The sequence below is a fragment of the Bradyrhizobium sp. F1.4.3 genome, assembly GCF_040548375.1.
Taxonomy (GTDB): domain Bacteria; phylum Pseudomonadota; class Alphaproteobacteria; order Rhizobiales; family Xanthobacteraceae; genus Bradyrhizobium.
In genome coordinates this window covers 110,761-226,103 of record NZ_JBEPRN010000007.1, presented here as the reverse complement: position 1 = coordinate 226,103, position 115,343 = coordinate 110,761, and the positions used below count along the sequence as shown (strand labels likewise).

Below are 115,343 nucleotides of genomic sequence, written 5' to 3'. Positions count from 1 at the left end.
GATCACGCCGGTGAGCGATCTGCGCCATGCGCTCGGCGCCTGGAACTGGCCGAGCGGGACGTAGATCACCTGATCGTAAGCCTCCTTCTGCACGTCGAGAGCGATCCTCTTCTGCTCTTCCGGTGAGGTGGCGCGGGCAAAGGCGTCGCGCAGCTGCTCGAGCTTGGGGTCCTCCGACCAGCCGAACCAGCCGCCCTCCGTGCCCTTGCCGACCATCGCGCCATTGACCAGCGGGTTCATCGAATCGGCGGCGCCCTGGTAGGTGAAGAACATGTTCCAGCCGCCTTCCTTCGGGGACTTCTGGTTGGCGCGGCGGGTGACCACCGTCTGCCAGTCCATCGCCTGAAGGTCGACCTTGAAACCGGCCTCGCGCAACAGCTGTGCGACCACGACCGGTTGCGCTTTCAGCAGGATCTGATCGGTCGGCGCCAGGATCACCACGGGCGTGCCGTCATAGCCGGCCTCGGCCAACGCCTTCTTGGCGTCCGCCATGCCGTTGCCCTTGATCAGGGTCTCGCCGCCGGCGTCGCTGGCCAGCGGCGTATCGCAGATGAAGAATGCGCCGCAGAACTTGTAGTATTTGGGATTGCCGATCTGTGCGTCGAGCACGTCCTTCTGGTTGATCGCGAGCAGCGCGGCGCGGCGGATCTTCACATTGTCGAACGGCGGATGCAGGAAGTTCATCCGGCCGAACGATTGGAAGCCGAATTTGTTCAGGATTGTCACGTTGATGTCCGGATTGGACTCGAGCGTGGGCAGCAGGTCGAACGGCGGCGTTTCAACGAAATCGACATCCCCGGATTGCAGCGCGTTGAGCGCGGTCTGTGCGTCCGGCATCGTCAGCCACTCGACACGGTCGACCTTGACCACCTTGCCGCCCGATGTCCATTCGGCCGGCTCCTTGCGCGGCACATACTCGGTGTTCTTGTCGTAAACGGCTTTCACGCCAGGCTGGAATTCGGCAGCCACGAATTTGAACGGGCCGGAGCCGATCTGCTCCGGAATCTGCTTGGTGATCGGCGTCTCCGCAAGCCGCTTGGGCATCATGAAGGCCACGATCGACGATGGCTTGGCGACCGTCTCCAGCACAAGGCCATAAGGCTCCTTCAGTTTGAGGACGATCGATTTGGCATCTGCGGCTTCGATGCCTGCCGTGAAGTCCATCAGCTTGCGCGCCATGCCGTCGACGCTGGTGCCCCAGCGCTTCAGCGAGGCGACGCAATCCTCCGCCGTCACCGGCGCGCCGTCATGCCACTTCAGGCCGTCGCGCAAGGTGAAGGTGTAGGTCAGCTTGTCCGCGGACACCGTCCAGTCGGCCATCTGCGGCCGCACCTTGAAGCTGGAATCGATGCCGAGCAGCGTATCGTAGACCATGTAGCCATGGTCGCGGGTGATGATCGCGGTCGTGAAGCCGGGATCGGTGATGCGGAGGTCCGACTGCATCACCGCAATCAGGATCTTCTTTCCGCTCGCGGCAGATGCAACCGACGTCCAGGCAGCGGGAAGTGCCGATGGCGCAACAGCCGCAAGCTGAAGCAGTTTCCGTCGCGAGACGTGAACCATTCGCAATTCTCCCGAGCTGACGCAAACGAGACCAGATGGCGGCTGCCGATGAGGGGCAGCGTATGGCGGGGAGCCACACGTGACAAGCAGGGTTGCTTCCACCGATCTGAATTCGTTGCGGACCAAGCAAGGGCTGTGCCGCCGAAGCCGGCGGCGCAAGCAGGCCGAAGCCGTCTCGCTTTTGACGGACGCTCCAGTCAGTCGCGTCCAGCCTCCATGATCGCCTTGGCGAGACGCGTCGGATCGGAGAAGCACAATTCGTGGCTTCCCGGCACCTGCACCAGGCGGAACAGGCCGAGCTTCTCCGACAGCCGGGGATGCCAAGGATAGCCGTGCGGCAGCGCGGTGTCTTCGGTGCAGTTGATGTAGGATTTTGCCAGCGGCATCTCCGCCGGATTGGTTTTCAGCGCAATCTTGTCGCTAAAGGTCTTCAGTGGATGCGGATTGAGGATGTCATAGGCCTTCTGGGCCAGATCGAGATCGGCATCATTGATGAACGCCTCGCGCCAGATCGGGAACGGCAGCACCACCGAGCCGTCGCCACGCTCGGCCGCAATCATGTCGAACAGGCCGATATAGTTCGGCGGCACCATGTCGTTGAGCGACTCGCCATTGTTGGGCACGAACGCATTCCAATAGACGAGGCGGCGGATACGCTCCGGCGCGAGGTCGGCGACGCCGGTGATGACCATGCCGCCATAGGAATGGCCGAGCAGGATCACGTCCTTCAGATCGTTCTCGGCGAGGTAGTCGACGATCGACTGGATCGCTTCGTTCAGCCCCGTCGTCTTGGAGTCGCCCGGACGGTTGCCCTTGATCGTCGGGGTGTAGACCTGATGGCCGGCGGCGCGGATCGGTGCCGCAACAGGCTCGAACTCGGCGCCGGTGTGCCAGGCGCCGTGCACGAGAACGTAGGTAGACATGTTGTTGCTCCTTCGGAAGACTGGTTAGATCGGTGCGGCAATGGCCTTGCCGGCTGAAACGTCGGTCCTTCCCTGCTGCCGCCATATTGAACCGGTTCGCGAGGCAGCGCGCTTGTCTGACGCTGAACCGGATTGGCCTCGGAGTGAACTGATGGAGCAGGTCAACCCCGCAAGCCGGCCCCGGCACGTCATCTGGAACACTGCCGAGACCCGACCGGACGAGCAGTTCTCCTATTACCGCGAGGCGATCTGCCAGGCGTTCATGAACCTGACGCCGGAGACGGCGACGACCTCGCGCTTTCCGGCCAAAGTCGAGGCTATCAAGGTCGGCAACGGTGCAATCAACCGTGTGGTCTTTCCCGAGCACACCGTGCATCGCTCGCGCGCCGATATCGCGGCGTCGACCGAGAGCTGCTTCTATCTGAACTTCAAGCTCGCCGGTCGCTGCCGCATGCTCCAGGACGGCCGCGAGGTCAGCCTGTCGCGGGGCCAGGTCGGCATCATCGACAGCGATCATGAGGTGACGCTGCTGCATGATCGCGGTCCGGCGCTGGAGGTCGCGTCGTTCTGGGTGCCGTCGCGTGCCTTGCGCGACCGGCTGCCGCCGTCATTCGATTTCAGGGCCGAGCGCGTGTCCGACGATCCCCATGTCGGTCATCTCATCGTCGAGACCGCACGCTCCCTCAACGCCGGCGCGCTGCGGATGGCGGAGGAGGACAGCATTCGGCTCTTCGACGTGCTGCTCGATCTCGTTGCGCTCGGCCTGTCGCGCGGCTCGTGGGCGCAAACGGCGGAAGCCGCAAGCTTTGCGGACGCCACCGTGCTGGCGCTGCGCCGCGCCATTCATGAGCGGCTGCGCCAGCAGGGTCTGACAGTTGCGGCGGTCGCCGGCGCTGTCGGCATCAGCGGGCGCTACGTGCACAAGCTGTTCGAGCGCTCCGGTACGACGTTTTCGGACTATGTCATGGAGCGTCGCCTTGATGGCGCTGCGGCCGAGCTGAAGGATCCGGCGCTTGCCGGCCGCGAGATCGGCACGATCGCCTTCGATTGGGGGTTTTCCGATCTCTCCCACTTCGCCCGGCGCTTCAAGCAGCGCTTTGGATGCCGGCCGCGGGATTGGCGCAGCCGGTGAGAGCGCGGGTCAGCGGCGCCTAAACCTGCTCGCGATAGAATTGCAAAGGCGCGGCGCCTGCCGCCGACAGCCGGTCGGCCGCACTGGGTCCGTGCCCGTGAAATTTGCGCGGGGGATTTGCGCGAGCCGCTGATGCGGGGTGCCCCCCGGACCGTCAAATCCTGCCCAGCGCCATATCTTTGGACACGCCGCCCAAAAAATGTCCTTTGTGCAATTATGCATATCGTGCAAATTTGCAATGAGGAATGCTGTCCAGTGGGATAGAAAGGGATTGATCCATGTTCAGAACGAATTTCGCACGCGGCGCGGCCCTCGGAGGGCTGGCGCTGGTCCTGTCGGCCCTTCCGGCGTTTGCCGGGCCCGGCATATCCGACGATGCCGTCAAGATCGGCATTTTAAACGACCAGTCGGGGCCTTACGCCGACCTTTCCGGGCAGGGATCCGTCGTGGCTGCACAGATGGCCATCGACGAATTCGGCGGAACCGTCCTTGGCAAGAAAATCGAGCTGCTGTCTGCCGATCACCAGAACAAGGCGGACATCGGGCTTGCGAAGGCGCGCGAATGGTTCGATCGCGCCGGCGTCGACGTGATCGCCGATTTCTCGAATTCGTCCGTGGGCTTCGCCGTTCAATCGCTGGCCAGGGATCGTGACAAGGTCACCCTGATCGCGGCGGCTTCGTCGGATTTCACCGGCAAGTCCTGCTCGGCGACATCAGCCCAATGGGTCTACACCAGCTACTCGAACGGATACGGACTGGCGAAGGCGCTCGTGAAATCGGGCTACAGCAGCTGGTTCCTGGTCACGGTGGATTATGCCTTCGGACAGGCATTTGCCGCCGATATCCGCAAGGCCGTCTCGGAAGGCAAAGGGCAGGTCCTGGGCGAAGTCCGGCATCCGCTCAATACCTCGGACATGGGCTCGTATTTGCTACAGGCGCAATCGTCGAAGGCAAAGGTCGTCGCTCTGGCGAGCGCGGGCGCGGATATGGCGACCGGCATCAAGCAGGCCGCCGAATTCGGCATCACCGACCAATCGCTCGTCGCGCCGATCGTGTTCATCACCGACGTCCATTCGCTTGGCCTGGCGGCCGCCAAGGGCCTCAAATTCGTGACGGCGTTCTACTGGGACCGCAACGAGGAGACGCGGGCGTGGTCCAAAAAGTTCTTCGCAAAGCGGAACGCCATGCCGACCATGACTCAAGCCGGCGTGTACTCGGCGGTGCGGCATTATCTGCGAGCGGTCGAGGCGGCGCAGACCGACGAAGGGCAGGCCGTGATGACCAAGATGAAGGAGCTTCCCGTTGACGACATCTTTTCGCGGAATGGGAAGGTCAGGGAGGACGGGCTGATGCTGCACGAGATGTATCTCGTCGAGGTCAAGCAGCCGTCGGAATCCAGGGCACCGTGGGACTACTACAAGATTCTGGCGACAATTCCCGCGGATCAAGCGTTCCCGAGCCTTGAGCAGAGCGAGTGCCCGCTGGTTCGCAAATAGCAGGCGACAACTGCCTGTGGCCGAAGATCCGTAGACGCCTCTCTAATCTTGCATGTCCGGCAAATTGCCTCTAGAGCCAATCTTGAGACGTTCCAAGAGGCTAGGGAGCGCGTGTTGGATCAGGCGCGATTTGTCGCGCGTCAGCTCGGACTTCGAATTCGAGAGGCGCGCCAACTTCGTAAACTCACGTTGCAGCAATTGGGGGCCGACACCAAGCTGTCGGCCGCCTATCTTTCTCGAATCGAAAGAGGTGAGACCGCGACCTCCATCGCGAATCTCATCTCGATCGCGACCCGTTTGAACGTTCCCCTGCGGGACCTCTTCGAGGACACCAACGAGGCCTACGTCCCGAAGCATTATTCGGTGTCGAGGAAGAAGGACCGCAACGATTCAGAGCAAATGTCAGCAAATGGTTACAATTACCACTGGCTCTCTGGCGACCTGACTGAACCCAAGCTCAACGCCTTTCTGCTCGAGTTTCCGGTTACGTCGGAGATCGACGTCAAGCTCCTCTCGCACGAAGGCGAGGAAGTCCTCTATATCCTCGAGGGCCGGATCGAATTCCAGATCGGGTCCGATCGGCTGACGCTGGACGCGGGCGATTGCGTCCATCTGCTCGGCGACAAGCCTCACATGGGCAGGAATGTCGGCAAGAAGCCCGCCAAGATGCTTATGGTCGTGACCCCGTCCGACGTCATCGACATGGCGCCAGCCAAGTCCTCCTGATCACAGCCGACCTAAGCGGCCGCCCTCGGCGCAAATTGCTATAAGAATGAATTTGCATAACATGCAAATTTGTGGATAGTGACTTTTGTCGCCGGGTTGCTCTCCCGGCCGTCACACGGAGCTGGTTCATGCAAAATTTCGTTCAGATGTCGCTTGGCGAGGTCCACCGCTCGGCCAAGGCCGCCTTGCTGTCTCAGGGATTCAGCGAGATCCACGCCCAGGCCATCGCAAACACCGTCACCGCGGCGGAACGAGATGAATGCCGTCACCACGGTCTGTTCAGGCTGCCGTTCTACATGAACGGCCTGCTGTCGGGGCAGGCCTCCGGAGATGCAGAGCCGTCGCTCGTCGAACTGACGCCCAGTGTGGTCAAGGTCGATGCGAAATACGGTTTTTCCCCGTTGGCCCTCGAACGCGGTGACCAGCCCTTGGCCGATAGGGCGAAGGAGCACGGAATTGCCGTGCTCGCGGTGACGAACGCGCTCAACGTTGCCGCGTTATGGCCGGAGGTCGAGCGGCTGGCCGAACGCGGGCTCGTCGGATTCGCATTCGTCGCGGCCAGCCCGTACGTAGCGCCCGCGGGCGGGACGAAGCCGCTGTTCGGCACCAATCCGATGGCATTCGCCTGGCCGCGTCACGACAAGCCGCCGGTGGTCTTCGACCAGGCGTCGAGCGCCTCTGCAAGGGGCGAGATCCAGCTTCGATTGCGTGACGGGAAAGCACTGCCAGAAGGATGGGCCATCGGCCCCAACGGCAAGCCCACGACCGATCCGGCTCAGGCGCTTGCAGGAGCCCAACTGCCCTTCGGCGGCTTCAAGGGCTCGAACATCGCAATGATGGTCGAGCTGCTGGCCGGCCCGCTGGTTGGAGACGTGCTCAGCTTCGAGGCCGGCGAGCGCGACAAGGCGAACACCGGCGCTCCTTGCGGCGGTGAATTGATTATCGCCATCGACCCGGTCCGATGTGTCGAAAACGGCGATCGCGTTGCGCAGCTCAAGCATTCGGAGATGCTTTTCGCGCGTATGCTGGAACAGGACGGGGCCAGGCTTCCCTCTGATCGCCGATATGAAGCGCGCGAGCGGACGGTAAAAGAGGGCGTCACGGTGCCTGTGTCCCTCCATGACCGAATCCAAGCTTATATCGCCGGGAAGCGCGTCGACGAGCGAAACGACTACGAGGGCGATCACCTCACGCACAACAAGCCCATGATAGCCCATCAGCCCGCGTAGGAGGTCTGTCGTGACGACCATCGCCCCCACGGAGAAGACTCGCGTGCGCCGGCGCCCCGAGCGCGCAGCCTATGATCGCCAGGTCATCTACGACATCCTCGATGAAGCGCTGGTGTGCCACATCGGCGTCGCCACGGAAGGTGGGCCGCGCGTCATTCCGACGGCGATCATCCGGATCGGCGAGCATGTGTATGTTCACGGCAGTCCGAACAACCAGCTTCTGACCGCCCTGGCGGATGGTGCGCCTGCCTGCATCACCGTTACGCTGGTCGATTCCGTCGTGGCCGGCAGGTCCGGGTTCGGAATGAGCATGGACTATCGATCCGTCATGATCTTCGGCACAGCGGAGAAGATCGTGGACAAGGACGAAAAGGAGCGCCTGGTCGCAGCCTTCGTCGAAGACATCATGCCGGGCCACATCGTTCGTCCGCCGAAGAAGAAGGAGCTGGCCGCAACGGTCTTCCTCCGGTTTCCCATTTCCGAGGCTTCGGCGAAGATTCGAAACCACGGCGTGGTCGATCCCGACGAAGACCATGCCCTCGACGTCTGGGCGGGTGTCGTACCCCTGAAGCTCGTGGCCGGCGAGCCTCGGAATTGCGGAGACCTCAAGCCGGGCATTTCCACGCCGGACTATGCGAAACGCTACAAGAGGCCATCAACGAAATAGCCGACTACAGCGACCGCGCGATCAACAGCTTCATGATCTCGTTAGTGCCGCCATAGATCTTCTGGATGCGGGAATCGATGAAGATGCGAGAGATCGGGTATTCCTGCATGTAACCGTAGCCGCCGAACAGCTGAAGGCATTCGTCGGCGGTCTGGACCTGCTTGTCGGAGCACCAGTATTTCGCCATCGAGGCGGTGACGGTGTCGAGGTCTTTGCGATCAGCCGCTCGATGCACCAGTCGACGAAGACGCGCGCGATCATCGCCTCGGTCTTGCGCTCGGCGAGCGTGAAGGCGGTGTTCTGGAAGTCCATCAGCGGCTTGCCGAACGCCTTTCGCTCCTTGGTGTACTCCGTGGTGAGTTTTATCGCGCGCTCCATCGAGGCGACGGCGCCGACCGCGAGCGACAGCCGCTCCTGCGGCAGCTGCTGCATGAGCTGCACAAAGCCCTGGCCCTCTTCCTTGCTGAGCAGGTTTTCCGGAGGCACCGTGACGTTGTCAAAGAACAGTTCTGACGTGTCGGAGGCATGCAGGCCGATCTTGTCGAGGTTGCGCCCGCGCTTGTAACCGTCGGCGCCCGCGGTTTCGACCACGATCAGCGAGAGGCCCTTGGCGCCGACGTCGCCGGTGCGCGCGACCACGATGACGAGATCGGCGGCCTGGCCGTTGGTAATGAACGTCTTCTGGCCGTTGATGACGTAGGAATTGCCCTGTTTCTTTGCCGTGGTTTTCACCGCCTGCAAATCCGAGCCGGTGCCGGGTTCGGTCATGGCGATGGCTCCGACCATCTCGCCCAAGGCCATCTTCGGCAGCCAGCGCTTCTTCTGCTCCTCCGAGCCGTAATTGAGGATGTAGTGCGCGACGATGGCGCTGTGCACGGAGACGCCGGTCGTCAACTCCGGCACCGTGCTTTCGAGGTCTTCCAGTACCGCCGCATCATAGGCGAAGGTCGCGCCCAGCCCGCCATATTGCTCCGGCACGCTTGCCAGCAGCGCGCCCATCTCGCCGAGCCCGCGCCAGGCGAAGCGGTCGACCATCTTCTGCTCGCGCCATTTCTCGGCATGCGGCGCCAGGTCCTTGGCGAGATATTTCCGGAACTGGTCGCGGAAGATTTCGAGCTCTTCGGTCATCCAGGCGGAACGATAGGACATGGCGGCCTCGATCGTTGATGGCGATGTGCCCGCTCAGCCGTGCCACAAGGCCAGACGCGGGCGCAAGCCCGCCTTGCTACGCCCGCCGAAGCTGCCAATGATTGTGTCTTGAGGCTGCGTCGGCAGATGCCCTATCCCGCCTGCGCGGTCTTGCCGCCGTCGACGACGAACTGGCCGCCCGTTGTGTAGGGATGATCGTCCGAGGCGAGCACGAGTGCGAAGGCTGCGATCTCTTCCGCGGTCGCCACGCGCTGCATCCCAGGCACATGGGTTTTGGCCCATTGCGCGATGGCCACGTGCCAGGCAGCATCGGGGAGATTTTCCATGCCGGCAAGCCTGCGGATGAACGGCGTGTCCGTGGTGCCGGGGATCAGGGTATTGATGCGGATGCCGTACTGGGCATATTCGAGTGCCGCGGCCTGAACCATGCCGACAAGCCCGCGCTTGGCCGCGGAATAGGCCGAGCGATTCGCGGTCGTGGCGATAGCGTTGGATGACGAGGTGACGACGATCGATCCACCCTTCTGCAGCATGTGTGGAATCTGGTACTTCATCGACAGGAACACCCCGCGCAGGTCGGTATTGATCACGTCATCGAATTCGGCCGCGGTGTACTGATGCAACGGCTTTTCGATGGAGATTCCGGCATTGTTGAAAGCCACGTCGAGCCGGCCATGAAGATCGATCGTCTTGTCGACCAATGCCTTGACCTCGGCCTCGTTGCGGACGTCGGCCCGGACGAACGCCGCGTCGCCGCCGCCCGCCTTGATCTCGTCTTCCACCTTCGCCCCGCGCTCGATATTACGTCCGCAGAACACGACCTTGCCGCCTTCGGCGGCGAACATCAGCGCGGTGGCGCGGCCGATGCCGGAGGTGCCCCCTGTCACGATGATGGCCTTGTCGGCGAAGCGGCGCTTGCCGCTGGGCCTCTGCTGCGGCAGCGTCGCGCCCCGGCCGAGCGCCATGCCGCCGGCAAGGCCGCCGAGGGCACTCGTGAGCATGCCCAGCGCGGCGCCGCCGACCAGATGCCGCCGCTTTACGCGGGAGGTTGCGGTGCTATGCTGCATTTCGGTCATTTCGAACTCCAGGCGGGTCAATCTGAACAGCGTTAAGATGGATAGTCCTCAATCTGAACAGTGTCAAGTTTACGCATGACGAAACCGATCGCGCCCGCGCGCGCCAAGCCGAGCCACAAGGCTCGGAAGCCGGAAGCCGGCTATCATCATGGTGAACTTCAGGAAGCCCTGATCGCGGCCAGCGAAGCCGTTCTCGCCGAGCACGGCGCCGAAGGTTTCACGCTACGCGAGGCCGCCCGCCGTGCCGGTGTGTCCCCGGCCGCGCCGTCGCATCATTTCGGCAATGCGCAGGGCCTGCTGACCGAGGTGGCGATCCGCGGCTATGATGCGCTTGCCGGCGCGCTGCGGGATGCTGCGTCCCGCAGGCAGGATGCGCGCGAAAAACTCCACGCTCAGGGCCTGGCCTATGTCGAATTCGCGCTGAAGCATCCCGGCCGCTTCCAGATGATGTTTGCCAACAAGCGCCTCGTCGCGGACGATTCACGTCTCAGGCAGGCGAGCAGGGCGGCTGGCCGCGAGTTCGAAATCATCATCGCCGAACTCGTCGGCGGGACGCCCAAGCAGGCGAAGACCGCGGCCGCGGCAGCCTGGTCGACCGTTCACGGCTTTGCCAAGCTTGCCCTCGAAGACAAATTCGGTTCAGTGAAGAGCGAGGCCGGATACCGCGAGATTATGACGACGCTCAATCACGTCATGAACTATCTCTGGCCGGCGAGCAGCGCGCGCCGCTAAGAGCAGATCGAGGAGTGAACGCGTCATGACCGCCAAGGCGACAGAGCTCAAGCTCGACATCGAGCGCATCGGCACGGTCTCGGCGATCCTGACCCAGCCGGACAATGTGCGCGCCTGTTATGTCCTGGCGCACGGCGCGGGTGCCGATATGCGGCATTCGTTCTTGGACAAGGTCGCGGCGGGCCTCGCAGATCGCGGCATCGCAACGTTCCGCTTCAATTTCCCCTATACGGAGAAGAAGCAGGGACGTCCCGACCAGCCGGCAGTCGCGCACGCCGCCATCCGCGCGGCGGTCGAGGAGGCGGCGCGGCTCTGCTCCGGAATGAAGCTCGTCGCGGGCGGAAAGTCGTTCGGCGGACGCATGACGTCGCAGGCGCAGTCCAAGACTCCACTGCCGGGCGTAAAGGGGCTCGCCTTTCTCGGCTTTCCCCTGCATGGCGACAACAAGCCGTCGACGGAGCGCGCCGAGCACCTCGACCGTGTCGAGATTCCCATGCTGTTCCTGCAAGGCACGCGCGACCGGCTCGCCGATCTCAGCACCCTCAAGCCCGTGATCAAGGCGCTCGGGGCGAAGGCCACGCTGCACGAGGTCGCAGGCGGCGATCACTCCTTCGCGGTGCTGCGCAAGTCCGGCCGGACCAATGACGGGGCGCTGAAAGAGGTGCTCGATGCGCTCACGGCCTGGATCGACGAACTTGCCTGAGGCTCACGCGGCGTAAAGCCCCTTGTCGCGCGCCTTCTGGATCGCGAGCGCGGCAATCAGGTCGAGCGTCGGCGTCGACAGGCCGGCGGTGCGCGCGAAGGCGGCCGGCGCCTTCACCAGCACGTCGATCTCCATGGCGCGGCCGAGCTCGTAATCCTGGAGCAGCGACGGCTTGTGGTTCGGCGCGGGGCCGCTGCGGGTCACGCGCTTGACCTCGGGAATGAAGTGTTGCGCGATGTCGTTGGCCTCGTTCAGCATGCGCGGAATGACCTCGGCAAACGCGGGATCGTCGCGCACGCCGCGCGCGGTCTGGCCGGTGAGCAGGCACAGCACCGACAGCGACATGTTGGTCAGCAGCTTTGACCAGATCGCCTCGCGGATGTCGGCCACCGGCGGCGATTCAAGCCGCGCGTCGTTCAGAGCGCCACGCAGTTTCGTGATGCGCTCGCAATTGCGGTCGTCGCATTCGCCGATCAGCAGGCGGTTGCGGTCCGGCGTCAGGTTCTGCACCACGCCGGGCGCGATCACCTCGTTGGAGGAGAAGATCACCCCGCCGATGATTCGCTCTTTCGGGATGCAGGCGCGGAGCCGCCCGCCCGGATCGAGGAACGATATGTCCGGCGGCGTCGGGTGCCGCGGGGGCAGGCCGATCCCGTACCACCAGGGAATGCCGTTCTGGGCAAACACGATCGCGGTGTCGTCGCCGAGCAATGGTTTGAGGCTTGCGACCAGCCCTTGAAGTGCGGTGGCTTTCAGTGTGCTGATCACGACATCTTGCGGGCCGAGCTGGGCCGGATCGCCGGAGGCGTTCACCCTGGCCGTAACCTCGGAATCGCCGACCCGCAGCTTGAGGCCGCCCGCGCGCACCGCCTCGAGATGCGCCCCCCGCATCACGCACGAGACCTCGTGGCCGGCGCGTGCAAGCCTGACCGCGAGATGGCTTCCGACGGCGCCCGAGCCGAAAATGCAGATGCGCATAGATGATGTCCCGTTCCTGATCGCTTTGCCTGGTCCTTTTGGCTGCCGCCCGGCGCCACCATGGCACAACCCGCCATGCGATGGGCGCGACCGCCCTACGACGGAAAGATATGGATCAGGGCGCTCGGCCTCGGCCATAGTGCGCGGCAAACAAGATGACCGGAGGATCGCCGATGACTGCCAACCCCGTCCTGTGGACCCTCGACGAACGCGGGGTCGCCACCGTCACGTTGAACCGGCCGGAGGTCAACAACGCCTATGACGGCGCGCTGATCGCCGGCGTGCTCGCGGCCATGGACGAGCTCGGCCAAAAGTCCAATCTCCGCGTCGTCGTGCTCAGGGGCAACGGCAAGCATTTTCAGGCCGGTGCCGACCTCAAATGGATCAATAGCGTGCGGCCGCAATCGCCCGAGACCAACGAGGCGGCGTCCCGGGCAACGTTCGAGGCCGTGCAGCGGCTCAACACGCTGCCGATCCCGACGGTGGCGCTGGTGCAGGGCGGCTGTTTTGGCGGCGGCACCGGCGTGATTGCGGCCTGCGACGTCGTGATCGCGGCCGATAACGCCCTGTTCTCGATCACCGAGGTGCGCTGGGGGCTGACGGCGGCGATCATCATCCCGCAGCTCTGCGATGCCATTGGAGTACGGCAAGTCCGCCGGTACGCGCTCACCGGCGAGCGCTTTGGCGCCGAGGATGCCCGCCGCATCGGCCTCGTGCACGAGGTGGTGCCGCTCGCCGAGTTAGAGGCGGCCGGCGCGAAGGTCGTCGAGCAATTGCTCGCCAACGGACCGGCGGCGATGGCCGAGACCAAGCGGCTCGCGCTGGAGAGCTCGTTCGGCGGGATGGCGGTGGATGATGCGGCTTACGCGCGGCTCGTGCAGCTGCATTCGCTGAAGCGGCAGAGTGCGGAGGCTGCGGAGGGACTGGCGTCGTTCGCCGAAAAGCGCGCGGGGAATTGGGGTAGCGGTAAGGGTTGAACGCGCAACGGTGCGACAAGCCTCACAGCGACCGCGCGAGCGACGTCTTGAGCAGGGTCAGCAGCGCCTGCACCGCGGCCGCGTTGCGCCGCCGTTCGGGGATGGCGGCCTTGACCCACAATTCCGGAATCGGAAAATCGCGCAGGACCGGCTTCAGTGTGCCGTCGCGCAGCGCGTCGGCCACGAGATAATGCGACATCAGCGCGATGCCGTTGCCGGCGATTGCACTGCGCGCCAGCACATGTCCTTCATTGGAGGAGAGCAGCGGGCTGACCTGGATGCTGATGCGCCCGCGTGGACCGTCAAAGATCCATTCCGGTCCGGTCGGCAGAAAACTGAGGCAGCGATGATCGACGAGGTCGCGTGGATGCTTTGGCGCTCCGTGCTTCTTCAAATAGGCCGGCGAGGCGCAGAGTAGCCGTTTGAGCGCGCATAGCGGCTCGTCGACGACACCGCCGAAGGAGTGCGGGAAGGCGCCGATGGCTATGTCAAAGCCTTCCGTCACCGGATCCACCGGGCGGTCGATCAGCACGATCTCGAGTTTGAGCCGCGGGTTCTGGGTCTGGAAGGCACTGAAGGCGTCGGCAAGCCGCGCCACCGTCAGCGAGGTCGGCGCCTTGATGCGGAGGTGATCAACGAGATCGTGACCCTTTTCGCCCATGCGCGAGAGCAAATCGGTGGCGTCGGTCACGACGCCGCGTGCGCGATGCACGTAGCGCTGGCCGGCTTCGGTCAGGCGCAATTGGCGGGTCGAACGATGAAACAGCGGCGTCCCGATCCGCGCCTCCAATTGCGTGACGCGCTTGGCCACCACCGAGGTCGAGACGCCGAGTTTTCTCGCGGCAGCGGAGAAGCCGGCCGCATCCGCGGTAGCGAGAAACGCCTGCAGGTTCACCAGGATGTCCATCTGGACCTTTCGCGATTCGAGAAAGCTGATCGCCTAATTTGATAGATTGTAGCTCGGCTCGCGTTAATTCATAGTCGGTCCCAAGCAAAGGATTTCAGGGATAGGAAGCGCCATGCGGGCCACGACGATCGAAGAACCGGCACGCCAAGTGCCGCTTTACGGCGAATATGAAGCCGTCGTCCTCGGCGGCGGGCCGGCCGGCATTATCGCGGCAGCTTCGGCGGCGCGCGCAGGCAGGCGGACGCTGCTGATCGAGCGCTACGGCTTCCTCGGTGGTATGGGCACCGCCGCGGGTGTCACCAATTTCTGCGGCCTGCATGGCAACGTTTTTGGCCAGGCCCACCGGCTGGTGCAGGGCATGGCGTCCGAGCTGCTGGCGCGGATCGACCTGTTGAATGGCCTGAACGCGCCGCATTTGATCCTCGGCAAGGTGTTTGCGCAGGCCTATGACACCGCGGCCTACAAGATTGCGGCCGACCAGCTCCTCGCCAGCCACAAGGTGCACATCCTTTTCCATGCGCTTGGCGCAGGCGTGGTGATGGGCGACGACCGCCGCATCGATGCGCTGATGGTCGAGACCAAGGCTGGGCGGCAGGCGGTGCGCGCCGAGATTTTCATCGATTGCTCCGGCGACGGCGATCTCGCCGTCTGGGCCGGCGCGCCGTTCGAAATCGGCGACGAACACGGCCATCCGCTGTATCCGTCGATGATGCTCCGCCTCAACGGCATCGACCCGGAACGGGCGGGCGAAGCCTGGCGGACCATCCCGCAATTGATGGAGAAGGCGCTTGCCGCCGGCACCCACAAATTCCCGCGCAAAAGCGCGATCGTGCGGCCGCAAAAGTCCGGCATCGAATGGCGGGTGAACTTTACCCAGGTCGCGCGCGAGGACGGCCATGCCATCAACGGCATCGAGCCTGATGATCTCACCCGCGGCGAGATCGAGGGGCGAAAGCAGGCGCTCGCTGCGTTCGAATTCCTGCGCACCGTGCCCGGCTTCGAAAAGTCCTACATCGTCGACCTGCCGCCACAGCTCGGTATCCGCGAGACCCGCCGCATCAAGGGCGGCTATCAGCTCAGCGGCGAGGATGTGCTCGGCTGCGCTTCGTTCGAGGATTCCATCGGCGTCAATGGCTGGCCGATCGAGGCCCATGTTCCCGGCGATGTCGTCTTCACCTTCCCGCCGATCCCGGAATCGCGAGGCTATAACGAGCTGCCCTACCGCATGCTGGTGCCCGAAGGCGTCGATAACCTCCTCGTTGCCGGCCGCTGCGCCTCGATGACCCATGAGGGCCAGTCGGCAGCGCGGGTTTCCGGTGCCTGTTTCGTGATGGGGGAGGCAGCCGGTTCCGCCGCAGCGCTGGCGCTCGCGGGAAACCGGATCCCGCGTGACATCCCGGTTGAAAAATTGCAGGAAACGTTGAAACAACAGGGCGCCTTCATCGGGCGGGACCAGCCCGTGCCCGAGGGGCTGTAGCGGGCTGCAAGAGAACGACCAAGACAACGACTGCGGAGGAAACGGGATGATCGGGATTGCGCGGCTCGCGCTTGCGGGCCTGGTGGCGATCATGGCGATGGGCACGGCGCAGGCCGAGGACACGCTGAAGGCCAGGATCGGCGTGCTCCGCCTGTCGTCCTCCGCGCCGGTCTTCATCGCCCAGGACAAGGGCTATTTTCGCGAGGCCGGCCTCGACGTCGAGCTGAAATTCTTCGATGCGGCGCAGCCGATCGCGGTCGCGACCACATCGGGCGACATCGATTTCGGCGTCACCGCGTTCACGGCCGGTCTCTACAATCTTGCCGGCAAGGGCGTGCTGAAGGTGATTGGCGGCATGAGCCGCGAGAAGGCCGGCTATCCGCTGATCGGCTATTTCGCCAGCAACAATGCCTACGCAGCCGGATTGAAGATGCCGAAGGATCTCGCCGGCAAGCGCGTGGCGGTGACGCAGGTCGGATCAAGCTTTCACTATTCGCTGGGGCTGCTTGCCGACAAATACGGCTTCAAGCTGTCGGAGGTGAAGATCATCCCGCTGCAATCGCTGTCGAACGCCGCCGCCGCCCTGAAGGGTGAGACCGTCGATGCGGCGCTGCTGCCGATTTCCACCGCGCGAAAGCTGATGGACGAGGGCGGGGCGAAGTTCCTCGGCTGGGTCGGCGACGAGACGCCCTGGCAGCTCGGCGCAGTGTTCGCCTCGCCAAAGACGCTGACCAACACGGTGCTGGTGACAAAGCTGCTCGGCGCGCTCGCAAAAGCCGATCGCGAATATCACGACGTCATCCTTGCCGCCATGAAGGACGGTGTCGCGCCGATCAACGAGCAGACCAAGCCGCTGCTGGAGATCATCGCGAAGTACACCAACCTGCCGGTCGAGCAGGTGGTCGGCAATTGCGCCTATATCGATCCGGACGGCAAGCTGGATGTGAAGAACGTCGACAACCAGATCAAATGGCTGCAAGAGCAGGGCTTCGCGGACAAGGGCTTTGATGCGAATGCGATCATTGCCAGGGATTTTGTGAAGGCGGATTGATGATGCGCTGTTCGAACCATCCCCGTCATCCTGAGGTGCTCGCGAAGCGAGCCTCGAAGAATGCACGGCTCGGATGCAGCTCGGCCGCTCATCCTTCGAGGCTTCCATTGCGATGCATCCGCATCGCAATGCTCGCACCTCAGGATGACGGGTCGGGAGTAAGGCGCATAGCATGGACCTGATCGCCAACCACATCAGCCACCGCTTCGGCGACCTCGCCGTGCTCGACGACATCTCCTTCACCGTCAGCGCCGGCGAGGTAGTGGCGATCGTCGGTCCCTCGGGCTGTGGCAAGAGCACGCTGCTGTCGATCCTCGGCGGGTTGTTGCAGCCGTTGTCCGGCGCGCCCGAGCTGCGCGGGACGCCGCCTGCGGACAGTCTCAATCCGCTCACCTTCGTGTTCCAGGATTTTGCGCTGCTGCCCTGGGCCACGGTGGAAGAGAACGTCGAATTCCCGCTGCTGCACACCCAGCTCTCGCCCGCGCAGCGCCGCGCGCAGGTCGAGGATGCCCTGCGTCGCACCGGCCTGACCGATTTTCGCCAGACTTATCCGAAGCAGCTCTCCGGCGGCATGCGCCAGCGCGTCGGCATTTCGCGCGCGCTTGCGGTGAAGCCTGCGATCCTTCTGATGGACGAACCGCTCTCGGCGCTGGACTCGCAGACCCGCGAGCTCCTGATGGAGGACTTCGTCCGTCTGCTCGCCGATGGCGGCATGGGCGCGGTCTATGTCACGCATAATCTCGAAGAGGCCGCGCGCCTTGCCGATCGCATCGTGGTGCTGTCGCGTCGGCCGGGCCGCATTCGCGAGGTCGTCACCGTACCGATGACGCGTGCCGAACGCGGCGAGACTGCTGCGCGTGAAAAGCTGCTCGCGCTTCAGAACCAGATCTGGTCGCTGATCCGCAATGAGGCGATCGATGCCGAACGCGAGGTCCAGCATGCTTGATCGTGCGGGGACGCCTCCGAAGGACGACACGACGCGTCGCGTCCGCTTCCGCGGCGCAGGCTTCGTGCCGGCCTCTAGCCGCTTCGGCGGCTGGATCGCACTCGCGCTCGTGATCGCGATCTGGCAGGCCGCCGGCAGCGCCGGTCTCGTCAATCCGCTATTCCTGCCGGCGCCATCGGCGATCATGCGCGCGATCTACCAGCTCGCGATCTCCGGCGCGCTCTGGCAGCATCTCTCGGCCTCGCTGCTGCGCATCGGCGTTGGCTGGCTGCTGGGCACCGCGGCCGGCGTCGTGGTCGGCTTTGCCATCGGCCTGTCGCGGCTCGCGCGCAGCGTCGGCATCACCTTCATCTCGGCGCTGTTTCCGATCCCGAAGATCGCGCTGCTGCCGCTGTTGATCCTCTGGCTCGGCATCGGCGAAGAGCCGAAGATCGCGACGATTGCGCTCGGCGTGTTCTTCTCGACAGCGATCTCGGTCTATAGCGGCGTCGATGCGGTACCGCGCAACCTCATCCGGATGGCGCAGAGTTTCAACGTGCCGTTTCCGACCATCGTGCGCAAGGTGATCTGGCCGGGCGCGCTGCCCGCAATCCTCGCCGGCTTCCGCATCACGGCCTCTGTCGCGCTGCTGCTCGTCGTCAGCGCCGAGATGATCGGCGCGCAGTACGGTATCGGGGCGTTCGTGCTCCAGGCGGGTAATCTGATGCAGACGGATCAGTTGCTGGCGGGCGTGGTGATCCTGTCGGTGTTTGGGCTGGCGGTGGGGAGGGTGATCAATCTGCTCGAGGTCAAACTGTTGCATTGGCGGTAGCCAAAACCCCCGCCGTCGTCCCGGCGAAGGCCGGGACCCATAACCACAGGAAGTTGTGGTTACGGGGATTCGGAGTTATCTCTGCCGCTTACAATTGCTCCCTGTGGTTATGGGTCCCGGCCTTCGCCGGGACGACAACGGAGGGTTTGGCGAGCAGCAGGCCTCACGCGTTGCCGCGATCTTCGCGGAACAAGTCCAGCTTCTGCTGCACGGGCCGATCCGAGAAGCTGAACAGCACCGCATCCGAGTCGGCCTCGTGCGTCACCCATTGCCAGCTCGGCACCACGAACAAATCGCGCGGGCCCCATTCGAAGGTCGCTTCGCCGACGCGCGTGCGTCCCTGGCCTTCGATCGGGCAGAACACGGTCGCATCGGTCGAGCGGTAGCGCGCGGTCTTGAAACCCTTCGGCAGCAGCTGGATGAAGGTGCCGATGGTCGGCATCGCGAAATCGCCGGTCTCGGGATTGCTGAACTTCAGCTTCAGCCCGTGGCAAGCGTCCCACTCCTCGCGCGTCCTGGCTTTTTCCAGCGCTTCCCGGGTGTAGGCATAGGGATAGCTGAAGATCGGCGAGGTTTTCGAACTTCGCTTCGCGTCGACCGGCAGCAGATTGTGGCCGTAGCGCGCAAAGCTGTCGCCGGCCGGCCTCGTGATCTTTTGCTGGTCCTCCTTGGAGCCTTCCGCAAAGGAGCAGTCGAAGAACTGCACCAGCGGAATGTCGAGGCCGTCGAGCCAGAACATCGGCTCGCTCGTCTCGTTGGAATGATCGTGCCAGGTCATCGACGGCGTGATGATGAAGTCGCCGGGCTCCATCGCGGTGCGCTCGCCGTCCACCGCCGTGTGGGCGCCTCGGCCTTCGAGCACGAAACGCAGCGCCGACTGACTGTGCCGATGCGCCGGCGCGACGTCGCCGGGCACGACCATCTGCACGCCGGCGTAGAGCGAGGTTGTGATCTTGGACTGCCCGCGCAGGCCGGGATTTTCCAGGACCAGCACGCGCCGTTCGGCCTCCTTGGCGGTGATCAGCTTGCCCGCTTCGGTCATGTAGTCGCGGATGATGTTGAATTTCCACAGATGCGGACGGCAGGCGCTCTTCGGCTCCGGCGTGATCAGGTCGCTCATCACCGTCCACAGCGCGGTGAGATTTTCGCCGTCGATCTTCTTGTAGAACGCTTCGCGTTCCGGCGTCTTGGTCACGGCTTCCATGGTGCGGCTCCCGTTCGTTTTGTTGATTGACAGTATACTTACGGTCTAGGTAGCGTCAACGTGACGAACAAGAATGACAGGGAGGATTTCGATGAAGCTGCATGGCTATTTCCGCTCCAGCGCCGCCTACCGGGTGCGGATTGCGCTGAACCTGAAAGGTCTCGGAGCCGAGCACCTGCCGCATCACCTTCGCAAGGGCGAGCAATGCGCGCCGGCCTACCTCGCCATCAATCCGCAGGGCCTTGTGCCGGCGCTGGAGGATGATGCGGGTGCGGTGCTGACCCAATCCGTCGCCATCATCGAATGGCTGGACGAAATCCATCCCAACCCGCCGCTACTGCCGAAAGATCCGCTGCAACGCGCCAGGGTGCGGGCGTTTGCGCTGGCGATCGCCTGCGACACCCATCCGGTGCAGAATTTGAAGGTGCTGGCGCGGCTGCGCGAGCTCGGGCTGCCCGAGGAGAAAGTCCAGGAGTGGGCGGCCTGGGTCAACCGCGAGGGGCTGTCGGCCTGCGAAACGCTGATCAAGGACGAGCCCGGCTCGTTCTGCTTCGGCGATGCGCCGACGCTCGCCGATCTCTGCCTGGTGCCGCAGCTTGCCAATGCGCGCCGCTTCGGCGTCGATGTCTCGGCCTATCCGCGCCTGCTCAAGGCGGAAGCCGCCGCAAAGGCGCTGGCAGCGTTCGCCAACGCCGCGCCGGAGAAGCAGCCCGATGCCGAGTAAGCCTGCCGCTCCGATCACGATAGACGCGGTCTATGCCGCGCCGGGCTATCTGTTCCGGCGGATGCAGCAGATCGCGGTCTCGATCTTCATGGAGGAGTGCAGGGCGTTCGACCTGACCCCCGTGCAATATGCGGCGCTGATCGCGATCCACACCCACCCCGGTATCGACGCGACGCGGCTGTCGGCGGTGATCGCCTTCGACCGCTCCACGCTCGGCAGCGTGATCGAGCGGCTGCAAGCCAAGGACTATATCGAGCGCAAGCCCGCGCCCGAGGACAAGCGGATCAAGTTGCTCCATTTGACGAAGTCCGGCGCCGCGATCCTGCGAGAGATCATTCCGGCCGTCGAGCGCGCGCAGGCGCGCATGCTGGAGCCGTTGAAACCCGCCGACCGCAAGACACTGATGGGGCTCCTGGTCCAGCTCGTCGATCTCAACAACGAGGCGTCACGTGTGCCACTGCGGGCGGAGGATGCGCTGGAGCATCTGGGGAAGGCGGGGTGAACCCTACAGGAACCTCATTTTCCGCCGTCGTCCCGGCGAAGGCCCGAAGATTGGTAATGACCACCTCGCGTCACAACTACTGCCTCGGCGTATGGGGCCCGGCCTTCGCCGGGACGACACCGGGAGTGTGGCGGCGTTATCGTCATCACATCCGCAACAACGCCTGCCGATCAATCTTCCCCGTGCCCGTCTTCGGCAGCTCGTCGATGAAGATCACCTCGCGCGGATATTTGTAGGGCAGCAACTTGTCCTTCACATAATCCTGGAGCCGCCGCGTCGCCTCGCTCTGGTCGGCCGCGCGGTTGTTCATCACCACCACCGCCTTCAGCGTCATGCGCCGATCGGGCAGTTCGGCTCCGAACACCGCGCATTCGCGGATGTCGGGGTGGTCGGCGAGGCAGAGCTCGACCTCGAGCGGGTAGACCCACTGGCCGGAGATTTTTATGAGGTCGTCGGCGCGGCCGCGGAAGAAGTGGAAGCCGTCGCTGTCGCGGACGAAGCGGTCGCCGGTGTAGATCCAGCCGCCCTCCCGGATGGTCTCGGCCGACTTGTCCGGGCGGTTCCAGTACAGCGGCGTGTTGGAATCGCCGCGGACCCACAAAATGCCTTCCTCGTCGCCGCCGACGTCGCGGCCGTCCTTGTCCCGGAGCGCGACCTCGTAACCGGGCACGCGTGAGCCCGCGGCACCGAGCTTCTTCTGCTCCGGGCGGTTGGAGAGATAGATGTGCAGCACCTCGGTCGAGCCGAGACCTTCGACGATTTCGAGCCCGGTGAGCGTCTTCCAGCCGTTGAAGACTTCGGCCGAAAGCACTTCGGCGGCGGACAGCGACATGCGCAGGGACGAGAAGTCGACCTTGTTCGCTCCGTCGGCCTTGGTCAGGGACGTATAGAGCGTCGGCAAGCCGAAGAAGACCGTCGACCTGTACTGCTCGATCGCTGCGAAGATCGTTGCGGGCCTCGGCTGACCCGGCAGCAGCAGCGTTGCCGCGCCCGCAGAGAACGGGAACGTGACCGAATTGCCGAAGCCGTAGGCGAAGAAAATCTTTGGCACCGAGAAGCAGATGTCGTCCGGCGTCAGCTTCAACACATTCTGCGCAAAGGCCGCGTCGCTATAGGCCATGTCGTGCTGGAGGTGGACGATGCCCTTGGGCCGGCCGGTCGAGCCGGACGAATACATCCAGAACGCCATGTCGTTCCGATGCGTGTCGGCTTCCGCGAGTGCGGCGGGGTATTGCGCGAGCCAGTTCGCGGCTGCGATCGCCTCCGGCGCAGCATGCTCGCCCACCTCGCCGTTGACGACGATCAGCGTACGCAGATTCGTGTCCTTGCAGGCCTCGGCGCTGAAGCGCGTGCGGAACTCGGATTCAGCCACCGCAACACGCGCGCCGGAATCGGCGAGATAGAATTGCAGGAGATCCGGCGGCGTCAGCGTGTTGATGAGCAGCGGCACGAAGCCGGCGCGGACCGCGCCGAAGAAGGCGGCCGGATAGGCCGGCGTGTCGTCGAGAAACAACAGTATGCGATCGCCGCGCTTCAGGCCGAGCGAGGCAAAACCGTTGCCCCACTGGCCAGCTTCCGCACAGAGCTCCGCGTAAGTGCGCGTGCCCGCGGGACCAATGAGGGCGAGCCTGTCGCCTCGCGTCTTGGCGAGATTGTCGAACAGCACGCGGCTGGCATTGTAGATTTGCGGAACGGCAAAGCCGATCTCGCGTGCGCCTGCGCAGTCGGCGGGCACCTGGTCGCGGATCTCTCCGCTCATGCCGCATCTCCACCGTTCTTCTCGGCCTCGTAGCGCGCCATGAAGGTCGGCGACATCGCCCGCAGTCGAGAATCGTCAATTCGGCCTGAGCGGGTGATGTAGCTATATGCAAAGTCCATCAGGCCAAGCTGCATATGCTGGGCAAAGTGCTCGTACCAGAAGGCGCTCGTGCGCGCGGCGTTGATGAGCTTCTGCACCACGGGCTTGCGCGCGGCCTGGTAGCGATGCAGCGCGGTTGTCAGATGCGCATCCGATTCCAGCGCCTTGACCAGCGCGATCGCATCCTCGATCGCGAGTCGCGTGCCCGAGCCGATCGAGAAATGCGCCGAGTGCAGGGCGTCGCCGATCAGCACCATGTTCTTGAACGACCAGTGCTCGTTCCAGACCCACGGAAAATTGCGCCAGACCGATTTGTTCGAAACCAGGCAATGGCCGCCGAGCGTATCCGCAAACACCTCCTCGCAGACGCCCTTGGACTGCTCGACATCCTTGTAGGCGAAGCCATAGGCCTGCCAGGTGGCATGGTCGCATTCGACCAGGAACGTGCTCATGCTCGGCGAGTAGCGGTAATGATGGGCGTTGAAGGCGCCGCGGTCGGTCTTCACAAAGGTCTGCGACAGCGTGTCGAAGCGTTTCGAGGTGCCGTACCACACAAACTTGTTGGAGGAGTAGGACAGCGAGGTGCCGAAATCGCCCTCGTAGGCGCGGCGCACCAGCGAGTTCAATCCATCGGCGGCGACGATCAGATCGTGGCCGTTGAGCTGGTCGATGGCGTGAATCGGTGTGTCGAAGCGCGGCGTGACGCCGGCATCGAGCGCGCGCTGCTGGAGGAACTGCAAGAGCTCGAGCCGGCCGATCGAGGAAAAGCCGACGCCGTCGAGGGCGACGCTGTCGCCATGAACGTTCAGCGTGATGTTCTCCCAGCTCTCCATATGCGGCGCGATCGCATCGACCGTCTCGGGGTCGTCGGCGCGCAGAAATTCCAGCGCCTGGTCGGAGAACACGACGCCAAAGCCCCAGGTCGCGTCGGCCGGGTTCTGTTCGAACAGGTCGACTTGATCCTCGGGGTGGCGCTTCTTCCAGAGATAGGCGAAGTAGAGCCCACCGGGCCCCCCGCCAATCACGGCGATCCGCAACGTCTGCCTCCCTAATTGACAGTATACTTACTATCCGGGGCTAGGCTAATGTGCTCCGGCGTCCCGCGCCAGCGGAAAGGCGTGGCGCGCCGCAGCCTGCTTCGGAGACGCGTCCGGCGCGTCTCCCGAAACCATCACGTGCGGAGCATAACCAAACTGTGCCGGATTGGCCACCCGTGCGGGCAATCGCCCGTCGTCCTAACGGGCCGCGAACGGCGCCAGCACGTCCTTGCACGCGGGCGACAGCGACGCGGCATTGCTCGCGATGCATTGCACGATGCGACCGCCACCAGGCGCCACGCCGGCGCACAGCGTGCGGATGTCGCCGCCGCAGGCGGATCGGATAATGAACAGTTCTTCGCGCGGCCGCAGCGGGCGCAGAACGATCACGGTTGGCGCGGCCGCCGGTGCTGCTGCCGCAGGCGTTGCTCCCGCAGGCGTTGCCGTCGCTGCGGCGCTGTCGCCGCCGACCGCGGCGGTCACGGCCTTCTGGCAGGCCGGCGAAACCCTTGCCTTGTTCTTTTCGAGGCATTCCAGCGCGGGCGCGCCACCCGGCGACACGCCGGCGCACACCTTGGGATAATCGGCGCGGCACGCGCTCTTGATCGCTGCAACCTGCGCGCTGCTCGGTTGCTTGGCGCCAGCAACCTTCGGCGCCGGTGCTGACTTGGCCGCGGGCTCTGCAGCGGGCGCAGCTTCCGTCTTTGCGGGTTCAGATTTGGCCGGTGCAGCTTCGGTCTTCGGCACGGCAGGAGCGGCTTCGGTCTTCGGAGCTGCAGCGGGCTCGACCGCGCGAACCGCAGTTTGGCATCCCGACGAAAGGCTCGACATGTTCTTCTGGAGACACTGGTACGCTTCCACGCCGCCGGGCGTTACGCTTGAGCAGTGCGCCATGAAGTCCGAGCGGCATGCGGACCGGATCGCGCTCTTCTGGGCCTCAGTCGGCGCTTGCGCGAATGCGCTTGTTGCAATTGCGAAGAGTGTTGCCGCCAGCAACGCCTTGCGCGTCGAAACATGTTTCAATGTGTTGAACATCTGGGTGAATTCCTGCCCTGTCGGTAACGCCGACGATTTTCAAATGTGATGCAAGCGCAATCGTCGCGAGTGATGCCTCGCGAGCGATATCTTTGGCCGCTTTGGCCACTACCGCAAGTAGATAATGCCGATGCAATTGCGACGTAACTGCGTCGTCACAGCTTGACCATGCGCTTGCCGCGGTTCTCGCCCGCAAGCAATCCGATCAGCGCCCTCGGCGTGTTCTCGAGCCCATCGATGATGTCCTCCTGCACCTTCAGCTTGCCGGATTTGACCCAGGCCTGGAGCTCGGCGAGCGCGCGCTGGCTCTCCTTCATGTAGTCCATCACGATGAAGCCCTGCATGACGAGCCGCTTCACCACGATCAGACCGGGCACGCCGCGCGGGCCGTGCGCCGACGGCGCGCCGTCATATTGCGAGATCGCGCCGCAGCAGGCGATGCGGCCGTAATTGTTCATCTGCGGCAGGCAGGCTTCGAGAATATCGCCGCCGACATTGTCGAAATAGACGTCGATGCCCTTTGGCGCGGCGGCGCGCAGCGCCTTGAAGACCGCGCCGTCCTTGTAGTCGACGGCGGCATCGAAGCCGAGCTCTGAAGTCAGCCAATTGCACTTGTCTGCGCCGCCGGCGATTCCGATCACGCGGCATCCCTTGATCTTGGCGATCTGTCCGACGATGGAGCCGACCGAGCCCGCGGCCGCCGAGACCACCACAGTCTCGCCCTCCTTGGGCTTGCCGATCTCCAGCAGTCCGAAATAGGCGGTGAGGCCGGCGATGCCGAACACGCTGAGCAGATGCGTCATCGGCTCGAGCTTCGGCATCTTTGTGAGATGCTTTGCCGGCACCGCGGCATACTCCTGCCAGCCGGTGTCACCGAACACGATGTCGCCGGGTGCGAGTCCCGGCGCTTTCGAGCTGACGACCTCGGCGATGGCGCCGCCGGCCATCACGCTGTTGGCTTCGACGGCCGAACGATAAGTCGCTCCGTGCATCCATGCCCGGTTGGCTGCGTCGAGCGAGATATAACGCACATGCAGCAAGGCCTCGCCATCCTTCGGCTCCGGAATCGCAGCCTCGACCATCTTGAAGTGCTCGGGGCCGAGCTTGCCGCTGGGCTTTTCGACCAGAAGAATTTGGCGATTGGCGCTGCCGGTCATGGCGTTCCCTCCTTGATTGTTTGGCGATTATTGATGCAGCCGCAGCCAAGAAAACGTGCAAGCCGCATTCGTTGTGCGCTGCATGAAGGCTAGATCGCTGCGGCCAGTTTCACAATGGGAACATCCGGACAACGCGATCGCACGCCAAGCGTGTTGCGTCGTTGTCATATCTGCGACATCATGAAGCGGTCGGTGTAGTGGGGGTCATTGATGTCGAACAGGTTTACGCAATACATTTTGGCGGCGATGGTGCTGGGCATCATCATGGGCTCGGCGATCTACAATTTCCTGCCGGATACGCGCGGGGACTGGGCCTCGTCCATCAACCTGATCGCCGTGATCTTCCTGCGCCTGATCAAGATGATCATCGCGCCGCTGGTGTTCGCGACGCTGGTCGGCGGTATCGCGCATATGGGCTCGGGCTCCAAGCTCGGCCGTATCTTCGCCAAGACCATGGGCTGGTTCGTCAGCGCCTCCTTCGTCTCGCTGATGCTGGGCCTCGTGATGGTCAATCTGCTCCAGCCCGGCGCGAACTTCCCCGGCACGCTGCCGGACAAGGCGCAATCGACCGGCCTGCCGGTCTCCGCCTTCTCGATCGAGAAATTCCTGACCCATCTGATCCCGACCTCGATCGCGGACGCGATGGCGCAGAACGAGATCCTCCAGATCGTGATCTTTGCCGTGTTCTTCTCGGTGGCGATGGGCTCGATGCCCGAGCGCTCCAAGCCGATCCTCGCGCTGATCGACGATCTCGGCCACATCATGCTGAAGGTGACGAGCTATGTGATGCTGTTCGCGCCGTTCGCGGTCTGGGCCGCCATCACCGCAACGGTCGCCAAGAACGGCCTTCTGGTGCTCTGGAAGCTCATCGTGTTCATGGGCGGCTTCTATCTCTCGCTGTTCCTGCTCTGGGGAATCCTGGTCATGGTCGGTTTCATCGTGATCGGGCCGAGATACAGCCATCTCCTCAGGCTGATCCGCGAGCCGCTGATGATCGCGTTCTCCACCGCGAGCTCGGAAGCGGCCTACCCGAAGACGCTCGAAGGCCTCAATCGCTTCGGCGCCTCGTCGCGGATATCGAGCTTCGTGTTGCCGCTCGGCTATTCCTTCAACCTCGACGGCACCATGATGTACTGCACCTTCGCGAGCATCTTCATCGCGCAGAGCTATCACATCGACATGCCGCTCGGCACGCAGCTGGCGATGCTCGCGACGTTGATGATCACCTCGAAGGGCGTCGCGGGCGTGCCGCGCGCCTCCCTGGTCGTGATCGCCTCGACGCTGTCGCAGTTCAACATTCCCGAGGCGGGTCTGTTGATGATCATGGGTATCGACACCTTCCTCGACATGGGCCGCAGCGCCACCAACGTGATCGGCAACACGCTGGCGACCTCGGTGGTGGCGAAGTGGGAAGGCGAGCTCGGACCCGAGCATGCGATGGAACCGGGCGACGCCGTGCCGGGCGACATGGTCCCCGGTGAAGTGCCCGCAATGGCCGGCCACTGACGGGAGTGCATATGCGCCCTTTGACGGCGATTTCGGGCAGCCTGTTGCTGGCAGCATGTCTGCTGGCAACCTGTGCCTCCGCCCAGACCGGCGGCAGCGAAGGGCTTAGCCCGACGCTGCTCGCCATCAAGAACGCGCACACCGTGCGGCTCGGCTACCGCGAGAGCTCGCCGCCGTTCTCCTTCCTCGACCAGGCCAACCGCCCGATCGGCTACAGCCTCGAGCTCTGCGAGGCCATCGTCGAAGAGATCGGCGTCGAGGTCGACGACCCCAATCTCAAGATCGATTACGTCAAGGTCACCTCGGACGATCGCATCGACGCGGTCGTTCAGAACAAGATCGATCTGGAATGCGGCTCGACCACGGCCAACTCCGAGCGCGGCAAGCGCGTCGCATTCTCGCCGCTGATGTTCGTCGCCGGCACCAAGCTGATGGTGCCGAAGGCATCGAGCGTCCAGGCGCTGGCCGATCTGAAAGGCAAGACCATCGTGGTGACGAAGGGCACGACCAACGAGCAGGCGATCCAGGCGGCCGACAAGAAGTCGTCGCTGGGGTTGAACATCGTCGTCGGCGCCGATCACGAGCAGTCGTACCAGATGCTCGCCGATGGGAAAGCGGATGCGTTCGCGACCGACGACATCCTGCTGTCGGGCCTGATCGTACGCCACAAGGCACAGGACAAGTTCCGCGTTACCGGCGACTATCTGTCCTACGATCCCTACGGCATCATGTTCCGCAAGGGCGAGCCGCAACTGACGGCCGTGGTCGACCGCACCTTCCGCAAGCTCGGCTCCAACCACGACCTCGTTCCGCTCTACAACAAATGGTTCATCGCGCGTCTCCCCACCGGCGAGCGGATGAACGTGCCGATCTCGCTGCAACTGGAAGAAGCCTTCAAGGCGATGGACGATTCGGCCAGCGCGAATAATTAGCGCGGTCTCCTCGTCGAAAGGATAGCAGTGTCAATTCCGTCATCCTGAGGTGCGAGCCCGGCGGTGCAATGCACCGCTGGGTGAGCCTCGAAGGATGAGCGGCCCGGCTGGTGCTCGTCGCCCTTCGAGGCCTCCGCTTCGCTTCGGCACCTCAGGGTGACGGCGATAGATCAGGTCCCCCGACGCTCTTCGTCAAACACCCGGTCCAGCGCCGCGTCATACGTTGCCTGCACCAACTCAGGATACAGCTTCCCCAGCGCCTCCATCATCACGCCGGAATTGATTTCCAGCACCTGCCACGCGCCATCGACGCGGATCACGTCGATCGAGGCGAAGGCGATGCCGATGGCGCTTGCGGCGTCGATGGCGAGTTTCACGCAGGCTGCGTGCACCTCGCCGTTCTCGATGAGAACCGGCCGCGCGCCGGCGTCGAGATTGTGCCGCCAGTTCAGGACGCGACGCTCGCCCTTCGGGACAATGGCACTTGCGTCGCGCGCATCGAGTTCGCGGAGCTGATGGTCGTGGCCTGCGGCAATCGAAAGCTCGCGCAAGCTGCGGACGCCGTCGCCGACGACCGACGGGCGCTCCTTGCGGTAGACGATCATCGGCCGCTCATCGAGCAGGATCACACGGACCTCGTCCTTGATCTCGACATAGGGTGCAATCACGAGGCCGAGGCTCGAGGCAAAGACCTCGCTGACGGCACGATCGAGCTCATTCCGGTTCGTCGCCTTGAACACCGAGCGTCCGGACGTCCCCTCGTTGGGCTTCACCACGACGCCTTGCGGGCTCTGCGCGAGCAGCGCCAGCATCGCCTTGTGCCAATCGGGGCCGGCGATTTGCGCGCCCATGCTCGGGTTGAGGAAGAGGTGATGCGGAATGCAGGGCACGTCCTCCAATCCCAGCGCTTCGGCAGTCGCCGATTTGTCGTTTGCGAGACGATGCGCGATGGAGCTGTTGAGGCCGATGTCGTAGCCGAAAGCGAAGTGGCGCGTCCCGCCTCGGTGCATCGCGATCAGCCAGCCACCGGCGCGGACATCGACCGCGATGCCATGGCCCGCGCAATAGCGCCTGATGGCCTGGACGAAGATACGCTCACTGCTTGCCATGTGTTGATCGTTCCAGTCGCCAAAAGCCGCAAAAATGCGGGAAATGGCGCCAAACCGGGGCGAAAATCAGAGCTATTCTTAATGAAATTCTCGCGAGCACGCCGGAAATTAAGTGCTGCGATCGCGCTCCGTAGGGAAAAGAAATTGCCCTTCGCTCGCGCTTGGCAGCAGATTCATTAACAATGCGGCCAATTCCGCCGCAAATGCCGATTTGATCGGCATCGATTGCACCCGAAACGAGGTTGATTATTGGCCTCAATGGCGTAGATCACACACGCGAAATCCTCCGCCATGACAAGTGGTGTTCGCCTCGCTTGCAGGGGCCGGGCAACGCTTTGTTCTAAAACCGCAAATATTCGGAATATCGAAAATCATGAGCGCGTTTTATCGAGAGAAGGTTCTGTCCGTCCAGCACTGGACCGACACCCTGTTCAGCTTCCGCGCCACGCGCGATACCGGCTTCCGCTTCCAGAACGGCCAGTTCGCGATGATCGGCCTCGAGGTCGACGGCCGTCCGCTGCTGCGCGCCTACAGCATGGCGAGCGCCAATCACGAGGAAGAGCTCGAGTTCTTCTCGATCAAGGTTCAGGAGGGCCCGCTGACCTCGCGCCTCCAGAAGATCAAGCAGGGCGACACCATCCTGGTCGGCCGCAAGGCGACCGGCACGCTGATCACCGACAACCTCATTCCCGGCAAGCGGCTGATGCTGCTTTCGACCGGCACCGGGCTCGCGCCGTTCGCCAGCCTGATCAAGGACCCCGAGGTCTACGACCAGTTCGACACCATCGTGCTGGTGCATGGTTGCCGCCAGGTCTCCGAGCTCGCCTATGGCGAAAAGCTCGTCGCCAATCTGCGCGAGGACGAGCTGTTCGGGCCGCTGCTGTCGGAGAAGCTCGTGTACTACCCGACCGTGACCCGCGAGCCGTTCCGCAATCGCGGCCGCATCACCGACCTCATCAACTCCGAGCAGATCTTCAACGACATCGGACAGTCGCCGCTCAACATCGAGACCGATCGCGTCATGATGTGCGGCAGCCCGGCGATGCTGGAAGAGCTGCGCGTCATGTTCGAGGGCCACGGCTTCGCCGAGGGCTCCGGCAACAAGCCCGGCCATTTCGTGATCGAGAAGGCGTTCGTCGAGCGGTAATCGCCGCCCGCTAGTTGGCGTCGTCCCGGCCCTCGCCGGAACGACGATAGAGGATGGATCGGCATCTCGCTTCCAACTCGCATTCGCCATCATCCGCCGAACCCTCACCATCCTCCCCCGACTTTGTTATTGGCTCCCCTTGCGCGGGCGCTGTTATAAGCTCGCTGCAAATCTCGCGGCGATGTTGCGCTGCGAGAGCTGGGGGAGCTGCGCGCGCCTTGTCTGCGATCGACCATGGTCGTCCGCAAAACCCGACCGCCTTCGTGCTGGCGGGCGGCGGCAGTTTCGGGGCGATCCAGGTCGGCATGATGCATGCGCTGGCCAAGCACGGGGTCGTCGCCGACCTCGTGGTCGGCTCCAGCGTCGGCGCGATCAACGGCGCCTATTATGCCGGCGACCCCTCGCTCAAGGGCGTGCTCGGGCTGGAAGCGATCTGGCGCAGCCTGAAACGCCATGACGTGTTCCCGATCACATGGCGGACCCTGCTGGGATTCATGTGGCGGCGGGATTTCCTGATCCCCCATGACGGCATCCGCAAGCTGCTCGAGGATCATCTGCCCTATCGCAACCTCCAGGAGGCCCGGCTTCCCCTGCACATCGTCACCACCGATTTCGTCTCGGGCGAGAGCGTGGTGCTGTCGGATGGCTCGGCGGTGGAGGCGATCCTGGCGTCCACGGCAATCCCCGGCGCCTTTGCGCCGGTCCGTTATCGAAACCACTTTCTTGCCGACGGTGCGATCTCCTCGAACACGCCGATCCGGGTTGCTGTACAAAAGGGAGCAAAACGCCTGATCGTGCTGCCGGCCGGGCACGCCTGTGCGGTCGAAAATCCCCCGGTCGGTGCGGTCGCCAATGCCCTGCATGCGCTGACGCTGCTGACGGCCCGGCAGCTGGTGGCGGAGCTCGAAGGGCTCGCCTCCGACATCGAATATGTCGTGGTGCCGCCGCTCTGCCCGATGGTAGGCTCGCCCTACGATTTCTCGCGCACCGGCGAGCACATCGAGCGCGCGATCACCAGCACCGACGACTGGCTGGCGCAGGGTGGCCTTGAGCAGCACGGCGTGATTCCGCATGAGGCGCAGCCACATAGTCACTGATTTGTCATTTCATTGAATTTATTGCACTGCAAAAGCCCCGGCCCGGACGGATTGATTTGCGCCGTGCGGATTCGGTAGCCTGTCGCCAAGCCGCGTCATATCCATAGACGGGGCGCGGGCGTATCGTACCCCGTCATTCTGACGAGAGGGGTGTAGTTGTGGCCGATGATAACAAGACACAAGCTTCGCCCGAGGGTGTCATGGAAACCTTGCTGCTTCCATTCTCGCCGCGCTTCATCATCCTGACGATCTGCGCGGTTGTCACCGCGCTTCTGATCGGCATCGGCATCGCCGATCGCAAGATCTTCGACATTCTGTTGATCCCGATCGTGATTTTCGCCGCCCTGACGCTGCTCGGTGTCCACGATCTCATGCAGAAGGGCCACGCGGTTCTGCGCAACTACCCGATCTCGGCGCATATCCGCTTCCTGCTTGAAGAGATTCGTCCCGAGATGCGGCAGTATTTCTTCGAGAGCGAGAAGGACGGCATGCCGTTCTCGCGCGATATCCGTGCGGTGGTCTACCAGCGCGCCAAGATGCAGCTCGACAAGCGTCCGTTCGGCACCCAGGAGGATGTCTACCGCGAGGGCTATGAGTGGATGCATCACTCGGTGTCGCCGAAGGCGCATGCCGAGGAGAAGTTTCGCGTCACCATCGGCGGGCCGGACTGCGCAAAGCCCTATTCGGCCTCGGTGTTCAACATCTCGGCCATGAGCTTTGGCGCACTTAGCCCGAACGCGGTGCGCGCGCTGAATGCCGGCGCCAAGAAGGGCGGCTTTGCCCATGACACCGGCGAGGGCGGCTTCAGCCCCTATCACCGCGAGATGGGGGGCGACATCATCTGGGAGATCGGCTCCGGCTATTTCGGCTGCCGTCATCTCGACGGCACCTTCGATCCGGAGGCGTTCGCGCGGGTCGCCGGCCAGGACCAGATCAAGATGGTCGAGCTCAAGATCAGCCAGGGTGCCAAGCCCGGCCATGGCGGCGTGCTGCCGGCGGCAAAGGTCTCGGAGGAGATTTCCAAGATCCGCGGCGTCTCGATGGGCGAGGACTGCATCTCGCCGGCCTCGCACCGCGTCTTCTCCACGCCCACCGGCATGATGCAGTTCATCGCCGAAATGCGAAAGCTCTCCGGCGGCAAGCCGGCCGGCTTCAAGCTCTGCATCGGCCATACCTGGGAGTTTCTGGCGATCTGCAAGGCGATGCTGGAGACCGGGATCTATCCGGACTTCATCGTCGTCGACGGCAATGAAGGCGGCACAGGTGCTGCGCCACTGGAGTTCATGGACCATCTCGGCATGCCGATGCGCGAAGGCGTCAATTTCGTCCACAATGCGCTGATCGGCATCAATGCGCGCGACCGCATCAAGCTCGGCGCTTCCGGCAAGATCGCCACCGCCTTCGACATGGCGCGCGCGATGGCGATCGGCGCCGACTGGTGCAATTCGGCGCGCGGCTTCATGTTCTCGCTCGGCTGCATCCAGTCGTTGAGCTGCCACACCGACCGCTGCCCGACCGGGGTGGCGACGCAGGACCCGACCAGGGCGCGCGCGCTTTATGTGCCGCTCAAGATCGACCGCGTGCACAATTATCATCACGCCACGCTGCACTCGCTGACCGAACTGATCGCCGCGGCCGGCCTCGAACATCCGCAGCAGCTGCGTCCAGTCCACTTCAGCCAACGGACGTCGACGACCCATGTGCAATCCTTCGCGCAGCTCTATCCGGCGCTGCGCCCGGGCGAGCTGCTCGAAGGCACCGAAGACCCGCGCTTCCGCGACGCCTGGCGGATGGCGCGGGCGGATACCTTCCAGCCGACGCTGTGAGGCGCCGCTCCACCGGCTGATACCGCCGCGTCCTGCGGCGGCGGGAATTTATTGGGGGGCAGGGGAGAGCTTTAACGTCTGTGTCAGCTTCAGGTGTAAATTGGTCTCATGGACGAGCGACGCGATAAATCCAGGCATCGGGTGCTGAAAGCCGGAACCATCGAGTTCGGCGGCGGCGCGATCGACTGTACCGTCCGCAATTTCTCGGACACCGGCGCAGCCCTCGACGTCTCCAGCCCGGTCGGCATCCCCCAGCATTTCACCCTGGTCATCCAGGCCGACGGAGCCCATCTGCCTTGCACCGTGGTCTGGCGCAAGGAAAGGCGGATTGGGGTCAGGTTCGGGCGAGGGGGGAGGGCTTGAGGCAGGCTCGCGCCAAAAATTCCGCCTTCGCCGGGACGACGAGAGCTAATCACGCCGCCGCCTGCTCGCTCCGCCGGCTCGCCAGGATCTTGTCGATTCTCCGCCCGTCGAGATCGATCACCTCGATGTGCCAGCCGCCGAGGTCGAATGCATCGCCGACATTGGGCAGCACGTTGAACTGTTGCAGCACCAGGCCCGCCACCGTGTTGTAGCGGTGCGGTGGCAGTTCGATGGAGAGGAGCTCGCCGAATTCGTCGACCGGCATCCAGCCCTCGATGAGCAGCGAGTCGTCGGCACGCTTGACGTAGGCCGGCTCCGGCGGCCCCTCCTCGGAGTGGAATGCGCCGACGATCGACTCCAGAATATCGGCCGCGGTGACCACGCCTTCGAAGGAACCGTATTCGTCATAGACGAAACCGACATGAACCGGCGCAGCCTTCAGGATCGCGAGCACATCGCGGGCATCCGCTGACGCGGGAATGCTCGGCGCTTCGCGGACAAGCGCCCGCAGATCCGGCACGCGTTCGTTCATATACGCGACCAGCAGGTCCTTGGCCTGGAGCACGCCGATCGGCTTGTCGCGATCTCCGTCCGAAGCGGGAAAGCGCGAATGCGGGCTTTTTGTGATGATCGCCTGAATGGTTTCCTGATCATCGCTCAGGTCGATCTCGTCGACCTCGGTACGCGGCGTCATCACCGCGCCGACAGGCCGATCGCCGAGCCGCATCACGCCTGCGATCATTTCCTTCTCGCCCGGTTCGAGCACGCCCGCACTTTCGGCCTCGCTGACCAGATGATGGATCTCGTCCTCCGACACCTTCTCCTCAGCCTTGCCGCCGCGGCCGAGCAGCGTGAGGATCAGCTTGCCGGAGAGATCAAGCAGAAAGACAAGCGGCAGCGATATCTTCGCCAGCCAGTCCATCACCGGCGCGACCTTGACCGCAATGCTTTCGGGATCACGCAGCGCCACCTGCTTCGGCACCAGCTCGCCAACGATCAGGGTCGCATAGGTGATGAGCGTGACGACGATGCCGACGCCGACGATGTCGGCGATGCCGGCCGACAGGCCGAGCTCGACCAGCCATTGCGTCAGCCGCTGTCCGAGCGTTGCCCCCGAGAATGCGCCCGAGAGCACGCCGACCAGCGTGATTCCGATCTGCACCGTCGAGAGGAATTTTCCAGGATCGGCCGCCAGCCTCAGCGCCCGCTCGGCGCCGCGCACCCCCTTGGCGGCAAGCAGCGACAGCCGCGCCGGTCGTGACGACACCACCGCCAGCTCGGACATGGACAGGAGGCCGTTGATGACGATCAGGACGACGACGATGATCAGTTCGACAGACAACATTGTGCGCAATGGAGTGGGGGATGCGGGCCGGCGGACGCCGGACCGAACCCCCTATATATGAACTCACTGCGTAGATTGCCCGTTCCGACCAAATTGTCGCACCGAGCCGGAACCGAGTTCGCACCGGGTCAGAATTCGGCGTGCAGGCGGCCTGAGAAGATCGAAACCGGCCCACGGTCGGCGTTATAGGCGGGATTGACGACGAGCTGATAGTCGGCGGTCAGCGTGACGCCCTTGATCACGGAATAGGCGTAGTAAGCCTCGAGGATACGCTCGGTGCGATAGTTGAGCTGGCCGTCGCCGATCAGGAGACCGGTCCCGCCGGCGGCCAGGAAGTCGCGATGCGCGGCTGACAGGCCGTTGATCGCGCCGCCGATGCCGACCGTGTCGTCCGGGCGCCCCCAGCGACTGCCCTTGATCGACAGGCCGCCTGACAGGCTGCGGTCGATGTCGGTGAAGGAGAGAATCTGGTTCTGGCCGTCATTCCAGCTCGCCCGCGCGAACAGTCCGACGTCGCCCGCGATCTGCTGCTCGAGATTGACGTAGAAGCCGTATTTGAGCCGGTCGCGCTGGGTCGCCGTGACGATGTCGTTGATGTCGAGCGCCGGATTGGCAGCCGCCAGGTCCACCGCCTCGCGGTAGTTGGCGGTGTTGCCGCTGTTGGCAAAGACACCGACACGCAATTTGCCGGGCTGCTCGAAGATCGCATGTCGTTCTTCGAATTCGACGACTGTGCCGCCGGTCTTGAAGGTGAGCACGTCGCTGTTGGGTGCGGAGGGCACCTGGAACAGGCCGGCGCGGATCGCCCAATCCTTGCGGTTGAGCTCGACCACGGCGCCGCGGGTGTAGCCGGGCAGGTCGGCGGGGAAGTCGTATGCGGCCGACGACCACATCGCCCAGTTCATGAAGTCGGCGCGCGGGTCCTTTGCGTAGGCATTGCCGTCGAAGAAATCGCCGATCGCGAAGCGGCCGACGATCAGCGTGAGGCGGTCGATGTCGCGCTTGCCGGCGAGCTGGTTCGGCGCGTCGTCGACCGCTTCCTGCTCGCCGCCGAGTCCAAATGTCTGTTTGAGGTAGTAGCGCTGCGCCCGGATCTTCGGGAAAGGCGCGCCGGCCTTCTGCGCTTCGCCGTTGGAGAAGCCGGCCAATCCAAGCGTGCCGTTGAGGCCAAAACCCTGTGCGAGTTCGGGATTGAAATAGAACTCGCCGCCGTCCCAGAGCCGTGCGCCCAGGAACGCCGTCGTCGTCCATGTCGCCTGAAACTGACCGCTGCCGGGAAGGCTGAATGGGCTCGCATAGGGCGAATGGATCGGCCCGTAGCCTTGCGGCAGCAAAGTCGTCTGGGCGTGGACATTCCAGTCGCCGGACTCAGGCAGCTTGGTTTTTCCATCGACCGCCGGCATCCACGGCGTGTCGCCGAACTGATAGTTCAGGCCGAGCTTGAACAGATGGATGCGCGGATCGACATTGACGCTGCCGAGACCGAAGCCGCTCAGATCGTAAGTTCGGCGCGACAGGTCGACATATTCGTATTCGGCCTTGGCGGTCCAATTGCCGCTGATGGCGTATTCGAGACCCATCCCAGCGGTCCAGCCGGCCTGGTAGTGGCTGACTGGGAATGATTCGGTGATGCCATCCCCATCGTTGACATTGATGCGCGTATGACCCCACGCGAAGCCGCCGGTGACATAAGGCATGAACCGGTCAAAGGCATAGCCGATGCGGCCGCGCACGGTGCCGACATAGTCGATCGTGGTGTGGAAGGGCGCCGGTGAACGTGCGAGTGCCGCACCGTCAGTCGGGCTCGTGAACGTCGAATCCGCCTCGATGCCGAGTACGACGCGGTTTGCCAGCTGGCGATTATAGCCGATCTGATAGCCGGCGGTGAGCCCGGTGGCGCTGTGCGGCAGGACGACGCCCTGCTCGGGCAGCGGATTGGTGCCGGGCCCAAAGCCCGAGTTGCCATAGCCGAAGTGGCCGCCGACATAGAAACCTGTCCAGTCGTAGACAGTTCTCGCGGCGCGTGCCTTCAGCGGCAGGTCGGCGGCAAAGCTTGCACCGGGCAGCACCAGCACACCCGAGGCGATCGCCGCGGCCGTCCGCAAATACCGGTGTCGATGACTTCTCAACGTCAAAACGCACGCCCCCAGACGCGATATGCCCCAGCCGCCCCGACATCCCTGCCGATTCGCGGTCATCCTGTCATCAGGTTCCGGTTGATCGCCCGATCCGACGAGATGATCCCGACGCGACGCGATTTGGTCCCAAGTCCCTGCGCTTGTTGTGAACCTTATTGCAAGTAATTCGCAATAGCAACTAGTGCAGAATGTCGCAGACGATGGTTCGCACCGTTATGTGACGGAGCTGCAACAAATTCCCGGTCTCCAAAACGGATGACCCCGCCCGGGGGGACAGCCGGGCGGGGTCGGGGCACGACACGGGGTGGATGAGGCGCCCGTGTCAAACGCAGGATCCACGTGAGAAACGGCCTCAGGTCCTCAAATCAGTAGCAGGTGCGAACGTTGCCCACGTACTGGCCGAAGGCGTTGTACTGGGCGACCCAGCCGCAACGGTGATAGCCGTAGGAATAGGACTGGCTGCTCGCGGCGATCGCGGTGCCGACGATGGCGGCGGTGGCGATGCCCGCGCCGACACCCCAGCCCCAGCCGAGCGGCTTGGCTTCGGCCTGCGAGGTGGTGGACACGATGCTGCCGGTGACGGCGAGCGCAGCGAGAGCGACGGCGGCAATCTTGGTCTTGATCGACATTTGAAACTCCATCCGGGTGAGGCGGTCCGTTGTGGTCCGCGTGCCCAATTGGACGGAGGCTTGCCGAAACCGGTTCGAACGCGCTCGGAGCGGCCCCGGAGCTCGGTTCTTTCCTGAATAATTCCAGGAGGATGCGAGCTAGCCTAGGGGCCCCTTGGCGAGCCTGTTCACGTCGAAGTTATCGACCTCGGCCAGCAACTCACAGAAGGCGCGCGCGCCCTGATCGATGAGCTGCACGCCCTTCTCAGGCAGGGCCAGCGTCGCGTTGCCGACCGCGCCGCTCGCGTGCAGATCCTGCGCCTGCCAGGCAAATGGCGCGGGCCGCTGCGTTGATAGCCAGCGATACTGCTTTTCCATGGCGATGCTGCTTGCGGGAAAATCCGCGATCGCATTCATGCGCACCTGATCGGGATAACGCGCCAGCATGATCGAGGTCTCGACCGCGCCGCCGTGAATGCCATGGCGCACTTCGTCGGCCGGGAACAGTCTGTCCGCGCCCGACAGGCGCGACCACGACGTCGTCACCACGAACAGCTTGTGATGCGCGCGCAAATCCTGTGCGACCAGCATCATGGCCGCGCTGTTGCCGCCATGGCTTGTGATGATGACGAGCTTTCCCACGCCGCGCCGCGCGACGTCCTCGCCGATTGCGGTCCACTTCTTCAGCGCCACGCCCGTGGGCAGCGTCTGCGTGCCCGGATAGTCGATATGCTCGGTGGAAATGCCGACCGGTTCAACGGGCAGGAAACTGGCCGGAACGCTCTCGGGCAAAAGCGCGCGGACCCGCGCGAGATAAGCGTTCGCGATCAGCACGTCGGTTTCGAGCGGCAAATGCGGCCCATGCTGCTCGGTCGCCGCCAGCGGCAGCACCGCTATCCAGCGCGACACATCCATCGGGCCAGCGTCGGCCCAGTGGATCTCGGTCCAGTCGCGGGAAGGCGTCATCAAGTTTTCCTTGGAGTTTTCTTTGGAGGTTTCTTTGCCCGAATTTGTCACGTAGTTTGCGGCATGGGGGACGCGGGCCTGGCCGGCTCGCGTCCCCGAATGTCTTGCGGTTTTATCGCGTTGGTTTGAGATCGGCCAGACACGATCGACGGAGTCCCATCATGAGCCCCTTTCATCTGCGGCGAGCGTTAACAGCGGGCTTGATGGCCGCTCTTCTCTCGGCCGTCCCGGTGCGCGCCGAGACGCTCGACAAGGTCACTTTCGGCACCAATTGGGTTGCCGAGGCCGAGCATGGCGGTTTCTTCCAGGCGGTCGCCGACGGCACCTACAAGAAGTACGGACTCGACGTCACCATCGTTCCCGGCGGCCCGAACGAGAACAACCGGATGCTGCTGATCGCCGGCAAGATCGATTTCTTCATGGCTGCGAACACGCTGATGTCGTTCGATGCGGTGGCCAACAATGTCCCGGTGGTCACCATCGCTGCGATCTTCCAGAAGGATCCGCAGGTGATGCTGACGCAGCCGGATGCGAAGGTCAGCAAGATCGAGGACTTGAAGCCGCTGACGCTGTTCGTCTCCAAGGAGGGCATGACCAGCTACTTCCAATGGCTCAAATCCGAATACGGCTTCAGCGAGAAGAACGTCCGTCCCTATAATTTCAACCCGCAACCCTTCATCGCCAACCCCAAGAGTGCGATGCAGGGCTACGTCACCTCCGAGCCCTTCGCGGTCGAGAAGGCCGCCGGCTTCAAGCCGAACGTCATCCTGCTCGCCGATTCCGGCTTCAACACCTATTCGACCCTGATCGAGACCCGCCGCGATATGGTCGACAAGAAGACCGACCTCGTGCAGCGCTTCGTCGACGCCTCCATCGTCGGCTGGTACAATTACATTTACGGCGACAATTCGGCCGGCAATGCCATGATCAAGAAGCTCAATCCGGAGATGACCGACGAGCTGCTCGCCTATTCCGTCGCCAAGATGAAGGAATACGGCATCGTTGATTCCGGTGAGTCCTTGAAGAACGGGATCGGCGCAATGAGCGACGATCGCTACACCTCCTTCTTCAACAAGATGGTGAAGGCCGGCGTCGTGAAGGCAGATCTCGACTTCCGCAAGTCTTACACGCTGCGCTTCGTCAACAAGGGCGTCGGCGTCGAGCTGCGCCCCGGCAAGCCGTAACGCAAGGCCGATGTCATCAGCCAAAACTTCGCACGCGGTCGAAGCCAGCCTGACGGCTCTCGCCGTCAGCCTGCGTGGCGTGACGAAGACCTATGACAACGGCGTTATGGCGCTGGGGCCGCTCGATCTTGCTGTCCGCAAGGGCGAATTCATCTCGCTGCTCGGGCCGTCCGGTTGTGGCAAGTCGACGGCACTGCGGCTGATCGCGGGCCTCAGCGCACCGTCGTCAGGCACGGTGCGGATGGCGCGCCACGAGGGCCCTGCACAGCCGGGCCATGTTCAGTTAGGTCATGGCATCGGCTTCGTGTTTCAGGAGCCGACCCTGATGCCTTGGACCAGCGTGCGCGAGAACGTCCGGCTGCCGCTGAGGCTCGCGCGCATCCCGAAGGCCGAGGCCCGCGCGCGCGCCGACGAGGCGCTGGCCAGCGTCGGGCTTGCCGACTTTGCGGATGCTTTTCCGCGCGAGCTCTCCGGTGGCATGAAGATGCGGGTGTCGCTGGCGCGCGCGCTCGTCACCGATCCCGATATCCTTCTCATGGATGAACCCTTCGCCGCGCTCGACGAGATCACGCGCTTCCGCCTCAACAATGATCTACTCGCGCTGTGGCGAGCCTTGCGCAAGACCGTCATCTTCGTCACCCATTCGGTGTTCGAATCCGTCTATCTGTCGCAGCGCGTGGTGGTCATGACGGCGCGGCCGGGCCGCATCCAGGCCGACATCCGGATCGAGACGGTCGAGCCGCGCGGTGAGGAGTTTCGCACCTCGGCCGCCTATTCCGACTATTGCCGGAAAGTGTCGGCCGCGCTGGCGCCGTCCTATTCGGGACAGTCGGTGCTATGAACGCGCAGCCCGCCATCACCACCAAGCCGTCCGGCGCGCAACGCGTGGTGCGCTTCGTGCTGCCCATCATCGTGTTCGCGGCCGGCCTTGTCATCTGGGAACTGGCGGTCCGCATCAAGGAGATCCCGCCTTACGTGTTGCCGGCGCCGTCCGCGATCTTCCTGACGCTGATCAAGGACTGGGCGGTGCTGTCACAATCGCTCGCGACCACGCTCCTGACCACGCTCGAAGGTTTTGTGGCGGCGAGCCTCGGCGGCATCGCGCTGGCGCTGTTGTTCAACCAGTCGAAATGGGTGGAATATTCGCTGTTCCCCTACGCCGTCGTGCTCCAGGTCACGCCGGTGATCGCGATTGCACCGCTGCTGCTGATCTATCTGGAGCAGCAGACCGCGGTCGTCGTCTGCGCCTTCATCGTCGCCTTCTTCCCGGTGCTGTCCAACACCACGCTCGGGCTGAATTCGGTCGACCGCAACCTCGCCGGGCTGTTCCAGCTGTACGGCGCCTCGCCGCCGCAAACCCTGCGCTTTCTGAAACTGCCCGCCGCGCTGCCCTATATCCTCGGCGGCCTGCGCATCGCCGGCGGGCTGTCGCTGATCGGCGCGGTAGTGGCCGAGATCGCAGCGGGAACGGCCGGCGCAGGCTCCGGGCTCGCCTACAGGATCGCCGAATCCGGCTATCGTCTCAACATACCCCGCATGTTCGCAGCGCTGCTTTTGTTGTCGCTGGCCGGGATTGTCATCTATGGGGTGCTGGCGCTAGTTTCCCATCTCGTTTTACGGCGCTGGCATGAGAGCGCGCTTGGAAAGGACAACTGATGACCGGTTCGATTTCGTCCGACAAGATCGACCTTCTGATCTATGGGCCGGTGCGGCCGATCCTCGAGAACGGTTTTTCCGATCATTTCGTCGTGCACAAGGCCGAGACGCGAGGCGACCTCGAGCGGCTGACGCCGGCGGTCCGCGAAAAAATCCGCGGTGTCGCGGTGACCTATCACACGGTGCGCGCCGACAAGGATTCGCTGGCGCAATTGCCGAAGATCGAGATCGTCGCGAGCTTCGGTGTCGGCTACGACCACATCGATGCCAAATATGCGAGCGAGCAGGACATCGTCGTCACCAATACGCCTGACGTGCTGACCGAGGAGGTCGCCGACGTCGCGATGGGTCTGCTGCTCGCCACTTTGCGTGAGTTCATCAAGGCCGACCGCTACGTGCGCTCCGGGCTCTGGCAGACGCAGAACTATCCCCTCAGCGTCGGCTCGCTGCGCGACCGCAAGGTTGGCATCGTCGGCATGGGGCGGATCGGCCAGGCGATCGCGCGCCGGCTCGATGCCTCGCTGGTGCCCGTGGTCTATCACACCCGCAATCCGTCCAAGGAGGTCTCCTACAAGCACTATCCCGACCTGATCGAGATGGCGAAGGCGGTGGATACGCTGATGGTGATCGTGCCCGGCGGCGCCAGCACCAACAAGATGATCAATGCCGAGGTGCTGAAGGCGCTCGGCCCGCGCGGCGTGCTGGTCAACGTGGCGCGCGGCTCCGTGGTCGACGAGCCGGCGCTGGTCCAGGCGCTGAAGTCGGGCACCATTCTCGCCGCCGGCCTCGACGTGTTCGCGGCCGAACCCAACGTGCCGGACGAGCTCAAGACCATGCAGAACGTCATCCTGCTGCCGCATATCGGTTCGGCGTCGGTGGTGACGCGCAACGCGATGGACCAGCTCGTGGTCGACAACCTCAAGGCCTGGTTTGCCGGCAAGGCGCCGTTGACGCCGGTTGCGGAAACGCCGGTCAAGGGGCGCTGATGACCGCTCTTCGGGTCTTCGCGTTAGCCGTCGCGGCATGTGTTGCCGCGATTGGCGCTGCCTATGCGCAGGACGCGACGACCCTGAAGAAGGAGATGGTCGGGCAGTGGGAGCTCTCGACCACCGAACGCAGCAAGACCTGCGTCGTCACGATGAAGGGCGACGCCGCAGGGCAGGGTTTCAAGCTCGAACTGGAGCCGGCCTGCAAGACCGCGCTGCCCTTCACCAAGGACATCGTCGCCTGGAGCGTCAAGGGCCTCGACATCGTGCGTTTGCAGGATGCGACCGGTGAATCCGTGATCGACTTCACCGAGGTCGAGGCTGGCATCTTCGAGGGGCTGCGGCAGGGCGAGGGCGTCTATATCCTTCAGGACCTCGCTGCCGCGCGCTCAATGGCCAAGTCGATGGACCAGATGATCGGCGACTGGGCGATGGTGCGCGGCAACGGCCAGCCGGTTTGCGGATTGACGCTGACCAACACCGAGGCCGGTCCGGACAATTTCCAGGTCTTCCTCAAGCCGAAATGCGACGCGGCTATCGCGCAGTTCAACCCGACGCAATGGAAGCTCGAACGCGGCCAGATCATCCTGATGTCGCAATCCGGTGAGGTCTGGCAGTTCGAGGCCGACGACAACGCGCAATGGCGCCGCGTTCCCGACACCGCCGATCCCCTGATCATGCTGCGCCAGTAGGCGGCGGTCCAGTCTCGCAAATTTTTGATCGCCCATGTCGATCCGGCGTCGGCTGGATCGTCATCTCAATAGCGAGCCAATCTCGTGGCCGAACTGGCCGCGTCTCGCCTCAACAGGAGTTTTGCATGCGCTTCATGTACATCGTTACGTCTCCGAAGCCCGTTGCGGGCCCGACACCGGCGCTGATGGAGGCGATGCAGAGGATTTCCGAACGGGAGATCAAGGCCGGCCGGATGATCGACAATGGCGGCCTGATGCCGCTCGCAACCGGGGCGCGGGTGCGTGTCGCCGATGGCAAGCTTAGCGTCACCGACGGCCCCTTCGTGGAGGCCAAGGAGGTGATCGGCGGCTACGCCATCTTCGAATTGCGCGACAAGGACGAGGCCCTGACGATGGCCAAGGAATTCATGCAGTTGCACCTCGATCACATGCCGGGCTGGGAAGGCACCTGCGAATTGCGGGCGTTTGCAACCCCCGACATGGACGGGGCGTGCCAGGTCAAGGCGGCAGCTCTCGCCTGATGGGTAAGACTGCTCATCTCCGTCGGCGGCGATGACCACCGCCGAAACCGATCGCGTGATCCGCGCCACCTGGCGCGTCGTGCAGCCGCGGCTGATCGCCACGCTGTCGCGGATGCTGCGCGATGTGCCGCTTGCGGAGGAGCTGACGCAGGACGCGCTGGTTGCGGCGCTGGAGGCGTGGCCGGCCGCCGGCGTGCCCGAGAATCCGGGTGCCTGGCTGCTGACGACGGCCAGGCGTCGCGCGCTCGATCATCTGCGCCGCCGCAAGAAGCTTGCGCACAAGCACGACATGCTGGCGCGGGACCTGATGCTGGAGCAAGAGGCCGTGCCGGATTTCGATGCCGCACTCGATGACGACATCGGCGACGAATTGTTGCGCCTGATCTTCACGGCCTGTCACCCGATCCTGTCGCGCGACGCCCGCTCGGCGCTGGCGCTGCGCATGATCTGCGGCTTGACCACTCCCGAGATTGCGCGCGCCTACCTCGTGCCGGAGGCAACCATCTCCCAGCGCATCGTGCGCGCCAAGCGAACGCTGTCGGCATCCGGCCTCGCTTATGAGACCCCGAGCGGCGAAGCGTTGTCCGATCGCCTCGCTTCCGTGCTGGAAGTTGTCTATCTCATCTTCAACGAAGGCCATTTGGCCGCGCGTGGGGAGGAGTGGCTGCGGCCGCAACTCTGCGACGAGGCGCTGCGCATGGGCCGCGTCCTGGTTGGCATAGCACCACAAGAGCCGGAGGTTCACGGCCTCATCGCTCTGATGGAGCTGAACGCCTCGCGGATACGCGCGCGCACCGATGCGAACGGCGATCCCATTCTGCTGATGGACCAGGATCGCGCGCTCTGGGATCAATTGCAGATCCGTCGCGGCCTGCGGTCGCTCGAACGTGCCGGCGAACTCGGCGGCGCGAGGGGATTTTACGCGCTTCAGGCCGCCATCGCGGCCTGTCACGCCACCGCGGATTTTGCTGCACACACCGACTGGCGGCGCATCGCGCAGCTCTACGCCGAGTTGGCGCGGCTGGTGCGCTCGCCGGTCATTGAGCTCAATCGCGCAGTCGCGGTCGGTATGGCCGAGGGACCGCAAGCCGGACTTGACGTCGTGGACGCGATCGCCGGCGAGCCGGCGCTGACGGCCTATCCTCATCTGCCGGCGGTTCGTGGCGACCTCCTGCAAAAGCTCGGACGCCTCGCAGAGGCCCGGCTGGCGTTCGAAGCTGCCGCACAGCTCACGACCAATGGACGTGAACGCGCGCTGATGAAGCGCCGCGTCGCGGCGCTAGGCGGTGAGCGTCTCTAAGATGTCGGCTTGGGCGGCGGCGCGGTGCCTTGCGCCCATTTCTCCATCTTGCCGAGCACGCCCCATGCTGTGAGCGCCAGGGAGATCGGGAGAGCGAACTGGCTCAGGCCCGGTACCGCTGATGCAATCGTTCCGAACAGTCCGGCAAGACCTCCCGCATTGGGGCTTGCCGTCACCGCGGAGAGCAGCGCGGTGATGAGCGAGCCGCCGATGCCGAGTGCGGTTTTCTTGCCGTTCAGGAGATTGCCGATGGTGTCGCCGAGCGCGCCATTGACCTGGCCCAGGACGGGCTTGTTGCTCAGCAGGGCGCTGAGCAGGTCGACCACCTGCTTGAGCTGACCGGCCGGAGCGGGGTTTGTCGCCGCCGGCGTTCCGGGCACCGTCTTGGTGATGAGAGAGAGGAGCTGTCCAAGCACGCCGACTGTAGTGTTGGCCGCCGGCGTCGTGCTCACGGAGGTTGTTGCTCCTGGCTGCAAGGCCTGCGTGAGGCTCTGCAGCTGGTTCAGGATCTGAGGTAGCTGGATGGACTGACCTGCGAGCGTCGTCCCTGCCGGCGGGGTCGCTATCGGCGTTGTACCTGTTGGGGTCGCTCCCGGCTGCAGAAGCTGTGCGAGATTTTCCAGCCGGCCCAGGATTTTAGACAGATCGACAGTTGGCATCTGGATCGGTTGCGCCGTTGCGCGCGTGACGGCGGCAATCGTGGTTCCGTCGAGCAGGCCCGTATCCTGGAGGCCATTCCGTTGCTGAAATTGCGAGACCGCCGCCTTCGTCTTCGGCCCGCTGATGCCGTCTTCGTCGAGCGGCGGATTGGCGCCGAGCTTGTTGAGTGTCTGCTGCATGAGAAGAATCGTCGATGCCATATCGTCGTCGGGTTCGGAACGGATGGCCATGGCCGGGCTTCCCTCGAAGGTGATTGAGGAATCGAGTGTCATAATCGCATGCAGGATCACGGCCGTGCCGAGCTGGGAATCGACATGGCTCGCGTCGAAGACGTGGTCGGCGACGAATTTGCCAGCTCTTGCCTCGGGCGGCCCGTAGAGAGTCGATCCGCCATAGAGATAGGGCGAATTGCAGCCCTTGGCGTGATAGCCGAGGCCGTTGAAGCACTCGAGCCTGAACAGGGTGCGCGCGATTCCCCAGTCCTGCGTTCCGACGAAATTCTCGATTCTGAACGCGTCCACCGCGCCGTCCACGAATGTGGCAAACGGACCGCGACCTTTCGGAACGAGGGAGGTCACGCGATGAAGTGACTCGCCGTTGCCGAGATAGGTATCGAAATCGAAGTTGGACTCACGATAATGGCAAAGCGCTGCAAAGTGCCAGGGGACGCCGGTCAACCGCTCGATCTGCTGATAGGTCGCCTTGCCCTTGATCGCCTTGCGCGCGATTGCATTTGCGTCGGCAAGGCGTGAAGGCCGGATCTCGAGATTGGCCCAATTCCGTTCGTATTCGCTTTTGAGACTGTCGAATGACACCATTTTCCGCTCCCGCAAATTGATGAACTATCGCGTCTTCGTGCAAATCAAATTGAACCAGGCGCCGTGGTCAGGACGCAGCTCCGGCGTGATCTGCGCAAATGTGGCAGGTCGCCGGCCCGGCGCATGTGAAATGGCTTACAGCCTTGGCGGGAAAATAAGCGGCGGGACTGCGGTCAAAGGCCGCAAGACGCGGATGCCTTTCGCGGGCGCATGTCCGTCGCCGCGTTGCAGTTGGAAGCTTTCGGCCGCAGAGCCACCGTCTGTGCGGGAACCGCCGGGACCGGCCATCCGTTAGCGATGGAGACGGTCAGGCAAGGAGTCCTCTATGGCCAAGCGCGTCCTCGCGATCGGCATCGAACCCGGCAGTGCGGATTACAGCGCGTTCCCGCAGCTCACGCCGGAACTCGTGCGCAGCTATATCGAGGCGCAGCTCCTGCGCCTGCGTGATCTCGGCTACGAGGTCACGAGCTGCCTGATCGATCTCGACGCGACTGCGGAAGCTGGCGTCACGGCGGCGCTGCGCGACGAGAGCTTCGACTGCATCGTCATCGGCGCGGGCCTGCGCGAGCCAAAGGAGCGGCTGCTGCTGTTCGAGAAGGTGCTCAACCTCGTCCACCGCCTGGCGCCGCGGTCTGCCATCTGCTTCAACACGACGCCCGCCGACACTGCGGAAGCCGTGCGGCGCTGGATCGATCCGTAGCTAGGAGCAGGCGGCCGGGCGGACCAGGCCGCCATCTCATGGCGCATCAGGCTGTGAGGGCCGGATTGCACTGGCTTCAGGCCTCCACCGGCGTTATGACGGGCGGTCCTGAACAGGAGGATTCGGAATGCTTCGAGGTCTTGGAATTGCGGCGTGTCTGAGCGTGGCCATGGCGATGCCGGTCCATGACGCTGTAGCGCAGGACGCTGTCGGCGGTGCCATCCTTGGTGGCGTCGGCGGAGCGATCCTGGGCGGTGCGCTCGGCGGTGGCCGTGGCGCCGCAATCGGTGCCGTCGTCGGCGCCGGGACGGGCGCTGCAATCGCCTCCGAAGGTGAGCGCCGCCGGTCCGGATACTACGCGTATCAGCGCGGCTGCTATATGCAGCGCCCGGACGGCCGCTACGTCCCGGTCGATCCGAGATACTGCTACTGAACCGACACTGCGCCGGCGCTGTCGTGAGCGCGCCGGCGCCTATGCCCGATCAGGCCGCGCCTACGCAGCGCCGGCCCGGCTCACAGCTTCCCCGAGTTCGGCATTGGTGTAGGCCTTGCCGGCGATAACCCAGGCGATCGTCGCAACGAACGAGGCCGATTACCTACGGATGAGGCGTCGCTGAACGCGAGGAAGACTGCCGTGTGGGATTTCGGTGACCGTCCCATCACGAAGTCCGTCGGCTTTCCTAAAGCGAGATCCGGTCCGTGAACGACCTCGGCGAACGGGCCGAATTCTGCGAGAGCGATGCCGGAGGATCGGTCCTCCGGCATCATGGCTGCGATCATCCGACCCGCTGCGCGAGGGGGAGAAGGCTGAGTTCCTCCCTGATCGTTGTCGCGACCGAAGGTTTGCGGAAGCGCACGTAGAGGATCCAGGCTGCGCCGCTCGCCAGGTAAAGCAGGAAAAGATAGGGGAAATAGAGCACCGGCGCGTCGGGGATCGGATAGACGCTCCCGACGGTCGGAATCGTCAGGAGAACCAACGCCAGTCCGCAGACTGCGACGTCGACGTTGCGAAGCTCCCCAATCTTCTTCAGATAGACCGGCGCCGCTATCGTGATCATGATGTAGGGAACGAGGAAGCCGAACGCGGCAAGCGTTCCAACGTAATTGAACAGATCAAGCGGCTCGAGCCCGACAATCGCTACGCCGACCGTCGGAATGATGAACGCGACTGCTGCGAGGATCGTTACGGCAACGTGCGGCGTGGCGTTGCTCTCGTGAGAATCGGCCGTCGACGCATGGAAGAGCCCGTGCCGGCCCATGGCGAACAGCACCCGGCTTCCCGCGTTGACGCAGGAGAGACAGAGCGCGAAAAAACTGACCATCGCCCCGAACGACAGAGGTGCTTTAAGTACCGAAAGGTGGGCAAGAGACGCCATGGAGTTGAGCGGCGCATCCATCTTGTCGAGCGCGGGATCGGAGCCATGCGTCGCCATGACCATGACGTAGGACACGAAGACGAAGAAGCCGCCCGAAATCGCGAGACTCCATATGACCGCCCTTGGAATAGTGACGAGAGGATCCCTCGCCTCTTCGCCGAAGGCCGTGCAGCATTCGAAGCCGACGAGACTGAAAATTGCCACGACGACGCCGAGACCGAGGCCCGACAACGGCAGCGACGACGTTTCGAACTGGGCGTGATCGATCTTGAAACCGTGCTGGGCGAGCGTGACCAGGCAAAGGATCATGATCAGCAGCATCGATGCACCTTCCAGGAACAGCATCAGCATCGCCGACAACTGAACATTCTTCCAGGCGCAGAACCAGGCGGCTCCGACACAGGCGCCGAACAGCAGGGCGAAAGGTACGTGAATCCCGGCCATTTCGAGCAGCTTGTCGCTGAAGATTGAGAAGCCTGTGACTCCCGCCATGGATATTCCAAGATAGGCCCAGATCAGCGACCAGCCGCCGATGGCGCCGGCCGTGATACCCAGCCCCCTGCAAATGTACAGGTACATGGAGCCTGCCGTGGTCGAGCGTCGGGCGAATTGGTTGAGGTTGAATGCAACGAACACGAGCATGACCGTGCCGAGCGCGTATGACAGCCAACTCCAATCACCCGTATTCCCGTACATGACGGGGATGATGAGAGCCGCGGTCATCGTTGGCGATATAAGCGCGATGCCTTGCGCCAGCAGTTCCACGAAGCCTAGACAGTTCTTTCTCAGAGTTGCGTCATACATCGATGTCGTCCCTTCCTGCGCGAGAGAATTGGTCCGGTGGTGCCCTAGGCGTCCTCGTCTGAGGTTTTCAGCATTGCACCACGCCGCTCGCGCAGGATCGGCCTCCAGTTTTTCCGTCCCCGCTGGTCCAGTCATTAGCCGAGAACGGCAAAGGGCCGGTCCGGATGACCGGCCTTCTCCGCTCGCGCAGCGGTGGACGATGCGCGCCTACCCGCTTCATGCCGACAACTCAGAAGTTCAGCGCGATCTCCAGCGGACTTCCAGCCGTCAGCCTTTTCCCAACGCCGCCAGCCACCGCTGCGTAGCTGCCAAAGCGGACGCCGACTTTCGAACTTCTGTAACGACCAAGCGTTTGGAGCGGCTCCTGGCCGAACTCCGCCTTCTCCTGGTCGATCGTGGTCATGTTGCAACGATAGCAAACGTCGACGAAACGGAGCGTGACCTCGCCGACGCGCGCACTCGCGAAATAGTCTTCCCCGTAGGCGTCGACGCCCTCGATGACGATGTTCGGCCTGAAGCGGTTCATCGGCACGCCGGAAACGAGACGGTTATTCAGGTCGCTTCGCGAAGCTTCCGAGATCACCAGGATCCCGTAGTTGTCGACAAAGGTGGTCGGAGCCTCGTCCCTCGATGGATACTGAACGCCACCCTTCCTGAGGAAGCCCGGGTCGCGGGAAACGAACTGGAAGTTTCCTCCGAGATAGTCTCCGAACCACTTCGAAGGCTCATCACCGGCAAAAAGCGATGGCATCTTCTCTCCGAACAGTTCGACTTCGCGACTCTGCGTCGCCAGCGCCTTGCGCGAAACGACGAGTTCGGTCATCCCGGGTGCGTTCAGGGCCAGGCTGTCTTCGGTGAGTGTCGGCTCCACGAGGGCAAGCTTTGGATGCTCGCGCTGGGTGACGAACACCCCGGCTTCGTCGACGACCATCCAGTTCCTGTCGCCGAGAAATCCGGTCGGGGAAAGCTCAACCTCACTTACTCTGATGCCCTTGCAGGATTTGATGGGATAGACGAACAGATCCTTGATCTTGATCATGAAGCAGGCCTTTCCTGGATTGAATAGGTTGGCGCGCGGTTGGCCCCGAGCGATGGAAGCTGTCCGCGAAGAAGCGATCGGGCCGGGCGCCGCGCGCGCTCAGGGCTTCGTAAGTTGCGTCGACCGTCGCGGGACTTCCGCATGCGTAGACGTCGAAACCCGACAGGTCGGTGAAGTCCTGAAGCACCGCTTCGTGGACCAGCCCTGTGCGTCCCTTCCAGCTTTCGTCGGGATCGGAGAGGACCGGCACATATTCGATACCGGTGCCGGCGGGGCAAAGGTCTCTGAGTTCGCGGTCGATATAGAAGCCGCTCCGCGTCCTGCTGCCCCAATAGACCCGGGCCTTGGATCGAAAATCGTCTCTTGTGAGCGCTTCGAGAATAGCGCGCACGGGCGCGATGCCGGTGCCGCCGGCTACGAAGATCGAGGGTCGGTCCTGCGATGAATAACCGAAGTTTCCGTAAGGCCCGCTCACTTGGAGAATGTCGTTTATCTTCAATTCTTCGAAAACGTGTCCCGTGAACGCGCCGCCGGCCACACGTCCGATGTGCAACTCGATCGTTCCGTCATCGCGTGGAGCATTGGCAATGGAGAATGACCGGTCCATTCCGTCGGAATGGCGAATGCCGACGAACTGGCCGGGCCTGAAGGCGGGTTTGTCAAACGGCGGAAACCGCAGCGTAACGCGGATGACGTTCTCGTTTTCGCGCTTCAAAGCCACGGCGCGCGCCGGCACCGGCGGCTTTTCGCTCGCTGGCGGCTCGGAAAGTTCGAGCACGTCGATCGTAATGTCGGTGAGCGCGCTGGCCCTGCATAGCAGGGCGGCAAGAGGATCATGAGTGCGGCCCAGGCCGCCGATGGACCCGTTGTGGACGAACTCGCCCGTGACGATCCTGGCTTTGCAACTCCCGCATGACCCCGCGCGGCATGCGCTCGGCAACCAGATGCCGGCCCGCGTGGCGGCCGCGAGAATCGTCTCGTCCGATCTGGCTTCGAACGTCCTCCCCGACGAAAGCTTTGCCTTGACAGTCCTCATGCTCCGACCTCGACCCATTCCCGATCAGTAAGCCGGGACGCGAAATCGAGCCGTGATCCAGTTTTCCGATCACGTATGGGCCAGTGCACTTTTTCGGACGGCCAGGCCTGGTGCGGCGTCTAGGGGCCGATCGCCGCCTTCATCCGCCTGACCGCATCGCGGATACCGGCATCGTCAAGGCCGGCAAAGCCGACCCGAATTCCGCGGCGGCCATCTTCCTTCCCGGCAAAGCTGCCGCTAGGCAGGAATTGCAGCCCATTCTTCGGCGCATTCTGCTCGAGCCGATCCAGATGCGACGAGGTGGCGAACGTGAGCCAGAACGCCAGCCCACCGTCGGGAAGGCGGAAATCGACGGCATCGTCGAGTTCGGCACGCAACATCACCGCCAGTTTCTCCCTGCGCGCCGCGTAGATCTTGAGCACCCTGTTGGCGTGCCGTCTTACTTCACCCGACTCTACGAGTTCAGCGACCGCATCCTCCGTGACCGGATCGCCTTGCCGATCGATGAGGCAGATTTCCTGCGCGGCTCGTTCGATGAATTTTTCGGGCGCGGAAATGTATCCAAGCCGGAGGCTCGGAGAGAGAAGCTTCGACATCGATCCGATGTAGAGGACCGAAGGATCGAATGACGCCAACGGCAGGAGAGGCTGGTGCTGGAAATGAAATTCGTGGTCGTAATCGTCCTCGACGATGGTGAAGCCGAACTGTGAAGCCAGTCCGAGCAGCCGCAGTCGCCTGTCCGGGTTCAGAAGCACGGTGGTCGGGAAATGGTGATGGGGCGTCAGGTAGACCAGGCGGACACGGTGGCGTCGACAGGTCTTCTCCAGGCTATCCATATCGGTGCCGTCGTCGTCGACATGCACCCTGAGAATATTGGCGCCGGCCGCGCGAAACGCCTCGCGGGCGGGCGGATAGGTCAGATCGTCTACGACCACGCCATCGCCGTTTCGAATCATGATCCTCGACACCAGATAGATGGCCATCTGGCTTCCGCGCGTCAGGCAGACTCGGTCCGGCGTCGTCGCAAGGCCGCGGTCGACATTCAGCATTCGCGAGATTGCGCCCCGCAGATTCGGACTGCCGCGGGGATCGCCGTAACCAAGCTTTCCAACCTTGCCCGCGATCGTCATTGCGCTCCTGTAGGCGCGCGCAAAACTTTCGGCGGGAAAGAGCCGCGTGTCTGGCGTTCCATCGTCGAGCGACAGCAGGCCCGGTCTGGGGAAAAGGACGGGGACATCCATCGGCGGCGCGAGCCGGCTGAATTGTGGGCCTTCGCCCCGTGAGCGCGGCCCATCGAGCGCCAATCGTGCTGGCCTGGCTTTCGGCTCCGGAAGTTTCGCGGAGACGAAGGTGCCCTTGGTGCCGCGGGATGTCAGCCAACCCTGAGCGATCAGCTCGTCGTATGCGACGACAACGGTCTTGCGGTTGACGCCAAGCTCTTCAGCCATCTCGCGCGAGCCCGGAAGGACCTCGCCGGCGATCAACCGTCCCCGCCGTATCTCGGCGACGAGTCCGTGAGCGATCTGAACGTAGACGGGCGCGCCGCCAGGCCTGCGCTTCAGATTAAGCTTGAGATTGAGCCTCCACTCGCGCAGCACCGTTGCCCCTCCACTGGCCCATGTCAAATCCTATATCCTGGCTTATACCTGGTCCAGTCCCGGCCATAGACGGCTTGCGGCAATCGCCAAATGAAGCCGATCTTTCGCCGCTTCAGCAATTCGGGTCCTTAATGGCCTTGGGGCGGCCGTACCTCTCGGAAAACTGGCCGCGGCAAAGTCCGGCGAGAGCCATCGGCTCGAGCAGCGAAGCCGGCAAGGCCCTGAGCTCGGTGCGGGCGGCCCGAGCCGCGAACGCGAAGCCGATCAGATCAGCCGCATCCCGCGCAGGCTGGCATGCCCGCTCTTGCCGACGATGATGTGGTCGTGCACCGAAATGCCGAGCGGCTTGGCGATGTCGATGATTGCCTTGGTCATCTGGATGTCGGCCTGCGAGGGCGACGGATCGCCGGAGGGGTGGTTGTGCACCAGGATCAAGGCGGTCGCCGACAGCTCCAGAGCGCGCTTGATCACCTCGCGCGGATAGACCGGGGTGTGGTCGACGGTGCCGGTCTGCTGCACCTCGTCGGCGATGAGCTGGTTGCGCTTGTCGAGGAAGAGCAGGCGGAATTGCTCCTTGTCGGCAAACGCCATGCTGGCGCGGCAATAATCGATCACCTCGTTCCATGACGACAGCGCGTTGCGGCTGTTGACCTCGCCCTTGGCGACGCGGTGCACTGCTGCCGCGATCAGCTTGAGCTGATTGATCGCGGCCTCGCCGACGCCGTCGACCTCGCGCAGCCGCGCCACCGGCGCATGGACGACTTCGGCGAACGAGCCAAAGGTCTTGAGCAGGGTTTTCGCGAGCGGTTTTGTGTCGCGCCGCGGCAGCGCCGGAAACAGCGCCATCTCCAGCAACTCGTAGTCGCTGAGCGCGTCCGCGCCGGCGCTGTAGAAGCGCTCCCGCAGCCGCTCACGATGGCCGAGATAGTGCGGCTCTGGCGGCTCCGGCTGGTTGGACGGAGCGGGGGATTTGCTGCTGGATCTGGCGGGCATCGCGCGCCAAGCATCGCCGCGACGCCCCGCTTTTGCAACCGCCAATTGCGCCGGTGGCCGCTCAACGCTCGCGCCTCAATCCCGGCACCAGCGCAGCCAGCCGATCCTTGATGGGCCGGACGAACATCGGCCCGCCCATGCCCGCGGGCGGCGGGCCAGGCGGCGGACCGCCGCGAATGCCCGGTGGTGGCGGTGGTGGGCCGGCGCGTCCGACGGTGGCGTCTGAGCGGCGATCGACGCCGAGTGTCAGCGTCGCGACGTAGCGGTCGCGCTCCTCCTTCACCGCGCAGAAGGCGCGATGCCCGGGGTCGGAGCGTTCGATGACGTGATCGTTGGCGTTGATCACCATGCGCTGCCGCGCGCGTTTCCCGTAATCGGGCACGTTGGTGTAGATGAACTCGTTCAGAGCATCAGGCAGGAAGGTCTGCCCGGTCAGCACGGTGCGGTCGTCGAGAAACATCTTGAAATGGATGTGCGTGGTGCGGCCGTCATACCAGCCGGGATAGATGGTATTGAAGGTCACCCAGCCGACCTCGTCGGCCATTTGCGTGCCGCGCAGGAACGTCTTGCCGGTCGCATCGATATTGCGGCTGTCGCTCTGGCCTGCAAAGGCCGAATACAGCCCCTTGGCATCGCAATGCCAGATGTCGACCCGCGCGCCCTTGATCGCCGTGCAGGGGCCGGCCTCGATCACACGCAGCCGCAATGTCAGCGGAATGCCGGCCTTGCCCTCCGCGATGTCGGATCGAACGAGTTTTGGGTCGGAATAGAACGGCCCTTCTTCCGCCTGCGGCGTGAGGATGCAGGCCGGCTCGCTGTCCGTCGCAACGCCAGCAGCCTCTGAGCGGCCCGGCAGCAGGCCCGCGGCGCTGGCCGACACAAATCCGAGAAAGCCGCGGCGCGTCGATGTGCTCACCCGATCTCTCCTGCTTGTTGAGCAGCGATCGTCATCGGCAAGCAGGATGGCAAGATCACGCCGTCAAGATGACGATAATCAGCCCGGAGGTTTCTCGCTGTGTCGCGCCGGCAGGGGGACCGTGACGGCAATGACCCCGGCGACAATGAGCGCCATGCCGGCGAGAATTGACCAGGCAAAATCCTCGCCGAGCCATGCGATGCCGAGCGCCACCGCAAATCCCGCGCGCAGATAGCTGCCGCTCGTCGTGCCGAGTGGGCCGAGCGTGCGGATCAGCCGGAAATAGATCACCATTGCGAGTGCCGTGCAGACGACCGCGAGCCCGAAGACGGCCGTGATCGCCTGCGGGGTCGGTGCCAGCGTCCAGGGCTGCTCGACGACAATTGCGGCAGGAACCATGAGGATCGCTGCACAGCTCATGGCGCCGGCCGCCGTGACGATCGCGGGAAAGTCGGAGAACCGCTGTCCCCAGATCGGCGCGACCGCGTAGCAGAGGCTCGCGCCGAGCACGGCCGCCTGCGCGAGCGGAGCTACCGTGCCGATCGCGGAAATCGCATCGACGCCGATCGTTACCACCACGCCGGCAAGACCGAGCCCGACGCCGGCGATCTTCTGGCTGCTGATCGTCCGCCGTCCGCGCCCGGTCAACATCGCGATCACGAGCACGAACATCGGCGGGGTGGCATTGAGCACGCCGGCGAGGCCGCTTGCGATGTGCATCTCACCCCAACTGATCAGGGTGAACGGCAGCGCACTTTGCAGAAGACCTTGCACGAGGAAGGCCGCCCAGACCGATCGCTGGTGGGGAAGGGAGTGTCCTTGCGCGGCGGCAATCAGGATCAGGAGAATTGCCGCGATCGCGACGCGCGCTGCAACCATCGTGAATGGCGGTATCGTCGCGACCGCCACCTTGATCAACGTGAACGAGCTGCCCCAGATCAGCGAGAGCAGCAACAGCAGCCCGATCTCCAAGGATAAAGTGTTTCGTTCCGACATTGCCTGCGAGGCCTGCGTGCTCATGCGAATCTGCTCCGGCGAATCTGTTCCGGGATGGATCGGGACCATGATCCGGCGCGGCGACACAGGCTGGCTGAATTCGGACCTCATCGTCCAATCGAGTCCGATTTCGGCTACTCGGCGGGCTGCATCGAAACTATTGTTCCGCCATGGCGACAGGCCCGGTGCATCGGCAAGCCCTGCCTCCGCATCTCGATTGGGAGACCTGCGATCGGGCGCGGCTGGCGCGTGCCCGCGCCTTCGACGGCCTGTTCTTTTCCGGCGTTCGCTCGACGCGGATCTATTGCCGGCCGGTTTGTCCGGTTCGGCCTGCGCGCTCCGAAAATGTCACCTTCTACGCCACCGCGGCCGCCGCCGAACGGGCCGGCTTTCGCCCGTGTCTGCGTTGCCGGCCGGAAACCGCGCCGGGGGTCGCCGGCCTGGATGGGAACGGCCACCACCGTGGCGCGCGGCATGCGCCTGATCAATGACGGCTTTCTGGATCGTGCGTCTGTGGCGGAGCTTGCCGAAGCCCTTGGCGTCGGACCGCGCCATCTCCTGCGCTTGTTCATGCGCCATACCGGAGCGAGCCCCAGCGAGATTGCGGCGACGCGGCGCGTGCAGGAAGCCAAGCGCTTGATCGATGGGAGTGATATGACCTTGGCGGAGATCGCCTTCGCCGCCGGGTTCGGCAGCGTTCGCCGTTTCAACGATGCCTTTGCCGCAACCTACAAGCGGCCACCGTCGTCATTCCGCCGCCTCCGATAGGTGTCGCGGCGAAATCAGCCGATCTGCTTCTCGCCGTGTCTTTCCGACAGCGTGAAGATCTCGACGCCCGTCGCGGTGACGCCGACCGAGTGCTCGAACTGTGCCGACAGCGAGCGGTCGCGGGTCACCGCGGTCCAGCCGTCGGAGAGGATCTTCACATGCGGCTTGCCGAGATTGATCATCGGCTCGATGGTGAAGAACATGCCGGGCTTGAGCTGAACGCCCTCGCCGGGCCGGCCGATATGGATGATGTTCGGTTCGTCGTGGAACATGCGCCCGAGGCCATGGCCGCAGAAGTCGCGCACCACGCTCATGCCCTGCGGTTCGACAAAGCTCTGAATGGCGTGGCCGATGTCGCCGGTGGTGGCGCCGGGCTTCACCGCCGCGATGCCGCGCATCATGGCTTCGTACGTCACCTCGATCAGCCGCTCGGCCTTGCGCGCGATCGGGCCGACCGCATACATCCGGCTGGAATCGCCGTACCAGCCGTCGACGATGAAGGTGACGTCGATGTTGACGATGTCGCCTTCCTTCAGCGGCCGGTCGCCGGGCATGCCGTGGCAGACCACGTGGTTGAGCGAGGTGCAGGTCGAATAGCGATAGCCGCGATACATCAGCGTCGCCGGATAGGCGCCGTGGCTGAAGGCGAAGTCGCGGACGAACTGGTCGATGCGCTCGGTCGGCACGCCGGGCCCGACGATGTCGGTGAGTTCGTCGAGGCATTTGGCCACCAGCGCCCCCGCCTTGCGCATGCCGGCAAACGCGCTCGGTCCATGCAGCTTGATCTGTCCGGTCTTGCGCAGGGAGGTATCGGTGGCTTCGACGTAGCTCATGCGGGGCGGTCTTCTGAGGTGGTCTCGGTGTGAGCGGAAGGGCTTGATTTCAGGCCCAATTTAATGATTGCGAGCCTTCATGCAAGCCAAGCTTGGCGGCCATGCGTCCGAAAGCCGGCTCAATTCGGGACTTCTACGGTGGTTTCCACCGGCAGCGCGCCGCCGCGGATGCGGATTTCGCGGACCGGGTAGGGAACCCGGATGCCCTCGCGCTTGAAGACGTCCCAGAGCGCCAGCATCACGTCGCTCTTGACGTTGTCCATGCCGTCGGGGTCGGCGAGCCAGAGGGTCAGCGAGAACTTCATGCCGGCCTCCGCGAACTCGGTCAGGATGCAGTTCGGCGGCTTGGCCTTCTGCGCGCGCGGATGGGCGGCCGCGGTCTCGATTGCGAGCTTGCAGACCAGCTTCGGATCGGCGTCGTAATTGGTGCCGAAGGTGATCTTCACCAGCGTGTTCTTGTCGGTATAGGTCCAGTTGACAACCTTTTGCGTCACCAGGTCCTCGTTCGGCACCAGGAATTCGCGGCCATCGCCGGCGGCAACGGAAATATAGCGTGTCTTCATCGCGCTGATACGCCCGGTATTGTCGCCGATGGTGACGAGGTCGCCCGGCTTCACCGACTTGTCGGCGAGCAGGATAATGCCGGAGATGAAATTGGCCACGATCTTCTGAAGGCCGATGCCGATACCGACGCCGACCGCACCGGAGAACACCGCGAGCGCCGAGAGGTCGATGCCGACCGCGCCGAGCGCGATCACGATCGCGACCGCGAGGAGCCCGATGCGGATGATCTTGACCAGCAGCACCTGGATCGACGGCGTCAGGTCGGTCGTCGAGTTGATCTTGCTCTCGGCGAAATTGCTGGCGATGTTGGTGAGCCAGAGCGCGATGAGTAGGAGCACGCCGGCCTTGATCACCAGCAGCGGCGTCAGGCGCAACCCGCCAAGCACGATCGCGAAGGAATCGAGCAGGTCGACGGTCGCATCGAGCTGGCCGACGATGGACAGGGCCGCGACGAACCACGCGGCAATCGATACCAGTTTGACGATGAATTCGTTGCGCAGCACCGAGGTCACGAGCCGGATCGCGAGCCAGGCCAGCCCCAGCTTGGCGGCGACCATCAGGAGATAGCTGCGGCTCGGCCAGGTGGCGTGGTACAGCACGACGCGCGAGACGATCACGAGCAGGGTGAATACGGCCGTGGAGGCGCTGGAGACCATGACCCGGGCGAAGTGCCGAAGCGGCAGCGGCCAGCGTATCGCCAGCGATGCCATGTCGACCCGGTTGCGAACGGCGGCTTCTGCGGCATAGGCGATGCCGGCCGCGGCCAGAATGAGACCAAATTGCAGGTAGAACCAGGGTGAGGAGATTTCCGCCCCGACGCTGCGCGCGGTGGTCTGCACGAACTCCATGAAGTCTTTGAGGTCCATGTCCATCGGGAGGTCTCGGGGAAGTGGGCGGGTTTGATTCGAGGGCGCCGCAGAATCCCACAAAGGGGGCGGCCCGGCCATCGATACACCGCCATGTGATGCGAGTTAAGGCCGCAAAATACGGGCAGATTGCCGCGAGCGGGAGAAAATGGGTTGGCGCAGCAGTGTGCCGACGATAAGGATGCCATTCCAGCGATTTGCCAGCGACTTGTAACCGGAAGGTGGATGGCCTCTCTCGACTCTGTCAGCATCGCCATTCTGCTCGGCGCCGTCCTGGTGATGGCCGGCATCCTGTCGAGCCTGCTTGCGCTGCGCTTCGGCGCCCCGCTGCTGCTCGTCTTCCTTGCGATCGGCATGCTGGCCGGCGATTCCGGCCCCGGTCGGCTCCAGTTCGACGACGTCCGCACGACCTACCTGGTCGGCTCGGTGGCGCTTGCCCTGATCCTGTTCGACGGCGGCCTGCGCACGCGCTTTGCCAGCATCCGCACGGTGCTGGCGCCCTCGGTGGTGCTCGCGACCGTGGGCGTGTTGCTGACGGCGCTGATCACGGCGCCGTTTGCGAAATACGCGCTCGACCTCAACTGGGCGGAGTCACTGCTGGTCGGTGCCGTGGTGGCCTCGACCGACGCCGCCGCGGTGTTCCTGCTGGTGCATACCCAGGGCCTTCGCCTGCGCCCGCGCGTCGGTGCCACGCTGGAGGCGGAATCCGGCACCAACGACCCCTTCGCGATCTTCCTCACCTTGATGCTGGTCGAATACATCTCGCTGGGATCGAGCTCGGCGGGGCATGTGGTGATGGAGTTCGTGCAGGAGGCGGTGCTGGGCGCCGTCGTCGGTTTCTTCGGCGGACGCCTCGTTGTCATCGCGCTCAACAAGGTGGCGCTGCCGCAGGGCCTGCACGCACCCTTCGTGACCACGGCCGCGCTCGTGATCTTCGGCGGTTCTCAGATCATGCACGCCTCCGGCTTCCTTGCGGTCTATCTCGCCGGAATCATCATCGGCAACCGGCCGACCCGCGCGCATAATTCGGTGGTGGCCTTCCTGGATGCCGCGACCTGGCTGGCGCAGATCGTGATGTTCGTGCTGCTTGGCCTGCTGGTCTCGCCGAGCCGGCTTGGCACCAGCGTGCTGCCGGCCGTCGCGGTCGCATTCGTCCTGATGCTGGTTGCGCGGCCGCTCGCGGTCTTCGTGTGCCTGGCGCCGTTCCGCTTCAACTGGCGCGAAAAGATATTCATCGCCTGGACCGGCCTGCGCGGCGCGGTCGCGATCTTCCTGGCGTCGATCCCGATGCTGGTCGGGTTGTCAAAGGCCTATCTCTATTTTGACGTTGCCTTCGTCGTCGTCATCATCTCGCTCCTGCTGCAAGGCTGGACGCTGGCGCCCGCCGCGCGCAAGCTGCACGTGGCGCTGCCGCGCGCCGAGCGCGGCCCGCGCCGCGTCGAGCTCGATCTGCCCGGCCAGCTCGAACAGCAGCTCGTCGGCTATCCGGTGCGGCCCAAGAGCCTGTATTTCCGCCGCGGGCTGATCCCGTCCTGGTCCAAGCCGACGCTGGTGATCCGCAACGAGAACATTTTGACGCCTGCGGAAGCCGATCCGGTCGCGCCGGGCGATTACATCTATCTGCTGGCGCCGCCGGAAAAGGCCGAGTCGCTCGACCGTTTCTTCGTCGACATGCAGCCGAGCTCGGTGCCGGATCCGCATCTGCTCGGCGACTTCATGGTCTCCGCCGAGCACACCCTCGCAGAGCTCGCCGAGATCTACGGTGTGAAGGTGAGTGAGGACGAGGGCAAGCTGACCTTGGCTGACTATTTCGACGTTCACCTCGACCGCGCGCCGAAAGAGGGCGCCGAGCTCGCACTGGGAGAGATCGTGCTTGTCGCGCGCTCGATCTCCGGCGGCCGCGTCAACGTCGTCGGCTTGCGCCTGCCGGAAGAAGATGAAACGCCCGCGCCACTGACGCGCACGCAGATCCTGCGACGCAAGCTTGCGGATTTATGGACATCGGTCGCGGGGGTCTAGTCATTCCACCGAGCGAGCGGTGAAATGGATTCCGGGCTCGCGCGTCGGGCGCCCCGGAATGACGAGCGGAACACAGGGAACCGCCACCAAATCGCCGCAACCGCCGAAAGTTTCCGCTGTTCCGGGAAGGTGATAGCCGGAACGCTCCGCCAGGCCGCTCGTTCTTAGCCCGAGCAACATATTCGACAGGAGCAGTCCATGCGAAAACTCATCTTGCCGGCTATCGTCGCGCTCGGGCTCGGATCGATAGCGCCCGCGATGGCCTATGATACAGGCGACCAGCTGTCGATGCAGGCCGCGCTCGATGTCGCCACCGATATCGGCGTCATGACTGTCTCGCATACCCAGTTCCTCGGCGACGAATGGCAGATCGAGGGCCGCGACCGTGCCGGCCGCTGGATGGAGGTCGACGTGGACGCCAGGACGGGCGAGGTCCGCAACGTCGATCGCGGCTGGTAGTTCCGGTTCACCACCAACGGTGCCGGCGAGGCTCACGTCTTCGCCGGCACCGCCGTCATCCAATGCTGCGCAATTGCCGACCGCGGCGCGATCCACGCCGTGCCGCTCTTGGTGATATGCGCGAGGATCCGTTCCAGCGCACCGATGCGGCCGGGCCGGCCGATCATGCGCAAATGCAGGCCGATCGACATCATCTTCGGCGATGTCTCACCCTCGCGCTTCAGCCATTCGAAGGCGTCGATGACGTAGTCGGCAAAATCGGCGCCGTTGAAGCGTGAGGCGTTGTAATACTGCATGTCGTTGGTATCGAAGGCGTAGGGCAGCACGAGATGCTGCTTGCCGGCGACGTTCAGATAATAGGGCAGGTCGTCGTTATAGGCGTCGCTGTCGTAGAGAAAGCCGCCGTCCTCGACCAGCAGCAGCCGCGTGTTCGGCGAAGTCGCCGAGCGGGTGTGCCAGCCGACCGGGCGCTGCCCGGTCGCGCGCTTGATCGCTGCCACCGTTTTGGCGATGACCTTGCGTTCGCTGGCTTCATCCATCTCGGCGTGGCTCTGCCAGCGCCAGCCATGGGCCGACACCTCATGCCCCCGCGCAATCGCGTCGCGCGCGAGGTCCGGTGAGCGTTCGACCGCACGGCCGCAGGAGCTCACCGTCACCTTGACGCCGTGCGCGTCGAACAGGTCCATGATGCGCCACCACGCGGCGCGCGTGCCATATTCGAAATGGCTGTCGATGCAGGAGTCCGGGCCGTCGAGCCGGTGGACGACCTCGTAGATCGCTTCGTTAGTCGCGTCACCGTCGCTGACGGAGAACTCCGAGCCCTCCTCGAAATTCACCACCAGCGACACCGCGACGCGCGCGCCGTTCGGCCAGTGCGGGTTCGGCGGCTTGTCACGATAGCCGGCGAAGTTGCGCTGCGAAGATTTGGGTTCGTTGTTCATGGATCAGTCCGAGGTTCCGGCCATGCGGTGCAGGCCAACGACGCGGTCGCTGACGAACAGCAGGATCACCGTGCCGGCGAGGATGAGGGTCGAGAGCGCGGCGAGCGTCGGATCGGGCGCCTCCTCGATATATTGCAGCATCCGGATCGGCAGCGTCTTGGTGCGGACGTCGGCGAGGAAGATCGACACCGGATAATTGTCGAACGACGCCAGAAACGAAAAGATGCCAGCGATCAGGAACGAAGGCGCCAGCGCCGGCACCATCACCCGCAACACGCCGCCCGGATAAGTGCAGCCGAGCGTGCGCGCCGCCTCGATCAGGGTGAAATCAAATCGCGCAAGCCCCGCGATCATCGTGCGCGCGACGTAAGGCAGCGTGATCACGAGATGGGCGACCAGCAGCGTCGCCCAGGGCGCGGTGAAACCGATGGCGCGAAAACCCTGCAACAGCGCGATGCCGAGCACCAGACCCGGCATCATCAGCGGCGAGACCAGCGCGGTCGCAAAGACGCCTGCACCCGGCAGCTTTCCGCGGGCGATCGCGATCGCCGCGAGCGTGCCGCAGACCAGCGAGATCGCGGTGGAGAACAGCGCGATCTGAAGCGACAGCAACAGCGACGGCCAGAAGCCGTCAAGCCGTCCGATCCGGCCATACCACCGCGTCGATGCGCCCGTGAGTGGCAGGTCGAACACCGGCGTCGGCGAGAAGCTTGCCGCTGCGATCACCAGCAGCGGCGCGATCAGGAACAGCGCCAGCGCGATGGCCATGACCCAGCAGACGGCGATTGCGGCCCGCGTCATCATTTCGGCTCCCGCGACAGCCGCGCGCTCAGCGTCACGACGGCAATCGCAATTGCCAGCAGCACGACGCCGGCGGCGGCGCCGAAGCCGGGCTCGCGGGCCAGCAGATAGGCCTTTGCGATCGTGGTCGCGAGCGTTGGATATTTTTCGCCGATCAGCAGCGTCGGCACCACATAGGCGGAGACCGACAGCGAGAACACAAGCGCCACGCCGGCAATGATGCCAGGCACGGTCAGCGGCAGGATGACGCGGAAGAATGTTCCGACCGGCGAGGCGCCGAGCGTTGCGGCGGCTTCGGCATAGCGTGGATCGAGCTGGGCGACGATCGCGTAGATCGGCAGGATCATGAAGGGCAGGAAGATGTTGACGGCGCCGACAATCAGCGCGGTCTCGGTGAAGATCATCCGGATCGGGTCTTCGATGATGCCGAGTGCGATCAGGGTTTCGTTGACGAGACCGTCGCTGCGCAAGAGGATCGTCCAGGCAAAGGCCTTGACGATGACGCTGGCGGCGAGCGGAAGGAACAGTGTGGCGAGCAGCACGGAGCGCAGGGCGCCACGGGCGCGCGCCAAGGCGAAGGCGGCGGGATAGCTGATCAGGAAGGCGATCAGCGTGGTCAGCAACCCCAGCCGCAGCGAATTCCAGATCACGCCGAGATAATAGGGCGTGCCGAGCAGGCGTTTATAATGGGCGAAGGTCAGCCCGTTGGCGTCGACGATGCTGACGCCGAGCAGCAGCACCAGCGGCAGCGCGAACACGCCGGCGATGATGACGAAAGACGGCAGCACGAATCCGATCGCGGCAAGCTGCTCGCGATCGACCGAGGGCGGCGCCGCGGGCGCGGAAAGCGCTGCCTCGGTCATGCCTGCGCCTCCATCGGAAACGCAAAGGTCTCGGCGATCGGCCAGCTCAGGCGGATTTCGTCATGCACGTGCGGGATCGCGCCGTCGCGCTCCGAGAGCTCCGCAAGCAGGCTTTCGCCGGCGCCGGCATCGACCTCGACCAGGGTGCGCGAGCCCTGGAACACCACGGAGCGGACCCGCCCGGCCGCCGAATTCGTCGCGCCCTGTTCGCCGAGGCGAAGCTGCTCGGGGCGCGCCGCGACGATGACGGGAGAGCCTGCCTGGAAATTACCGAGCGCCGACAGCCGGCCAAGCTTGGTCTCGACATCGACCTTGCCGTTGTCAGCCGCCAATACCGTGCCGGAAATTCGCGTCGAAAGCCCGACGAAGTTGAGCGTGAACAGGCTGGCGGGCCGCAAATACAGCTGGCGCGGCTCGGCGAGCTGTTCGATGCGTCCCTTGTTCATCACCGCGACGCGGTCGGACATGGTGAGCGCCTCGTCCTGGTCGTGCGTCACGAAGATCGCGGTCGCCTTCACCTCCTGGAGCAGGCGGCGCAGCTCGACCTGCATCTCCTCGCGCAGCTTGCGATCGAGCGCCGAGAGCGCCTCGTCGAACAGCAGCACGTCCGGCTCGACCGCGATGGCGCGCGCCAGCGCCACCCGTTGCTGCTGCCCGCCCGACAGCGCCGAGATACGGCGTCCGCCGAGATGACCGAGCTTGACCAGCGACAGCGCACGCTCGACCGCGGCGTCGATCTCGCGCTTCGCCGCACCGCGCACCTTGAGCCCGAACGCGACATTGCCGGCGACGGTGAGGTGCGGAAACAGCGCGTAGCTCTGGAACACGACGCCGACATTGCGCCGGTGCGGCGGCACGTTGGTGATGTCGCGCCCGGCGAGCTCGACCTTGCCGGCATCCGGTTGCGCGAGTCCCGCGATGGCGCGCAGCAACGTCGTCTTGCCGCAGCCGGAGGGGCCGAGCAGTGTCACCAGCTCGCCGCGGCGGATGGTCAGGTCGATATGGTCGAGGACCGTCGTGGGCCCGTACCGTTTGGAGACGCTGCGGACGATGAGATGCGGCGCGGCCTCGCTCATGTCATCTCCTTGCTCCAGCGGTCGACCCAGCCGGCGCGGTTCTTGGCGACGAACGCCCAGTCCGGCGCGAACAGCGAAGCGGGATCCGGGAAGCCCGCCGGCGTCGGCGTGCCCTTGTTGGTCGGTGCGACAAAGGCCTTGTCGGCGAGGATGGTCTGCGCCTCCGGGCTCAGGAAGAAGTCGATCACGGCATCGGCGAGATCACCGGCCGGCGCGCCGTTCACTTTCGCAATTCCGGAGGGCATGGCGAAACCGCCGTCCTGCGGCACGGCGAGATCGACCGGCGAGCCGTCGGCCTTGCGGATCAGCGTGTAGGCCGAAAATTGTCCACCGATCATCCAGGCCTCGCCTTGCTCCATCAGATTGATGGCCTGCGGCGCGTTGGTATAGACGTTGAGCAGGTTCGCCTTCAGCTCCTTCACTTTCTTGAAGGCGGCGTCGATCTCGTACTGCGCCTCCTTGTAGGGTTTGCCGGTCTCGAGATGCGCGGCCGCGAGCAGCGTCCAGAACCCTTCGGTGTTCGACAGCGACGGCACGATCACCTTGGAGGCATATTTCGCGTCCCACAGGTCGGACCATTTCGTCGGCGCCGTCTTCATGCGCTTGGTCGAATAGGCGATGCCGGCCCAGGGGCGTTGGTAGTTTGCCCACATTCCGTCCTGATGCACCGCGCCATCGACGAGCTTGCCGAGGTTGGCAATCGACGAGGGCGACATCTTGGTGATCAGGCCTTCGCTAGCTGCCGGCAGCATCACCGGATCGTCCATGATGACGACCGAGATTTTCGGCGCGGACTTGTCGGCCTGCATCTTCTGGAGATTGGTCAGCGAGTTGGTGCCCTCATAGAGCACCTTGCAGTCGAGCTTCTTCTCCAGCACCGGAAACAGATCGGCGTTGAAATATTTCGCGGCGCCCGCGGGGCCGCCGATGACGATCTCCTTCGGCGCGGCGCGTAGCCGTGCCGGAGCGGCGATGATCGCGGCCAGGGCCGCGCCGGATTTCAGAACGCTGCGTCGGGAGGGGGTGTGCATGGGCATGTCCCGTTGGTTGTGCGTAAAGCTTGCAACGAAGCAGCAGCAAGCGCCATGCCAAATGTGCACATTTCTTAATTATGTAATAATATCAAAATGATGAATTCGGATGTAGACCAGCGCCTGCGCAGCCCTACGGCAAATGTGCACATTTTTTGGAGGTGACGCTGCGTATCCTTTGGGCCTAGCTATCGCCCATGGCGACGCAGCGCAGGCGAAACGGCAAGGGCAACGGTAAGGCCAATCCGGCGGAGGACGAGGCGGTTTATCAGGCCATCCTGCACGCGCTGCTGGAGGGCAAGCTGAAGGCCGGGGTCAAGCTTGCCGAGCCGCCGCTCGCCGAAATTTTCGGCGTGTCGCGCGAGCGAATCCGGAAAGTGCTGCACCGGCTCGGCGCAGAGCGGCGGCTGGAGATGATACCCAACCGCGGCGCCCGGGTGCCGCGCCCGACGCTCGACGACGTCCGCAGCGTCTATGAGGCCCATCGCGTGCTCGAAGCCGGCGTGCTGACGCAACTCGTGCGCCATGTCGACGATGCCCTGATCGAAAAGCTGACGGCGCATCTTGCGGAGGAGCGCGCCGCCGCCACGCGCGCTGATCGCGCGGCGTCGGTGCGGCTGTCCGGCGCGTTCCACGTCCATCTGGTCGAGGCACTCGGCAATGCCGAGCTCTCGCGCTTCCTCGCCGACCTGCTCAGCCGCTCCTCGGTGATGGTCTCGGTCTATGAGCCCGCCACCGATTCAATCTGTGCCGTTGACGAGCACGGCGCCATCGTCGAAGCCCTGCGCGCCCGCGACGTCGCGCGGGCTATTGCCGTGTCGCGCGAGCATTTTCTCCATGTCGAGAGCCGCCTGCATCTGGATGATGAAACTGCGCCGGCGAGCGAAGATTTGACGGTGGTGTTCGCGGCGGTGAAGCCGAAGCGGCGGAAGCGCTGAACTCTCCACACGTCATTGCGAGCGTAGCGAAGCAATCCAGTCTGTCTCTGCGGAAAGACTCTGGATTGCTTCGCTACGCTCGCAATGACGGGGATGGGCCACGGGGCCCCCTCACGTCAGCACCTTCACCCCGCCGAACGACGTCACCCGGCCCTGCTTCAGCATCACGATCTGCGTGGCGAGCTGGCGCAGTTCGGCGACGTCGTGGCTGACATAGACCATCGGGATGTTGGCCTCGTCGCGCAGCCGCACCAGATAGGGCAGGATCTCGAGCTTGCGGCCCTCGTCGAGTGCGCCGAGCGGCTCGTCGAGCAGCAGCAGGCGCGGTTTTGACAGCAGTGCGCGTCCGAGCGCGACGCGCTGGCGTTCGCCGCCGGAGAGTTTTCCGGGACGGCGATCAAGCAGCGCGCCGATGTCGAGCAGGTCGACGACGCGCTTGTGCTGGGCCGGATCGGCGGCGAGGCGGTTCATCCGCCGGCCGTAGTCGAGATTCTGCGCGACGTTGAGATGCGGAAACAGCCGCGCGTCCTGGAACACATAGCCGATGCGGCGGCGCCAGGTCGGGACATGGATGTTGGACGCAGTGTCGTCGACCGTCTCGCCGTCGATCACGATGGTGCCGCGGTCGGGACGCAGCAGGCCTGCGATCATGTTGATCAGTGAGCTCTTGCCGGCGCCGGATGCGCCGAACAGGCCGGTGACGCGGCCTTCGCTTACGAAGGATGCGGCAAGCGAGAATTCACCGAGCTGTTTTTCGACATCGACGCGCAGCATGGTCAGTTCCCGTGGAGGCGCGCGGTGGCGCGGCGGGCGAACCATTCGGCCGCGATCAGCGCGCCGAGCGCCAGGATGACTGAGATGATCACAAGGCGACCCGCGGCGGCGTCGCCGTCCGGCGTCTGGATCAGCGAATAGATCGCGGACGAAATCGTCTGGGTCTCGCCGGGAATGTTGGAGACGAAGGTGATGGTGGCGCCGAACTCGCCGATCGCCTTGGCGAAGCCGAGCACCATGCCGGCGAGCACGCCGGGCAGCGCCAGCGGCAACGTCACCGTGAAAAACACTTTCCAGGGCGCTGCGCCGAGCGTTTCCGCGGCCTGCTCGAGCCGGCGATCGATCGCCTCGATCGACAGTCGCATCGGGCGCACCAGCAGCGGAAACGACATCACGCCACAGGCGAGCGCCGCTCCAGTCCAGCGGAACGCGAAGACGATGCCGAGATGGTCAGCGAGGAACGCGCCGACGAGTCCCCTGCGCCCGAAGGTGAGGAGCAGGAGATAGCCGGTGACGACCGGCGGCAGCACCAGCGGCAAATGCACCACCGCGTCGAGCACCGCCTTGCCCCAGAAATCACGTCGCGCAAGCAGCCACGCCAGCGCAATACCGAACGGCGTCGCCACCAGCGTTGCGATGACGGCGACCCTGAGCGAGAGCAGGATCGCCGTCCATTCCGCGGGAGAGATGTCGAGCATCAAGTCGCAGATATCAAGTTGTCGGGCTGATCAGGAACTTGAAGCCGTATTTTTCCAGAATGGTCTTGGCCGCCAACGTGCGCAGGAAGGCGAGATAGTCGTTGGTCTCGGGCTTCGCGGTCACGGTTGCGGCAACAGGATAGATGATCGCGGGGTGCGAATCCGCCGGGAAGGTGCCGACGATCTTCACGCCGGGCTCGACCTTGGCGTCGGTGGAATAGACGATGCCGAGATTGGCCTCGCCGCGGGCGACCAGCGTCAGCGCGGCGCGCACGCTCTCGGCCATCGCGAATTTCGGCTCCGCGGTCTGCCACGCGCCCAACTTCTCCAGCGCCGCCTTGGCGTATTTGCCGACCGGCACCGACTTGACGTCGCCGGTTGCGATCTTGCCGTCGCCGGCGAGTTTGGCGAGGTCGAAACCCTGCGCGATTGTGACGTTGTTGATCTCTGAGTCCTTCGGCGCGATCAGCACGATGCTGTTACCGAGCAGATTGACGCGGGTCGGCTCGTTGATGGTCTTCTTGGAGATCGCGTAGTCCATCCAGTCGGTGTCGGCGGAGACGAACACGTCGGCGGGCGCGCCCTGCTCGATCTGTTTGGCCAGCACCGAACTCGCGGCGTAGCTCGCGGTGATCTTGACGCCGGTCTTGGCGGTGTAGGCGGCATCGACCTCGTCGAGCGCGTTCTTCATCGAGGCGGCGGCGAACACGGTGATGGTCTTGTCCTCGGCGGCGGCAGGCGAAAGGCTTGCGCCCGCGAAGATCACGAAAGCGGTGAAAAGTCCGGCAATACGAAACATGGGGTGCGCTCCGTGCGAGCCCGCGCGCGAAATCGCACGCGCAACTGGCGTTGGGTGGGGTCTGGCTTGCGACGGGCGGACGCGCTGTTCCACGTGGCCCTGCAACGGCTTACGGCCGGCAGGGATATCGCAGCTGCGAAGATAGCAGGCTGAGCCTTCAGGTCAAAGGCGACCGTTTGTCTAACCTATTGCGCTGGCAGGATCGCAATCGAGAGCGAATTGTCCTTGGCGCCGCTGACCTGGAGCACGAAGGGCTGTGCCGACAGCTCGTATTTCATGGTCTTGCGGATACCGTCGCAATCGGTCGCGCCACTGAAGGCCACGGGTTTGAGGAAATGCCCGTCCTGCACCACGTCGACCCAGGCCCCGGTGGACAGGCTGAGGGTATAGAGCCCGGCCTTCGCGGTCTTGATGCTCGTGAACCCGGCAAAGGTGCCGTCCTTCGGCGCGCGCTCGGGTGGGCTGGGCAATTTGGCATCCGCGGGCGCGACCAGTCCGAGCGTGATGGCCGACGACGGCAAGGCTGCCTGTTCGCTCCCAGATGCGAGCTTGGCGCGGTCCGGTGCGGTCAGCGCAGCGCGCTCGCGCTCGATCGGCCATTTGAACTTGTCGCAGCCGCTGGGTTCTTCTGCGGCGAGGGCGGATGTCGCACTGAGCGAAAGCACGGCGAGGAGAGTGAGGACGCGCATGTGAAATCTCATCGTTGGCCACGCGACAGACGCGGGCTTGCGGTCAGGCTTCGTTGGCGAACGGGATGCGCATCCCGGAATGCCGCCGGCTTACGGCACAGCAGCCAGCCGATCCTAGCGCATTCGTGTGGCACGAACCAACCATCTGTTCGTCATCCCGGACAAGCGCAGCAAAGCGGAGCGCAGATCCGGGATCCATAGCCACAGGAAGTAGTTTGGCGAAGTCTCGGAGTTGCCTCTCTGCCCAACGACTTCTTCCTGGGGTAATGGGTCCCCTGGCTTTCGCCAGGACGACATTGGGGTGCTACGGCTTCCGATCGGCCGCGTGCAACACGGCTTTGCAGGCGGCCGGCATCTGCGCCAGCGTCATCGGCGGCTTCGGTTTTGGCGGCTCCGGCGGCGGCTTGGGGTGCAGCACCTCATCGCTGAACCAATAGGCGAGATCGGAAGGCTTGCAGCCCTCATCCCCGGATTGCGACGGCTGCCCCTGGCATTCGCCGGCGCCCGGGGGGCAGCGCATGCGGATGTGGAAGTGATAGTCGTGGCCCCACCACGGCCGGATTTTTGACAGCCAGGAGCGGTCGCCCCTGGCCTCGCGACACAACGCCTTCTTGATCGCGGGGTTGACGAAGATGCGCTGCACCGCCGGCTCCTGCGCCGCGTCGCGCAGCACCAGCACGTGGGCGGGCGTGAACACCTTCGGATCGATGTCGAGGCGGTCGTCGCGCACCATCATCACCGCCGACATCTCCTCGCGCTCGTCGCGCGAGAGGCGATGGTCCGGCATCGGCGTCAGCCAGATGTCGGCATCGAGACCGATCTGGTGGCTGGCATGGCCGGACAGCGCAGGCCCGCCACGCGGCTGGCCGATGTCGCCGACCAGAATGCCCGGCCAGCCGGCATCCTTGTGCGCCTTGGCCGCGAGCCGCTTGATCAGCGCGATCATGTCGGGATGACCGTAATTGCGATTGCGCGACAGCCGCATCACCTGCCAGTTGTCGCCGTTGAGCGGCATCTGCTCGGCGCCGCCGATGCAGCCTTTCACATAGGAGCCGATCACATGTGCCGGCCCGGTCGATGGCAACAGCTTGCGGGCGAACAGCTCCTTGGCGCCGATCTTGGGATCGTTCGGATTGGCGAGCGGCGGCAGCGGCTTTGAGTTGACGCTGCCCTTGTCCTGGGCCAGCGCAGCGCCGGCGGTCAGGAGCGTCATGAAAAGCAGGAGAGGGGCGATGCGGCGGGGACTCATGCTGAGATTCTTATAGCCCATCGCTGCGTCGGGGTTAAGAATTAGGCTTTCGCCCGGCGGCCGCCTCACGGTGTCTTTACAGCCGCCGGCCCAGCCGCACATCGCGAGGACGCCAGTAGCACGACGATCCATATCTCCAACCGGATCATCCCAAAGTCGCATGTCGGCAGGCCGGGTTTTAACGGCGCGATAACCCTGTCCTGCATTGACCAAAATTCGTGCGCGGAGTGAGGAGCAGCCGTCATCGGTATGCAATCGCGCGCGCGATCTCGGAATTGATTCAAGGGGGCGCGCAATTTTGCGCCAGATCACTCTCCGATTGCGACGCGGGAACGGGTCAGGCGCGCCCTCTGGCGCTGCCGCGCCTCGCAAACAGGCAATAAAGGTTGCTTGGCGCGGTCCGCAGCACCGGGCGTCCAACGGTCAGCACAGCGAAGATTACTTTTTTTTCAGATACTTGCCGCAAGAGTTGCGGTCGCTGGGCGTCACTGGGACGTATGAAGTTGAGTTTGGGGTCTCGAAAGCCAAAACTGCGAAAGCGCAACGCCCTTGCCCGGACCGGCCAACGGCCGCGCAAGCCGCGTTTCGCGCGTGCGCCTGCCATCAAACGAGACGGAGCCCAAGCGGGGATCGCCGAGGCACGCAAATCGCACGATCGCCTGCGTCAGGCCGTTGACATGCTGCCGCAGGGCATCGTGATCCTCGATCCCGAAGGCCGCTACGTCCTCTGGAACAAGCAATATTCCGAGATCTACAGCAAGACCGCCGATCTGTTCGCGGAAGGCGCGCGACTGGAAGATACGCTGCGCGTCGGTGTTGCCCGCGGCGACTATCCGGAAGCCGCCGGCCACGAGGAAGAATGGATCGCCGCGCGGCTGAAGAAGCTCCACGAGCCGGGCAAGCGCCACGAGCAGACGCTGTCGGACGGCCGCGTCATCCTGATCGAGGAGCGCCGCACCGATGACGGCGGCGTGGTCGGCCTGCGCGTCGACATCACCGAATTGAAGCAGCGCGAGGCGTCGTTCCGGCTGCTGTTCGACGGCAACCCCGTTCCCATGATCGTCTGCGCGGTGGACGACGAGCGCATTCTTGGCGTCAACGATTCCGCGGTCGCGCATTACGGCTATAGCCGCGCCGAATTCGAGAAGCTGAAGATTCGCGCGTTGCAGGCCTTCGACGGCGAGCCGCCCTGGACCACCGATCGGTCCAGCGAGGAGCAGGCCGCGCGCACCTGGAAGCACGTCAAAGCGGATGGCGTGCTGATCGATCTGGCGATCTATTTCCGCGAGCTGACCTATGCCGAGCGGCCGGCAGTGCTGCTAGCGCTGATGGACATTACTGAACGCAAGCGCGCCGAGGCGCGGCTCGCCTTCATGGCCCAGCACGACGGGCTGACCGGCCTGCCGAACCGCAATTTGTTGCGCCAGACCATGGACGAGATGCTCCTGCACACGCGGCGCAGCGCCGACAAGGTCGCGGTGCTGATGCTGGGGCTGGACAATTTCAAGGCGATCAACGACACGCTCGGACACGCGGTCGGCGACAAGCTCTTGCGCGGCGTCGCCAAGCGCCTGCGTTCGACGCTGCGCGAGGACGACGCGCTGGCGCGGCTGAATTCGGATGAGTTCGCCGTCGTCCAGAGCGGCCTGACGCGGCCTGAAGACGCCGTGCTGCTCGCAAAACGCCTGCTGGAAGCGATCGCCGATCCCTATCTGCTGGACGGCCATTCTGTTGTGATCGGCGCCTCCATCGGCATCGCGACGGCGCCCGGCGACGGCGATGATTCCGAAAAGCTGCTCAAGAGCGCCGACATGGCGCTGTCGCGCGCCAAGCTGGATGCCCGCGGCACCTTCGCCTTCTTCGAGGCCGCGCTCGATGCGAGAGCGCAGAGCCGCCGCAAGATCGAGGTCGAGCTGCGCGACGCGATCCAGAGCGACGTACTGCGGCCGTATTACCAGCCGCTGATCGATCTTTCGAGCGGGCGCATCACCGGGTTCGAGGCGCTGGTGCGCTGGCCGCATCCGGAGCGCGGCATGGTCTCGCCGGCCGAGTTCATTCCGGTCGCCGAGGACACCGGGCTGATCAATCCGCTCGGCGGTCTGATGCTGCGCCGTGCCTGCCTCGATGCCGCGACCTGGCCGGACGATGTCCGCGTCGCCGTCAATTTGTCGCCGCTCCAGTTCCGCAGCGGTAATCTGCTCTCGGTGGTGACGGACGCGCTCAAGCAGTCCGGCCTGCCGCCAAGGCGGCTCGAGCTCGAGATCACCGAGACGTTGCTCCTGGAGAAGAGCGCCCAGGTGCTGGCGACACTGCATGCGCTGCGCGCGCTCGGCGTGCGCATCTCCATGGACGATTTCGGCACCGGCTATTCCAGCCTCAGCTATCTGCGCAGCTTTCCCTTCGACAAGATCAAGATCGACCAGTCCTTCGTGCGCGACTTGGGTGCCAACCGCGAGTCACAGGCGATCATCCGCTCCATCGTCAGCCTCGGCAAAGGCTTGGGCGTCACCATCACCGCCGAGGGCGTCGAGACCGAGGCCGAGCTGAGCTGCCTCCGCACTGAGGGCTGCGACGAGGGCCAGGGCTTTCTGTTCAGCAAGGCGCGACCCAATGCGGAGATCATCAGCCTGCTGCAAGCGCAGCGCGGCATCGACGGCGAAGAAGAGGACGCCGCGGTGCTAGTCGCCTAATCATCCGGGTCTAAGCCGCACGCAATCCTGCCAAAAACGTATCAACGCTCAGCTTCAGCGCCGCGGCGTGCTGGCCGAGCTCACCGGACGCAACCATCACATTGTCGGCCAGTGCGCGCGACTGGTCGGCGGACTGGCTCGCGCCCGCGACATTGGCCGAGACCTCGGTGGTGCCAGTGGAGGCCTGCTGCACGCTGCGGGCGATCTCCCGCGTCGCCGAGCCCTGCTCCTCGACCGCGGCCGCGATGGTCGTGGCGATGCCGCTGATCTCGCGGATGGTGTCGCTGATGCCGGAGATCGAGGTGACGCAATTGCCGGTGGCGGCCTGGATCGCGGAGACCTGGCTCGCGATCTCGTCGGTCGCCTTGGCGGTCTGGCTCGCCAGTTCCTTCACTTCGGAGGCAACGACGGCAAAGCCGCGGCCGGCTTCGCCCGCGCGCGCCGCCTCGATCGTGGCGTTGAGTGCCAGCAGATTGGTCTGGCTCGCGATCTCGCTGATCAGGCGCAGCACGTCGCCGATGCGCTCGGCGGCGGTGGCGAGGCTCGTGACCATCTCGGTGGTCTCGGCGGCCTTGACCACGGCGTTGCTCGCAACCTGGCTGGAATGGGTGACCTGACGGCCGATCTCGGTGACGGAGGATGCCAGTTCTTCGGTCGCAGCGGCGACCGCATTGACGCTGGTCGAGGCTTCCTCGGAAGCCGCGGCGGCAGCGGATGCCCGCTGTGAGGTGCCATTGACGCTCGTGGTGATCTCGCCGGCGACACTCTGCATGTCCTCGGTCGCCTTGGCCACGGCCGCAACCACGCCCTTGACGTCGGCCTCGAAACGATCCGCCATCCGGCGCTGGAGCGCCTGCTTCTCGATCTCGGCCTTGGCCTTGTCGGCCTCCTGCGCCTCACGCAGCGCGCCCGATTCGAGCATGTTGCGGCGGAATACGTCGACCGCCTTGGCCATGGTGCCGAGTTCGTCCCGGCGGTCGCTGCCGGGAATGGTGACGCTGGTATCGCCGCTCGACAGCCGGTTCATGATGGCGGTGATCGCGGCCAGCGGCCGCGACAATCCGCGTCCGAGCAGGAACGCCAGCAGGATAGCGGCGGCGAGGATCGCGATCGTGCCGAGGATCAGATTGCGCTCGGCGCTGGCGAAGGCCGCTTCATAGTCCGTCGTGTCCTTTATGATCTCAAGCACGCCGACCGGCTGCCCGGCATAGTTCTTGATCGGCCCGACATAGACCGCGGCGGGATGACCGTCGAGCTCGGCCTCGCGCAACAGCGGTGCGCCGTCGATCACGGCTTTCAATTCGTCCGGCTTGGCGACCGCGTTTTCGCCGAAGGTCGAGGACAGCCTGTTCAACGACTTGCCGTCGACGGAGTAGACCGCGAGGTCGATGCCGAAGCGCTTCTTGGCACGGTCGACGAATTCCTTGCCGAAGGCGGCGCCGACGTCGACATTGGCGAGGTTCTTGCCGTCGCGCACGATCGGCGTCATGCCGAAGATGCCGAGCGCTTCGCGGCCCGGTTCGACGCCGACGATCTGCCGGCCGGTCTTGAGCGCCTCGACCACGGTGATGCGGCGCCCGGAAACGTCGTCGCCGAAGGTCTTGGGCGCGTGCACGCGATAGAATGAGGTCGCCGGTGGAATCTGGAAGGTGATCAGCGGGATGCCCTGCGCCTTCAGCGCCTTGTTGGCGTCTCCGAGCAGTGCGAACAGGCCGTCGCGGTCGCCCTTGGCGATGGCGTCACCGACCGGCGGCAGCGCCGCGATCGCGGACGAGACCGCCAGCGCGGCGCGTCCCTCGTAATCGATCGCCGCGATCACGCTGTCATATTGCAGCTTGAGCTGCTGATCGAGCGCCAGCCGCGTCAGCGCCCGCTGCTGGGTGATCGAGAAGCCCGAGAGGATGGCGCAGGCAATCGCCACGGTGAGCGCGATGGCGAGAATCAGGCGGGCGGCAATCGATCGAAGCTTGGGCATGCAATGGCACCGGAGAGAATCGGGGAGACGCGCGAATGACCCCGACGCTTCCAGAAAAGTCTTAACGAGACGGTTCGATGCGGGCGCAGGCCTCTCACCGCGTTGCGCATGGCTTGGAATTCACGCTGCTGAGGGGAGGTCCGCGCGTGCGACCCGCTGTCGCATGACGCCCCGCCTCAGGCGGATGGACCGCTCGCAAGGATCGCCTTGCCGACGTCCTCATAATGCGTGTCGCGCGCCTGGATCTGCTGGGTGATAGCATGCATGTCGCGAAAGCGCCGTTCGAACGGATTGCTGCGGAACACCGCGGTCGCGCCCGCCATGTGATAGGCGGTGTCGACCACCTTGGCCGACCGTTGGATGGTCCAAGTCGCGGCGAGGCGAACTGCGCTCCGATGCGCCGGGCTGAATGTGCCGGTCGCAGAGAGATCGCGCCACATCGCCTTCGCCGTCGCGTAGAGATAGGCGCGGGCGGCGCGCAAGTCCCCCTCGGTGCGCCCGATCAAGCCTTGGACGGCCTGGTTGTCGCGCATGGCGCTGGCCGCGAGCGACTGATGCTTTGCGCGCGAAAGCGCAATGGCGGCATCGAGCGTCGCGCGCGCCACGCCGAGCGAGACAGCAGCGAAGCCGAGGCTGAACGTCGAGCCTGTCGGGAGCCTGTAGAGCGGACCCGGCTCGCGCAGCGCCTGGGGCACGTCGCGGAACGCCGTAAAACGGTCGGGGATGAAGAGGTCGTGCACCTCGTAGGAATCGGTGCCGGTTCCGGCGAGCCCGATCGCCTGCCAGACGTCGTGCATCACTGCGCTCGCAAGCGGGAACAAAATGGTGCGCATCTCCGGTGAGCCGTCGGCATTTTTCCGCGGCGTGCCGTCAGTGCCGACGATGCGGACATGCGCGCCCAGCCAGCTCGCCTGCCGCGAGCCCGAGGCAAAATCCCAGCGCGCCGTGACGCGATAGCCGCCCTCGACCGCGCGCGCCTGATGCGCGACCGCGCCCCAGGCGAGAATGCCAGGCGCCGTGTTGAAGATCTCGTGTGCGGTGTCGTGATCGAGCGCGGCCGCGATCATCGCGCAGACGCTGCATTGGCCGAGACACCAGGCCGTCGAGGCATCCGCCTTCGCAATCTCCTCCAGCATCTGCATGAAGGCTTCCGGCGCAGCTTCGGCGCCGCCGAGGCTCTGCGGCAGCAGCGCGCGATAGAGCCCGTTCTCGATCAGCGCGTTGACCACCGCCGGCGTCAGCCGCCGCGTCCGCTCGATCTCGTTTGCCTCGCCCGCAATCAGCGGCGCGATGGCCCGTGCCCGCTCGACCAGGCCAAACCCGGGAGTTGCGTTCATGTCAGCGTTTCCTCGCCCATTCTTGGTGTGAGCGGTACGGACGGGATGGTGGTCTATTTGGCGGGGAGGATCAAGATGTAGACCACCGTCATTCCGGGGCGCGCGATAGCGCGAGCCCGGAATCCATCGTGCAGCGGGCGAGACGGAGAAATGGATTCCGGGTTCGCGCCAAACGGCGCGCCCCGGAATGACGGGAAATATCCGGCCTAAGGACTATTCGGTAAGCAACCGCTCCATGATGATCGTGCGTTCATGGCCATGATAGCTGTCGCGCACGGCATTGAATCCGAGCTTTACGTAGAAAGCCTCCGCGGTGACCGACGACGGGACGGTCAACGCGGCAATTTTGCGCTCGCGCGCTGTGCGCTCGATCTCGGCCATCAGCAGCTTTCCGATACCGCGGGTCTGAACATCGGGGGCCACGAACACCGTGCGGACGACGCTTCCGTCAAGGCTTGCTGTTCCAACGAGGCGGTCGCCAATGGTGGCAACAAAGACGGTGCGCCTCCCGATCAGCTCCAGCACGGCGCCTGGGCTGAAGCTACGTTCGACCCTTTCGATAATCTCGTCCGTATAGTCCTTCGCATTCGTTTCGCGCAGGGCACGCACGATGACAGCGCTGATGTCATCGGCGTCATCGTCGAGCGCAGGCCGGATGGTGCATTCCATGGATCGCTCCACTGCAGCGTCTGGGACTGACCGGAAGTTGACGCCTGCGTCACAGGCTTCGCAATCAGCTTGTCGCGCAACCAGACTTAATGTTACCGTCTGTAGCATATTCGGGGCAACCCAAGAGGCATACCATGAAGAAGCCGACCCGCCGCGCTGATCGCCTCGCCGCGGCTGCTGCCACCGACGAGCCGCCAGCCATGCCGAAGCTCGAGCATGCGCCGATGAGCGATATCATCGATGCGTTGGCCAGCGGGCGGGTCACCGCCGCGGCGCTGACCAAAGCCTATCTCACGCGCATCGAGGCTTACGACCGCGATGGTCCCACGCTCAACTCCGTCCGCGCGCTCAATCCCGACGCGCTGACGATTGCGGGCAAGCTCGACGGCACCAGGCCGTCGGTCAAACGGCCGCTGGCCGGCGTTCCGATTCTGCTGAAGGACAACATCGCGACCGCTGACAAGCAGCCGACGACGGCGGGCTCGCTGGCGCTGGAGGGCGCCCGTGCCAGGGACGACGCCACAATCGTCAAGCTGCTGCGGCAGGCCGGCGCGGTGATCCTCGGCAAGGCGAACCTGACGGAGTTCGCCAACATCCTCGCGATCGACATGCCCTCGGGCTACTCATCGCTCGGCGGTCAGGTGAAGAACCCGTATGCGCCGACGCTGATGGATGATCGCGGCATCCCGGTCGTGACCCCCGGCGGATCGAGCTCGGGTTCGGCGGTCGCTGTCGCGGCCGGCCTGTGCGCGGCCTCGATCGGCACCGAGACCTCAGGCTCGCTGCTGTACCCCGCCAGCCAGAACGGCGTCGTCACCGTCAAGCCGACCGTCGGACTGATCAGCCGTGCCGGCATCGTGCCGATCGCGCACAGCCAGGACACCGCAGGGCCTATGACGCGGACCGTGCGCGACGCGGCGATGCTCCTGAACGTGCTGGCAGTCAAAGACCCACTCGATCCGGCGACAGCGCGGCAGCGAAGGCCGGCCGATTACGCCGCCGGCCTCGCACGCGATGCGATCAAGGGCGCGCGCATCGGCGTGCCGAGCGACCCCGCCGATCCCTTGAATGATCGCTACTACGGCAAGCTGCCGCCCAGCTGGGTCAAGGTGATGACGGAGACGATCAAGGTGCTGGAGGATCTGGGCGCCGTCATCGTGCGCGCCAACATGCCGACGGCCGGCTGGCTTGCCGGACCAGGTACGACCATGGCCGTGCTCAACCGCAACCCGCTGAGCCCCAACAAGGGCAATCCGATGATGCAGTGGATCGTCTTCCTCTACGAGCTGAAGCACGATCTCAACCTCTATCTGAAGGATTGGGCAACCGGCACCGCCATCAAGACCATCGCCGACATCGTGGCCTTCAACGAGGCGCACGCGGAGAGGGCGCTGCGTTTTGGTCAGGACCTGTTCCTTGCGGCCAATGCCACAAGGGGCGATCTAACCGAGCGCGAGTACAAGTCGGCGCGTGCGATGGACCTGCTCGCCGCCAGGACGCGCGGCATGGACGCCTATATGAGCCAGCACAAGCTCGACGCCGTGCTGTTTCCCGGCAGCGGAGGCTGCGCGATCAGCGCGAAGGCGGGCTATCCCAGCGTCATGGTGCCGGCCGGATTGATCTCGGGAGTCGACGACAAGGACACGCCCGACTATCCACTCGGCGTCACCTTTGCAGGGCTCGCCTGGAGCGAGCACAAGCTTCTGCGTCTGGCATATGCTTTCGAGCAGGCCACCAACATGCGCAAGACGCCGCCTGGCTTGCTTGCGCGGTAGGCTTCAATGAGCCTGGGTCTAAAAGCGGGCTTCGGCTGTCGAGACCGCCGACTTCAGCGGCGCTCGAAGGGTGACGGCCCGGCGGGTGGCCGCACATCCTTCGGGGCTCGACCCACGATGCGTTCGCATCGCGGGCCTCGCACCTCAGGATGACGGGGCAACAGGGATTCTCTTCGAGATTCTGGTGCGAAGCTCGTAGGATGGGTAGAGCGAAAGCGAAACCCATCAAACTTCATCCTCACAATCGGATCGAGTTAAGAGTTGCCATGAATCGCGTCCGCCCCTCAGAGCGATGGGTTTCGCAAAGGCTCAACCATCCTACGGGCTGAAACGCCCGGTCGCCGGGGTCGTCGGCCCGCTATCTGAATTCTTGCCCATATTTGAGAGCGATCGCGTTGATCTGCTCCGGCGTCAATTCCTTTCGCGGTTCGCCGGGTCGGCTGCAGGTTTCGCGAAAGAAGCCGTCGAGGCCCGGGGGCACCATGATCCAAAGCAGAACCAGCTCCTGGTCCGGACTACTGAAACCATGCCACGTGTTCTTGGGTATGAAAATCGCTCCACCTCTTTCGCAAGAGTAACGCACATCGTTGAGTGTGACCGTGCCACTGCCTTCCAGAACGTAGAAGGCTTCGTCGCTGTGGAGGTGTCGGTGAACCGGAATGCCAGACCCCTTGGGTAGCTGCTGCGTGCCCAGTCCAAGATGATTGGACCCCGTTATGGGGTCGACCTTGACGAAGATGTTGCCGCCATCACGAAAATGGATCAGGTGTTCACCTTCTCCGGCACCAAGCACATAGCCCTGCGGCACCGGGGTGTGCGACTTCGGTTCGATCGCCTCGCTGTTCGACATCGCGTGCTCCATTGGCCGATATGCAACAATGAAAAAGCCACAATAGCAGAATGATGCATCAGTCGAGCCGTTCGACACGACGGCAATTCACGCCGAGACAGCGGCCGATTTCGCGATCGGATGATTGCGATCTCGGTGGACTTCGTGTGGTCTGCTAGACGTTCGCCATCGGAAGCAATTCCAATTTCGCCGATGATTTTTCCAACAACCGGGCTTGCTCCGCCCGCCGGGGATCGTTCCGATAATTTTGAAAGTCCGCATCGGATGCGAAGCTGACGATGTGCATCTCTATGGTGCCATCCGGATTTCGAAGCCGCCGCTCCAGACATCCGTTGAACTCGGGCAATAGCGGCAGGACTGCATCCTCGCAGGCTCGAAAGTCCTCGACGCCCTCTGGAGGTATTCGGGCTATGAGCACGAACATTACGGGGTTGGTTCGATGGGACATCGCCGCCTGCCGATCGCACCCTGCCATGATGACATCATGCCCCTGTTTTGCCCGACGGGTCAAACGGGTTTCGTAAAATCGAAAAAGCACAATGCCGACAAGGCGCCGGCTACTGTGCATGGGGTTGTTTTCGAGATTTTTGCTTGAGGCGAGGTTGCGCGGCCAAGGGGACGCTGGCGACACGCAGCAACGAGCCTCAGCTATCCACCTTCAGCGCGGCAATAAAAGCTTCCTGCGGGATGTCGACCTTGCCGAACTGCCGCATCTTCTTCTTGCCTTCCTTCTGCTTCTCCAGAAGCTTGCGCTTACGCGTGATGTCGCCGCCGTAGCATTTTGCGGTGACGTCCTTGCGCAGCGCGCGCACGGTCTCGCGGGCGATCACCTTGCCGCCGATCGCGGCCTGGATCGGGATCTGGAACATGTGCGGCGGGATCAGCTCCTTCATCTTCTCGACCATGGCGCGGCCGCGGCCTTCGGCGCGGGTGCGATGCACCAGCATCGAGAGCGCGTCGACCGGCTCGGCATTGACCAGGATCTGCATCTTCACAAGATCCGCCGGCTTGTAGTCGGTGAGATGATAGTCGAACGAGGCGTAGCCTTTTGAAACCGACTTCAGCCGGTCGTAGAAATCGAACACGACCTCGTTGAGCGGCAGATCGTACTTCACCATCGCGCGCGAGCCGACATAGGTCAGCTCCTTCTGCGAGCCGCGGCGGTCCTGGCACAGTTTCAGGACGCTGCCGAGATATTCGTCCGGCGTGAGGATCGTGGCCTCGATCCAGGGCTCCTCGATCTCGGCGATCTTGACCACGTCGGGCATGTCCACGGGATTGTGAATGGAGATTTCCTGCCCGTCGGTCAGACGCATCTTGTAGATCACGCTCGGCGCGGTCGCGATCAGATTGAGATCGAACTCGCGCGACAGACGCTCCTGGATGATCTCCAGATGCAACAGCCCGAGGAAGCCGCAGCGGAAGCCGAAGCCGAGCGCCGCCGAGGTCTCCATTTCGTAGGAGAAGCTGGCGTCGTTCAGGCGCAGCTTGCCCATGGCGCCGCGCAGCGTCTCGAAGTCGTTGGCGTCGGCAGGGAACAGGCCGCAGAACACCACGGGAATGGCCGGCTTGAAGCCCGGCAGCATCTCGGTCACCGGCTTCCTGTCGTCGGTGATGGTGTCGCCGACGCGGGTATCGGCGACTTCCTTGATCGCCGCGGTGATGAAGCCGATCTCGCCGGGGCCGAGCTCGTCGACCTGCGTCATCTTCGGCGTGAAGAAGCCGACGCGCTCGACGTCATAGGCGGCGCCCGTGCCCATCATGCGGATGCGGCCGCCCTTCTTCATGACGCCGTCGACGACGCGGATCAGCACGACGACGCCGAGATAGACGTCGTACCAGCTGTCGACCAGCAGCGCCTTCAGCGTGGCTTCGCGATCGCCCTTCGGCGGCGGCAGGCGCGTGACGATCGCCTCGAGCACATCGGGAACACCGAGACCGGTCTTGGCCGAGATCATCACTGCTTCGGACGCATCGATGCCGATCACGTCCTCGATCTGCTGCTTCACCTTCTCCGGCTCCGCGGCCGGAAGGTCGACCTTGTTCAGGACCGGAACGATCTCGTGGCCCGCGTCGAGCGCGTGGTAGACATTGGCGAGCGTCTGCGCTTCCACGCCCTGGCTGGCGTCGACCACCAGCAGGGAACCTTCGCAGGCCGCCAGCGACCGCGAGACTTCGTAGGCGAAGTCGACATGGCCGGGCGTGTCCATCAGGTTGAAGATGTAATCCTTGCCGTCCTTGGCGTGGTAGGCGAGACGGACGGTCTGCGCCTTGATGGTGATGCCGCGCTCGCGCTCGATGTCCATGGAATCGAGCACCTGCTCCTTGCCCGCCATTTCGCGATCAGTGAGGCCGCCGGTCATCTGGATCAGGCGGTCGGCCAGCGTCGATTTGCCATGGTCGATATGGGCGACGATGGAGAAATTGCGGATGTTCGAAATGGGGACGGTCGTCATGGGCGCGGGATACCACTCACATCCCCGTGCGGCAACCATATTGCTGTATTTTCAGGGCCTTTCTTCACGCCAAGCTGATTCCACGGCGGCCCAAAACGCGCTACGCAACGGCCATGTCCACAACCTCGATCTCCTCCGCCCGCGCGCGCGTAAAGGCCCGGGTGAGCTTTGGCCGCTTCCGAGCCTGGCTGGTTGCCAGCGCAACCCGTCCTGAGGGCCGCCTTTGGCTGGTGATTCAGTTCGCCATCCTGCATGCGGTGATCTGGACCTTCATCCTGATCAATCTCAAGGCAGCGCAGGACGTTCACATGGACGTCGCAGAAGCCTATGGCTGGGGGCAGAAATTCCTGCTCGGCTACGGCAAGCACCCGCCGCTGTCGGGCTGGATCGCCGGCGTCTGGTTCAAGGCGTTCCCGGCGACGGACTGGGCGACCTATGCGCTCGCGATGGCGACCGTCAGCGTCGGCATGGTGATCTGCTGGCTGGTCGCGCTGCGCGTGGTGGATGCGCGGCGTGCGTTCCTGGTCGTGGTGATGGTCGCGCTCTACCCGATCTTCAATTTCAAGGGCTTCAAGTACAACCCGGACCTGTTGCAGCTCGTCACTTTGCCGCTTCTCGTGCTTGCCTATCTCAACGCCTTCGAGAAGCGCAGCTGGCAGTCCGGCATTTTGCTCGGGCTTGCCGGTGCGCTGGCGCTGATGACCAAATACTGGGTGCTGACCATGATCGGCGCCATCGGGCTCGCCGCGCTGATTCATCCGGAGCGGCTGAAATTCCTGTTGTCGCCGGCGCCCTGGGTCGCGATCGCCACGCTGGTGGTGGCGATGATCCCGCACATCATCTGGCTTGCGGATGCGCATTTCGTGCCGCTGACCTATGCCGGCGACACCTACAGCATCGAGGATTCCGGCCTCGTGCATCAGCTCGTGTTCGGCTATGTCCTGCACAATGCCGCGCTGCTGGCATTGCCGGTGGCGCTCGCGGCGCTCGCGATGGCGCTGGCGCCGCCGTGGATCACGCTGCTCGCGCGCGCGCCGTTGCGCATCGTCACGCGGGCCTGGGCGCGCGGCGCCAATCCCGGCGTCAAGCTTTCGCAGGCGCTGAATATCTGGATCGTCCAGATCATCGTGGCGGCGGGGCCGCCGCTCGGCGCGCTGGTCTTCAGCATCTACATGAAGACCGATTGGGGCATCTCGCTGTTCTTCCTGGTGCCGCTGGCGCTGGTCGCGATTCCGGCGTTGCGGGTGCAGAGTGCGGCGCTGTTCAATATCGTTGTAATCTGGCTCGTGCTCAGCGTCGCTACGCTCATTGCCTCGCCCTGGATCGCCGCGCGCGAGATGGCGGTCAATGCCGACAATACGGCGACCTATGGCGCGCGCTCGGAGCTCGCGCATGAACTGACGCAAGCCTGGCACGCACGCTTTGCCTCGCGCTGGGCCGTCGTCGCCGGCACCATGGAGTCGATCCAGCCGATGGTGTTCTACAGCCCTGATCATCCCGGCGCGTTCACGCCGAACGAGGCCTGGAATTCAGGGCTGACGTCGCTCGAAGACGCCAAGAAATACGGCTTCATCGGCGTGTTCGATCCGACCGACGGCCGCCTGCCGGCGTTCGAGAAATGGATCTCCGAGACCGCGCCGAACGCCGAGCGGCTGGTAATGACGACGCGCCGCTTCACCCATGGCAAAGCCGGTCCGTCGATGACCTGGAACGTCTATATCGCCCCGCCGGAGAAGTGAGCTCAGGTCCCTTCCTCGTTGAACTTGCTTTCAACGAGTTCCGCAATTGCCGCAAGCGCGGCTTCTGCATCAGCGCCGGCAGCCGCCACCGTGATCGTGGTGCCCGGCCCGGCGGCGAGCATCATCAGGCCCATGATCGAGGTGCCGCCGACGGTCTCGCCGCCACGGGTCACCCACACTTGCGCGTTGAAGCGCTCGACTGCCTGGACGAACTTTGCCGAGGCGCGGGCGTGCAGGCCGCGCTTGTTGATGATCAGGAGCTCTTTGGAAATCGCGCCCGCGGGCACACCCGTCCCGGCTTGGGGCGCGTCGTCGCTCATTTGCCGGCGAGCACACGGCTGGCGATGGTGACGTATTTGCGGCCGGCTTCCTGGGCCATCGCGATCGCGTCGGGCAGCGAACGCTCCTCGCGCACCTTCGCAAGCTTCACCAGCATCGGAAGGTTGATGCCCGCGAGCACCTCGACCTTCGGCCGGCTCATGCAGGATATTGCAAGGTTGGACGGGGTGCCGCCGAACATGTCGGTGAGGATCGCAACGCCGTCGCCGGAATCGACGCGGTTAACCGCCTCGATGATGTCGCTTCGACAGAGATCGGAATCATCTTCGGCACCGATCGTGATCGCTTCGATTTGTTTTTGCGGACCCATGACATGTTCAAGCGCTGCCTTGAATTCGTCGGCAAGGCGCCCGTGGGTCACAAGTACTAGACCAATCATCGGAAAACTCCTCGCGGGCGCTTTTGGTGCACCGCACGAACGCGCCACTTTGACCATCCAGAGCCCCCGCGCAAGAGGGGATGTTGCGTATCTCCCTGAATCTAGACGGATGGATGAGGGGAGCTGCGCCGGTCTATTCGGTCGCGATAGTGGGGTTCATATGGTTACCATTTCCCTTCAAACAATCGCGAGAAGGGTTAACGGAAGATGAACTCTTGGTAGTGATCAAGGCCGCGACAACCAAAGGGAGGGGTGAATAGCCGCGCCCGACCGGGATTCGCGGTACTTCGACACCTAAAATGCTTGTTTTCAGCGATTCCGGCGGCGGCAGGCGTTCAGCGTCGTCGGCGTCCAGATCGACCACGAGGCCGACGGTTGCGTGCTCCACGAAGTCGCAACAGCGGATTCCCAATCCCCGGATCTCGATCAGGCCGGCCAACAGGCGGGCCGGGCGCACCACAATTTCATTTCCGACTGTCGCCAGATGGACACGGTCATCGCCGACCAGAACGGCCCTTTCGACGGCGCCGGCGCGCCCCGCCATGATCAAATCGAAGGCAAGTCGCGACTTGCCGGCGCCCGAGGGCCCGCGGATCAGCACCGCCACATTCCCGACCTTGACGGCAGAGGCGTGAACGCTGGGCCCACCGTCGCTCATAGCGCCGGCAGCCTCACCACGAAGCGCGCGCCGGCGACCGTCGCCGCGCCGTCGGCGTCGGCGGGGCCCGCCCGGTTTTCCGCCCAGATGCGTCCGCCATGGGCGTCGACGATCTGCTTGGAGATCGAGAGCCCGAGGCCCGAGTTCTGGCCAAAGCCCTGATGCGGGCGGTCGGTGTAGAAGCGCTCGAAGATGCGCTCCAGTGCGTCGTCGCGGATGCCGGGGCCGTTGTCGTCGACCACGATCTCGATCTCGCTGCGCACGCGGCGGCAAATGAGCCGCACCTTGCTGCCTGGCTCGGAAAAGGACTGCGCGTTGGAGAGCAGGTTGGAGACCACCTGCCCGAGCCGTGAATCGTGACCCGTCACGGCGAACGTGTCGCTTCCGCTGCGGCCCTCGAAGCGCGCCTCGACCGCGACGTCGTGACCGAGTTTTGTTTCATTGGCGACCCCAACCAGCGTGCCCAGCAGGCGCTTGAGATCGACCGGGATCGCATCCTGCCGCTGGAGCTCGGCATCGAGCCGGCTTGCGTCGGAGATGTCCGAAATCAGCCGGTCGAGCCGCTTGACGTCGTGCTCGATCACCTCGAGCAGGCGGGCGCGGCTGTTCTCGTTGCGCGCCAGCGGCAAAGTTTCGACCGCGGAGCGCAGCGAGGTCAGCGGGTTCTTCAGCTCATGGGCGACATCGGCGGCGAACATTTCGATCGCCTCGATCCGCTTGTAGAGCGCGTTGGTCATGTCGCGCAGTGCGCCGGAGAGATGGCCGATCTCGTCGCGGCGGCGGGTGAAGTCGGGGATCTCGACGCGGGTCTTGATGCGGCGGCGGACCCGCTCGGCGCTGTCGGCGAGCCGGCGCACCGGGCCTGCGATCGTGCTCGCCAGCAGCAGCGACAGCATGATCATGACGGCGGCTGCCACGCCACCGACCTTGAGGATCGCGAGGCGCTCGGCGGTGACCATCTGGTCGATGTCGTCGCCCTGGGTCGATAGCATCAGTGCGCCGTGGATGGCGCGCGAGCGCAGCACGGGGACCGCGACCGAGACGATCACCTCGCCGCGTGCATTGACCCGCACCATCGAACGCTTCTGGCCCTCGAGTGCATCAGCGACTTCCACATAGCCGTTGCCGTTCTCGCGCCCGAGCTCGCGATACAGCGGCAGGTCGCCGCGGTTCAGCCAGGTCCGCACCGCGACCATCCCGCGTTCGACCAGGCCGGGTTTTTCCGAGGGCGGCGGCAGTGGCATGGTCCGCACGTTGTCGAGGTCACGGCTGTCGAGCAACACCGAACCGTTGGGATCGAAAATCCGCGCGCGGGTCTTGGTTGGCGAGATCAGCGTGCGCAATACCGGCGCCACGCGTTCAGGATTGATCGGAAAATCCAGCGAATCGTCCGGTCCGCCATAGCTCTCACCTAGTTTCAGGTCGAGCAGCCGCTCCGGGTCGACGGTAATCGCGTTGGTCTGCACTGTCGCCGACGCTCCGATCGCACCGGCGATGATCTCGGCCTGCACGAGCAGGCTCTGCGCGCGTGCGTCGATCAGGCCGGCGCGGAACTGCGACAAATACAGGATGCTTGCGACCAGCGCGACGAGGCCCGCGAGGTTGAGCGAGACGATGCGGCGGGTCAGGCTTGAGAATGACAGCGCGAAGAAGAACTGCCCGGCGCGCTTGAGCCAGTTCAGCGGCCGCCAGCCTTGCGCGGCCGGCTTGTCCTCACGGTCCGAGGCACCGTGGGCGGCAACGTCCTCGGCGTTCGAACTCGAATCAGGCTGCGTTCGGTCAAGCAATGCTTACGCCCGCGTTAGGACAGCTGGTGCGACGGTCCCCGCATCCTAGAGCCATCCCGGTCCTGATGGAATCAGAACCGGCACAGCTCTCGTCTTTTGTGAAGGCGCGTGCGCCTCAGGCTTCCTTGAAGCGGTAGCCGACGCCGTAGAGTGTCTCGATCATCTCGAAATCGTTGTCGACCACCTTGAACTTCTTGCGCAGCCGCTTGATGTGGCTGTCGATGGTGCGGTCGTCGACATAGACCTGGTCGTCATAGGCCGCGTCCATCAGCGCGTTGCGGCTCTTGACCACGCCGGGCCGGGTCGCCAGTGCCTGCAGGATCAGGAATTCGGTGACGGTCAGCGTCACCGGCTCGTTCTTCCAGGTGCAGGTATGCCGTTCTGGATCCATGCGCAGCAGGCCGCGGTCGAGCGCCTTGGCGTCGTTCTCCTTCGGCGCGACGGTCGGATCCTTCGGCGCCGAGCGGCGCAGCACCGCCTTGACCCGTTCGACCAGCAGCCGCTGCGAGAACGGTTTGCGGATGAAATCGTCGGCGCCCATCTTGAGGCCGAACAGTTCGTCGATCTCTTCGTCCTTGGAGGTGAGGAAGATCACCGGCAGGTCGGATTTCTGCCGCAGCCGGCGCAGCGTCTCCATGCCATCCATGCGCGGCATCTTGATGTCGAGGATGGCAAGATCGGGTTGGGTGGTGCGGAAACCGTCAAGCGCGGAGGCGCCGTCAGTGTAGGTCATAATGCGGTAGCCTTCGGCTTCCAGCGCGATCGAGACGGATGTGAGAATGTTGCGGTCGTCGTCGACCAAAGCGATTGTGGGCATGAGCCTCTGCTTTCTGCTTTCCGTTTGGGTCGTGGCTTAAACGGCGAGCAAACCAGTGATGCGCCGCATACATGGGTCCCGAACTTGGAGTTCGAACTTTGTCACCGAGCAATGCAAGCTGGGCTGAAGTGTGACCAAGTTCCGCGAAACACGGCAGATTCGCCGCATGTCGACCCATAACCAGACCCTCGTTTAGCCGAAAAAAGCCCTCCCTTGCAACCACCTGACCCGAGAAAGCCGATGCAACCGACCCCCGATTTCGATCCCGGACGGCTCGCCAAATCGCTGCTCAGGCGCTCCCGGCAGGGGGCGCTAGCGACGCTGATGGCCAGCGGCGGCGATCCCTATTGTTCCCTGGTCAATCTGGCGAGCCATCCCGATGGCTCGCCGATCCTGCTGATCTCGCGGCTGGCCGTCCACACCAGGAACATCCTCGCAGACGCCAGGGTCTCGCTGATGCTGGACGAGCGCGCGGCGGGCGATCCCCTGGAAGGCGCCCGGATCATGCTGTCCGGCCGGGCCGAGCAGGCCGATGCCGAGCAGGATCTCCTCCAGCGGCGGTATCTGAGTGTCCATCCATCGGCGGAAACCTTTGTTTCATTTAAGGATTTTTCCTTTTTTCGAGTCCGCCCGACGGGAACCCATCTGGTTGCCGGATTCGGCCGCATCGTCGACCTCAAGCCCGAGCAATTCCTCACGGACCTCACCGGCGCGGAGGATCTGCTGGCGGCGGAGCAGGGCGCGGTCGAGCACATGAATGCCGACCATCGCGACGCCATGGGCCTCTATGCGATCAAGCTCCTCGGTGCTGCTGAAGGCGACTGGCGCTGCACCGGCTGCGATCCTGAGGGCCTCGACATGCAGGACGGGCAGAACGCGTTGCGGCTCGAATTTCCGGAGCGGGTGACCAACGGCACGGCGCTGCGCAAGATGCTGGTCCGCCTCGTGGGCGAAGCGCGCGCGAAGGTGGACTAGCGCGCAACAATTTGAACGCTGCTGCCCATCGCTGCGACCCAAGACCGTGAAGGTTTTAAGGCTCGCAGCGAGAGGATTCATGACGCGCCGTCGTTTGGCATGGGTCGCAGGCTTGACGCTCGCGATCATCGCATCGCTGGCCACGCCCGGTCTTGCCCAGACCAGCCTTGCCCAGACCAGCCTTGCCCAGAAGGGTGATCTCGCCGCGCAGAGCGCACGGATCAACGCACTCAGAAGCGCCGGCAAATATTCGGAAGCGTTGCCGCTGGCGCAGGCCATGGTGGCGTCTCTTGAGAAGACCACCAACAATCGTGATCTCGCGGGCGCGCTCAACAACCTCGCGCAGATTTACGCCGACCAAGGCCACGACGACCAGGCAGAGCCGCTCTACAAGCGCGCCATTACGCTCATGGAGAAGGGAACGGGTCTCGACAGCGTCGAGATCGCGCCGGTGCTGAACAACCTTGCCGCGCTCTATCAGCGACAGAGCCGGTTCGCCGAGGCTGAGCCGCTGTTCAAGCGCGCGCTCGCCGTTCGCGAGAAGGCGCTGTCGCACGAGCATCCCGATGTCGGCCAGTCGCTCAACAATCTCGCCACGCTCTACGTGAAGCAGCAGCGCTATGCGGACGCCGAGCCGCTGTTTCAGCGGGCGCTTGCGATCTACCAGAAGGTCGGCGGCCCCGAACATCCGGCGGTCGCGACGCTGCTGAACAATATCGGCCAGCTCGATCGCGACCTCAACCGCGACGCGGACGCCGAGGCGCCGATCAAGCGCTCACTCGCCATTCGCGAAAAGGTCTTGGGAGTGGATCATCCCGACGTTGCACGTTCTCTCAACAATCTCGCCGGTCTCTACGAGCACCAGCAGCGCTATGGCGATGCCGAGCCGCTCTATCGCCGTGCGCTCGCCATCCGTGAACGGGCGCTTGGGCCGGATCATCCCGATGTCGCGACCTCGACCAGCAATCTCGCTTATTTCCTCTATGTCTCGGGGCGGACCGCCGATGCCCTGCCGCTCTCGGAAAAGACGCTTGCGACCGATCGCGCGCAGTTGCGTGTCGTGTTGCCAATCCTGTTTTCCGCGCGACAGCAATCCCTGCTGCCCGACGACAAGGCGCTGGACGAGGCGCTCGCCGCGATCCAGCGCGGCACGCAATCCTCCGCCGCATCCGCGGTGAACAAGCTCGCGGTGCGGCTCGCCGCCGGCAGCGACCGGCTCGCCGAGTTCGTGCGCAAGGACCAGGATCTCGCAGCCGAGTCCGAGGCGCTCGACAAGGCGATCATCACAGCGGTGTCGAAGCCATCGGCGCAACGCGACGTCGCAGCCGAGCAGCGCAGCCGCGCGCGGATCGCGGCAATCACAGGCGAACGCGCCGGCTTGCAGAAGACGCTCGCCGTCGAATTCCCCGACTATGCCTCGCTCTCCAACCCGCTGCCGCTGACAGTGAAGGACCTCCAGCCATTGCTGTCGGCCGACGAGGCGATGACGATCTATTGCGTCGTCGACAAACAGAGTTATGTCATCGCGATCACACGCGAAGGTGTCGACTGGAAGGAGATTCCGCTTGGCGCAGACGCGCTGGCGCAGAAGGTCACCGCGTTCCGCAAAGGCCTCGACGTCGGCAAGGCGCGCGACGCCTCGGGCAAATCGGGGCTGTTCGATCTCGCGCTCGCCAACGAGCTTTATGTCGCGCTGCTCGGCCCGGTCGAGGCGCTGACCAGGGAGAAGCGCAGCCTGCTCGTGGTGGCGTCCGGCGCGCTGACCGCGTTGCCGTTTCATCTGCTGGTCACGGAGACGCCGCAAGCTGCCATTCCCGACAAGCTCGAAGGCTATCGCAGCGCCGCCTGGCTGTTGCGGCGTCAGGCCGTCTCGGTGTTGCCGTCGGTGGTCAGCCTGAAATCGCTGCGCGCCTTTGCGCGCAGGGATCAAGGCGTCAAGCCGATGACGGGCTTTGGCGATCCCGTGTTCAATCCCGCCGAGGTGGGGCCCACCGACCGCCGCGCAGCAGGCGGAAAGATCGCCGCGCGCAGCATCGCGACCGTCGCCTATACCGACTTCTGGCGCGGGGCGGGCGTCGATCGCGCGCGGCTTGCGCAGGCGCTGCCGCAGTTGCCCGACACCGCTGACGAATTGAGCGCAGTGGCCAGGGATGTCGGCGCGGCCGAGGCCGACATCCATCTCGGCCGCGATGCCAGCGAGACGACGCTCAAGCGTGCAGTGCTTGCTCAATACAGCATCATTTACTTTGCCACCCACGGCCTCGTCGCCGGCGATATCAAGGGTGTGGGCGAGCCTTCGCTGGCGCTCTCCATTCCCGACCAGCCCTCCGAGCTCGACGACGGCCTGCTGACCGCAAGCGAAGTCGCCCAGCTCAAGCTCAATGCGGATTGGGTGGTGCTGTCGGCCTGCAATACCATCGCCGGCGACAAGCCCGGCGCCGAGGCGCTGTCGGGATTGGCGCGCGCGTTCTTTCTATGCCGGCGCCCGCGCGCTGCTGGTTTCGCATTGGGCAGTCGATTCCGAAGCTGCCACGCGCTTGACCACATCGACTTTCGATCTGCTCAAAAACGAACCAAAAATCGGTCGTGCCGAAGCCTTGCGGCGCGCGATGTTGACTTATCTGGATGACACCTCATCATCGCCGCGCAATGCGTACCCTGCGATGTGGGCACCGTTCGCACTCATCGGCGAGGGTGCGGCACGATAGACCCGCGCCGCGATTGTGCGTTGCAATAACCCTTAAAAACGGCGATGTGCGCATTTGGTTGCGCGATCATTCGTGATTTTTTGATGCGCTTGCTCAGGGGCTGACATGCGCGACGTTTGGCGCGGTCCTTGAATAAACCAAATCCTGAGGGATCAGCTTGGCAACGTCGGCGTTCACCGATATTAGGTCGTCCAACCGAGGCCGGACGGCCTGTTAATCACGGTGGCCGCGATGGCGCCAAAGCATGATCGCGCTGAGTGTCGCGGGTTCTAGGAGGATTTTTCGTGCAAGAGACGGGCGTGCGCAACGGTGCCTTCGGCGCCGACAAATTCGGCTTAAAGAATCTCAAGCAGGTTCACTGGAACCTCGGCGCACCACAACTCTATCAATACTCGCTCTCCGCGGGCGAGGCGGTGCTCTCGGCCGACGGTGCGCTCTGCGCCGACACCGGCGAGTTCACCGGCCGCAGCCCGAAGGACAAGTTCACGGTGCGTGACGCCACCACCGACAAGAAGATGTGGTGGGCCGGCAACCAGTCGATCACCGCCGAGCAGTTCGAGACGCTCTACCAGGATTTCCTCAAGCACGCCGAAGGCAAGTCGCTGTTCGCGCAGGACCTCTACGGTGGTGCCGATCCGGCCTACCGGATCAAGACCCGCGTCTTCACCGAGCTCGCCTGGCACTCGCTGTTCATCCGCACGCTGCTGATCCGCCCTGAGGCGGCCGAGCTGTCGAGCTTCACGCCGGAGCTCACGATCATCGACATGCCGAGCTTCCGCGCGGATCCGAAGCGTCATGGCTGCAAGTCAGAGAACGTGGTCGCGATCGACTTCGCCCGCAGGATCGTGCTGATTGGCGGCTCCTATTATGCCGGCGAGATGAAGAAGTCGGTCTTCACCACGCTGAACTACTATTTGCCCGAGCGCGGCGTGATGCCGATGCATTGCTCGGCCAATGTCGGTGCCAAGGGCGATGCTGCGATCTTCTTCGGCCTGTCCGGTACCGGCAAGACCACGCTGTCGGCCGATCCGAACCGCACGCTGATCGGTGACGACGAGCACGGCTGGGGCCCGAACGGCGTCTTCAATTTCGAGGGCGGCTGCTACGCCAAGTGCATCAAGCTGTCGAAGGAAGCCGAGCCCGAGATCTACGCCGCCTCGACCCGCTTCGGCGCGGTGCTCGAGAACTGCGTGCTCGACGAAAGCACCCGTGTGGTGAATTTCGACGACGGCTCCAAGACCGAGAACACCCGCTCGGCCTATCCGCTCGACTTCATCCCCAACGCCTCGCGCACCGGCCGCGCGCCGCAGCCGAAGAACGTGGTGATGCTCGCCGCCGATGCCTTCGGCGTGCTGCCGCCGATCGCAAAACTGTCGCCGGCGCAGGCAATGTACCACTTCCTCTCCGGCTACACCGCCAAGGTTGCCGGTACCGAGCGCGGTCTCGGCAACGAGCCGCAGCCGGAGTTCTCGACCTGCTTCGGCTCGCCCTTCCTGCCGCTTGACCCGAGCGTCTACGGCAACATGCTGCGCGACCTGATCGCCCAGCACAATGTCGATTGCTGGCTGGTCAACACCGGCTGGACCGGCGGCAAGTACGGTACCGGCTCGCGCATGCCGATCAAGGTGACGCGCGCTCTGCTCACCGCGGCGCTCGACGGCAGCTTGCGCAACGTCGAATTCCGCACCGACAAGTATTTCGGCTTCGCGGTCCCGACCGCGCTGCCGGGCGTGCCGAGCGAGATCCTCAACCCGGTCAATACCTGGAAGGACAAGGACGAGTTCGACAAGACCGCGCGTGCGCTGGTCGGCATGTTCCAGAAGAACTTTGCCAAGTTCGAAGCCCAGGTGGATGCCGAAGTGCGTGCGGCCGCGCCGGACGTGAAGTTGGCGGCGGAGTAATTTCCGCTCTGTTCTGAACGCAAGGGGCGGCCGAGAGGCCGCCCTTTTTGTTGTGTGCGCTCGGGATCTCTTCGCCTCTCCCAGCTTGCGGGGCGAGGCCGGATTGCATCGCAGATGCAATCCGGGTGAGGGGGGACTCCGCGCGTCCAGCTCTCACCGTGATCGCGGAGGCTGCTCCTCATCCAAACCCACTCCCCGCGAAGAGCGGGGAGTGGGAGAGGAGGGAGCCTACGACCCCCCGCCCGAGGTGCCCGAATTCACCGGTGCCAGCGCGTCCTCCCGGCATCGCCAGCCATCGGCGGCTTTGACGAAGGCGAAGGTCCGCTGGATCCTGAGCCGGCGCGTGACGTTGAAGGCCTCCCTGTCATTTGGCTTCGGCTCCGCGGCCGGCTGCGCGCGGCCGAGCCGCAAGTCCCAGCAGGTGCCGGTGCAGGTTGAGGCGACCTTGCTACAGGCGGTGAAGGGCGCCAGCACGACCATCTCGATCTCGCCGGTGACCTGCGCCTCCTGCTCGCCGACCTGACTGTCGAGCGCGTAGACGCGGTTGATGCGGACGAAATTGCCGCAGGAATTGGCCGCGTGAATCCGCGCGGCGCAGAAGTCGACGGCGTCGGTGTCGGGCGATTTGGCTGCGACCTGCCGGCCGAACACCTGCTTCGGATCGCCCTTGGCGGCAGCGATCTCGTCGGTCCTGCGCTTCAAATAGTCGGCGAGACAGTCTTCCGCGGACGACAGTTCGGCAAGCGGCACATTCTCCTTGCCGACGAGATTGCATTTGCGATCGCGCTCCCTGGTCCATCGGCCGTATTCGGCGAAGGCAAAGCGTGCCGCGATCTGGTCCAGCTTGCCGATCAGGCCAAGCACTTCGCCGTTCAGCTCGGTCTCGGCAAGCGCCAGCGACGGATCCGCGCAGATCAGCGCGCCGGCCGCGGTGTTGGCGGCGAGGCAGTCGAAATCGGCATCGCGCAGGATCGCGGCGCGCTCCTCGGTGACCTTGAGGAGACAGTTCTTGATCCGGTCGACATCGTCATAGCGGATCGCAGTCTGGCCGATGATTCCGCAACCGAGGCTGCGCTGCCGGGTCCAGATCGCATTCTCCTCGATCGCGGGCAGGCGATCGGGCAGGCGGGCAAGCCGCGCCTCGGTTGCCGCGCTCAGCTTCTCGGCGGCGGCGGCAAGCTCCGCATCACCGCAGAGCAGTTGATTGGTGGGATCGCGGTTTTGCTGGCAGTTGTTCTTGGCAAACAGCGGCAGCTTGTCGGCGATGGAGCGGTCGGACGTGCCGGATTGGGCGAGGGCCGTTGCCGCGGGCCAAGCCAGCAGCGCAAGCACAGACAGCACGATGAACCGCATTCCCGTCGCCCCCAGCATGGTTGCTGCCATGCTAGCGTCCCGGATCGCGCGACGGAATGGGCTTGTGGCGAGATGGCTCGAAGATCAGCGTGTCTCGGCGACCAGCGACAGGCGCGGGTTGTCCAGCCCGGAGAACTGCATGGGCTCGCCGACATATTTCAGCACGGCGGACTGGTAGAGCACGAACAACGGCTGGTAGCCCCGCGCATTGTCGTCCTCGACCATCGCCATGCGGCGGTTGTCGAGCATCAGCCAGTGGCCGTCGAGCCGTGCAGCCGCGACCGCATGCGCTTCGCCGGCGAGGGTGTCGCGCACCACGACGATGCGGAGGTCGTCAGCCGCAACGCCCGCAAGCCGCAGCGCGGCCAGCTTGGCGATGGCATAATCCTCGCAGTCGCCGGCGCCGCGCTCGAAGGTCGCGAGCGGCGAGCTCCAGACGTCCTCGGCGCCGTCAGTGGCTGCCTTGATGGCGAGATTGATGGCGCGGTTGGTCTCGCCCAGCCGTGCGCGGCCGTCGCGAGTACGGGCCTGATCGACAATGGCGAGCAGTTTGAGCGCCGCGGGCGACGCGCAATTATCGCGGTCGCCGTCGCACAGCGCGAGCTGCACCATGTCGTCGTCGAGCTTGTCCTTCAGTGCGAACCATTTCTGCCGCAGGCTGCCGGTGGAGATGGCGAAGGCAAACACGCCGAACGGCTCGGCTGATTTGCGCACGAGAACGCCGGGTCCCGGCGAGAGCAGCGTGCCGGCGCGAAGGCCGGCGGCCGATCCGAACAGGATCAATCCGCACAGAACAAGGATTGCGCGCCAGGCGCGCCTGTGAGCAGCGGTCTCCATCTGACATCCCCTTCCGGCTTCGCCAGGTCCCTCTCGACCTCAACGTGCCGGGCTTGTTGCTTTCGCGGAGATAGTGCGAGACGGGCCGTTTTGTTCTGCTTAATGCGCCCGTCAGGGGCCCCAAAACCGTGGGGCAGGCTGAAGCCGGCCTGCCCAAGTTGCGTAAAATTTTACGAATCGGGGGTTAGGAGGACCCCGGTGCCGCGAAATGGGACCAATTGCAGGCAGAAGTTGTGGGGCCGTCGATTCCGGGTCTTATGGCTAATGACCCGCTATTTCACGGGTTCTGTTAGTTGCCTCACAGATTTAGCTCCGTATTTGCCGCAGTATGATGCGGGGCACTACGAAGGAAAGATGATGCAAGTATCTGCGGTCATATTTATACAGCGGAATACATGGGGTGGCGGGAAATGCGTGAATATAAGCGAAGAACTACTTACAAAAATTTCATGAATTACTTTGTCTTCTCTGCGGCCATGCCGACCGGCACTGGCGCCGATGCCCTAGTGACGCGAAATCACAAGCAATAGATGGTTTCACTAAGGACTTGCTAATGATATGCAAGCTTAGGCGCTCGATACTTATTTAAATATTAACCCTTTTACGGTGCCCGGTTGAATTACGCTGGCAAATTTGACGCCGCGCTCTCCTTGGACGGCCAGGGCTTCCACTCGCCCGGCGATGTCCATGTCGATTCCTTCACCGCCAAGCCCTTTATCGCAAAGGCGCACGGTCATCTGCCCGAGGGCGCGTTCGTTGTTCCCGACCCCAACCTGATCTTCAACGGCGAGTTCAAGCGTGCAGGTGGCGACCTCGTGCTGTCCCACGACGGTCATGAGTTCGTCGTTCACGATTATTTCAGGGGCGACAAGCGCGCGGCGATCGCCTCGCCCGACGGCGCCCACCTGACCGGCGATGTCGTCAACGCGCTCACGGGGCACGTCGAATACGCGCAGGCCGCGCCCGGCGCTGCCGCGGCGCAGGTCATCGGCCACGTCACCAAGCTTGTCGGCAGTGCGAGCACGGTCCGCAACGGCGTCTCGATCGTCCTGAACAACGGCGACAATGTCGAGAAGGGCGACGTGGTTTCGACCGGCGGCGACTCGACGCTCGGCATTACCTTCATCGACGGCACCGTGTTCGGCCTGTCCTCCAACGCGCGGATGGTGCTGAACGAGATGGTCTACGACCCCAACGGGTCGAACAATTCCTCGCTGCTCAGCCTGGTCGCGGGCACAATCACCTTCGTCGCCGGCGAGACCGCCAAGCACGGTGACATGAAGATCGACACGCCGGTCGCCACCATGGGCATCCGTGGCACGGCCGTGCTGACCCAGATCAATTTCGTCGTTCCGCCCAGTGGCGGCGATCCGCAGCCGCAGGCAAGCTTCCAGGTGTTGGTCGAGCCGAATGGCACCACCGGCTCCTACATCCTGTTCGACAAGCTCACGCTGCTGCCGATCGCGACGGTCAACCAGGCCGGCCAGATGATCCAGATCAGCGGCGGCAACGTCTCGATCAGCAATGCGCTGGTGTCGCCGGACGTGCAGAAGCTGATCACGGACGTGTTCACGCTGAAGTTCACGGACAACAACACCAACACCAAGCTGACCACGAACTTCACCGATTCGATCACGCAGACCAGCGATGGCCTCGTGATCAAGACGGCGGCCGGCTACGTCGCGATCCCGCAATTCGTCAATCTCACTCAGCAGATCGGTACGACGCAGGGCCCCATCGATCACACGACCGCGGCGAGTCGTATTCCAGCGGCGCTCTCGCTCTTTGTGCAAAGCCTCGATCTCGACAACAACGTGAAGCTTGCGTTCAACCTGACCGAGGTCGCGGGCCAGACCGGCGTGACGACGGCCGATGTCGTCATCGCCAAGGCCAGCTTTATCGACCTCAATCGCGGCGACCGGCCGACCGTGACGGTGGTGCTCACCGACGGGAGTTACGTCTACAAGGACTCGGCCCAGCACGACGTCACGGCAGGCCTCTCGGCTCTCCAGAAGCAGGATGTCCTGGCCACCGAGGTCAAGATCACCGTCGTTCCCGGGCCCAACAACGACAGCAACGGTTTTGCGACCTGGATCTTCAGCGTTCCGGATAACGCCTTCGATTTCCTCGCCGCGGGCGAGACGTTGACGTTGAAATACACCATCGTCCTCAACAACAACTTCGTGGACGATATCGGAATCGCCACGAAAGACGTCACCGTCACCGTCACCGGCACCAACGACAAGCCGGTGATCACCTCGAGCGTGCCGACCATCACGTTCGAAGGCGGCACCAGCGTGCCGGGCGGGCCGCTCGCCAGCGATGTCCCGACCTCGGGGGCGCTGACCTTCAAGGATGTCGACCTCACCGATACGCACACGGTGTCCGTGAAGCTGACCAGCGCGAGCCTGCCGGACGGCACCGTACCGCCGGGCCCGCTTGCGTTGTTCCAGAGCGCGATGTCGGTTGCGATCGCGAACGGCTCCGACAGCACCGGAAGTGGCACCGGCACCATCAACTGGTCACTGGCCGATCTGCCCGTCTATCTCGCCGACTTCATCCCCAAGGACGAAGTGCTGACGCTGGTCTACACCGTGACGGTCACGGACTCGCAAGGCGCGACCTCGCAGCAGACCATCACCGTCACGATCACGGGCACCGACGCTGCCGCCGTGGTGTGGATTGCGACGAACAAGGCCGGCGCTCCGTCCGGCGGCTTCTGGAAGGACGCGGCGAACTGGGAAACCGGCACCGTCCCGACCATCAGCGACGACGTCATCGTCATCACCGATCAGTTGCATGGCCTGACGCCGTCCTATCCGGTGACGATCGACGCGGCGGCCTACGCCAAGTCGATCACGATGAACGATTTCGGCGGGCCGCCGCCGAAAGTGATCAACCAGAGCTCCCTGACGATCGCGGGCGCGCTCAATATGAGCGCCGATTCGATCTTCACCAACGCCGCGACCGGCACGATGTCCGTTGGAGGCAAGGCCGAGATCCTCGACACGGCCGTGTTCACCAATGCCGGCTATCTGACGCTCGCTGGCGGTGGCGATTTGGCCAGCGGAACCACGATCACCAATTCCGGCACCATCGAATTGTCCGGCGGCACGCTGAAGACGCTGGCCGAGATCCACAATGCCGGTGGTACGCTGAAGGCCGATGTCGGCACGACGCTGATCGTCAACGCCGCGACGGTCGATGGCGGCACGGTCACGATCGCGGGCACGCTGGAGCTCGACGGCACAAGCCTGATCGAGAACGGCACGCTCAACAATTCCGGCGCGATCAACGTCAATGGCACGGTGGAGTTCGCCCACGAGACCGCCTCCAACACGTCCAGCGGGACGATCAAGGTTCTGGCAAATGGCTGGCTGACCATCGACCAGGGCTCGACCGTTGCCAACGACGGCAATATCACGGTCGATGCCGGCGGCAAGCTGACCGTGAACGGCGCCACGATCAGCGGCGGTGCGGTCAAGGGCAGCGGCACCATCGATGTCACCGGCGCTAGCAAGATCGACGGCGGCGCGACACTGAGCACGAGCGCCGTCCTCGCCGATGCCAAGCTGACGCTGGACGGCATCACTGTGTCGGGCTCGACGATCACGGACAATTCCAGCATCGCGCTCGACAACACCGTCAAGCTCGAGGCCGGCGCCAAGATCCAGGGCGCCTCCGCATCTGCCAAGGGTGCGATCACCAATACCGGCACGCTGGAGATCGCCGGCGCTGCGACACTGCTCAACGACGTCCTCGCCAACACCGGTCACATCATCCAGGTCGACGACGGCAAAACGCTAACGTTGTCCGGCACCGAGATCATCGGCGGTGCCATCAACAATTACAACGGCCTGCTGGGCGGAACTGTCCACGTCACCGGCGACAGCCGGCTCGACGGCAATGCGACGCTGAGCAAGGGCGCCGTCACGGTTGATGCCGGCGTCGTCCTGACGCTCGACGACGCGACGGTGTCGGCTGGCAGCATCACCAACGGCGGCACCGTCAAGGTCGACGTGAGCAAGAAACTGACGCTGGCCGGTGCCAGCCTGACCGGCGGCGTGCTCACCATTGCCGGTACGCTCGCTTCGTCCGGCACGACCACGGTCACCGACGCCAACATCTCTAACAGCTATCTGCTCGAGTCGACTCTCGGTGGCCTGCTGGCGCTGGTGGCGACGACCACCGCGACTTCGATCACGAATGACGGCGGCACGATCCGGGCCAATAACGCCGAGCTCGATATCAATGGCGAGGCCGTCACCAACACCGGTACGCTGGCCGCCATCAACGACGGCACGCTGAAGCTGATCTCGACCAAGGTGACCAACACCGGCGGCGGGGTGTCTATCGAGTCCGGCTCGACGCTGGATCTGTCCGGCGCGACCATCGACGGCGGCTCACTGACGATTGCCGGCACGCTGGAATCGACCGGCACGAGCGCGATCACCGAGGCCGACATCACCAACACCGGCACGATCACGGTCACCAGCGGCAAGCTGACGATTGATCCCGCCGTGCTCCATACGCTTACCAACAGCCACTTGATCCAGGCGAACGGCGGCGAGCTCGATATTTCCGGTGAGCTGATCGTCAACACCGCGGATATCCAGGCGATCGGCGGCGGCATCCTGAAGCTCACGACGCTGACCGTCACCAACGACGGCGGCACGGTTACGGTTGACGCCACCTCGAAACTCTATCTGACGGACGTTTCGCTCAACGATGGTCAATTGAACAACGCCGGCCACCTCTATGGCGTCTCGGGCAGCAACGGTATCACGGCTGCTGTCGCCAATACCGGCACCATCGAGGTGCAGGCCGGCACGCTGAACCTCTCCGGTGGCCTCAGTGGCATCGGCACGCTGATCATCGAGAACAACGCGACGCTGGAACTTGGTGGTGCGGACGCACAGACCGTCACCTTCGCAGGCGGCACCGATACGCTCAAGCTCGACAACGTCGCGGGCCAGAGCTTTACCGGCACCATCACGGGGCGGGCGACGGCCGCCGGTACCTTCAAAGTCACGGGCGACGCTGACATCACGGCGTCCAAGGGCGACGCGCTCGACTTCACCGCATCGGGCGGTACGAGCTATAGCCGCGGCGACATCGTGCTGACGCCGACCGGCGCGCTGACAGGCGCGGACAACGGCATCGTCGTCACCCAGAATGGCATCGGCGATGTCTCGCTGACGACGGTCGGCGACGTCATCGGGCTTGCCGGCGACGGTATTGTTCTGCACGACGGCGCAACCGGGGCGGGCGACATCACGGCAACCATCGGCGGCGCCGCGACCGGCGCGGTCGGTCTCGACGTCCTTGCCAACGGTGACGGCGACGTCACCATCACGAACAACGGGCACGTCACCGGCACGACCGCGTTCGGCATCAGCGTCGACCAGGACAGCACCGGCGCGACCGGCTCGACGCACGTCACCAATACCGGATCGGTGGTCGGTGCCGACGGTCATGCGGCGATCTCCATCCATGAGAACACGCATGGCTCCGCGCTGATCGACAATTTCGGCACCATCGGTCCCGACGATGCCGGCACCGTCGTCTCGACGACCTATGCGATCTTCGAGACCGGCGGCACCATCACGATCAACAACACCGGCGACATCAACGGCAATATCTCGGTCGCAAGCGCCACGTTCAACAACGAGAGCAGTGGCACCTGGACGGTTTCCGGGACCAGCGTGTTCGGCGCGCTGTCCACGATCGACAACGATGGCGTCATCGATCTGCACGGCGGCTCGATCTCCGGGACCGGGCTGAGCATCAGCAATTCCAACGAGATCTATAGCTGGGGCACGGCCTCGATCTCGGGCACCATCACCAATACCGGCACCATCGAGGTCAATGACGGGACCTTGAAGCTGTTTGGCTCGCTGTCCGGCGCAGGTTCGGTCACGATCGATGCCCACGCGACGCTCGAGGTCAGCGCCACGGTGTCGCAGACGATCACCTTCTCGGGCGACTATGCCGAGCTCCAGATCGATACGTCGAGCTTCGGCGGCTCGATTGCGGGGCTGGCGGCGACCGACAAGATCGACCTGTCGAGCATCGAATACGGGCTCGGCACCAGCGCGGTCTATGTCAGCAACGCCCAGCACACCGGCGGCGTGCTGACGGTCACCGACGCTGACGGTCACCACATCAGCCTGACCCTGGTCGGCGATTACCGCGACGCGAATTTCGCTGGCAGCGACGACGGTACCGGCCACACGCTGATCACGCTTAATGCCGCCGACGACGCGCCAAAGTTCGTCACGGACGGGGCGTCGCTGACCGCGAGCGTCTACGAGCTCGCGGACAAGACCAACGACACCACGCCCGACCCGTCGCCGGCCGCGACCGGCTCGATCGACTTCAAGGACATCGACCTGACCGACCTGCCGACCGCGAAGGTCACCGGCTACTCGGTGACCGGGCTCGATGGCACCACGGCTCTGACGCTGACGCCGGAGGAGATCATCGCGCTGGAAAACGCGCTGTCGCTGCAGCAGACCGGCAAGAACAACGGCACGGTCAGCTGGAGCTATTCGATCGCCGACAGCGCGCTGGACTTCCTCGGCGAGAACCAGACCGCGATGGTGGTCTCCACCATCACGCTCGATGACGGCCACAAGACCGACACGGCACAGGTCACCGTCGCCATCACCGGCGCCAACGACGCGCCGACGCTCGACAATGCGATGCTGGCCTCTGTCGCCGGGAACAACGGCAATCCGGGCGGCGACACCGTCAGCGATCTCTTTACGGGCAAGTTCCACGACGTCGACGATGGCGCGAGCTTCAAGGCCATCGCGGTGACGTCGGACGCTGCCACGGCCACCGAAGGTGTCTGGCAATACGAAGTCGCCGGCACCCATCAGTGGGTCGATATCGGATCGGTCAGCGACACGCAGGCGCTGGTGCTGGGCACCGACACGCTGATCCGTTTCGTGCCGGCCGACGGCTTTACGGGTACGCCGGACCCGCTCGGCGTTCACGCTCTCGACAATACTTATACCGGTGCGATCACGCACTCCTCGTCGACCGCGACGATCGACATTACGGGCATGAGCACCGTCGGCACGGCGGTGTCGGACAAGGTCGCCACCATCAGCACGGAAGTGACGGCGCCCGTCGGTGGGCCGGTCATTGACACCGATAGTTTTCAGATCACGTACAATTACCAGGACAACAGCGACACCCTCACCAACCTGACCGTTACCGATACGGATCCCGGTGCCGCGACGGACACCTTCACGGTCACCGCTGTGACGGGGCACTCGGGCACCTATGTCACGCCGGGTTTTGCATCGGGCTCGCTCAGCGCAATCAACCCCATCTTCCAGAACGGCGGTACTTATGAACCGGGTCCGAATCCGCCGGCTACCGAGCAGATCAGCCTGACCGTCACCGATTCCGAAGGTCGTTATGATACGGTTCATTTCATCTTCAACAAGGCCGGCGACCCTGGTCGGGGCATTACCCTGGAAGGCACGAACGGCAAGGACGTCATTTTTGCGACGTCCACCGGCGACACGCTGATCGGCGGCGGGGGCAAGGACCAATTCGTGTTCGCGCCAAATCCGTCAGGAGGCGATGCCCAGCATACCGTCAACGACTTCGACACGGGCCTCGACAAGATCGACCTGCGGCAGTTCTCCGATGTCAGCTCCATCAATGACCTATTGCTCAGCCAACAGGCTGACGGCACACTGATCACGTGGGAACACGAGTCGATCCTGCTCAAGAACGTGACTGTTGGAAATCTTCACGCCAACGACTTCATCATTACGAGCCACGCTGGCATCACGTAATAGGTAGCGTTGAAGCTTGCCGCCAACTGTTTTGACCGCGGCAGAAATTCCTGCATCCTTCGCAGCCAGGGAATAGCCAATCGCGCGGAGACGCTCCATGATCGGTGCGCACGGCGTGATGCAGGGCAGGAAGTTCGATCCGGATGAAACGTCTCAAGATCCTGTGGCGGTGGTTTGCGCGGAAGTCCGGCTTTGCGCGGCTGATGTGCCTCGTGCTGCTGATCGCCTTCGCCGGGATCCGCGTCTGGGATCCGCCGCCGGTCCAGGAGTTGCGGCTGCGGACCTTCGACATGTTCCAGTTGATCGACCCGCGCCACAAGGCGGTGCGGCCCGTCACCATCGTCGACATCGACGACAAGAGCCTCGCCAGGCTCGGCCAGTGGCCGTGGCCGCGCACGCAGATCGCCGACCTGATCCTCAACCTCACCCATAACGGAGCGGTGGCGATCGGCTTCGACGTGGTGTTTTCGGAAGCCGACCGGCTCAACCCGGATCTGGTCGCGGGCCAGATGCGCGATCTGGACGACGCCACCCGCGCCAGGCTGCGCGAACTGCCGAGCAACGACCAGATCCTGTCGGAGGCGATCAAGCGATCGCGCGTGGTGTTGGGCGAGACCGGGCAGCCGGCGGTCGGGTCCGAGGTCGACAAGTCGCTTCCCTTCACCGGCGTGGCGACGGTCGGCGAGGAGAATGCCGAACGCTTCCTGTTCGAATTCCCAGGGCTGTTGCGCAACGTGCCCATCATCGAGAAGGTCGCCGCCGGCCGCGGCCTGTTCACCATCAGGACCGAGCGTGACGGCCTGATCCGGCGCGTGCCGATGATCATGCTCGCCCAGGGTAACATCGTGCCCTCGCTCAGCCTCGAGATCCTGCGCGTCGTCACCGGCACGCCGACGCTGTTGGTCCGGACCGACAAGACCGGCGTGCGGGCCGTCCGCCTCAAGGGCGTCGAGATCCCGACCGACAAGAACGGTCAGCTCTGGGTGCACTATGCCCGCCAGGATCCCTCGATCTACGTCTCGGCGGCCGACGTGCTCGACAACACCGCGCCGCCGGGCAAGATCGCCGGCAAGCTGGTGCTGATCGGCACCTCTGCGGTCGGGTTGAACGACATCAAGACCACGCCGGTGTCGTCGACCATGCCGGGCGTCGAGATCCACGCCCAGGTGCTCGAAAGCGTGCTGAGCGGCGCGGTCATCTCCCAGCCGAACTATGCGCTCGGCGTCGAATTGCTCGCCGCGCTCGTCATTGGCGTGCTGGTCATCATCTTCACGCCGAATCTCGGGCCGGTGCGGCTGGTGCTCGCGGGCGCGATGTTCGCCGCGGTCCTGATCGGAACGTCCTGGTTCTTCTATGCCCGGTACCGCTACCTCATCGACTTCACCTATCCGCTGTTGTCGACGACCGCGATCTATCTGTCGTTCATCTTCGCGAGCTTCGTGCGCGAGCAGCGGCAGCGGAAGGAGATCCGCGGAATATTCGCGCAGTATATGTCACCCGTTTTGGTCGAGCAGATGGCGCAGTCGCCGGAAAAGGTCGTGCTCGGCGGCGAGGAGCGCGAGATGACGATCATGTTCTCCGACGTGCGCGGTTTCACTACGATCTCGGAAAGTTACAAGCACGACCCGCAAGGCCTGATAGCGCTGATGAACCGCTTCCTGACGCCGCTCACCGACGTGATCATGGAAGAGAAGGGCTATGTCGATAAGTACATGGGCGACGCCATCATGGCGTTCTGGAACGCACCGCTCGACGACAAGGCACACGAAATCAACGCCTGCGAGGCCGCGATCCAGATGCTCGAAAAGATCGACGTAGTCAACAAGGACCGCCAGCAGGAGGCCGCCGACGGCGGCCACATCTACATTCCGCTCAAAGTCGGTATAGGTCTCAACACCGGCATCGGCGTGGTCGGCAACATGGGCTCCGATCTGAAAAAGAACTATTCGGTGCTCGGCGACAGCGTGAACCTCGCGTCGCGCCTGGAAGGTCAGACCAAAGAGTACGGCTTTCCGATCATCGTCGGCTCCAGGACGGCGCTCGCCGCCAAGGACAAGTTCGCGATCCTCGAGCTCGACTTCATCATGGTCAAGGGCAAGAGCGAGCCGGAGGTGATCTACGCGATTGCCGGCCGCGAGGACGTGATGCATTCTGGCGCCTTCCAGCGCCTGCGCAACGTCACCATCGAAATGCTCGGCTGCTACCGCAATCGCGACTGGCAGGGCGCGCTGGATGCCATCGAGCGCGGCCGCAGGAGCGAGGATGCCGACACGCTGGAAAAGCTGTTCAAACTTTACGAGGCGCGCATCAAGGATTGCCAGGTCAATCCGCCGGCAGAGGGATGGACCGGGGCGTATGCGCTGCTGACGAAGTAGGTGATTGCGCTGCACATGTGAGCCGCACTGCAGCCATACACTCGCTGTCGTCCCGGACAAGCGAGCGCAGGGCAGCGCTCAGCGCTGCCCCGGAGCGAGCGCAGATCCGGGACCCATAGCCCCAGGGAGAAGTTGTGGTGCGAGATTGGTAGCCACGAGTCTGCGCCAAACACCTCCCTGTGGCTATGGGTCCCGGGCTCGCTTCGCGCCCCGGGACGACGGCGGTGTTTGCCGCGGCAGACTGCCCTCACTCCACCCCGATCGTCGTCAGATCCTGGAACCAGTGCTGCGCCTGGACGAACTGCTTGATCTTCGGCGACAGCGCATGCGGGTTGGTGTCGTGGACGACCCAGACCAGCGCGGCGTCGTCGACGATCAGGGCGTGCGCCTGCGCGATCAGCTCGTCCTGCTTGGCGGTGTCAAAAGTCTGCTTGGCCTCGTTGATCAGCGCGTCGACCTTCGGGTTCTTGTAACCGCCCCAGTTGACGCCGACCGGCGCGATCTGGTCGGAGGCGAAGAAGCGGACGATGGCGTAGAGCGGGTCTGACGTCACATAGGCGATGTTGTTGGCAGTGATGCCGGCGTTCATCTCGTCGGCCGCGCCCTTGCGCCAATGGGTATAAAGCGTCTCGAGCTCGACCACCTTGAAGTCGATGTCGATGCCGATCTCCTTGAAGCTTTGCTGCAGGAACTCGTTCATCGGCAGCGACAGCATCTGGCCGGTGCCGCCCTGCGCGATGATGAAGGTGGCCTTCAACGGCTTCGCCCTGGAGTAACCGGCCTCTTCGACCAGCTTCTTGGCCGCGGCGAGATCATATTTCAGCTCAAAGGTCGGCTTGCCGAACCATGGGCTCGACGGATCGACCTGGCCCTTGGCGGGTTTTGCAAGGCCATTCATCAGGCCCACCACCGCCTCGCGATCGATCGCAAGGTTCAGCGCCTTGCGCAGGCGGATATCGGTCCAGGGCGAGCCCGGCAGCACGCTCAGATGATAATTCCAGACATGCGGCGTGACGTTGTCGACGATCTTCATGCCGGCGGCTTTCAGCTGCGGCACGGCGTCCGGCGCCGGCGTCTCGATCAGGTCGACTTGCCCCGCGAGCAGCGCGTTGGTGCGCGTCAGCGCTTCCGGCATCGGCACCAGCACGATCTTGTCGACCTTGGGAATGCGCTTCTTGTTCCAGTAGTCCGGGTTCTTCGTGAGCTCGGCGAGCTCGCGCGGCACGAGCTTGGTCAGCTTGAACGGGCCGGTGCCGGAGGGCTGGCTTGCGAACTTGTCCCAATCCTTGCCGAGCTTCTCGTATTGCGCCGGGCTCGACACCAGGAACCACAGCATTTGATAGGGGAAGAAGGAGTCGACCGTCTTGGTCGTGATCTCGATGGTGGAGTCGTCGATCTTGGCGTAGCTCGCGACCGAAGGCAGCCGCGTCTTCACCTGCGCGCTCTGCCGCTTGTCGAATTGCGGCGCCTTGTCGTTGAGCACCTTGTCGAGATTCCAGATCACCGCGTCGGCGTTGAACTCGCTGCCGTCGTGAAACTTCACCCCCTTGCGCAACGTGAAGCGCCATTTGGTCTTGTCGGTGTCGTCGACCTTCCATTCGGTGGCGAGGCCCGGCACCAGCTTGCCGGGGCGATCGGCGACGTCCATCTCCCAGGCGACGAGGGGATCGTAGATCGTGTAGGCCGTGAACTGATAGGCGCCGGCGCCGCGATCGGGCTGGCCGGTCGTCAGCGGAATATCCGCCATCGAGATGCCGTAGCGCACCACCGTTTCGGCGCGCGCCGAGATTGCGGACAACGCCAGCGCAAGCACGGCGAGACAGGTCGATAATCGGATACGCATGGCCCAAAGCTCCAAGGAAAACTGAAGGGAGAATTCGAGGCCAAACTTGCAATCTTGATGCCAGAATAGGCAGCAAGGCGCCTTTGCTGCTACTTGATCACAAGGACTTGTCGTCGCAGGGGCAATTCGCAGAATAAGTTTCCCCATTGGCATAGGCATTGCATACGTTTGCATCAAAATTAATCATCGAAAGCCGGAAAAGGACTGAGGTAATGCTTATCAAGACAACCACACGCGCGGCGCTGATTGCGGCGCTCGCCCTGACGACTGCGGCCGCGTGGCCGCGTGCCGCCAGCGCCGAGACCGTGCTGCGCATCGGCATGACCGCTGCCGATATTCCGCGCACGCTGGGGCAGCCCGACCAGGGTTTTGAAGGCAACCGCTTCACCGGCGTCACCATGTATGACGCGCTCACCGGCTGGGATCTGTCCTCCGCCGACAAGGCCAGCGTGGTGATCCCCGGCCTGGCCACCGAGTGGAAGGTCGACGATTCCGACAAGACCAAGTGGACCTTCAAGCTGCGCCCCGGCGTCACCTTCCATGACGGTTCGCCGTTCAACGCCGATGCTGTGGTGTGGAATGTCGAGAAGGTCCTGAAGCAGGACGCGCCGCAATTCGATCCGAGCCAGGTCGGCGTCACGGCATCGCGCATGCCGACGCTCGCTTCTGCAAAGAAGATCGACGACATGACGGTCGAGCTCACCACCAAGGAGCCCGACAGCTTCCTGCCGATCAACCTCACCAACCTCTTCATGGCGAGCCCGGCGAAGTGGCAGGCCTTCTATGACAAGGCGGAAGGTGCCGACGCCAAGGCGAAATCGCAGGCCGCCTGGACCGCGTTCGCCAAGGATGCCTCGGGCACCGGCCCGTGGAAGATGGCGAGCTTCACGCCGCGCGAGCGGCTCGAGCTGGTCAAGAACGCGAACTATTGGGACAAGGCGCGCGTGCCCAAGGCCGACAAGATGGTGCTGCTGCCGATGCCGGAGGCGAACGCGCGCACTGCGGCGCTGCTCTCCGGACAGGTCGATTGGGTCGAGGCGCCGGCGCCGGACGCACTCCCCGAGCTCAAGCAGCGCGGCTTCAAGCTCTACGCCAACGAGCAGCCGCACGTCTGGCCGTGGCAGTTCTCGCGCGTCGAGGGCTCGCCCTGGAACGACATCCGCGTGCGCAAGGCCGCAAACCTCTGCGTCGATCGCGATGGCCTCAAGGACGGCCTGCTCGCCGGCCTGATGGTGCCTGCGACCGGCACCTTCGAGCCCGGCCACCCCTGGCGCGGCAAGCCGACCTTCGAGATCAAGTATGACAAGCCGGCCGCGCAGAAGCTGATGCAGGAGGCAGGTTTTGGTCCGAACAAGAAGCTGACGGTGAAGATCCAGACCTCGGCCTCCGGCTCGGGCCAGATGCAACCGCTGCCGATGAACGAATATCTCCAGCAGGCGCTCGCCGAATGCTATTTCGACGTGCAGCTCGACGTCATCGAATGGAATACACTGTTCACCAACTGGCGCCGCGGCGCCAAGGATCCCTCGGCCAACGGCTCGAACGCGACCAACGTCACCTATGCGGCGATGGACCCGTTCTTCGCGCTGGTGCGCTTCCTGCAATCGAGCATGGCCCCGCCGGTCTCGAACAATTGGGGCTTCATCAACAATCCCAAGTTCGACGAGCTGGTGAAGAAGGCGCGGCAGACCTTCGATCCTGCCGCGCGTGACGCCGCGCTCGCCGAACTGCACGCGGCCTCCGTCGACGACGCAGCCTTCCTCTACGTCGCCCACGACGTCGGCCCGCGCGCCATGAGCCCGAAAGTGACCGGTGTGATCCAGCCGAAGAGCTGGTTCATCGACTTCTCGCCGATCTCGATGACGCCGTAGTTCGCGCCACACGCACAGTGCACCCTCTCCCCTTGCGGGAGAGGGTGGCTTCGCGAAGCGAAGCCGGGTGAGGGGTTCTCTCCGCGGGTGCGGACCTCTCGGCCGATGCAGTACCATCCGCGGATAGAACCCCTCATCCGGCGCTCGCGCGCCACCTTCTCCCGCAAGGGGAGAAGGGAAGAAAGAATCCGACGTGCTCGCCTATATCGCCAGACGCATCGTCTATGTGATCCCGATCGTCATCAGCGTGGCGCTGGTGTGCTTTCTGCTCGTGCACATCACGCCGGGCGATCCGCTGGTCGCGGTGCTGCCGGCCGATGCCTCGCAGGAGCTCGCGGCGCAGCTTCGCGCTGCTTATGGCTTCGACCGCCCACTGCCAGTGCAGTTCGGGCTGTGGCTGCTGCGCGCGCTACATGGCGATCTCGGCAATTCCATCGCGACGGGACGCCCGGTGCTCGCCGAAGTCATGCGCGCGGTCGGCAATACCGTCACGCTCGCGATTGCGGCGGCGATCATCGGCTTCACGATGGGCATCCTGCTCGGCCTGGTCGCTGGCTATTTCCGCGAAACCTGGATCGACAAGCTGGCGACATCCTTTGCCATCGCCGGCGTCTCGGTGCCGCATTACTGGCTCGGCATGGTGCTCGTCATCATCTTCTCGGTCGAGCTGAACTGGCTGCCCGCGGTCGGCGCCGGACCCGGCGGCTCCGCCGCCTGGGCCTGGGATTGGGAGCACCTTAGATACCTCGTACTGCCGGCGATCACGACTTCGGTGATCCCGATGGGCATTGTTACCCGCACCGTGCGTGCGCTGACCGGCGACATCCTCTCTCAGGATTTCGTCGAAGCCCTGCGTGCAAAGGGTCTACACGAGACGGGCGTGTTTCGTCACGTCATCAAGAACGCCGCGCCCACCGCGCTCGCGGTGATGGGGCTTCAACTGGGTTATATGCTCGGCGGCTCGATCCTGATCGAGACCGTGTTCTCCTGGCCGGGCTCGGGCTTCCTGCTCAATTCGGCGATCTTCCAGCGCGACCTGCCGCTGTTGCAGGGCACGATCCTGGTGCTGGCGTTGTTCTTCGTCTTCCTCAATCTGCTGGTCGACATCGCGCAAGCCGCGATCGATCCGCGCATCAAGCGGGGCTAGCCGATGAGCGAGCTTCCGTTGTCTGTTACGAGTGATGCCGCGCTCCAGGCCGCGCCCGCGACCAAGGCGCGCGGCTATTGGGCGACCGTCGGCCGCCGCATCCGTCGTGACAAGGTCAGCATGGCCTGCGCGCTGGTGCTGTTGCTGATCTTCCTGTCCGCGATCCTCGCGCCGTGGCTCGGACTGGAGGATCCCTACAAGGGCTCGATGATCCGTCGCCTCCGGCACATCGGTACAGTCGGCTATCCACTGGGCACCGACGAGCTCGGGCGCGACATGCTGGCGCGGCTGATCTATGGCGGGCGGTTGTCGCTGGTCATCGGCATCTTGCCGGTGATCCTCGCCTTCGGCATCGGCACCTCGCTCGGCCTCGTCGCAGGTTATGTCGGCGGCAAGCTCAACACCGCGATCATGCGCACGATCGACGTATTCTACGCATTTCCATCCGTGCTGCTCGCGATCGCGATTTCCGGCGCGCTGGGCGCCGGCATCCTCAACTCCATCGTGTCGTTGACCGTCGTGTTCGTGCCGCAGATCACCCGCGTCGCCGAAAGCGTCACCACCGGCGTGCGCAACATGGACTTTGTCGAAGCCGCGCGCGCCTCCGGCGCAGGCCCCATTACCATCATGCGGGTGCACATCCTCGGCAACGTGCTGGGCTCGATCTTTGTCTATGCCACCAGCCTGATCTCGGTCTCGATGATTTTGGCGGCCGGCTTGTCCTTTCTCGGTCTCGGCACCAAGCCGCCGGAGCCGGAATGGGGATTGATGCTGAACACGCTGCGCACCGCGATCTACGTCAATCCCTGGGTCGCCGCGTTGCCCGGTGCGATGATCTTCGCGGTCTCGATCTGCTTCAATCTGCTCTCGGACGGCCTGCGCAGCGCCATGGACATCAGGAACTAGGCCATGATGAGAGAGACGCAGATTGCCACGGCGTCGGTGCCACACCTCTCCCGAAGGGAGAGGTCGGATCGCATCGAAAGATGCGATCCGGGTGAGGGGTTACGCTCGACCGAGAATGCCGCTCCCCCTCACCCGGCGCTCCGCGCCGACCTCTCCCCGATGGGGAGAGGTGAAGGACAGCGAGCATGAGCGAGACCAACACTTCTATCGCCATGCTTGAGCCCGTCGAAGACGTTGGCGGCGTCGCGCAGCCGCTGCTCCAGGTCAATGGGCTGACCAAGCATTTCCCGGTTCGTGGCGGGCTGTTCGCCGCGAAGCGCACGGTGCGTGCCGTCGACAATGTCTCCTTCTCCGTCGCCAAGGGCGAGACCGTGGGCATCGTCGGCGAATCCGGCTGCGGCAAGTCGACCACCGCGCGCCTCCTCATGCACCTGATGCCGCGCGATACTGGCGACATCATCTATGACGGCATGGCCGTCGGTCAGTCATTGTCGCTGCGCGAATTGCGGCGCGGCATGCAGATGGTGTTCCAGGATTCCTACGCCTCGCTCAATCCGCGCCTGACCATCGAGGAATCCATCGCCTTCGGCCCGAAGGTCCATGGCATGGCGGATGGCACAGCGCGCGCATTGGCGCGGGAGCTGCTCGGCAAGGTCGGCCTAGTCCCTGCAAATTTCGCCAACCGCTATCCGCACGAGATTTCCGGCGGCCAGCGGCAGCGCGTCAACATCGCGCGGGCGCTGGCGTTGTCGCCACGGCTGGTGATCCTCGATGAAGCCGTGTCCGCGCTGGACAAATCGGTCGAGGCGCAGGTGCTCAATTTGCTTGCCGATCTCAAGCGCGAGTTCGGCCTGACCTATCTCTTCATCAGTCACGACCTCAATGTCGTGCGCTACATCAGCGATCGCGTGCTGGTGATGTATCTCGGCGAGGTCGTCGAGCTCGGCCCGGTCGACCAGGTATGGGACAGGCCTGCGCATCCCTATACGCGTGCGCTGCTGGCTGCGATGCCGTCCTCGGACCCGGACCGTCGCACGGAGCAACCGCCGATCACCGGCGATCCGCCCAATCCGATCGATCCGCCCCCGGGCTGCCGCTTCCATACCCGTTGCCCGTTTGCGGAGCCGCTCTGCGCAAATGCGACACCAAAACTCACCGCGCTCGATAGAATGGGCCACGAGGCCGCGTGCTACATGGCAATTCCGGGTTCAGGCCATAGCCGCGCGCCCCGAGAGGAAACCGCATGACGAGACCAACGACCAAAGAGATTAAGGCGACCGCGCAAGTCGCTGGTGTTCCCGTCGACGACGAGATCGCAACGCGCATCTCCAATTCGATCGGACCGGCTTTCGAGGGTTTTGCGGCGATCGCCGGCACGCTGCCGTTCGATCTCGAGCCCGCGCTCTATGTGCTCGCACAGACCACCAAGGTGTCGAAATGAGCCCTGAGCCCGCATTGATGACGCTCACCGAGGTCGCGCGTGCGATCGCGATGAAGCAGGTCTCCTCGCATGAGGTGACGCGCGCGCTGCTGCACCGCATCGCGCAGTGGCAGCCGCATCTCAACGCCTTCATGTCGATCGAGTCCGAGGCTGCGCTGAAGGCGGCCGATGCCGCCGACGCCGAGCTCGCCAGGGGTGAGCTGCGCGGCCCGCTGCATGGCGTGCCGCTCGCGCACAAGGACATGTATTATGATGCAGGCCACGTCGCGACCTGCGGCTCGCTGATCCGCCGCGATTTCGTGCCGACCGTGACCTCCACCGCCTTGCAGCGCTTGAAGGACGCCGGCCAGGTCCGGCTCGGCACGCTGCATCTCGCCGAATTCGCCTATGGCCCAACCGGGCACAACGCCCATTACGGACCAGTGCGCAATCCCTGGAACGTCGCGCATATCACCGGCGGCTCGTCGTCGGGCTCCGGCTCGTCGGTCGCGGCGCGATTGACCTATGCGGCGCTCGGTTCCGACACCGGCGGCTCGATCCGCATGCCTGCGCATTTCTGCGGCGTGACGGGACTGAAGACCACCTGGAGCCGCGTCAGCCGCGCCGGGGCGATGCCGCTGTCGCAATCGCTCGACACGGTCGGCCCGCTTGCCCGCACGGCCGAGGACTGCGCGCTGCTGCTGGCGCTGATGGCCGGCCCCGATCCGGAGGATTCGACCGCAAGCCATGAGCCGCTGTCGGACTATGTCGGTGCGACCAAGGGCTCGCTGACGGGCCTGAAGATCGGCGTACCCGCATCCTTCTATGTCGACGATCTCGACAGCGAGGTCGCGCGCGTGCTGGACGAGACCATCGCGGTGCTCAAGCGCGAGGGCGCCGACATCCTCACAGTCGAGCTGCCGGATCAGCGACAATTGTCCGCGGCGAGCCAGCTCGTGCTCGCGGCGGAAGCGGCCGC

94 protein-coding genes and 4 pseudogenes (2 of these 98 only partly in view) are annotated in these 115,343 nt (G+C 64.1%); 47 read left to right on the top strand and 51 right to left on the bottom strand.

Annotation, left to right across the window (positions count from 1 at the left end; all coding sequences use genetic code 11):
- Positions 1-1,563, bottom strand: partial view of an ABC transporter substrate-binding protein gene (locus ABIB73_RS20850; protein ID WP_354226851.1) — the 5' portion only. It extends 48 nt beyond the left edge of the window; 1,563 of the gene's 1,611 nt are visible here — the first part of the coding sequence; it begins with the start codon at positions 1,561-1,563; the stop codon falls past the left edge of the window.
- Positions 1,564-1,760: 197 nt separating this feature from the next.
- Positions 1,761-2,486, bottom strand: coding sequence for an alpha/beta hydrolase (locus ABIB73_RS20845; protein WP_354226849.1), 726 nt, complete (start codon positions 2,484-2,486; stop codon positions 1,761-1,763).
- A gap of 151 nt (positions 2,487-2,637) precedes the next feature.
- On the opposite strand from ABIB73_RS20845, the gene ABIB73_RS20840 reads away from it, so the two are divergent.
- From ABIB73_RS20840 to ABIB73_RS20820, 5 genes are all read left to right on the top strand, one after another.
- Positions 2,638-3,618, top strand: a complete 981-nt coding sequence (locus tag ABIB73_RS20840; RefSeq protein ID WP_354226847.1) for a helix-turn-helix domain-containing protein — start codon at positions 2,638-2,640, stop codon at positions 3,616-3,618.
- A 278-nt stretch (positions 3,619-3,896) separates the two neighbouring features.
- Positions 3,897-5,114, top strand: coding sequence for an ABC transporter substrate-binding protein (locus ABIB73_RS20835; protein ID WP_354226845.1), 1,218 nt, complete (start codon positions 3,897-3,899; stop codon positions 5,112-5,114).
- A gap of 48 nt (positions 5,115-5,162) precedes the next feature.
- Positions 5,163-5,840, top strand: a complete 678-nt coding sequence (locus ABIB73_RS20830; RefSeq protein ID WP_354226843.1) for a helix-turn-helix domain-containing protein — start codon at positions 5,163-5,165, stop codon at positions 5,838-5,840.
- Between the two features lie 128 nt (positions 5,841-5,968).
- A complete protein-coding gene (locus ABIB73_RS20825; protein WP_354226841.1) occupies positions 5,969-7,069 on the top strand; it encodes an Ldh family oxidoreductase in 1,101 nt (366 codons plus the stop codon).
- Positions 7,070-7,079: 10 nt separating this feature from the next.
- Positions 7,080-7,736, top strand: coding sequence for a pyridoxamine 5'-phosphate oxidase family protein (locus ABIB73_RS20820; RefSeq protein ID WP_354226839.1), 657 nt, complete (start codon positions 7,080-7,082; stop codon positions 7,734-7,736).
- Positions 7,737-7,740: 4 nt separating this feature from the next.
- On the opposite strand, the pseudogene ABIB73_RS20815 reads toward ABIB73_RS20820, so the two are convergent.
- The 3 genes and pseudogenes from ABIB73_RS20815 to ABIB73_RS20805 all read right to left on the bottom strand — a co-directional run.
- Positions 7,741-8,121, bottom strand: a pseudogene (locus ABIB73_RS20815) (acyl-CoA dehydrogenase family protein); the annotation flags it as partial.
- Positions 8,058-8,864, bottom strand: a pseudogene (locus ABIB73_RS20810) (acyl-CoA dehydrogenase family protein); the annotation flags it as partial. The pseudogenes ABIB73_RS20815 and ABIB73_RS20810, both read right to left, overlap by 64 nt.
- A 152-nt stretch (positions 8,865-9,016) precedes the next feature.
- The gene (locus ABIB73_RS20805; RefSeq protein WP_354226837.1) at positions 9,017-9,961 is read right to left on the bottom strand and encodes an SDR family NAD(P)-dependent oxidoreductase; all 945 of its coding nucleotides are present in this window, start codon (positions 9,959-9,961) and stop codon (positions 9,017-9,019) included.
- Between the two features lie 75 nt (positions 9,962-10,036).
- Between ABIB73_RS20805 and ABIB73_RS20800 the strand changes: the two genes are divergently transcribed.
- Positions 10,037-10,693 carry a TetR/AcrR family transcriptional regulator gene (locus ABIB73_RS20800; RefSeq protein ID WP_354226835.1) on the top strand — a complete coding sequence of 219 codons (657 nt, stop codon included), beginning with the start codon at positions 10,037-10,039 and terminating at the stop codon, positions 10,691-10,693.
- A gap of 25 nt (positions 10,694-10,718) precedes the next feature.
- Complete coding sequence (locus ABIB73_RS20795) at positions 10,719-11,396, top strand: alpha/beta hydrolase family protein (protein ID WP_354226833.1); 678 nt, start codon at positions 10,719-10,721, stop codon at positions 11,394-11,396.
- Between the two features lie 3 nt (positions 11,397-11,399).
- On the opposite strand, the gene ABIB73_RS20790 is transcribed toward ABIB73_RS20795, so the two are convergent.
- Complete coding sequence (locus ABIB73_RS20790; RefSeq protein WP_354226832.1) at positions 11,400-12,374, bottom strand: ketopantoate reductase family protein; 975 nt, start codon at positions 12,372-12,374, stop codon at positions 11,400-11,402.
- 173 nt (positions 12,375-12,547) lie between these two features.
- Between ABIB73_RS20790 and ABIB73_RS20785 the strand changes: the two genes are divergently transcribed.
- Complete coding sequence (locus ABIB73_RS20785; RefSeq protein ID WP_354226830.1) at positions 12,548-13,351, top strand: enoyl-CoA hydratase-related protein; 804 nt, start codon at positions 12,548-12,550, stop codon at positions 13,349-13,351.
- Positions 13,352-13,373: 22 nt separating this feature from the next.
- Here the strand turns inward: ABIB73_RS20785 and ABIB73_RS20780 are convergent, their stop codons facing one another.
- The gene (locus ABIB73_RS20780) at positions 13,374-14,258 is read right to left on the bottom strand and encodes a LysR family transcriptional regulator (protein ID WP_354226828.1); all 885 of its coding nucleotides are present in this window, start codon (positions 14,256-14,258) and stop codon (positions 13,374-13,376) included.
- A 112-nt stretch (positions 14,259-14,370) separates the two neighbouring features.
- Here ABIB73_RS20780 and ABIB73_RS20775 point away from each other — a divergent pair, with 112 nt between their 5' ends.
- The 4 genes from ABIB73_RS20775 (at position 14,371) to ABIB73_RS20760 (ending at position 18,543) form a co-directional block, all read left to right on the top strand.
- Positions 14,371-15,735 carry an FAD-dependent oxidoreductase gene (locus tag ABIB73_RS20775; protein ID WP_354226826.1) on the top strand — a complete coding sequence of 455 codons (1,365 nt, stop codon included), beginning with the start codon at positions 14,371-14,373 and terminating at the stop codon, positions 15,733-15,735.
- 46 nt (positions 15,736-15,781) lie between these two features.
- Positions 15,782-16,786 (top strand): ABC transporter substrate-binding protein, encoded by a 1,005-nt coding sequence (locus ABIB73_RS20770; protein ID WP_354226824.1) that lies wholly within the window; start codon positions 15,782-15,784, stop codon positions 16,784-16,786.
- 172 nt (positions 16,787-16,958) lie between these two features.
- Complete coding sequence (locus tag ABIB73_RS20765; RefSeq protein WP_354226823.1) at positions 16,959-17,732, top strand: ABC transporter ATP-binding protein; 774 nt, start codon at positions 16,959-16,961, stop codon at positions 17,730-17,732.
- On the top strand, positions 17,725-18,543 hold the full coding sequence (locus tag ABIB73_RS20760) for an ABC transporter permease (RefSeq protein ID WP_354226821.1): 819 nt from the start codon (positions 17,725-17,727) through the stop codon (positions 18,541-18,543). Before ABIB73_RS20765 ends, ABIB73_RS20760 begins: the two co-directional genes overlap by 8 nt.
- 163 nt (positions 18,544-18,706) lie before the next feature.
- Here ABIB73_RS20760 and gtdA read toward each other — a convergent pair whose 3' ends face one another.
- Positions 18,707-19,747, bottom strand: coding sequence for a gentisate 1,2-dioxygenase (gene gtdA / locus ABIB73_RS20755; protein WP_354226819.1), 1,041 nt, complete (start codon positions 19,745-19,747; stop codon positions 18,707-18,709).
- Positions 19,748-19,838: 91 nt separating this feature from the next.
- Here gtdA and maiA point away from each other — a divergent pair, with 91 nt between their 5' ends.
- Together maiA and ABIB73_RS20745 are read left to right on the top strand one after the other, a co-directional pair.
- Positions 19,839-20,471 (top strand): maleylacetoacetate isomerase, encoded by a 633-nt coding sequence (gene maiA, locus ABIB73_RS20750; RefSeq protein WP_354226818.1) that lies wholly within the window; start codon positions 19,839-19,841, stop codon positions 20,469-20,471.
- Positions 20,461-20,973, top strand: coding sequence for a MarR family winged helix-turn-helix transcriptional regulator (locus tag ABIB73_RS20745; protein WP_354226817.1), 513 nt, complete (start codon positions 20,461-20,463; stop codon positions 20,971-20,973). The genes maiA and ABIB73_RS20745 overlap by 11 nt, the downstream gene beginning before the upstream one ends.
- Positions 20,974-21,118: 145 nt before the next feature.
- Here the strand turns inward: ABIB73_RS20745 and ABIB73_RS20740 are convergent, their stop codons facing one another.
- From ABIB73_RS20740 to ABIB73_RS20725, 4 genes are all read right to left on the bottom strand, one after another.
- Positions 21,119-22,732 carry a benzoate-CoA ligase family protein gene (locus ABIB73_RS20740; RefSeq protein ID WP_354226815.1) on the bottom strand — a complete coding sequence of 538 codons (1,614 nt, stop codon included), beginning with the start codon at positions 22,730-22,732 and terminating at the stop codon, positions 21,119-21,121.
- The gene (locus ABIB73_RS20735) at positions 22,729-23,868 is read right to left on the bottom strand and encodes an FAD-dependent monooxygenase (protein ID WP_354226813.1); all 1,140 of its coding nucleotides are present in this window, start codon (positions 23,866-23,868) and stop codon (positions 22,729-22,731) included. Before ABIB73_RS20735 ends, ABIB73_RS20740 begins: the two co-directional genes overlap by 4 nt.
- Before the next feature lie 198 nt (positions 23,869-24,066).
- On the bottom strand, positions 24,067-24,903 hold the full coding sequence (locus ABIB73_RS20730) for a cysteine rich repeat-containing protein (protein ID WP_354226811.1): 837 nt from the start codon (positions 24,901-24,903) through the stop codon (positions 24,067-24,069).
- 155 nt (positions 24,904-25,058) lie between these two features.
- Positions 25,059-26,060 (bottom strand): NADP-dependent oxidoreductase, encoded by a 1,002-nt coding sequence (locus tag ABIB73_RS20725; RefSeq protein WP_354226809.1) that lies wholly within the window; start codon positions 26,058-26,060, stop codon positions 25,059-25,061.
- Positions 26,061-26,270: 210 nt separating this feature from the next.
- Here ABIB73_RS20725 and ABIB73_RS20720 point away from each other — a divergent pair, with 210 nt between their 5' ends.
- Together ABIB73_RS20720 and ABIB73_RS20715 are read left to right on the top strand one after the other, a co-directional pair.
- On the top strand, positions 26,271-27,566 hold the full coding sequence (locus tag ABIB73_RS20720; protein WP_354226807.1) for a dicarboxylate/amino acid:cation symporter: 1,296 nt from the start codon (positions 26,271-26,273) through the stop codon (positions 27,564-27,566).
- Between the two features lie 11 nt (positions 27,567-27,577).
- Positions 27,578-28,498 (top strand): amino acid ABC transporter substrate-binding protein, encoded by a 921-nt coding sequence (locus tag ABIB73_RS20715; protein WP_354226805.1) that lies wholly within the window; start codon positions 27,578-27,580, stop codon positions 28,496-28,498.
- A 170-nt stretch (positions 28,499-28,668) separates the two neighbouring features.
- On the opposite strand, the gene ABIB73_RS20710 is transcribed toward ABIB73_RS20715, so the two are convergent.
- Positions 28,669-29,607, bottom strand: coding sequence for an ATP-grasp domain-containing protein (locus tag ABIB73_RS20710; protein WP_354226804.1), 939 nt, complete (start codon positions 29,605-29,607; stop codon positions 28,669-28,671).
- Between the two features lie 373 nt (positions 29,608-29,980).
- Here ABIB73_RS20710 and ABIB73_RS20705 point away from each other — a divergent pair, with 373 nt between their 5' ends.
- From ABIB73_RS20705 to ABIB73_RS20690, 4 genes are all read left to right on the top strand, one after another.
- Positions 29,981-30,754 (top strand): ferredoxin--NADP reductase, encoded by a 774-nt coding sequence (locus ABIB73_RS20705; RefSeq protein ID WP_354226802.1) that lies wholly within the window; start codon positions 29,981-29,983, stop codon positions 30,752-30,754.
- Between the two features lie 218 nt (positions 30,755-30,972).
- Entirely contained in the window at positions 30,973-31,851 is an 879-nt protein-coding gene (locus ABIB73_RS20700; protein ID WP_354226800.1) for a patatin-like phospholipase family protein, read from the top strand.
- 200 nt (positions 31,852-32,051) lie between these two features.
- On the top strand, positions 32,052-33,677 hold the full coding sequence (locus ABIB73_RS20695; protein WP_354226798.1) for an FMN-binding glutamate synthase family protein: 1,626 nt from the start codon (positions 32,052-32,054) through the stop codon (positions 33,675-33,677).
- A gap of 108 nt (positions 33,678-33,785) precedes the next feature.
- On the top strand, positions 33,786-34,040 hold the full coding sequence (locus tag ABIB73_RS20690) for a PilZ domain-containing protein (RefSeq protein WP_354226797.1): 255 nt from the start codon (positions 33,786-33,788) through the stop codon (positions 34,038-34,040).
- Positions 34,041-34,089: 49 nt separating this feature from the next.
- Here the strand turns inward: ABIB73_RS20690 and ABIB73_RS20685 are convergent, their stop codons facing one another.
- The 4 genes from ABIB73_RS20685 to ABIB73_RS20670 all read right to left on the bottom strand — a co-directional run bounded on the left by ABIB73_RS20685 (position 34,090) and on the right by ABIB73_RS20670 (position 39,097).
- The gene (locus tag ABIB73_RS20685; RefSeq protein ID WP_354226795.1) at positions 34,090-35,385 is read right to left on the bottom strand and encodes a hemolysin family protein; all 1,296 of its coding nucleotides are present in this window, start codon (positions 35,383-35,385) and stop codon (positions 34,090-34,092) included.
- Between the two features lie 128 nt (positions 35,386-35,513).
- Complete coding sequence (locus tag ABIB73_RS20680) at positions 35,514-37,490, bottom strand: carbohydrate porin (RefSeq protein WP_354226793.1); 1,977 nt, start codon at positions 37,488-37,490, stop codon at positions 35,514-35,516.
- A gap of 398 nt (positions 37,491-37,888) precedes the next feature.
- Positions 37,889-38,152: a hypothetical protein gene (locus tag ABIB73_RS20675; RefSeq protein ID WP_354226792.1), complete on the bottom strand. Its 264-nt coding sequence runs from the start codon at positions 38,150-38,152 to the stop codon at positions 37,889-37,891.
- 138 nt (positions 38,153-38,290) lie between these two features.
- Positions 38,291-39,097, bottom strand: coding sequence for a creatininase family protein (locus ABIB73_RS20670; protein ID WP_354226790.1), 807 nt, complete (start codon positions 39,095-39,097; stop codon positions 38,291-38,293).
- Positions 39,098-39,258: 161 nt separating this feature from the next.
- On the opposite strand from ABIB73_RS20670, the gene ABIB73_RS20665 reads away from it, so the two are divergent.
- The 7 genes from ABIB73_RS20665 (at position 39,259) to ABIB73_RS20635 (ending at position 45,436) form a co-directional block, all read left to right on the top strand.
- Positions 39,259-40,281, top strand: coding sequence for an ABC transporter substrate-binding protein (locus tag ABIB73_RS20665; protein ID WP_354226788.1), 1,023 nt, complete (start codon positions 39,259-39,261; stop codon positions 40,279-40,281).
- A gap of 10 nt (positions 40,282-40,291) precedes the next feature.
- On the top strand, positions 40,292-41,122 hold the full coding sequence (locus tag ABIB73_RS20660) for an ABC transporter ATP-binding protein (protein ID WP_354226786.1): 831 nt from the start codon (positions 40,292-40,294) through the stop codon (positions 41,120-41,122).
- Entirely contained in the window at positions 41,119-41,937 is an 819-nt protein-coding gene (locus ABIB73_RS20655; RefSeq protein ID WP_354226785.1) for an ABC transporter permease, read from the top strand. The genes ABIB73_RS20660 and ABIB73_RS20655 overlap by 4 nt, the downstream gene beginning before the upstream one ends.
- Positions 41,934-42,923 carry a 2-hydroxyacid dehydrogenase gene (locus tag ABIB73_RS20650; protein ID WP_354226941.1) on the top strand — a complete coding sequence of 330 codons (990 nt, stop codon included), beginning with the start codon at positions 41,934-41,936 and terminating at the stop codon, positions 42,921-42,923. The genes ABIB73_RS20655 and ABIB73_RS20650 overlap by 4 nt, the downstream gene beginning before the upstream one ends.
- Positions 42,923-43,615 carry an AprI/Inh family metalloprotease inhibitor gene (locus ABIB73_RS20645; protein WP_354226783.1) on the top strand — a complete coding sequence of 231 codons (693 nt, stop codon included), beginning with the start codon at positions 42,923-42,925 and terminating at the stop codon, positions 43,613-43,615. The genes ABIB73_RS20650 and ABIB73_RS20645 overlap by 1 nt, the downstream gene beginning before the upstream one ends.
- Positions 43,616-43,740: 125 nt before the next feature.
- On the top strand, positions 43,741-44,136 hold the full coding sequence (locus ABIB73_RS20640) for a YciI family protein (RefSeq protein WP_354226781.1): 396 nt from the start codon (positions 43,741-43,743) through the stop codon (positions 44,134-44,136).
- A gap of 31 nt (positions 44,137-44,167) precedes the next feature.
- A complete protein-coding gene (locus ABIB73_RS20635) occupies positions 44,168-45,436 on the top strand; it encodes an RNA polymerase sigma factor (protein ID WP_354226779.1) in 1,269 nt (422 codons plus the stop codon).
- On the opposite strand, the gene ABIB73_RS20630 is transcribed toward ABIB73_RS20635, so the two are convergent.
- Positions 45,433-46,914 (bottom strand): peptidoglycan-binding protein, encoded by a 1,482-nt coding sequence (locus ABIB73_RS20630; RefSeq protein ID WP_354226777.1) that lies wholly within the window; start codon positions 46,912-46,914, stop codon positions 45,433-45,435. The genes ABIB73_RS20635 and ABIB73_RS20630 overlap by 4 nt on opposite strands.
- A 325-nt stretch (positions 46,915-47,239) precedes the next feature.
- On the opposite strand from ABIB73_RS20630, the gene ABIB73_RS20625 reads away from it, so the two are divergent.
- Together ABIB73_RS20625 and ABIB73_RS20620 are read left to right on the top strand one after the other, a co-directional pair.
- Positions 47,240-47,614: a hypothetical protein gene (locus ABIB73_RS20625; protein WP_354226775.1), complete on the top strand. Its 375-nt coding sequence runs from the start codon at positions 47,240-47,242 to the stop codon at positions 47,612-47,614.
- A gap of 127 nt (positions 47,615-47,741) precedes the next feature.
- Complete coding sequence (locus ABIB73_RS20620) at positions 47,742-48,047, top strand: YMGG-like glycine zipper-containing protein (protein ID WP_354226773.1); 306 nt, start codon at positions 47,742-47,744, stop codon at positions 48,045-48,047.
- Positions 48,048-48,390: 343 nt separating this feature from the next.
- Here ABIB73_RS20620 and ABIB73_RS20615 read toward each other — a convergent pair whose 3' ends face one another.
- The 7 genes from ABIB73_RS20615 to ABIB73_RS20585 all read right to left on the bottom strand — a co-directional run bounded on the left by ABIB73_RS20615 (position 48,391) and on the right by ABIB73_RS20585 (position 56,396).
- On the bottom strand, positions 48,391-49,755 hold the full coding sequence (locus tag ABIB73_RS20615; protein ID WP_354226771.1) for an APC family permease: 1,365 nt from the start codon (positions 49,753-49,755) through the stop codon (positions 48,391-48,393).
- Between the two features lie 268 nt (positions 49,756-50,023).
- Positions 50,024-50,833, bottom strand: a complete 810-nt coding sequence (locus tag ABIB73_RS20610) for an MOSC domain-containing protein (protein ID WP_354226769.1) — start codon at positions 50,831-50,833, stop codon at positions 50,024-50,026.
- The gene (locus ABIB73_RS20605) at positions 50,769-51,869 is read right to left on the bottom strand and encodes a 2Fe-2S iron-sulfur cluster-binding protein (RefSeq protein ID WP_354226767.1); all 1,101 of its coding nucleotides are present in this window, start codon (positions 51,867-51,869) and stop codon (positions 50,769-50,771) included. The genes ABIB73_RS20610 and ABIB73_RS20605 overlap by 65 nt, the downstream gene beginning before the upstream one ends.
- Positions 51,870-51,988: 119 nt before the next feature.
- Positions 51,989-53,467, bottom strand: a complete 1,479-nt coding sequence (pdxR, locus tag ABIB73_RS20600; RefSeq protein WP_354226939.1) for a MocR-like pyridoxine biosynthesis transcription factor PdxR — start codon at positions 53,465-53,467, stop codon at positions 51,989-51,991.
- 264 nt (positions 53,468-53,731) lie between these two features.
- A complete protein-coding gene (gene radC / locus ABIB73_RS20595; protein WP_354226765.1) occupies positions 53,732-54,460 on the bottom strand; it encodes a RadC family protein in 729 nt (242 codons plus the stop codon).
- Between the two features lie 61 nt (positions 54,461-54,521).
- A complete protein-coding gene (locus ABIB73_RS20590; protein ID WP_354226763.1) occupies positions 54,522-55,376 on the bottom strand; it encodes an intradiol ring-cleavage dioxygenase in 855 nt (284 codons plus the stop codon).
- A 78-nt stretch (positions 55,377-55,454) separates the two neighbouring features.
- Positions 55,455-56,396, bottom strand: a complete 942-nt coding sequence (locus ABIB73_RS20585; RefSeq protein WP_354226761.1) for a DMT family transporter — start codon at positions 56,394-56,396, stop codon at positions 55,455-55,457.
- A 146-nt stretch (positions 56,397-56,542) separates the two neighbouring features.
- Between ABIB73_RS20585 and ABIB73_RS20580 the strand changes: the two are divergent.
- A pseudogene (locus tag ABIB73_RS20580) lies at positions 56,543-57,140 on the top strand (bifunctional transcriptional activator/DNA repair enzyme AdaA).
- Positions 57,141-57,154: 14 nt separating this feature from the next.
- Here the strand turns inward: ABIB73_RS20580 and map are convergent.
- On the bottom strand, positions 57,155-57,973 hold the full coding sequence (gene map, locus ABIB73_RS20575; protein ID WP_027548020.1) for a type I methionyl aminopeptidase: 819 nt from the start codon (positions 57,971-57,973) through the stop codon (positions 57,155-57,157).
- Positions 57,974-58,092: 119 nt separating this feature from the next.
- On the bottom strand, positions 58,093-59,409 hold the full coding sequence (locus ABIB73_RS20570; RefSeq protein ID WP_354226758.1) for a mechanosensitive ion channel family protein: 1,317 nt from the start codon (positions 59,407-59,409) through the stop codon (positions 58,093-58,095).
- A gap of 219 nt (positions 59,410-59,628) precedes the next feature.
- Between ABIB73_RS20570 and ABIB73_RS20565 the strand changes: the two genes are divergently transcribed.
- Both ABIB73_RS20565 and ABIB73_RS20560 read left to right on the top strand, forming a co-directional pair.
- Positions 59,629-61,422 (top strand): potassium/proton antiporter, encoded by a 1,794-nt coding sequence (locus ABIB73_RS20565; RefSeq protein WP_354226756.1) that lies wholly within the window; start codon positions 59,629-59,631, stop codon positions 61,420-61,422.
- Positions 61,423-61,620: 198 nt separating this feature from the next.
- Complete coding sequence (locus ABIB73_RS20560) at positions 61,621-61,881, top strand: hypothetical protein (RefSeq protein ID WP_354226754.1); 261 nt, start codon at positions 61,621-61,623, stop codon at positions 61,879-61,881.
- Positions 61,882-61,913: 32 nt separating this feature from the next.
- Here the strand turns inward: ABIB73_RS20560 and ABIB73_RS20555 are convergent, their stop codons facing one another.
- The 5 genes from ABIB73_RS20555 to ABIB73_RS20535 are packed head-to-tail and all read right to left on the bottom strand — an operon-like array spanning position 61,914 to position 66,593.
- Positions 61,914-62,822: a polysaccharide deacetylase family protein gene (locus ABIB73_RS20555; protein WP_354226752.1), complete on the bottom strand. Its 909-nt coding sequence runs from the start codon at positions 62,820-62,822 to the stop codon at positions 61,914-61,916.
- A gap of 3 nt (positions 62,823-62,825) precedes the next feature.
- On the bottom strand, positions 62,826-63,623 hold the full coding sequence (locus ABIB73_RS20550) for an ABC transporter permease (protein ID WP_354226750.1): 798 nt from the start codon (positions 63,621-63,623) through the stop codon (positions 62,826-62,828).
- Positions 63,623-64,486: an ABC transporter permease gene (locus ABIB73_RS20545; RefSeq protein ID WP_354226748.1), complete on the bottom strand. Its 864-nt coding sequence runs from the start codon at positions 64,484-64,486 to the stop codon at positions 63,623-63,625. The genes ABIB73_RS20550 and ABIB73_RS20545 overlap by 1 nt, the downstream gene beginning before the upstream one ends.
- The gene (locus ABIB73_RS20540; protein ID WP_354226746.1) at positions 64,483-65,562 is read right to left on the bottom strand and encodes an ABC transporter ATP-binding protein; all 1,080 of its coding nucleotides are present in this window, start codon (positions 65,560-65,562) and stop codon (positions 64,483-64,485) included. The genes ABIB73_RS20545 and ABIB73_RS20540 overlap by 4 nt, the downstream gene beginning before the upstream one ends.
- Complete coding sequence (locus ABIB73_RS20535; protein WP_354226744.1) at positions 65,559-66,593, bottom strand: extracellular solute-binding protein; 1,035 nt, start codon at positions 66,591-66,593, stop codon at positions 65,559-65,561. Before ABIB73_RS20535 ends, ABIB73_RS20540 begins: the two co-directional genes overlap by 4 nt.
- Before the next feature lie 197 nt (positions 66,594-66,790).
- Here ABIB73_RS20535 and ABIB73_RS20530 point away from each other — a divergent pair, with 197 nt between their 5' ends.
- Positions 66,791-67,531 (top strand): GntR family transcriptional regulator, encoded by a 741-nt coding sequence (locus ABIB73_RS20530; protein WP_354226742.1) that lies wholly within the window; start codon positions 66,791-66,793, stop codon positions 67,529-67,531.
- 111 nt (positions 67,532-67,642) lie between these two features.
- Here ABIB73_RS20530 and modC read toward each other — a convergent pair whose 3' ends face one another.
- The 5 genes from modC to mepA all read right to left on the bottom strand — a co-directional run bounded on the left by modC (position 67,643) and on the right by mepA (position 71,740).
- Entirely contained in the window at positions 67,643-68,305 is a 663-nt protein-coding gene (modC, locus tag ABIB73_RS20525) for a molybdenum ABC transporter ATP-binding protein (RefSeq protein ID WP_354226740.1), read from the bottom strand.
- A gap of 2 nt (positions 68,306-68,307) precedes the next feature.
- Positions 68,308-69,003: a molybdate ABC transporter permease subunit gene (gene modB, locus ABIB73_RS20520; RefSeq protein WP_354226738.1), complete on the bottom strand. Its 696-nt coding sequence runs from the start codon at positions 69,001-69,003 to the stop codon at positions 68,308-68,310.
- Positions 69,004-69,016: 13 nt separating this feature from the next.
- On the bottom strand, positions 69,017-69,802 hold the full coding sequence (modA, locus tag ABIB73_RS20515) for a molybdate ABC transporter substrate-binding protein (protein WP_354226736.1): 786 nt from the start codon (positions 69,800-69,802) through the stop codon (positions 69,017-69,019).
- 185 nt (positions 69,803-69,987) lie between these two features.
- The gene (locus ABIB73_RS20510) at positions 69,988-70,491 is read right to left on the bottom strand and encodes a hypothetical protein (RefSeq protein WP_354226734.1); all 504 of its coding nucleotides are present in this window, start codon (positions 70,489-70,491) and stop codon (positions 69,988-69,990) included.
- A 304-nt stretch (positions 70,492-70,795) separates the two neighbouring features.
- Positions 70,796-71,740, bottom strand: a complete 945-nt coding sequence (mepA, locus tag ABIB73_RS20505) for a penicillin-insensitive murein endopeptidase (RefSeq protein ID WP_354226732.1) — start codon at positions 71,738-71,740, stop codon at positions 70,796-70,798.
- Between the two features lie 497 nt (positions 71,741-72,237).
- Between mepA and ABIB73_RS20500 the strand changes: the two genes are divergently transcribed.
- Complete coding sequence (locus ABIB73_RS20500) at positions 72,238-74,430, top strand: putative bifunctional diguanylate cyclase/phosphodiesterase (protein WP_354226730.1); 2,193 nt, start codon at positions 72,238-72,240, stop codon at positions 74,428-74,430.
- Between the two features lie 10 nt (positions 74,431-74,440).
- Here the strand turns inward: ABIB73_RS20500 and ABIB73_RS20495 are convergent, their stop codons facing one another.
- From ABIB73_RS20495 to ABIB73_RS20485, 3 genes are all read right to left on the bottom strand, one after another.
- Positions 74,441-76,405 (bottom strand): methyl-accepting chemotaxis protein, encoded by a 1,965-nt coding sequence (locus tag ABIB73_RS20495; RefSeq protein ID WP_354226728.1) that lies wholly within the window; start codon positions 76,403-76,405, stop codon positions 74,441-74,443.
- 176 nt (positions 76,406-76,581) lie between these two features.
- The gene (locus tag ABIB73_RS20490) at positions 76,582-77,742 is read right to left on the bottom strand and encodes an acyl-CoA dehydrogenase family protein (RefSeq protein WP_354226726.1); all 1,161 of its coding nucleotides are present in this window, start codon (positions 77,740-77,742) and stop codon (positions 76,582-76,584) included.
- 213 nt (positions 77,743-77,955) lie between these two features.
- Positions 77,956-78,411, bottom strand: a complete 456-nt coding sequence (locus ABIB73_RS20485; protein ID WP_354226724.1) for a GNAT family N-acetyltransferase — start codon at positions 78,409-78,411, stop codon at positions 77,956-77,958.
- A gap of 134 nt (positions 78,412-78,545) precedes the next feature.
- Between ABIB73_RS20485 and ABIB73_RS20480 the strand changes: the two genes are divergently transcribed.
- A complete protein-coding gene (locus ABIB73_RS20480; protein WP_354226722.1) occupies positions 78,546-80,186 on the top strand; it encodes an amidase family protein in 1,641 nt (546 codons plus the stop codon).
- 358 nt (positions 80,187-80,544) lie between these two features.
- On the opposite strand, the gene ABIB73_RS20475 is transcribed toward ABIB73_RS20480, so the two are convergent.
- The 3 genes from ABIB73_RS20475 to lepA all read right to left on the bottom strand — a co-directional run bounded on the left by ABIB73_RS20475 (position 80,545) and on the right by lepA (position 83,492).
- Positions 80,545-81,036, bottom strand: a complete 492-nt coding sequence (locus tag ABIB73_RS20475; RefSeq protein ID WP_354226720.1) for a cupin domain-containing protein — start codon at positions 81,034-81,036, stop codon at positions 80,545-80,547.
- A gap of 154 nt (positions 81,037-81,190) precedes the next feature.
- The gene (locus ABIB73_RS20470) at positions 81,191-81,667 is read right to left on the bottom strand and encodes an antibiotic biosynthesis monooxygenase family protein (protein ID WP_354226718.1); all 477 of its coding nucleotides are present in this window, start codon (positions 81,665-81,667) and stop codon (positions 81,191-81,193) included.
- Positions 81,668-81,680: 13 nt separating this feature from the next.
- Positions 81,681-83,492 carry a translation elongation factor 4 gene (gene lepA, locus ABIB73_RS20465; protein WP_354226717.1) on the bottom strand — a complete coding sequence of 604 codons (1,812 nt, stop codon included), beginning with the start codon at positions 83,490-83,492 and terminating at the stop codon, positions 81,681-81,683.
- A 113-nt stretch (positions 83,493-83,605) separates the two neighbouring features.
- Between lepA and ABIB73_RS20460 the strand changes: the two genes are divergently transcribed.
- Positions 83,606-85,231, top strand: a complete 1,626-nt coding sequence (locus ABIB73_RS20460; protein ID WP_354226715.1) for a glycosyltransferase family 39 protein — start codon at positions 83,606-83,608, stop codon at positions 85,229-85,231.
- A 2-nt stretch (positions 85,232-85,233) separates the two neighbouring features.
- Here ABIB73_RS20460 and ABIB73_RS20455 read toward each other — a convergent pair whose 3' ends face one another.
- The 5 genes from ABIB73_RS20455 to ABIB73_RS20435 all read right to left on the bottom strand — a co-directional run bounded on the left by ABIB73_RS20455 (position 85,234) and on the right by ABIB73_RS20435 (position 89,211).
- On the bottom strand, positions 85,234-85,551 hold the full coding sequence (locus tag ABIB73_RS20455; protein WP_354226713.1) for an HPr family phosphocarrier protein: 318 nt from the start codon (positions 85,549-85,551) through the stop codon (positions 85,234-85,236).
- Positions 85,548-85,949 (bottom strand): PTS sugar transporter subunit IIA, encoded by a 402-nt coding sequence (locus ABIB73_RS20450; protein WP_024339151.1) that lies wholly within the window; start codon positions 85,947-85,949, stop codon positions 85,548-85,550. The genes ABIB73_RS20455 and ABIB73_RS20450 overlap by 4 nt, the downstream gene beginning before the upstream one ends.
- A gap of 133 nt (positions 85,950-86,082) precedes the next feature.
- Complete coding sequence (locus tag ABIB73_RS20445; RefSeq protein WP_354226711.1) at positions 86,083-86,607, bottom strand: HPr kinase/phosphorylase; 525 nt, start codon at positions 86,605-86,607, stop codon at positions 86,083-86,085.
- Complete coding sequence (locus ABIB73_RS20440) at positions 86,604-88,394, bottom strand: sensor histidine kinase (RefSeq protein ID WP_354226709.1); 1,791 nt, start codon at positions 88,392-88,394, stop codon at positions 86,604-86,606. The genes ABIB73_RS20445 and ABIB73_RS20440 overlap by 4 nt, the downstream gene beginning before the upstream one ends.
- A gap of 115 nt (positions 88,395-88,509) precedes the next feature.
- Positions 88,510-89,211 carry a response regulator transcription factor gene (locus ABIB73_RS20435; RefSeq protein ID WP_027535781.1) on the bottom strand — a complete coding sequence of 234 codons (702 nt, stop codon included), beginning with the start codon at positions 89,209-89,211 and terminating at the stop codon, positions 88,510-88,512.
- A 240-nt stretch (positions 89,212-89,451) separates the two neighbouring features.
- Between ABIB73_RS20435 and ABIB73_RS20430 the strand changes: the two genes are divergently transcribed.
- From ABIB73_RS20430 to ABIB73_RS20420, 3 genes and pseudogenes are all read left to right on the top strand, one after another.
- Positions 89,452-90,186: a HugZ family pyridoxamine 5'-phosphate oxidase gene (locus tag ABIB73_RS20430; protein ID WP_354226707.1), complete on the top strand. Its 735-nt coding sequence runs from the start codon at positions 89,452-89,454 to the stop codon at positions 90,184-90,186.
- 79 nt (positions 90,187-90,265) lie between these two features.
- Positions 90,266-92,894: pseudogene (locus ABIB73_RS20425) on the top strand (CHAT domain-containing tetratricopeptide repeat protein).
- Between the two features lie 284 nt (positions 92,895-93,178).
- Positions 93,179-94,795 (top strand): phosphoenolpyruvate carboxykinase, encoded by a 1,617-nt coding sequence (locus ABIB73_RS20420; RefSeq protein WP_354226705.1) that lies wholly within the window; start codon positions 93,179-93,181, stop codon positions 94,793-94,795.
- Between the two features lie 228 nt (positions 94,796-95,023).
- Here ABIB73_RS20420 and ABIB73_RS20415 read toward each other — a convergent pair whose 3' ends face one another.
- Entirely contained in the window at positions 95,024-96,148 is a 1,125-nt protein-coding gene (locus tag ABIB73_RS20415; protein ID WP_354226938.1) for a lysozyme inhibitor LprI family protein, read from the bottom strand.
- A gap of 84 nt (positions 96,149-96,232) precedes the next feature.
- Entirely contained in the window at positions 96,233-96,985 is a 753-nt protein-coding gene (locus ABIB73_RS20410) for a transglutaminase-like cysteine peptidase (protein ID WP_354226703.1), read from the bottom strand.
- Positions 96,986-97,599: 614 nt separating this feature from the next.
- Between ABIB73_RS20410 and ABIB73_RS20405 the strand changes: the two genes are divergently transcribed.
- Together ABIB73_RS20405 and ABIB73_RS20400 are read left to right on the top strand one after the other, a co-directional pair.
- Positions 97,600-104,802 (top strand): VCBS domain-containing protein, encoded by a 7,203-nt coding sequence (locus ABIB73_RS20405; RefSeq protein WP_354226701.1) that lies wholly within the window; start codon positions 97,600-97,602, stop codon positions 104,800-104,802.
- A 143-nt stretch (positions 104,803-104,945) separates the two neighbouring features.
- The gene (locus ABIB73_RS20400; protein ID WP_354226699.1) at positions 104,946-107,177 is read left to right on the top strand and encodes a CHASE2 domain-containing protein; all 2,232 of its coding nucleotides are present in this window, start codon (positions 104,946-104,948) and stop codon (positions 107,175-107,177) included.
- Positions 107,178-107,424: 247 nt separating this feature from the next.
- Here ABIB73_RS20400 and ABIB73_RS20395 read toward each other — a convergent pair whose 3' ends face one another.
- A complete protein-coding gene (locus tag ABIB73_RS20395) occupies positions 107,425-109,020 on the bottom strand; it encodes an ABC transporter substrate-binding protein (protein WP_354226697.1) in 1,596 nt (531 codons plus the stop codon).
- 212 nt (positions 109,021-109,232) lie between these two features.
- Between ABIB73_RS20395 and ABIB73_RS20390 the strand changes: the two genes are divergently transcribed.
- The 6 genes from ABIB73_RS20390 to ABIB73_RS20365 form a co-directional block, all read left to right on the top strand.
- Positions 109,233-110,891, top strand: a complete 1,659-nt coding sequence (locus ABIB73_RS20390; RefSeq protein ID WP_354226696.1) for an ABC transporter substrate-binding protein — start codon at positions 109,233-109,235, stop codon at positions 110,889-110,891.
- A 193-nt stretch (positions 110,892-111,084) separates the two neighbouring features.
- Complete coding sequence (locus ABIB73_RS20385; protein ID WP_354226694.1) at positions 111,085-112,038, top strand: ABC transporter permease; 954 nt, start codon at positions 111,085-111,087, stop codon at positions 112,036-112,038.
- A gap of 3 nt (positions 112,039-112,041) precedes the next feature.
- Positions 112,042-112,944, top strand: coding sequence for an ABC transporter permease (locus ABIB73_RS20380; protein ID WP_354226692.1), 903 nt, complete (start codon positions 112,042-112,044; stop codon positions 112,942-112,944).
- Positions 112,945-113,129: 185 nt separating this feature from the next.
- Positions 113,130-114,191 (top strand): ABC transporter ATP-binding protein, encoded by a 1,062-nt coding sequence (locus tag ABIB73_RS20375; RefSeq protein ID WP_354226690.1) that lies wholly within the window; start codon positions 113,130-113,132, stop codon positions 114,189-114,191.
- Entirely contained in the window at positions 114,188-114,385 is a 198-nt protein-coding gene (locus tag ABIB73_RS20370) for a hypothetical protein (RefSeq protein ID WP_354226689.1), read from the top strand. The genes ABIB73_RS20375 and ABIB73_RS20370 overlap by 4 nt, the downstream gene beginning before the upstream one ends.
- A protein-coding gene (locus tag ABIB73_RS20365; RefSeq protein WP_354226687.1) for an amidase crosses the window boundary here: on the top strand, positions 114,382-115,343 show its 5' portion. Its footprint extends 454 nt past the window's final position; only the first 962 of its 1,416 coding nucleotides appear in the window; its start codon is at positions 114,382-114,384; the stop codon falls past the right edge of the window. Before ABIB73_RS20370 ends, ABIB73_RS20365 begins: the two co-directional genes overlap by 4 nt.

What these genes read in the sequence shown, in the direction of transcription:
- ABIB73_RS20370 (WP_354226689.1), top strand. Translation starts at nt 114,188, where the DNA reads ATGACGAGACCAACGACCAAAGAGATTAAGGCGACCGCGCAAGTCGCT.
- ABIB73_RS20665 (WP_354226788.1), top strand. Translation starts at nt 39,259, where the DNA reads ATGAGCCCCTTTCATCTGCGGCGAGCGTTAACAGCGGGCTTGATGGCC.
- ABIB73_RS20535 (WP_354226744.1), bottom strand. Translation starts at nt 66,593, where the DNA reads ATGCACACCCCCTCCCGACGCAGCGTTCTGAAATCCGGCGCGGCCCTG.
- ABIB73_RS20795 (WP_354226833.1), top strand. Translation starts at nt 10,719, where the DNA reads ATGACCGCCAAGGCGACAGAGCTCAAGCTCGACATCGAGCGCATCGGC.
- ABIB73_RS20475 (WP_354226720.1), bottom strand. Translation starts at nt 81,036, where the DNA reads ATGTCGAACAGCGAGGCGATCGAACCGAAGTCGCACACCCCGGTGCCG.
- ABIB73_RS20610 (WP_354226769.1), bottom strand. Translation starts at nt 50,833, where the DNA reads ATGATCAAGATCAAGGATCTGTTCGTCTATCCCATCAAATCCTGCAAG.
- ABIB73_RS20725 (WP_354226809.1), bottom strand. Translation starts at nt 26,060, where the DNA reads ATGACCGGCAGCGCCAATCGCCAAATTCTTCTGGTCGAAAAGCCCAGC.
- ABIB73_RS20780 (WP_354226828.1), bottom strand. Translation starts at nt 14,258, where the DNA reads ATGGACATCCTGGTGAACCTGCAGGCGTTTCTCGCTACCGCGGATGCG.
- ABIB73_RS20565 (WP_354226756.1), top strand. Translation starts at nt 59,629, where the DNA reads ATGGCCTCTCTCGACTCTGTCAGCATCGCCATTCTGCTCGGCGCCGTC.
- ABIB73_RS20645 (WP_354226783.1), top strand. Translation starts at nt 42,923, where the DNA reads ATGACCGCTCTTCGGGTCTTCGCGTTAGCCGTCGCGGCATGTGTTGCC.
- ABIB73_RS20770 (WP_354226824.1), top strand. Translation starts at nt 15,782, where the DNA reads ATGATCGGGATTGCGCGGCTCGCGCTTGCGGGCCTGGTGGCGATCATG.
- ABIB73_RS20545 (WP_354226748.1), bottom strand. Translation starts at nt 64,486, where the DNA reads ATGACCGAGGCAGCGCTTTCCGCGCCCGCGGCGCCGCCCTCGGTCGAT.
- ABIB73_RS20790 (WP_354226832.1), bottom strand. Translation starts at nt 12,374, where the DNA reads ATGCGCATCTGCATTTTCGGCTCGGGCGCCGTCGGAAGCCATCTCGCG.
- ABIB73_RS20430 (WP_354226707.1), top strand. Translation starts at nt 89,452, where the DNA reads ATGCAACCGACCCCCGATTTCGATCCCGGACGGCTCGCCAAATCGCTG.
- lepA (WP_354226717.1), bottom strand. Translation starts at nt 83,492, where the DNA reads ATGACGACCGTCCCCATTTCGAACATCCGCAATTTCTCCATCGTCGCC.
- ABIB73_RS20550 (WP_354226750.1), bottom strand. Translation starts at nt 63,623, where the DNA reads ATGACGCGGGCCGCAATCGCCGTCTGCTGGGTCATGGCCATCGCGCTG.
- ABIB73_RS20740 (WP_354226815.1), bottom strand. Translation starts at nt 22,732, where the DNA reads ATGAGCGGAGAGATCCGCGACCAGGTGCCCGCCGACTGCGCAGGCGCA.
- ABIB73_RS20570 (WP_354226758.1), bottom strand. Translation starts at nt 59,409, where the DNA reads ATGGACATGGACCTCAAAGACTTCATGGAGTTCGTGCAGACCACCGCG.
- radC (WP_354226765.1), bottom strand. Translation starts at nt 54,460, where the DNA reads ATGCCCGCCAGATCCAGCAGCAAATCCCCCGCTCCGTCCAACCAGCCG.
- ABIB73_RS20495 (WP_354226728.1), bottom strand. Translation starts at nt 76,405, where the DNA reads ATGCCCAAGCTTCGATCGATTGCCGCCCGCCTGATTCTCGCCATCGCG.
- ABIB73_RS20450 (WP_024339151.1), bottom strand. Translation starts at nt 85,949, where the DNA reads ATGATTGGTCTAGTACTTGTGACCCACGGGCGCCTTGCCGACGAATTC.
- ABIB73_RS20675 (WP_354226792.1), bottom strand. Translation starts at nt 38,152, where the DNA reads ATGTCGATCAAGACCAAGATTGCCGCCGTCGCTCTCGCTGCGCTCGCC.
- ABIB73_RS20460 (WP_354226715.1), top strand. Translation starts at nt 83,606, where the DNA reads ATGTCCACAACCTCGATCTCCTCCGCCCGCGCGCGCGTAAAGGCCCGG.
- ABIB73_RS20510 (WP_354226734.1), bottom strand. Translation starts at nt 70,491, where the DNA reads ATGCGCGTCCTCACTCTCCTCGCCGTGCTTTCGCTCAGTGCGACATCC.
- ABIB73_RS20395 (WP_354226697.1), bottom strand. Translation starts at nt 109,020, where the DNA reads ATGCGTATCCGATTATCGACCTGTCTCGCCGTGCTTGCGCTGGCGTTG.
- ABIB73_RS20730 (WP_354226811.1), bottom strand. Translation starts at nt 24,903, where the DNA reads ATGTTCAACACATTGAAACATGTTTCGACGCGCAAGGCGTTGCTGGCG.
- modC (WP_354226740.1), bottom strand. Translation starts at nt 68,305, where the DNA reads ATGCTGCGCGTCGATGTCGAAAAACAGCTCGGTGAATTCTCGCTTGCC.
- ABIB73_RS20560 (WP_354226754.1), top strand. Translation starts at nt 61,621, where the DNA reads ATGCGAAAACTCATCTTGCCGGCTATCGTCGCGCTCGGGCTCGGATCG.
- ABIB73_RS20630 (WP_354226777.1), bottom strand. Translation starts at nt 46,914, where the DNA reads ATGGTGTCATTCGACAGTCTCAAAAGCGAATACGAACGGAATTGGGCC.
- ABIB73_RS20840 (WP_354226847.1), top strand. Translation starts at nt 2,638, where the DNA reads ATGGAGCAGGTCAACCCCGCAAGCCGGCCCCGGCACGTCATCTGGAAC.
- map (WP_027548020.1), bottom strand. Translation starts at nt 57,973, where the DNA reads ATGAGCTACGTCGAAGCCACCGATACCTCCCTGCGCAAGACCGGACAG.
- ABIB73_RS20835 (WP_354226845.1), top strand. Translation starts at nt 3,897, where the DNA reads ATGTTCAGAACGAATTTCGCACGCGGCGCGGCCCTCGGAGGGCTGGCG.
- ABIB73_RS20845 (WP_354226849.1), bottom strand. Translation starts at nt 2,486, where the DNA reads ATGTCTACCTACGTTCTCGTGCACGGCGCCTGGCACACCGGCGCCGAG.
- ABIB73_RS20530 (WP_354226742.1), top strand. Translation starts at nt 66,791, where the DNA reads ATGGCGACGCAGCGCAGGCGAAACGGCAAGGGCAACGGTAAGGCCAAT.
- ABIB73_RS20670 (WP_354226790.1), bottom strand. Translation starts at nt 39,097, where the DNA reads ATGACGCCTTCCCGCGACTGGACCGAGATCCACTGGGCCGACGCTGGC.
- modB (WP_354226738.1), bottom strand. Translation starts at nt 69,003, where the DNA reads ATGCTCGACATCTCTCCCGCGGAATGGACGGCGATCCTGCTCTCGCTC.
- ABIB73_RS20695 (WP_354226798.1), top strand. Translation starts at nt 32,052, where the DNA reads ATGGAAACCTTGCTGCTTCCATTCTCGCCGCGCTTCATCATCCTGACG.
- ABIB73_RS20655 (WP_354226785.1), top strand. Translation starts at nt 41,119, where the DNA reads ATGAACGCGCAGCCCGCCATCACCACCAAGCCGTCCGGCGCGCAACGC.
- ABIB73_RS20485 (WP_354226724.1), bottom strand. Translation starts at nt 78,411, where the DNA reads ATGGAATGCACCATCCGGCCTGCGCTCGACGATGACGCCGATGACATC.
- ABIB73_RS20785 (WP_354226830.1), top strand. Translation starts at nt 12,548, where the DNA reads ATGACTGCCAACCCCGTCCTGTGGACCCTCGACGAACGCGGGGTCGCC.
- ABIB73_RS20585 (WP_354226761.1), bottom strand. Translation starts at nt 56,396, where the DNA reads ATGAGCACGCAGGCCTCGCAGGCAATGTCGGAACGAAACACTTTATCC.
- ABIB73_RS20625 (WP_354226775.1), top strand. Translation starts at nt 47,240, where the DNA reads ATGGCCAAGCGCGTCCTCGCGATCGGCATCGAACCCGGCAGTGCGGAT.
- ABIB73_RS20710 (WP_354226804.1), bottom strand. Translation starts at nt 29,607, where the DNA reads ATGGCAAGCAGTGAGCGTATCTTCGTCCAGGCCATCAGGCGCTATTGC.
- ABIB73_RS20775 (WP_354226826.1), top strand. Translation starts at nt 14,371, where the DNA reads ATGCGGGCCACGACGATCGAAGAACCGGCACGCCAAGTGCCGCTTTAC.
- ABIB73_RS20620 (WP_354226773.1), top strand. Translation starts at nt 47,742, where the DNA reads ATGCTTCGAGGTCTTGGAATTGCGGCGTGTCTGAGCGTGGCCATGGCG.
- gtdA (WP_354226819.1), bottom strand. Translation starts at nt 19,747, where the DNA reads ATGGAAGCCGTGACCAAGACGCCGGAACGCGAAGCGTTCTACAAGAAG.
- ABIB73_RS20415 (WP_354226938.1), bottom strand. Translation starts at nt 96,148, where the DNA reads ATGCGGTTCATCGTGCTGTCTGTGCTTGCGCTGCTGGCTTGGCCCGCG.
- mepA (WP_354226732.1), bottom strand. Translation starts at nt 71,740, where the DNA reads ATGAGTCCCCGCCGCATCGCCCCTCTCCTGCTTTTCATGACGCTCCTG.
- ABIB73_RS20825 (WP_354226841.1), top strand. Translation starts at nt 5,969, where the DNA reads ATGCAAAATTTCGTTCAGATGTCGCTTGGCGAGGTCCACCGCTCGGCC.
- ABIB73_RS20400 (WP_354226699.1), top strand. Translation starts at nt 104,946, where the DNA reads ATGAAACGTCTCAAGATCCTGTGGCGGTGGTTTGCGCGGAAGTCCGGC.
- ABIB73_RS20640 (WP_354226781.1), top strand. Translation starts at nt 43,741, where the DNA reads ATGCGCTTCATGTACATCGTTACGTCTCCGAAGCCCGTTGCGGGCCCG.
- ABIB73_RS20765 (WP_354226823.1), top strand. Translation starts at nt 16,959, where the DNA reads ATGGACCTGATCGCCAACCACATCAGCCACCGCTTCGGCGACCTCGCC.
- ABIB73_RS20715 (WP_354226805.1), top strand. Translation starts at nt 27,578, where the DNA reads ATGCGCCCTTTGACGGCGATTTCGGGCAGCCTGTTGCTGGCAGCATGT.
- modA (WP_354226736.1), bottom strand. Translation starts at nt 69,802, where the DNA reads ATGTTTCGTATTGCCGGACTTTTCACCGCTTTCGTGATCTTCGCGGGC.
- maiA (WP_354226818.1), top strand. Translation starts at nt 19,839, where the DNA reads ATGAAGCTGCATGGCTATTTCCGCTCCAGCGCCGCCTACCGGGTGCGG.
- ABIB73_RS20805 (WP_354226837.1), bottom strand. Translation starts at nt 9,961, where the DNA reads ATGACCGAAATGCAGCATAGCACCGCAACCTCCCGCGTAAAGCGGCGG.
- ABIB73_RS20455 (WP_354226713.1), bottom strand. Translation starts at nt 85,551, where the DNA reads ATGAGCGACGACGCGCCCCAAGCCGGGACGGGTGTGCCCGCGGGCGCG.
- ABIB73_RS20480 (WP_354226722.1), top strand. Translation starts at nt 78,546, where the DNA reads ATGAAGAAGCCGACCCGCCGCGCTGATCGCCTCGCCGCGGCTGCTGCC.
- ABIB73_RS20800 (WP_354226835.1), top strand. Translation starts at nt 10,037, where the DNA reads ATGACGAAACCGATCGCGCCCGCGCGCGCCAAGCCGAGCCACAAGGCT.
- ABIB73_RS20720 (WP_354226807.1), top strand. Translation starts at nt 26,271, where the DNA reads ATGTCGAACAGGTTTACGCAATACATTTTGGCGGCGATGGTGCTGGGC.
- ABIB73_RS20490 (WP_354226726.1), bottom strand. Translation starts at nt 77,742, where the DNA reads ATGAACGCAACTCCCGGGTTTGGCCTGGTCGAGCGGGCACGGGCCATC.
- ABIB73_RS20445 (WP_354226711.1), bottom strand. Translation starts at nt 86,607, where the DNA reads ATGAGCGACGGTGGGCCCAGCGTTCACGCCTCTGCCGTCAAGGTCGGG.
- ABIB73_RS20635 (WP_354226779.1), top strand. Translation starts at nt 44,168, where the DNA reads ATGACCACCGCCGAAACCGATCGCGTGATCCGCGCCACCTGGCGCGTC.
- ABIB73_RS20660 (WP_354226786.1), top strand. Translation starts at nt 40,292, where the DNA reads ATGTCATCAGCCAAAACTTCGCACGCGGTCGAAGCCAGCCTGACGGCT.
- ABIB73_RS20745 (WP_354226817.1), top strand. Translation starts at nt 20,461, where the DNA reads ATGCCGAGTAAGCCTGCCGCTCCGATCACGATAGACGCGGTCTATGCC.
- ABIB73_RS20540 (WP_354226746.1), bottom strand. Translation starts at nt 65,562, where the DNA reads ATGAGCGAGGCCGCGCCGCATCTCATCGTCCGCAGCGTCTCCAAACGG.
- ABIB73_RS20555 (WP_354226752.1), bottom strand. Translation starts at nt 62,822, where the DNA reads ATGAACAACGAACCCAAATCTTCGCAGCGCAACTTCGCCGGCTATCGT.
- ABIB73_RS20690 (WP_354226797.1), top strand. Translation starts at nt 33,786, where the DNA reads ATGGACGAGCGACGCGATAAATCCAGGCATCGGGTGCTGAAAGCCGGA.
- ABIB73_RS20435 (WP_027535781.1), bottom strand. Translation starts at nt 89,211, where the DNA reads ATGCCCACAATCGCTTTGGTCGACGACGACCGCAACATTCTCACATCC.
- ABIB73_RS20705 (WP_354226802.1), top strand. Translation starts at nt 29,981, where the DNA reads ATGAGCGCGTTTTATCGAGAGAAGGTTCTGTCCGTCCAGCACTGGACC.
- ABIB73_RS20380 (WP_354226692.1), top strand. Translation starts at nt 112,042, where the DNA reads ATGAGCGAGCTTCCGTTGTCTGTTACGAGTGATGCCGCGCTCCAGGCC.
- ABIB73_RS20500 (WP_354226730.1), top strand. Translation starts at nt 72,238, where the DNA reads ATGAAGTTGAGTTTGGGGTCTCGAAAGCCAAAACTGCGAAAGCGCAAC.
- ABIB73_RS20760 (WP_354226821.1), top strand. Translation starts at nt 17,725, where the DNA reads ATGCTTGATCGTGCGGGGACGCCTCCGAAGGACGACACGACGCGTCGC.
- ABIB73_RS20605 (WP_354226767.1), bottom strand. Translation starts at nt 51,869, where the DNA reads ATGAGGACTGTCAAGGCAAAGCTTTCGTCGGGGAGGACGTTCGAAGCC.
- ABIB73_RS20685 (WP_354226795.1), bottom strand. Translation starts at nt 35,385, where the DNA reads ATGTTGTCTGTCGAACTGATCATCGTCGTCGTCCTGATCGTCATCAAC.
- ABIB73_RS20410 (WP_354226703.1), bottom strand. Translation starts at nt 96,985, where the DNA reads ATGGAGACCGCTGCTCACAGGCGCGCCTGGCGCGCAATCCTTGTTCTG.
- ABIB73_RS20375 (WP_354226690.1), top strand. Translation starts at nt 113,130, where the DNA reads ATGAGCGAGACCAACACTTCTATCGCCATGCTTGAGCCCGTCGAAGAC.
- ABIB73_RS20390 (WP_354226696.1), top strand. Translation starts at nt 109,233, where the DNA reads ATGCTTATCAAGACAACCACACGCGCGGCGCTGATTGCGGCGCTCGCC.